Here is a 115,343-nt window from a genome sequence, read left to right on the forward strand (position 1 = left end):
ATACATTGACCGATTTTTGGGCCACCTTGAAAGCCGTTTCAATCAAATTCTTCATTAAAGGACTTTCACCGACAATGAGTCCTGAATCCTCGGCTAGCTTATGGATGAAATGCTGATTCAAAGCTTCATTTTCATTCAATAGGTTGTCAATCTGCCTTTCCAGTACTTCAATATCCACGAAGGGTTTTTCCATGTAATCACTCGCACCAAGTTTCATGGCATCAACGGCGGTCTTGACGGTGCTGTATCCGGTCATGATCAGTACCTTGCAACGCGGCTGCAGTTGTTTTAGATGCTGAAGGAGGGAAAGTCCATCACAATCCGGAAGCTTCAAATCTATCATTGCGACATCAAAACGCTGCTGATTCCAATCGATCTCATGAAACTCCTTGCCGCTATTCACAACTTGTACGAGGTAACCTTTCATCGTAAAAAGGCGGGATAGAAAAGTCCCAACCTCTTTCTCATCGTCTACCACAAGTAAATGAACCACTTTATCATCCCCTTTCCTCTCCTTGTAAGGGAAGCCTCAGGAAAAAAGTGCTTCCTTGTCCTGGTGTGCTCAAAACGTCGATCATTCCGCCATGGTCTTTGGCGATACCAAGGCTTACAGACAGCCCCAAACCTGTACCTTTTTCACGGTCTTTAGTCGTATGAAAGGGATGGAATATGAAGGGCAGGCGTTCTTTTTCAATCCCCGTTCCGTTATCAGTCACCTGAACCACCATGAACTTGTTTTCTGTATAGGTAGTGATCGCAATCGATTTTTCCGTTTGGGCGGACTCATCCAATGCGTCCTTGGCATTCAATAGCAAGTTGATGATGATCTGTTCTATCTGCGGCTGGCTGCCCTTTATGAAAGGAAGGTCTTCCTGAAGGGTAAGATGGAGGGAGATCTGCTTCTTCCCAAGTTGGAACTTCAATAGGTTCAGGACCTGGTGAATGGCTTCATTAATAGAGTAATAGTGGAATCTATACTCATCCTGCCTTGAAAAGGTAAGCAGGCTTTTCACTATTTGCCTGCATCGGTCTCCGCAAATCTTGATATCGTCCAATAACATATAATCCAGATTGTCCTTTGGGGTTTTCCGTAATAAAATTTGCGAGTTACCAAGAATGGCCGTTAATGGGCTATTCAATTCATGGGCAATCCCTGCTGCCATTTCACCAATCGCCCCAAGTTTACCGGCATGTAATAGCTGGACTTCCATCTGTCTTCTTTCGGTGACGTTTTTATAATAAGCAATGACCCCATATACTTGATGCTCCTTATTCTGAATCGGGTAGGCATGCATTTCCAAGATGGTATCATGCTGAAGGAGAATTTCCTGAAACCCTGGCTTATTACACGTAAAGGTATCTTGAATCAGAGATTGGGATTTTTCAATTAAAGCAAGCAGGTCGGAAAAGTCCCTGGCTGAATCATTGGATTGATAGACCGTTCCTTTGTGATCAAAGACGATGATCATGTCTTCAACTGCCTTGAATGTATCCTCCCATTCCTGTTTGGAATGAAGAACTTCCTTATAAAGCTGGGCATTCTCCAAAGTTAATGCAAGCTGGTTGGATAGTTGCTCAAGAAATTCGAGTTCATCTTCAAGCCATGTTTTCTTTTTCTTCCTGCCGAAAGTCCAGATTCCGATTTTTTTACTTTTTCCGTATAAAGGGACTAATAGAAGTGATTCGATTTCAAGGGATAATAGACGTTCCTTTTCCGGAAAGTCCTGTAACCGTTTAACTTCCACCTGAATCGGCTGTTTATCCTTCAAGGCAGACGAGAAATCCTGAAAAGGGTGTAACAAGTTTTTGGTATCCATTTCAAGTTCGCAGTGACCATTAGGGCAGATGTGAAGCAGGGCAGGTTCTTTCTCATACAATATGACAAAATGACTGTCATCGAAGGTAATGAGCTGCTTAAGTTTTGCAATAACATTTCGGAGAATCTCTTGGATGTCGATGTCCATATCCATATTTTTTGTGATGTCATTCATGATTTCAAGCTGCATATTCTTCTTCTTCAGCTGATCAACGGTTTTCTTAAGTTCCGTGTAATACGTTTTCTTTGCAGATTTCACACCTGTCATTAAATCTATCATTTCAAGTTTGTTCATGCTTTTCACCTCTTAAAGGGCTGTAAGAAGCAGCTGATTAATCTGTTCTATTGACATATCACGAGGATTTGTGATCATGCAGGCATCCTCAAGAGCGGTCATCCCTATGGAATCTATCATTTCTTGCGTAATGCCGACCTCACTTAAACTTTTGGGAGCCCCTATATCCTGTGATAATTCCCTTACGAAGCTAATGGCTGCCATTCCTGCTTGCTGCTCGGTCAATGCCCGTGTATCGATGCCCATGATGTCGGCAATCTCGCTGAATCGCCTTGGTGAGGCAATTCGATTGAAATCCATGACATGGGGAAGGAGTATCGCATTGATTTCACCATGCGGAAGGAGGTACTTGCCGCCTAGGGCATGTGAAATGGCATGGGCAGCTCCCAAAATGGCATTGGAAAAGGCCAGTCCAGCCTGCAGGCTCGCCATCGCCATCGCTTTTTTTGCTTCCTCATTATGCCTGGATGCAACAGAGGGGCGTAAGTGGCGGGAAACGATGGAAAGCGCGTTTTTAGCTTGTACATCTGTCAAAGGTGTCGCAGCGATTGAAACATAGGATTCAATGGCGTGGGTTAAAACATCCATTCCCGTAGCTGCTGTCAAATCCGGTCCCAAGGTGGTTAGGGTACCAGGGTCGACTATTGCAATATCAGGGACGAGTGATTTTGAAATGATCGTCATTTTTTTCTCGCGGAATGAATCGACGATCACCGAAAACTGGGATACTTCCGAACCCGATCCTGCAGTGGTCATGATCATCACCATGGGCGGGAGGGGAGAGTGGACTTTATCGACCCCTTCATAATCACTGATGATGCCGCCATTCGTTACTAAAAGGGCAACCCCTTTGGCGACATCCAAAGCACTGCCTCCACCCAACCCGATGATGGCATCACATTCTTGTTCTTTAAATGCCAAACAGCCGGCCTCGATCTCCCTGTCCTTCGGATTGGTCGTCATTTCAATGAAGGTAGCAAAAGCAAGGCCTGCATCTTGGCAGGATTTAATGACTTTATCTAACCAGCCAGCATTGGCTACCCCGGAGTCGCTTACTATCAGAGCCTTTTTGGCACCTAGCCGCAAGCAGGCCTCGCCAGCTTGTTCAATCGAACCTTTTCCAAAAATCACTTCCGGCATCACGAATTTAGTTATCGACATCTTTGCGCCTTCTCCCTGTAGAAATTCTATCTCTTCTGTATTATTTTCCCGAAAAAGAGCGAAAATCCTGTTTGGATTACAGGTATTTTTATATAATATGACAAAATATCGAATGATAGATAACTTTCGGCACGGGTCAAATCTCCTGTTAATTTCTTAGATTTGTAAATTCGGTACTTTAGACATGCATGAATAGGGATGAACCTACCTAGTTAGTATTATCTATATATTGTAAAATTATGGAGAAATCTATTAAACTGGGAGGCAATCTATGAAAAAACAATTCCTATCAGTAACCTTGATCGCAGCATTGACACTCGGAACAGCTGGGACAACCACCGCTTTAGCAGCGCCAAATTCATCGCCGGTGCTATCTGCACCATCCACGGACAAGCAAGTCATTAAAAGAATCGATGCCGATAAAATCTACAAGAATATTGAATACCTCTCACAAACACCTCGGGTGGCCGGTACCGATTCTGAGTATAAAGCCGTCCAATTCATCAAAAAGCTATTCCAATCTTATGGCTATAAAGCCGATATCGAAGAGTTCAATTTTTTATCTTATACAGACCCAAATCTGGTCGAGCTGTCCGTTGCAGGATTTGATGGGGAAATCCAAGCGAACCATTTAACCTATTCAGTTAATGGGGACCTATCCGGTGAAGTGGTATATGCGGGTTTAGGAACGAAAGAAGAGCTTGAGGAAACCGATGTTGCAGGGAAGATTGCCCTTATACAAAGAGGCAGCCTCACTTTTGCAGAGAAAGTATTGAATGCAGCAGAAAAAGGGGCAGCGGGTGTCATCCTGTTCAATAATGCTGATGGGGAATTAAATGGGACACTCGGAGGGGCTAATGACAAGTATATTCCATCCGTCACGATCACCAAAAAGGATGGAGAAGCCCTTCTGGAAAAACTGAATGCTGGAGTTAAATTGACAGCATCATTAAAAATTGAAGGAGCTTATTCCGGAGAAAAAACCTCTTATAATGTAGTGGCAACGAAAAAAGCAACAAAGAACAATAAAGCAACAAAGAACGATATCATTTATATTACTGGCCATCATGATTCCGTCGCAGGTGCACCCGGAGCGAATGATGATGCATCAGGAACATCCGTCACGCTTGAACTTGCCCGTGTTCTGAAGAATCTTCCTACAGATACCGAAATTCGCTTCGTCACCTTTGGGGCAGAGGAAAATGGGTTGCTGGGTTCACAGCATTATGTGAGCAATCTCCCTGATGATGATATCAAGCGGACCATTGCCAACTTCAATCTCGATATGGTGGGTAGCAGGGATGCCGGAGATTTGGTCATTTTGACTAATGATGGAGAAATGAACCTTGTAACCGAGCTTGCCCAAGTATCAAGTACAAGACTGAATGGTGAGCCGACTCCATATGGACAAGGCGGGAGAAGTGATCATGTATCCTTTGCTGAGGCTGGGATTCCCGCTGCTTTATTCATCCACAGTCCATCAGAGCCTTGGTATCATACTCCTGATGATACCATTGATAAAATCTCAAAAGAAAAGCTTCAGGATGTTGCTGAAATTGTCGGCACCGCTGTATATGACCAAGCTAAAATCGAAGCTAAAAAACCTGATCTCAATCATAAAAAAGGGAAAAAGGTGAAAGTTCCGCATTTATTTGACGAAAAGGAATTCAAATAATGCAGTAAATATTCAGAGGGTGCAGCCTGCACTCTCTTTTTATGTTTAAAAATGGAAAATGAGGGGTAATAAGTCTAATCCGGAATTGATGCCTATGGGAAGGATTTCCTAAATAACTAGCATAAATAGCTTATTTATCCCTATTTAACTCTAAGACTATAATCCTTATAATGAAAATTATGAAAAATATTACAGTCTACATAATGAGAATAGTATGTTTGAGGTGATTTTTTAAGTGTATGCAAATTCATTGAGTGAAATTCACTCAGCCCTCTCCAGCAAAATGTCCGATGTTAATGAAAAAATCAATCGTTTGGAGCAGGCAAAAAGAAAAATCAAAGAAGAACAGAATGCTTGTCTGGGGGAAATTGCTAAAATTAAAAATCCGGATTTGGCAAAAAGCTGGACGGGAAACCGTGCAGAAGACTTTCAAGATGCCCGCAGTGATGCATATAAGGCAATGTCAACAATCATTCATGATGATTATGACGACTATCAAGAGAAAATCGACGGTAAAATCATGATGCTTAATATAGAGAAAAAGGCTCTTAGTGCAGCAGGTACGATAGCACATGAAGCGGATGTTCTTTTAGGCAAAGGAGAAGCCGTCATAGATCAATTGGAAAGCAAAATATCATATTTAAAAGGGTGGTTGTTTTAATGACGACAATCAAACTGAATCATCCTGCCGTAATGAAGCAAGTCGATCAGGTGAAGACGGCACTTGGTACAGTCACGCTTGGAAATTTGCCGGCAGGCGAGCTGGGCAGCAATAAATTGGAATTCACCTCGAAATGGATCGACCGCGAAACGAACCTGGAGAAGGTCTTCGAGCAATATATCAAAATCGTCCAGAAAAATGTGGAAGATACCCGTGCCAACATTGACTTATTAAAAGAACAGGATGAAGCCATCACCCATACGTCTTCACATGGGTATCAGCGATGAAAATATATGAAGCCGAGACATTGACGGCCGCAACCAAGTCGCGCGCCAAGCAATATGAAGAACTAAAGAAGGAAGTCACAGCCCTGAAGAAAGAATTTCAGGGCATCGTCGGCCTGGATAACGAGTTTCAAGGAGCCGGTGCCGCCGCCATCAAAAGCTTCTATGAAGCGCAAATCGAGGTGGCGGACGCCTGGATGGAACTATTCACGACCCAGATCAGTTTTTTGGAAGGCATTCCAGCCAGTCTGGAAGAGGCGGATCTCTCCGGAAATACGGTGGTCGAGGTTCCCTTTTTAGATGGCGAAGTCTCAAACGGAATCAACCAAGCGAAGTCGCTTGTCGATGAACAAGCGAACGATCTCCAAAGGATCCTCGACAGCATTGACGATATCCTGCCTCTTGATATGTTCGACCAAAAAGACTTTAATGAAAAAATCACGCTGGCCGGGCAGAGGCTGGATGATACCGTGACAAAGGTCGAGAATGTCGACCGGCAATTGGTCGAGGAATATGATGTGTCCGTCGGGCAGGAAAACGTGGCCGTTGGCCTCTTCCGCGCCTTGCTTGATGCTACCAAACAGGACGGCAGCATTTCGCCGATGACGTTCAACCAATCGGCATTCAAGAACAGTGACGTCTATCAAGTGAAGGATGAAGTCGCCAGTCAGATGAAAGACTATCAGACCTTCAAAAAGGAACAAGCAGAAGCCCGGAAAATCGAACAGGAAATGGAAGAACTCGAAAACCGCCCATGGTATGAAAAAGCCTGGGATACGACAAAAACCTTTACAGGGGAATTCACGGGATATTATGATTCAATCAGGGCCTCAACCGGAGTCGATCCAGTAACCGGCCGCAAGCTGTCCGATGCCGAACGAATCGCCGCCGGCGCCATGGCCGCCGCTGGATTCATCCCCGTCGTCGGCTGGGCCGGCCGCGCCATCAAAGGCGGTAGCGCCATATACAAAACGGCCAAAGGACTCAACGCAGCGGACCACGCGCTCGATGCCTATAAAACGACAAAAGGCTTTAGCCTCCTCCAGAAAACCGAATACGGAATATACGGACTCCTCGCAGCCAATGGCCTCGGCGAAGCCGTCACCGGCAAAGACATGTTCGGCAACCAGCTAACCGAGGAACAGCGCCAGAACGGCCTGTTGATGGCACTTGGAATCGGCGGTGTGGCAGGTGCGGCTAAGGTCGCTGATAAAGTAGCGAGTGGTACAAAGTTCGTCCCTTACAGTAAGGAATTTGCGCAAAGGCAGGTTCAGAAGGTTCAAGCCATCATCAGCGGTATGGGCAAAGCCACATATGAAAATGTGATAAAGGTGGGCAAAGCCACCGGGCAGGTTGCTAAAACAACCGGCCGCTTCATTGCCAATGAAACAAAAAACTTTAAGGAAATTGCCGTATCTCATGGGAAAGCGGCTGGCCGGGCTATTGGTGAAATCAAAATGCCTGTTCTCAGACAATCCCTTCAACCTGCTGGGCATAATATGGTTGGACTTGAAACCGATTCAGTAAAAGTGAAGGAGCTCGTACAGAAATTTAGTGTTAGAGGTGGGGCTAGTGAAGCAACGCCTACAATTAGTAATATACCCGAAGCTCATGAATGGGGAGAAGCGTACTACTCTAAGTGGTTAGATTCCTTGACCGAAAGAGAAAAGGTAGCTATCAAACAATACACAGGAAATGATTACCAATATATTAATAAATATTTGAGAGGAATTGAAAATTCTTTATATGGAATAGATAAGCAGGTTATTGATGATATTAAAAGTGGCCTGAATAAAGCAGCAGTTCCACATGATATGCAGGTCTTTAGAGGAACTGACCTCACGCCATTAGAAAGTATTTTAAAAATAGACGACCATGGTAATATAGATTTGGGTTCATTAATAGGAAAGACTTTTAAGGATGAAGCATTTGTGAGTACTGCGATTGTAAAAGAGTCATCATTTGATTATAAACAGGTTTCTTGGACTATAAATGTTCCAAAAGGAGCGAACGCTGCTTATGTTGGGAAAATTAGTGAATTTCCTGATGAGGCCGAGTTACTTTTAAATGCTGGTCAAGAATTACTTATCAAAGAAGCCAATGAGGATGCGTATGGTAAGCTGCATCTTGTATTAGACTTAAATAAAAAGTAGGTGTAAAGAATGACAGGCAGAAGAATGGTAGACAGATGGGAAGACGATAACAAGATTTTTATGAGTTTAGCCATTAAGAAAAGATTATTACCGAGTATGTATGGCGGTATTATCGGAGACATGTTGGGTGTTCCTGTTGAATTTAAAAAAAGAGGGACTTTCACTATTAATGATATATCGGGATATGGAACCTATAATCAGCCGCCAGGCACCTGGTCGGATGATACTTCGTTAACTTTATGTTTAATTGAAAACTTAATTGAAAAAAGCGATTCAGCGGAGCTCATGCAAAAATTCGTTCAGTATATGGAATCTGGTTATTGGACCCCACATCATGAAATGTTCGATATTGGCAGAACGACCAGTGAAGCCATAATCAAGTTTAAAAATGGAGCCCCAGCGCCAGAATGTGGCGGAAATGCCATGTTCGATAATGGAAATGGGGCGTTGATGAGGATCGCTCCAGTAGCATTTATCCTTATTAATAACTTTAATTTCATTGAAAAAATCCAAACCATTAAAAAGTATACGGAAGTAACACATGCACATCCGCGTTCTGTGGTAGGTTCCATTATTTATGTCGAGTTTTTACTTAGACTTTATTATAATAATTCTCCTGAAGATGCAATAAGACAAACAAAAAAACTTTTTGATGAGAATTTCGATAAAGATCATATATACCAAAAAGAGCTACAATCCTATTCAAGGATTTTTGAGGAAGATTTCTTTTCATTACCACAAGAAGAAATTCAGTCAGATGGTTATGTCGTTCATACGTTGGAAGCAGCCATTTGGTGCTTAGGAAATTCAAATTCGTTTAGCGATGCCGTTTTAAAAGCAGTGAATCTAGGGGATGATACGGATACAGTAGGTGCCATTACAGGGACAATGGCAGGTATGTACTATAAAATGGACGAAATCCCTAAAGAGTGGCTTGAGAAAATCATCAGAAAAGAAGATATTGATGAATTAATCAACCAATTCCATAGTTTTTGTGCAGATAAAGCCATTAAAGAAAAGTATGGGGCTTGATGTAAATCCCCAATATAAACAAAAAAACTCCTATAAAATTCCTTTATAGGAGTTTTTTTATGTCCAGAGTCCAGTTTATGCGATGTTAAACGGAAAGCAAGCAGTTTGAATTGGGTGATGGGAAACTAAATAATGGAGTGAGTGGGAAAATGCTAAGAGAAGGTGAGTATACGATCTATAATGGGAAAGAGTATAGATTCATAGAATCTGATTTAGTGGAAGCTATTGAATTAATTAGTAATGATAAAAATGAAATGGACAATGGTTTTACTTATTATAAAAAAAATATTTACACGAAAATAGTAGGTGTAAAAGAAGTTAAAGAATTCTATTCTATTAATCCCTATGCAGTATATAAGGGAGAGGTGTTTCCAGCATCTGAAGAAAGAAGAACTGGAAATGTATTGTTGGCTACAACAAACACTAAACTTGCTAAAAGGATGGGTTTTGAACGGGCAGATAAATATATGTACTCTAAATCTGTAAAATGGGATGAAGTGGAGATAATCGAGGAGAGGAAACCTTATTCATTAGATTAATTTCTTCATTTCAAACGCGATTATATTTATTGTACTATCCCCCTAATGAGCTTTGGCACTGTTTTGTTAAAGGTCTCCTTTATAGGCGAGTAGATAGGAAGATGAAATGGATAAGAAAAAGCAGTTAATCGATCAAATAAAAGTTGTGATAAATAATCTTGAAAATGATTATTATAATGAAATTACAAGGGGCGTGTTACAACTTATATATATAAGATATAAGGACGCATTGGATGTAATGGAAAATAATGAAGATATAAGAGAATTAAATATTATTGGTGGGTTAAGGGCTTATATGGATAGTTTTAATGACTATCAAAATCCGTTATTAGGAGAATTACATAAAGCTGAAAAATTAAATAAAGAATTATTATAAAAATAGTTGTTACAAAATTAACTAGAGTTAACTTTATGCCTTAACTTAGACCTTGATTGGCTTTATGCCTTTCAAGGTTTTTTAATGACATTGACAGTATAAATTTTTGTATGTGAAATATAAGCAATTAATTTGAAATACTTTATGATTTTCCTTTGTGATTAAATGGAAAAATAGTGGTTATAGTATAGTGTTAGTATAGAAGCACAATTAATTAAGCAAGGAGTACTGAAGGTGACAAAATAGTACTTTTAAAAAAAGTAGGTGTAATGAATGACAAGCAGAAGAATGGTAGACAGATGGGAAGACGATAGTAAAAGTTTTTTGAGATATAATCTAAAAAAAAGAATGTTACCAAGTCTGTATGGCGGTATTGTTGGAGACTTGCTTGGTGTTCCAGTTGAATTTAAAAAAAGAGGGACCTTCACTATTAATGATATAACGGGATATGGTACCTATAATCAGCCGCCAGGCACTTGGTCGGATGATACTTCATTAACTTTATGTTTAATTGAAAACTTAATTGAAAAAGGCGATTCAGCGGAGCTCATGCAAAAATTCGTTCAGTATATGGAATCTGGCTATTGGACCCCGCATCATGACATGTTCGATATTGGCAGAACGACCAGTGAAGCCATAATCAAGTTTAGAAATGGAACCCCGGCACCAGAATGTGGCGGAAACGCCATGTTTGATAATGGGAATGGGGCGTTGATGAGGATCGCGCCCGTGGCATTTATCCTTTTTAATAACTTTAATTTCATTGAAAAAATCCAAACCATTAAAAAATATACGGAAGTTACACATGCACATCCGCGTTCTGTGGTAGGTTCCATTATTTATGTCGAGTTTTTACTTAGACTTTATTATAATAATTCTCCTGAAGTTTCAAAAAGGGAAATAAAAGAACTTTTTGATGAGAATTTTGATAAAGATCATATATACCAAAAAGAGCTGCAATCCTATTCAAGAATTTTTGAGGAAGATTTCTTTTCATTACCACAAGAAGAAATTCAGTCAGATGGTTATGTCGTTCATACGTTGGAAGCAGCCATTTGGTGCTTAGGAAATTCAAATTCGTTTAGCGATGCCGTTTTAAAAGCAGTGAATCTAGGGGGTGATACGGATACAGTAGGTGCCATTACAGGGACAATGGCAGGTATGTACTATAAAATGGACGAAATTCCTAAAGAATGGCTTGAGAAAATCATCAGAAAAGAAGATATTGATGAATTAATCAACCAATTCCATAGTTTTTGTGCAGATAAAGCCATTAAAGAAAAGTATGGAGATTGATGTAAATCACCCATATTAAATATAAAAAAACCCCTATAAAAGACTTTTATAGGGGTTTTTTATGTCCAGAATCCAGTATATGCTATGTTAAACGGGAAGCAAGCAGTTTGAATTGGGTGATGGGAAATTAAATAATGGAGTGGAGAAATGATAAGAAAAGGTGAGTATACGATCTATAATGGGAGAGAGTATAGATTCATAGAATCTGAAAGCAAAGGCTTTATAGAATTAATAAGCAATAATAAGGAAGACATTAATTATGGATTTATCCATTATAAAGATAATATTTATACAAAAGTTATTTCCTTAAATGAAGTAGAAAAGCTATACTTAATTCATTCTTTTGCAAAATATAAAGGAGAGTTGTTTGGAGCTTCTAATGGCGAGAATGGAAAAGTTCTTCTATCAACTCCTCATTTAAAACTGGCCGAAAAGTATGGATTTGAACGTACTGATAAATATCTTTATTCTAAAAATGTTAATTTAGATGAAGTTGAAATAATAGAAGAGCGAAAACCGTTTTCGTTAGATTAAACAAATATGAAACAATCAAGAAATCTTTCGTAGTGATGCAGAAGGTCTAAGTGTATTCAAATTAAAAAATAAGAATTAATCGATCGTGATACAAATGAACCTAAAGTGGGACTATCTGATTATTTTATTTGGAATGATAACTATGACGCGAGAATGGTTACTAAAAACGAATTAGATGGAGTAAAAGGACCTTAACATAAGTTGTTAAGGTCCTTTTATTATAGTGACTGAAGGATTATAGCCTCCTCCAGAAAACCGAATACGGGATATACGGGCTCCTCGCAGCCAACGGCCTCGGTGAAGCAGTCACAGGCAAAGACATGTTCGGCAACCAGCTAACCGAGGAACAGCGCCAGAACGGGCTGTTGATGGCACTTGGCATCGGCGGTGTGGCAGGTGCTGCTAAGGTCGCTGATAAAGTAGCGGGTGGTACAAAGTTCGTCCCTTACAGCAAAGAATTTGCGCAAAAGCAGGTTCAGTACGCAAAAGCCTTCGGCAGGGAAATTGGTAAAGTGAAAGTGCCACTCCGTATTAGGGTCGATGAATTAGCTACTGCGTATGGAAACAGTTACAAGCATGTCACTTTCAATAATACGACGATTAAGGATATCGTCCAGAAGTTCGCGGTGAAGAGTAATGGTGGTAAGGGAACTGGGGCTATAAAGACTGCAAAGAGGAAAATATGCAGATAGATTAGAATATTTACACAATAAATTTGGAAAGATGACATCAGCAGAATTACATAAAGAAATTAACACTCCAAAATTAAGGAGAATGGTAAAAGATTATAGTCCCTCAAAAGTTGCTCAAAATTGGCAGGGCTCATATCCGTATGTTGGTGTTGATGATTATGTAGATAAACTGTATAAAAAAGGGGATATTTTTTATGCTGGAGAGCCCTACCCAACAGGATATTTTACTACAAAAGAAGCTATCTTAAACGCTGATAAAAATTCAAAAACCATATTTGAAGGACTACAGGTTAAACCATATTGGGAAAAGGGAATGCAAACGGCGATTTATAGAAACAAAATGGGAGCTTATGTACTAAATGTTGATATTATAGGGGGCAATGGTATAGCTAAAAATAATCCTCAATTTGGAAAAGGTGGTATGGAGCAAATTTTCATGGCCGACTTCAATGAATTATTGCACAATAACTATATAAGGAGATTAAAAAACGAAGAAATTATTTTAAATAATTCTGAAATCTCCTTTGAAGAATATAGTAAAATAATGAATTCTATTAAATGAAAATGAGGTTTTTAATTTGAATGGATTAAAAGGTGATATTTTAGTGAAAGGAACCATACTTAATGGCAATACAAATAAACAGGATTTTTGTATAAAATTTCAAAATGAACTACTATCAAGCGATATATCGAATAATATGTTTGTTTTTAAGGACGCAATTATGTTAGATGGAATTTATTTTTGGATTGTAGTTAACTTTCAGAATGGTAAAGTTTCTCGTATTGAACTCGACAATGCTGATGAAAATTTGAAAAATACTTACAATAATTGGTCTAATTATAAAGCTAAAAAAAAGAAAGAGATACATGATAAATGGGTAGAAGAGATATTAGGAAAACCAGATATTAAAAAAGGAGACTCATTAATTTATAATAGAACTTGGGGAGAAGTCACTTCATTTGAGGATAAGAAAAGTGGACAAGTAGAGATCTGGATTAGTTATAGAAAATGACACAGGAAACCGAATGTTGCTAGAATAAAATAAAACCTTGAGTGGCCAAAGCCATTCGAGGTTTTTTAATGAATTGAAATAATACTCCAATTAACGTGAAAGCCCTGGAGAGTATCAGGGATATTACTTAAATAAAGGAGGTTGGTAAACTGACACGAAATGAATATGAAAATAAGATAAAAGAGTTAGGAATAGATTTACAAGAACGTAATATCGTTATTGGAAGAAAAACTAATGTACCAATTTCAACAGGTTGTTACTTTGAAGATGGAAATTGGATATTGTATAATGTGGATGAAAGACAAAATTTTTCAATTATCGAAAAGGGTAACGAGGATCGAATTTTCAAATTTTTATATATGATAACGATGGGGAAAATAGGGAAGTAGAATTATAGGCGATTCATATAATTTGGATGCCAGACTACTTAACCAAAGCAGCAAAACCATTGCATGCCGTGGTAATATATTTAAGATTATCGAAAATGAAACCTTGAGTGGCTAAAGCCATTCAAGGTTTTTTGATGAAATTGACAGTATAATTCTTTGTATGAAAACTATGATAGTAAGCAGGTAGTTTGGAAATACTAAATGATTTTAAAAATATAGGTGAAGAAGTAGGTGAAAAAGAAATTCCTAAACGGATAAGTATGGAACAAATCTCCCACGCAGGAGGACCTAGCCTTCCCCAAGTTGTGATGGAAAAGCAGACAATTAAGGAAGCCTATCAGAAGTTTACGGTGAAGGATAGCAAAGTAGAGGGTGTTTCAGGGGAGAAGATTTCTAAGGGTACGGATGATCTTAAGTTTAAGAATGTTGGGGAGTATTTTAATAGTATCAATAATATTGGAAAACGAGATGATTTAACGAGTGAACAGAAGCTTGTAAAGATTCACGAAGCATATGCCGCATTAGAAGTAAAAGGTGATGTTACTGTTGTTAAAGGCACAAAATTCCTTCGTCCAGAAGGGTTTGGTCGAAATGGTAGAATGATTGTGGATTGGCCAGATAAAATGGGGTTTGTAGAAGAATCCATCCAGCCAATTGATAGAAATAGTCCGTTACCAGAAAGATGGGATAGAGTAGGTGGAAAAGGTGGAGAGAATTTCACCACTTTGCCTCATAATGGTATTCCATACACATATGATCAACGTGCAATACCGTATATAGAGAACCCTGCTGCAAGGCACGTTGGGAATTTTAATAATGAATCTTATTTTGAATCTATTGATGCAGTCAAAAGTGGAAATCTTGAAGAGTTAAATCGAATTGTAGTGGCCAATGGAAGAACAGCAATTTCTGATTCGGAATTTGCTGATTTTAAGGCTTATTATGACGATTTCCAAGATAGAGTACAAAAAGTTATTGGAAATACAGATACTACTTACGGAGTGAAAGGTACTGCTGCTTCCTGGACTAGTAGCTCTACAGGTGAGAAGTTAATGAATGGTGGAGCAGAACAAATTGTAACGCCATTAAATGGTGAGATGCTAGGGATTATAGGAGTTATACCTAAATATTAGGAGGGTTAGATGTGACAAAACAAGAGTTCTTAAATAGATATGAAGCTGAAAAATTAAATATTGGTGAATATATTTTGGTACTAGATACTATAACAGATGAGTCGTTAGTAATAGGTTGTGCACATGATCAAGGAGTGTGGAAAGTTTATAAAACAAGAGAGAGAGGAGGTCACTATATAATTAAAGAAATTGCTAGTGAAAATGAAGCATTTGATTTTCTTTATGAGTTAATATTAAGTAGACATAACAGAATTAATAATTAAAATTTGCATTAGATGGGAAAGTGTAAAAACACCACTTATTATTCAATTTATATTTTGCATACAGGAATGACCGAACTTGTAGCAAAACATGTACAGGTAATTGAAAACCAAAGCATATTTGAAGTGTACAAAAAAAGAAAAGGGCATTTTGAAGAATCGACTCTATGATGGTTGTACCATCATAAGCTAGTGTTTGCACCCCCATATCTCGACAAGATAAAATAAGACACACGAGCTTAGGCGAGATGACATTTTATTGTATGGCGGGTACAAAGACATGGAATGTATAGTAAACTAACGAATGCACACAAGCTCGTACGTTTTAAAGGTATTACTTGTCACGAGACACAAAAGCTGTCATACTGTTTTTACAATGCAATGAAACTTACAAACTTAAAACGAACATAGAAACTTAGAAAATATACAAACTTAAAGCACTTGATTGTCACTTATGGCAACGAGTGCTTTTTTGCGTTTTGATTTAGAAACAAGTAGGTACACGTATAATTTTATAAGTGCACTAAGTGTTAAATTTATACACTGTAATTGGCTTTATACAGTGTACGACACTACTAGAGAAAAAACGATATAAAAATTAAGGGTTGTATTATTTTTTGAAGTCATCGTACAGTACGTTTTAACGGATTTACGTTACGAACACGTTATCCGCAAAAAACGGGTAAACGTTACAGGGACTGTAATTGCTGTAACGGGAGGGAACTCAATATGAGAGAGAAAGTAGTTGGTTATGTACGAGTTTCAACAGAAGGACAAGTACGTGACGGATACAGCTTAGCGTATCAGATAGATGAAAATGAACGGTACTGTAACGAAAACGAACTACAACTATTGCATATATACGAGGATAGAGGACTGAGCAGGGCAACTGTTGATGAAAATGGATTAACGGTTGAACGTGAAGGACTACAAGAACTACTGTCAGATATGTCATATAACCAAGTGAGCTATGTTATCGTATTGAATACATCACGATTATGGCGTTCAGATATGGCAAAAGTACTGATACAATGAGAATTGAAGAAACACGAAGTAGATGTGTTTATAGGGGGTTTTTATGACCAGAGTCCAGTTTATGCAATGTTATCAGGAAGCGAAGTTATTCGCGAGATGGAAAACTAAATAATGGAGTGGGAAAATGATAAGAAAAGGTGAGTATACGATCTATAATGGAAAAGAGTATAGATTCATAGAATCTGAAAGCAAAGGCTTTATAGAACTAATAAGCAATAATAAGGAAGACATGAACTATGGACTTATCCATTATAAAGATAATATTTATACAAAAGTTATTTCCTTAAATGAAGTAGAAAAGCTATTTTTAATTCATTCTTTTGCAAAATATAAAGGAGAGTTGTTTGGAGCTTCTAATGGCGAGAATGGAAAAATTCTTCTATTAACTCCTCATTTAAAACTCGCCGAAAAGTATGGATTTGAACGTACAGATAAATATCTTTATTCTAAAAATGTAAATTTAGATGAAGTTGAAATAATAGAAGAACGAAAACCGTTTTCATTAGATTAGTTTATATATAAATCAATAAAACATATATATAGAAAAAAGAGGCTCCTAGTGTTACTAAACAATTTCAAATTAACTAAAGCTGAACATATGGAAGCGATAGGTAATGTTGATTTATTTTTGAAATGGGGATTCGATAATGAATAACTTGAATAATGGAATATTGACAATAGAGGGAATTGAAGTAAAACAAGATACAAATTTGGATTTTTTGGAGAAGTCATTTGTAACAAATCCTAATTTTGAGGTTAGGAAAAGGCAGTCTGATGAAGCAGCAACAGTTGGATCTTTAAGGCCTATACAATTGGGAAGCAAAAAATTTTCTGTTAGAATTTCTTTCGAAAAAAACATAATACAAGGAATACGTTTAAAAGTTAGTGATCCATCCATTAACCAATGGGACTATGAAGAAAAACTTTCGCAGCATGGCGAATGGCTTACAGAGCAAATTGGGTATCCAGAAGGTATATTGTCTGAAAATGTATTTGAATGGGGTAAGATTACGCAATGGTATGATCCAAGGTCATGTGATGCAGGAATCAGCATACTATATTTTCAAAGATAAAAAGAAAAAGGTGTATATCTGAATCGTGTAAGAAGATAACTCGGATTATATATTTCTTAGGTTAAGTACATAAAAGAAAATGTACATAATTAGACGGGAAGGGAATTAATTTGAAAAAGTTGGAATTGGAGAAATTATTAATTAAAGATAATGTTCCAAAAAAACTATATAGCCTTAATGGTGGACTACCTAATGAGGTACTTTGCTTAAATAAAAGAGATAATATTTTGGAAGTCTATTATAGTGAACGTGGGTTGAAATCAAATTTAGAAATTTGATACAGAAGATGATGCATGTGAATACTTTTATAAAACAGTTTTGGAACTTCTGAATTAATATTCATTCTTCAATACAAGTGACATTATAAAATATTAAATGAGATCAAGTTAGACGAGGTGAAGCGAAAGATGAAGTATGCCAAATATAATCATAAGGATTACCTCTTGAATATCCGTAACGACAGGTTAAGACTAAGAACCCATGAACCTGAACAAGGATTTCGTGAACTTGTTGATCAAACAGGGAATAAGACAAATCTATTTATCAAGGATGTGACTAAAGAAGAAGTTGATTTAGTTTATGAACTAAAGTTTTTGGTAGCTTACAAAGGTAAAGAGTTTGAGCCATATTCATTGGGCAGGCATACCTTGGATGAAAATGAGATTTCGTTATTTAGTATGGATAGTAATGATGTAGACTGCTATGAATTCGAAAAGCAAGAGCAATTTGTTTTTAAAAAGGACGTCCCTCTTGACGACATAGAATCGATTATTGAGGTGAAAAAACCAATATTAATATTTGAGGATTTACCGGAAAGCAGGAAGGTTATACCAAGGGGAGAAGTTAGAGACTATATAATGAAGCTGGATAGTTTATACAATGAAAATTCCTAAAGAAACTACTATATATAAGGGTCTAGCGACCTTATCAAGCTGGAATCTATTCAGGTGTGAAATCAAATATGTTTCAGAGTCCTTTGGGAATAAAGGATTTGGTGGATGAAGTTCCAATAAAATGACTGTAGTATGGGGGATAAACTTGGAGCAAACTTTATTAGTTATTAAAGATGCTTATGTTCGTTTGGTGAAAATAGTAACAAAAGAAAAGAATGATATAGAATATATATTACGAAAAGCTAAAGCCTCAATTGAATTAATAGATGTTTACTTATTGGATTGTGAATCAGAAGAGCAATATCGTAAAACTATGATGGAATTGAGTAGCATCTATCATGATATAAATAAACCTAGAGTGGGTTTATCTGATTATTTTATTTGGGATGATAACTATGACAAGAGAATCGTTGGTAATAACGAATTAGATGGAATAAAAGATATTTTATTAAAAGAATTTAAAAGGGACATTTAATTTTATCAAGAGTATTTCCCGCTAATAAAAGACTTTAACATAAGTTGAAATGATTGTTTCCCGATGACTGAAATGCAATTTAATTTTGATGATAAATACTTACCTCAAAATGGAGGAACCTATGATAAGAAAAGGAAAGTATGCAATGCATAATGGTAGCGAGTATAGTTTTAGTCTACTGGAAGATAAGTCTATAAGGTTAATAAGTCATAAACCAGCTGATCTATCACAAGGTTTCAAACATTTAGATGAAAATATTTATATAAAAAATGTTTCTGTAGAAGAGGTAGGAAATTTCTTTAAGATAAATTCAAAGGCAATATATAAGAGAGAGATGTTTCGAGCATCTGAAGAAAGAAAAACTGGAAAAGTATTGTTGGCTACAACAAACACTGAACTTGCTAAAAAGATGGGGTTTGAACGAACCGATAAATATATGTACTCCAAATCTGTGGAATGGGACGAAGTGGAGATAATCGAGGAGAGAGAGCCCTATTCGTTAGATTAATTTCCTCATTTAAAGCGCCTACATAAAGTAAAAGCGATTATTCCTTCAATAAGTGGGTATATAGTATTGAGCGGTCTTTCATTTAATATCTAGCACTAAGTTTTCTTTATGTTTAATAAGGAGAATTTGGTGGGAGGTGATTAAATGAGGAAAGCCTATGGTATAAAAAGTTTAATGATTTACTTTGAGTCGGTAAATTATCCAATTACCGAAGAGGAAATCAATGATCTAATATTAAATAAAAAGATACCCCATCTCAGACCCATCGATAATTTGCTGATTTTTAATTTAGATCATATTGATGGCTGGCTTAGTGATCAGCAATTCAAGCCTTAGTTAATTGAAGCCCTTCTTTAAGTGGGGCTTTGATTAATATGTTGTACAAAAGGAAAAGCTAGCCAAGGTGTTTCTTGTAAACCTTGGCTAGCTTTATGTTTAAAAAAGGCTCTTTCGTAAAGATTGTTGTTTTTAAAACGAAACGATTTAAGGTTGATTGGAGCGGAAGTGCGAGACTCCTGCGGGAGCAGCGGGACAGGTGAGACCCCACAGGCGTTCACGCCGAGGAGGCTCACCGCCCGCCCCGTGGAAAGCGAGCATCTGGAGGGGAAATCAACCACACCGCATTATTTGGTAAATAGCAACAAAGTATGCGAAAACAGCCTTAAAAAAAGAGGGCCCTGCATATTAACGGCATACTAATTGTAACGAATCAGTCCCAGTTGATTTGGTAGCGACAGTATCCTGCCGTTACCAAATCGCCTGAAGGTGCCTGGATTATAATAGCCTAAGCAGAGCCTGTGCACCTGTTAGGATAATACCTATGATAAAACCACAGACCGCCCCGTTCACCCGAATCCATTGTAAGTCTTTTCCTACACCATTTTCCATCATATCAATCAGCGTTTCATTGTCTAGCTTATCTAAGTTTTCTTGTACAAGATTGCCGATCTGCGTATGATTTTTTTCAATGAGAACAGTAATTTGTTTCTGTATCCAATTATCGATGTGGGTGCTATTTTCTTTTATGTTGTCCAGTACGTGATGAATCATTGGAGTCAGATAAGTATCCATGAAATGTTCATCTTCGACGAAATCCAATGCTTCTTGTTGAATTTGTTGTAGACTTCCCGTTATTGTCGCCTCAGGCTCCCATTTTGTCAGAAGTTGATTTTTCCATTTTTCAACTCCTTCCAACAGTTCCCGGTTATGGTTAATGCCTTGTATCTCTTTCCGGATATATAAGATTAAAGCCTCTCTATTTGGTTCTTCCTCGTTTTGTAAATTATTTACGACACTTAATAACAGGTTTTGGATGATATTCCCAAGTTTCTCTTCATTAAGTAGGCTCTGAATGGATTTAACGGCAAACTGAAGCATACCTTCCAGTTCAATCTTGCTTAGTACATCCATGGAAACAGTGCCAAGTCGCTGACTAGTTTGTTTTTTTCCTAACCAATCTTCAGCTTTTTTCAAAACATGATCCAAAGCCTTCTTATCAAACTCTTCGTTAAGTAACTGTGAACTTACTAAATGTAGAATCTTGCTCATGTCTATGTTAGAAAGTGATGTTTTAATTTTTTTTGCAACGAAAGGTGTAATCTTTTCTATATCTATATAACCAATCATTTGCTTGATCAGTTTAATCAGGACCTTTCTAAAAGTATCACTTTGAATCTCTTTTACTAAAATAGGGATCAATTTTTCAGTAAAAGGAATATGTTTTACTTTGTCCTGAATACTTTCCTTAGAAAGCCAGTCGTTTTTTAACATCGAAACAAGTGCATTTGTCATTCTTTTACGATTGTTCGGCAAAAGGGCTGTATGGGGGATTGGTAATCCAAGCGGATGGCGGAATAATGCAGTGACTGCAAACCAATCTGCCAATCCGCCGACTAAACCAGCCTCAAACCCTCCATGTAATAAATCCAGCGGCAACGTACCTTGAAATGGAGTGGTTGCAATATAACCCGCCCCCATGATAATTAGTGAATATCTAGCTATTTTTCTTGACGATTTTATTTTTGGTGACATTATATTCTCTCATCCTTAAAATGAAATTCAATTACTATTAATGAATCATCCATATGTTTAATGTCTTACTTTTATCTAGTAGTAGTATAGCAGGTAGTTCAAAAAAATACTCCCAACAAAGACAGTAAGTTCATTTATTGGGGAATGGGAAAATCACTTATTAAGTAATGAAACTTTAAAAAATGCATTTCAATATGAATCGAAATTATTGGAAAACTAATTTATAAGGGCCGGAAAATGAATTAGTATTTGTTGTTTTACAGGTTTAATTATTGCTATTGTATGTTTAGCCAGAGCCTATAAAAGAAGTGGAGATGTGGTTTCTTTGATACATATTTTAATTGCGGATGATGATCGGCATATTCGGGAGTTGCTTAAATTCCACTTGGAAAAGGAAGGGTACATGGTATCGGAAGCGAAGGACGGTAATGAAGCTTCCTTGTTACTGGAGAAGGAACGGATCCATCTGGCTGTTGTCGATATTATGATGCCGTATAAAAACGGACTGGATCTTTGTAAGGAAATCCGGGATCAATATGATCTGCCCGTCATTTTATTGACAGCTAAAGATCAACTTATCGATAAGGAAAAGGGGTACTTTGCAGGTACGGATGATTACCTAGTAAAGCCGTTTGAGCCAAGGGAACTTTTATTTCGGATAAAAGCGCTATTGCGAAGGTACCGTATGGTGAATTCTGAATCCATCTCATTGAATCAAACTGTGATTGACCGTAAAAGTTACGAAGTGCGAATAAGGGGGAATACGCTGCTCCTGCCGCTTAAGGAATTTGAGCTGCTGGCTCAGCTGGGGAGTTTTCCTGATCAGGTCTTTACGCGTGAGCAGCTTATTGAACTGGTGTGGGGTGCTGATTTTGAAGGGGATGATCGAACGGTTGATGTCCATATTAAACGGTTGAGGGAACGTTTTGCCGGGCGGACCGATGACTTTGTCATAACGACTGTCCGTGGCTTAGGTTATAAACTGGAGGTCAACAAGAAGTGAAAACACTTTATTTCAGGATAGTTATTCAAACCATTTTGATCATGGTGCTAGCCAGTGTCATCGCTTTTTTAATTTCCAATGTCTATTATCATCAGGTTCAAAAACCCAACAATGGTGAGAAGATAAGCAAAGTCGCAAGTGAGATCGTCTCCTTATATGAGGAGAATCCTGATCAGGATATTGATGGGTATTTAAATCATATTGCAGGTTTGCACTATCAAATGTATCTATTTAATGAGCAGGGTGAAGGAACTTTATATGGTGAGCCGTTTCGGGAAACGAGTTTGGATCGCGACACGATTTCCGGAGTTTTGAATGGAAATACCTATCAAGGGATCGCCAATTATAATAATGGGTTATTTATTACCGGTTTTTTTGAAGATGTTTTAATTAATAGCATTGGGGTCCCGTTAAACGTAAATGGCGAAAAGCATGCATTGTTTGTAAGGCCGAATATAGAGCTGCAGTTTGGTGAATTTCGCTTTTTCCTAGCGGTTTTGCTCGTACTGACGCTACTTCTTAGTTTTTTATTTGTGATCATTAATACGCGTTTCATCGTGAAGCCGATTACGAAATTAACGGAAGCTACAAAAAGAATCGCCGATGGGGATTATAGTAGTGAATTGAATGTCTCCCGAAGAGATGAAATAGGGGACTTGGCACAGCATTTCTCGAAAATGACTCAAAGCATACAGCGGTTAGATGATATGAGGCAGGAGTTCGTATCGAATGTATCTCATGAAATTCAATCTCCGCTTGCATCCATCCAAGGTTTTTCTCAAACCCTTCAATCGGAGGAATTAACAAAAGAACAAAGAAATCAGTACTTGTCCATCATTGAAAAAGAAAGCAGGCGCATGTCGTCGTTAAGCAAACAGCTGCTCATGCTTGCTTCGTTGGATAAAGTAGATGATCCGCTGCAACGGTCAAATTTTGATTTAGCGCAGCAAATCCGGCAGGTGTTGTTCATGCTGGAATGGAGTTGGCGGGAAAAAGATATGGTGATCGAAATGGATTTGCCGTCAACTGTCATTTCTGCAGATGAGAAACTTTTAAATCAAGTTTGGACGAATTTGATAACCAATAGCATTAAATACTCGGAAAGCGGCAGTTCGATCAATATTCGGATTAAAAGAATAGGCAGTACTGTTGAAGTGATGATCGCGGATACGGGCATGGGAATTCCAGAAGAAGACCTCCCTTATATCCTTGATCGCTTTTATAAAGTCGACAAAGGGAGGAATAGGAGTGAAACAGGCAGCGGATTAGGACTTTCGATTACGAAGAAGACGGTTGATCTTCATGGAGGAACGATCGAAGTTCAAAGCGAACTTGGTAAAGGGACCACTTTTTATATACGGCTGCCCCTTATGTAATCAGTTGTTCATCTTCCATTCATATTGATTGTTTACAATCGAGTCATACCGATTGAAGCAGGACTTGATTGGTAAACAAAAGAAAAGGGAGATGAAATGATGTTTTTGGCAATACGTGAACTAAAGCATTCAAAGTTACGTTATCTGCTGATTGGACTGATCATGGTATTGGTCGCTTTGCTTGTTTTTATCATTTCAGGATTAGCTAATGGACTTTCATCAGATAATGCTTCATCCATACAAAACATGAAAGCCGACTATTTCGTTATGGAGCATGACTCTAAAAATAAATTGAACCGATCCATCATATCCATGGAAAAGCTAGATGAAATCCGGGCTTTATCGGATGTTAAAGCAGCCGAAGGTCTGGGGCAAATGATGATCACATTGAATAAAATCGGATCATCTGAGAAAACGGATGTCACCATTTTTGCGACCGATGCCAGTGGGATACTAGCACCGAAGGTCATAGAAGGAACGAGCTATGACAATAAGAAACAAGGTGAAGTCGTTGCAGATCGTTCTTTAAAAGAAGTGGGTTATAAATTGGGTGATTCACTTAAAGATGACCTATCAGGTAAGGTTTTCACCATTGTTGGTTTTACTGAAAAGCAGTCTTATAGCCATTCACCGGCAGTTTACATGAATGTTAAGGGGTGGCAGGAGATTAATCCTGGATTGAAAAGTCAAGGAAAAGACTCAATCAGCGCAATAGCCGTGCAAATGGATTCGAAGGCAGAAGAGAATGTACGTGAATCATTGCCTGAAGGAGTAACGCTCATTTCGAAAGAAGAATCACTTCAGAGTATACCAGGGTTCAAAGAGGAACAGGGTACATTGACGATGATGATTGCCTTCTTGTTTGTCATTGCAGCATTCGTTTTGGCTGTATTCTTTTATGTGATTACGTTGCAGAAGACGAATCAATTTGGAGTCCTTAAAGCACTCGGGGCCAATACGGGTTACCTGGCAAAAAGTATCGTTGGTCAAGTAATGCTGCTTGCCGTGACATGCATAGCCATCAGTGTTGCACTGACATATGGCGTCACTTTAATCATGCCAGAAGGAATGCCATTCGTATTGAGTACCGATTTGGTCATTAAATATTCCGTATTACTTTTGGTTGTATCCGTATTGGGTTCGCTGCTATCTCTATACCGAGTAGCGAAGATAGATGCAATCGAAGCAATAGGGAAGGTATCATGATGAGGGATAAACTATTATTTGAAAACGTCAGTAAGACTTATGGGGAAGGCGATAATAAGGTGATAGCCCTTGATAATATTTCCCTGAATGTGAGAGCGGGGGAATTCGTCGCCATCGTGGGTCCTTCAGGCTCAGGAAAAAGTACTTTTCTTTCAATAGCGGGAGCGTTACTATCTCCGAGCGAAGGCCGCTTGCTGCTGAATGATGAAGATATAACAACACTAACACCAAAGGAATTGACTAGGGTTCGCCTTGAAAAGATCGGATTTGTATTCCAATCGTCGAATCTTGTGCCATATCTCACCGTACGAGATCAGCTTCTGCTACTTTCTGAACTGATTGGCAAGCGAGATAAAAAAACTGTGAAAAAAGCGGACGAATTGCTTAGCCACCTTGGACTTGGACATCGGGCTGATCACCTGCCAGAAGCACTGTCGGGAGGTGAGCGGCAGCGTGTAGCCATCGCCCGTTCTCTGATGAATGATCCAGAAATCATTTTAGCGGATGAACCAACCGCAAGTCTTGATTCCAAAAGAGGCAGGGATGTTGTTGAAATGCTTGCACATGAGGTGAAATCAAGAAATAAAGCGGCCATCATGGTAACGCACGATGAAAGAATGTTAGATTTATGTGATCGAGTGGTCAATATTACAGATGGCAAGGTATTTGGATGAAGTTATACGTAAAAGGCCGCTGCCTCTCCCAAGGAATTAGGAGTGGCGGCGGCCTGAATTGCTTGAAGGGGAACCTGGTTAATCGACAGTAGGCGATTGGAATACTAGTCGTTACTTTATATAAACGATTTGCAATTATGTATAATATTTTGCTTGTATCCCAGATGGTTATCTTCGGATTAATCATGTTTTTTTATGTTAAAAAACAAGCAGTGATAGGTTGCTTTCACACCTGATTCATTTCGGTATTCTGAGTCGTATATGTCGATTAACTCTCGAAAAAAGGAAGGGCGCTGGCAGTAGTTTTCTTTGTTGCTGTTAGCAGCACCGATCTTTTTAATTGAAGTGAAAAATTCACGTACTGTCTGAAAGTACTCCAGTTCAAGCTTTTCTTTTTTTGTAATCTCGATTGGAACTGCTGATGAATAGGGCATTGCTGCTTCACAAATCTGGGATAATTCTTCTAGAGTGTAAAACATTTGGCCTGGTGAACTATCCATGGAAAGTTGAAGCCTTTCTTTCGCATGTTCATATGACCTATGAAGCTCTTGAAATGTATCTATTCCGAACGTTGAAAATATCAGGCTTCCTTCAGCCGTTAATCGTGTACACAGTTTTTCAAGGGTTGCAGGAAGATCATTCAGCCATTGAAACGTTGCATTGGAAATAATCAAGTCGTAATTTTCATTTAGCGCCATTTCTTCGATATCCGTACATAAAAATGTAACACGGTCTTCCTTTGTCATTCCTTTCGCAACTTCAACCATTCCTGGTGCAATATCAACAGCCGTAATGGCGGCATTAGGGAATGTTTTGACGAGTAACCTGGTTAAGTAACCAGTGCCGCAGCCAATTTCAAGAATATTGATTCTATGATTGGTGTTTTTTTGAGGAAGCAAATCCACTAATTGTTTTGCCATGTTTTTTTGAACATTGGCATACGCATCATATGTTTTCGCGTGTTCACTGAACCGCTTGCTTAACAATCGTTTATCTATCATGAACGTACTCCTTTTGAATAAATGTTTTTATATGCTCCATACATTCCTGTGGTTTTGTGAAAAATGGAATATGACCAGCGCCTTCAATAATATGAAGCTCGGCTTTCCCACCCAGATTTTCTTTAATGAAGGAGGAGGCTTCAAGTGGACAAATTTTGTCTTCCCTCCCATGAAGCAATATAAAGGGGGCTTCAATCCGGTCGAGTCTTGCTCTAGCATCTTTCTGAAGTAAATAATCCAGACCAATCAGAAGCGAAAACACATCATCTCCATGAAACTCGCGTTGAATTGTCTTGATGAATTGATGATAAAAACCTGCTTCTTTTTCAGCATCGGAAAACATCGCTTCATAGAAAGAAGTCAAAGTCTTCTCTTTATTGCGCTGCAGTTGTTTCTTCATGCGCTCGACCATTCGTGGATCCCAGCCAAATGAATAATTTTCTCCTGTGGTGAACCGACTAGTTGCGCCAAAAAGGATAAAACCGTTTATTTTTTCTCGAAACGAACTTGAAAGTTCAAGTGATACTAGTGATCCTAATGACCAGCTCAGTAAATAAACAGGACCATCGAGGGAAGTGATTGTTTCTATGACTCGTTCTTCAAAGTCAGTTAGTACTTTCATATCTCTCCAATCTATAAATGAAAGGTGAAATAGTTCTGACAGCGGTTGGATTAACGGTTGAAACGCCTCTTTTTCCATTCCCCAGCCAGGAAGCACGACTAAATTCGGCTGTTTCATTCAACAACACCCATTTCTTTTCCAATGATTGAAACTTTTTGAATTGCCCAATCAAGATCCTTTTTATCGTGGAGAGCTGTTACGGTAAACCGGATTCTCGCTTCATTTTCAGGAACGGTCGGCGGCCTGACTGCAATAGCTGCAATTCCTTCTTTCTGCAAACGTGCAGCAAATTCCATCGCTTTTTCGTTTTCCCCGATGACGATAGGAACAATTTGTGATCGGCTTCCGCAAATATTAAACCCGTAATATGTGAGTTCTTGTCTAAAGTGTTCTGAGTGTGTTTGGAGCAGTGAGCGGCGTTCTGGTTCTTGCTGCACAAGTTCAATCGCTGTTTTTATAGCACCGAGTATGGCCGGGGGAAGTGCAGTTGAATATATGAATCCGCGCATGCGATTTTTTAAATAGTCGATGAGCCATTTTTTCCCGACAACATAGGCCCCGAATGAACCGAGCGCTTTACTGAATGTACCCATTTGGATATCTATTTTATTTTGAAGATGAAGATGACCGGCATAGCCTTCACCATTTTTACCGTAGATACCGCTTCCGTGTGCTTCATCTGTCATTAACAGTGCGTTATAACGTTCCTTTAACCGAACAAGGTCTTCAAGAAAAGCGAAGTCACCATCCATACTGAAGACCGTATCCGTCACGATTAATTTACGTGCTTCAATCGGTGATTTTTTCAAAAATGCTTCTAAATGATCTAAATCATTATGACGATAGCGTATATGCTTTGCACGGCTTAAAAGAGCTCCATCGACAATGCTTGCATGATTCAATTTATCGCTATAAATAATATCGTTACGGGACAGCAAGGTGGAGATTATTCCAAGGTTCGCGTTATAGCCACTGTTGATGATGAGTCCTGCTTCGGCTTTCTTCCAATTGACAAGAGCTTGTTCCGCCTGCTCGTAAAGAGGATGATTGCCAACAATTAAACGTGAAGCCGTTGCTCCTGCACCATATGTATGTACTGCATCAACCATTGCCTTTTTCAGCCGCTCATCTCCTGCATATCCTAAATAGTTATTAGAAGCTAAATTAAGCATCCTGCACCCGTTGATTGTAAGCCAAGGCTGCTCGGCGCATACGGTTGATACGAGTTCACGCTTTTGCGAAATCTCTTCTAAATGAGCCAGTTCTTTTTTTATTTTTTCTTCCCAACCAGGTAATTGTTTTTCACTGTGCATGGCCATTCTCCTTTTTATATGTCAACTAAAATTAATATAGGTTGACATATAAAACATTCTAATCATGACTCAATGAAACTGTCAAGCTTTGAAAAGGAGCATGATAATAAATTAATAATCCATTAATCTCGGAGAAATCAAGGGTTGATCCAAGCCAGGAACATTTAAGGAGAATCGGGCAGCGGCTTTGTTAAGCTAAGTATAAAAAAGCTTAGTGAAAATAGTGACTTTGTATGTATTAAGCTCGTTCATTGAAGATAATCTAATTTCCAAGGTAGTCTTTTTGTTAAACCTTCAAATCTTTGAAGGATTAAATGGAATTCCATGTTACTATAGAGCAGTGAAATTTAACAGAATTCACATTAACCATTACATAAAGGAAGGGTATAAATATGAAAAAGATTTCTTTGGATGTTTTCTTTATATTAATAGGAGCTTTTATTTTCGCTTTGGCAATAAATCTTTTCGTCATTCCCAATGAGCTTGGTGAGGGAGGAGTCACGGGGATAACGATCATTTTGTTTTATCTTTTTGAATGGTCACCAGGGCTGTTAAGTTTGATCATTAACGCTTTCCTGCTCATTGTCGGTTATAAATTTTTGTCGAAATTAACAACGGTATATACAATCGTAGCCGTTGCATTTAATTCACTTTTCCTTCATTTAACCGAAAGTTGGACGATATCTTCAGATGAATTGGTCATCAATGCGATATTTGGCGGGGTTTTTGCCGGTGCAGGAATTGGCATGATCATTCGTGTTGGGGGCACTACTGCCGGTACGACGATCCTGGCCCGAATTACGAATAAGTATTTGGGATGGAGCTTAAGCTATGGACTTCTGTTTTTCGATTTAATCGTTGCGTTCTCATCTTATTTCATCATTGGTGCAGAAGGTCTGATGCTCACTATCCTTATGCTTTATATTGGAACAAAAACGATGGAATTCATCATTGAGGGATTGAACCCGAAAAAGGCGATTACCATCATTTCAAAAGAAGCGGACCAGATTGCAAAGCAAGTAACCGAATTGATGGACCGGGGTGTCACTGTTTTTAGCGGCCATGGATACTATACAAAGGCATCCAAGGATATTTTATATATCGTTATAAGTAAGCAAGAGGTGCTAAAGTTAAAGAGAATAGTGCAGTCAACGGATAGCAATGCTTTTATAGCCATACATGACGTTCGGGACGTCTTTGGTGAAGGATTCCTGGATATCTCGAAGTCCTGATGATAATAAGGTATAAGCGAAATGAAAAGGCCTAATAGGCTTTTTTATTTTGCATTGCAAAAAATCTGTAAATTCAGAATAATTTGTTATATTATGTAAGTAAGAAACCACACACCCTGAGGAGTGCAGCCATTAAATGTGGAGGTGTGCAAGATGATCCTTTTAAAAGTGGATGACAGAAAGTTTGGGAAAAGCAATATCAAGTACAGTGTCGTTGATAAGGAAACGGATGAATTGATCATTAGCGGTGTGTTTAAGGAATTTGGACAAGCAAGCGATAAATATTATGAATTGAAGGATGAATACGGTCCTTCCAATGTGAAGATGATATTGAAATGAAAAGAGGGGACCGACGGGTTTCCCTTTTTTTCGTATAATGCCAGGAATGAAAATGGCCCGTACAATAAATAATCGGATAAAGGAATAATCAAAGGTTTCTGAATCATATAATTAGATTAAGAGAGTTCTTAACATCCTTTTTTTACAATATACTACAATTTTATTGTAAAGTATGGAATTTGGTGGTAATATAAAGCGCATAAATGTAAACGTTTGCAACATTTTTTTGTGAGGAGGTGATGTAAAAGAAGTACGCTAGACTATGAATTTTATAGAATGAATGGTTTTTATTTTACTAATTTTATGCAAACGTTTTCTTAAAATTGCATGAATATTATGAGAAAAAGGGAGAGTGGGTAGGCATGAGGCGTAAAAAATGGTACGGAGGAATTCTTACTGTTTTATTAATTTTTAGTGTGTTTTTGGCTGGATGCTCTTCTTCAACTGGCGGAAACAGCGACTCAAAGGATGTCGTGACGCTCGATATATTTCAATTCAAGGTAGAATTCAAGTCGCAATTCGAGACATTGGCAAAACAATATGAAAAAGAAAATCCAAATGTGAAGATCAAGGTATCGACAGTCGGGGGCGGAAATGATTATAAATCTGCCATAACGGCAAAGTTCGCTTCAGGTGAGGAGCCAGCGGTTTTTAACATTGGCGGACCGGTAGATGTCGCACAATATAAAGATAGATTAACAGATTTAAAGGACACGAAGGCTGCTGCTGCAGCGCTTGACGGTACTTTGGATGGCGTGGAAGAGGACGGGCAAGTCCTTGGACTTCCATTTAACCAGGAAGGATACGGCTTGATTTATAACAAACGGATATTTAAAGAAGCCGGAGTTAATCCTGATGAAATTACAAGTTATGAAGCCTTAGAAGCGGCAGTTAAGAAAATCGATTCACAAAAAGACAAATTGAAAATCGATGCAGTGTTCGCATATCCGGTAAAAGAGAAGTGGGTGACAGGAAACCATTTATCCAATGTATTCTTATCACCGGAGTTTGATGGGAATGTGTTAGAAGCAAGTAAGGCACCAACGGTTAAATTCACGGATGGTGACAAGTTTAAACAATTGGTCGATATCCAAAATGAGTATTCCGTCCAGCCGACAGCAAGTCTTGATTACTCCCAACAAGTGGAGGAGTTGTTCTCGCTTGAAAAGGTTGCGATCATTCAGCAAGGTAACTGGGTGTATAACACAGTCTATGATATGGACCCTGAGTTAGCTGAAAAGGGAATTGGCATCATCCCGATTCCAAATGGAGACAATGCAGGCATGCCGGTCGGTGTACCGAACTATTGGGCAGTGAACAAGAAATCGGATGAAAAGGTACAGGAAGCAGCGAAGAAGTTCCTCGACTGGATGTATACATCCGAAGCAGGGAAAAAAGCCGTTTTGGAAGATTTTAAATTCATTCCTGCTTATGAAGGATATGATGTAGAAAAAATTTCCGATCCAATTTCAAAAGAAATTTATAAATACTCCCAAGAAGGAAATACGATTGGGTGGGTGTTCAATGGATATCCGGTCGGTTGGAATGATGATCTTGGTGCAAGTGTCCAAAAATACGTAACTGGTAAATTGACTTGGGAGGAACTTGTCCAACAGAACATTGAAAATTGGGAGAAGATTCATAGCAAATAAGTGTTGGGAAATGCAAGTGACCAATCGGCATGAAAAATGTGTCGATTGGTTGTTCCTTATTATAGAAAAGCCGCTGAGGGAATTTACCTCAACAAGGGATTCATCAAATAACACAGTCATGATCTAAACCCATTAACTATTAAATCATTTCAAGGAGGTCGGTTTCGTTGAGAAATCGGGATGCCGCATATTGGCTGTTTTTGACACCTGTTCTTGCTGCACTCATTTTGGTTGTGATCGTGCCGCTCATCTACGGATTTTATTATTCCTTTACGAACTGGAACGGTTTAGGGACTCCGGATTTCATTGGTCTTAAGAATTATATGGACTTGTTTACGGATAAAGGGTTCCTTGATACATTTTGGTTCACCATTAAATTTTCCGTAGCGGCAATTGTAGTTATCAATATCATCGGATTAAGTTTGGCCCTCATCGTGACTTCGAAAATTAAATCAAGCAACATATTGCGGACAGTTTTCTTTATGCCCAATTTAATTGGCGGCTTGATTCTCGGCTTTATTTGGCAGTTCATTTTTATTAAGGTCTTCGGTGCGATTGGTGATTTGACTGGGATCGAAGCATTTAATGGATGGTTATCAACGACAGATACAGGTTTTTGGGGATTGATCATTTTAACGTCTTGGCAGATGGCCGGATATATCATGATCATTTATATTGCCTATCTGCAGGCTGTTCCTGAAGACTTGATAGAAGCGGCAAAAATTGACGGAGCGAACAGCTTCCAGCGTTTTCGCCATATAACTTTTCCACTAGTGGCACCTGCTTTTACCGTCAGTTTGTTTTTGACGCTTTCCCACTCGTTCAAGATCTATGATCAAAATCTTTCTTTGACGAATGGAGCTCCCTATAATTCAACTGAAATGGTTGCGATGAACATTGTAAAATCCGCCTTCACCGAAAACGATATGGCATATGCACAGGCAAAAGCCGTTATCTTTTTCGTAATCGTGGCGGTCGTTTCGCTGACACAAGTCTATTTCAATAAAAAAAGGGAGGTTGAGCTGTAATGAGGGGAAAATGGAAATTGTGGCTGATTGGATTCATCGGATTCATTTTGGCCATATTATGGCTCACTCCGTTTTATTTAATGCTTGTCAATGCTTTTAAAATGAAACGGGATATATTTGCCGATACACTGGGACTGCCTGAAACCTGGACATTCGAAAACTTCACTCAAGCTTTCGAGCAATTGGATTTCCTCCGGACTTTATTCAATTCTTTATTGATATCGGGCGTCAGCGTAGTCATCATCATCATCTTTTCTGCGATGGCAGCATACGCTCTTTCCCGAAACAAAAGTAAAATAAGTTCCCTGCTTTTCTTTGTGTTTGTAGCAGCAATGCTGATCCCGTTTCAGTCTGTGATGATACCGCTCGTTGCCCAATTCGGACAGCTGGGGATGTTGAACAAGGCCGGACTGATTTTCATGTATTTAGGTTTTGGCTGCAGTCTTTCCATATTCCTTTATCATGGTACTTTAAAAGGGATTCCCCTCTCACTTGATGAGGCAGCAAAGATTGATGGTGCAAACCGCTTTCAAGTATTTTGGTATATCATATTTCCATTATTAAAACCGATGTCCATTACAGTTGGGATCTTAAATGTCATTTGGATATGGAACGACTATTTGCTGCCATCCCTTGTTATTGGCGGTGCAGGATCGGAGACCATCCCACTTAAATTATTCTTCTTTTTCGGTCAATATACGAAGCAATGGCATCTTGCCTTGGCTGGACTTACTTTATCCATCATTCCAGTCATCATTGCGTACTTTTTTGCTCAGAGGCAAATTATCAAAGGAATTGCAGATGGAGCAGTTAAATAACTATTTAAATATAGGGAATATTAAACCATGTGCGGTGAACGGGGAGTGTTGATGAATTTGTCTGTTACTATAAAAGACGTTGCCAAAAAAGCAAATGTCGCTCCATCAACGGTATCGCGTGTAATCCATAACAGCCCGACAATCAGTGAAAAGACAAAGCGTAAAGTACGCAAGGTATTAAAGGAAATGGGCTATCATATGAATGAAAATGCCCGGAACTTAGTCACGAAGTCAACTAAGGCCATTGGGATCGTCATGAAAAGTTCGGCAAGGGAATCACTTTATAATCCCTTTTTTCCAGAAGTGATCCGAGGCATCGGGGATTTCTGTAATAAAGAAGGGTACAGTCTTTCTCTGACAACCGGCGAGACGGAGGATGCGATCTTTGAGGATGTCGTGAAAATGGTTCAGGGCAGAAGAGTGGATGGCATGATTGTTTTGTACTCTAAAAAGGACGATAAAGTGGTGCCGTATTTATTAAAGCAGGGCTTCCCGTTCGTTTTGATCGGGAAGCCAAGTACGAACATGAGCGGAATCACGTTCATTGATAACGATAATGTTCAGGCGGCCAGGGAAGTATCGGAGTTTGTAATAAGTCTTGGCCATGAGCGAATCGCCTTTTTAGGGGGCAGTCCCGAGTTTGAGGTGATCCAGGACCGCTTGACAGGTTTTCAACAAGCGATGGAACAGGCCGGGCTGGATGTGCGGCAGGAATATATCAAATTGATTCCTTTAAATCGAACGGATGGAATAAAGGCCATTGACGAATTGGTGGAATTGAAAGAGGCACCAACCGCATTTTTGGTTATGGATCTTTTATTGGGTGTTCTCTTGCTTGGAGTGTTAGCTGAAAAGAACTTGAAAGTGCCACAGCAAATAAGCGTCGTCTGTTTTAACCACTCAGAATTCATAGAATTTTTAAGTACGCCGCTGACAACGGTTGATATCCATACGTACCAGTTAGGGTATGAGGCGGCAAAATGCGTGTTCGATCTAATTGCAAATCCGGAAATGATGGAAAAGAGTATCAGTATTCCTACCAAAATCATAAAGCGGGAGTCGCATTTTGTTGCCGAAAAGGAAATTAAATGAAAAATGTAGAAATGTTTTACCAATTAAAGCTTGATTTTTGCTAACATAAATTTACAATATAGATTATCACTATTTTTTTTGAAAATTCATACTTACTGAAGTCAATAAGTATGTTCTTATATTTTGATCACACCTAACGCAAACGTTTGCGTTACGGATAAAGAGGTAATAGTTAAACATGCAAAGCAGCTTGCTGTGAAATGATTCTTGAATGGAGGAGGTTGTTCATGAGAGTCCTGGTATGGAATGAGTTTCGCCACGAGAAAACAAAGCCTGAAGTAGCCGAAGTATACCCAGATGGTATCCATGGTGCAATTGCTAGCTTTTTGCAAAGTGAGCAAGTCGAGGTGAGGACCGCTACTCTCGATGAAGAAGAGCATGGATTAACCGAAGAAGCACTGGAACGAACCGATGTACTTCTTTGGTGGGGGCATGTTGCACATGATGAAGTTCAGGATGAAATCATAGCAAGGGTCCACAAGCGAGTACTCGAGGGCATGGGTCTCATCGTCCTTCATTCCGGTCATTTTTCAAAAATCTTCAAACGGCTTATGGGCACGACTTGCGATTTGAAATGGCGGGTCGCGGATGAAAAGGAACGGCTTTGGGTTGTCGATCCCAGTCATCCTATCGTTGATGGAATCGGTGAATATATAGAGCTTGAGAAGGAAGAGATGTACGGGGAACATTTTGATATTCCTGCACCAGATCAATTAATATTCGTCAGTTGGTTTGAAGGCGGGGAGGTATTCAGAAGCGGCTGCACGTATCAGCGGGGAAAAGGGAGGATTTTCTATTTCCGTCCAGGTCATGAAACATATCCTACTTTCCATAATCCGGAGATTCAACGAGTAATTAAGAATGCCGTTGATTGGGTCAAGCCGGAATCTGGAATCGTAACGAACTATGGGAAAGCCGAACCGTTGGAATCCATCTCAGGCAAAGAGATGAAGTGAAGGAGAGAACAAAATGGGCAAAGTGAAGGTAGGAGTCATTGGATGCGGGAGTATCGCAAAAAACAGGCATTTTCCGGAGTATGATGCACATCAGGAAACGGAGATCATTGCCGTTTGTGATATTGTGCAGGACCGGGCGAATGCAGCAGCACAAAGGTATGGCGCCCAAGCATATACTGATTATATAGAACTTTTGAAGAAAGAGGAGATTGAAGCGATCAGTGTATGTACACCGAATTACCTGCATGCACGCATCACGGTTGCGGCCCTGGAAGCTGGTAAGCATGTCCTTTGCGAGAAACCAATGGCTACTTCTTTGGTGGACGCTGAAAAAATGAATGCAGCAGCAGCGAAAAGCGGCAAAATACTAATGATTGGTCATAATCAGCGTTTTGTTCCTTCTCATCAAAAAGCGAAACAGCTTATTGAGAGCGGGGAGCTAGGGAAGGTCTATAGCTTCCGGACGGCTTTTGGACATTCCGGGCCGGAAACCTGGAGCGTGGACGGACTGGAAAGCTGGTTTTTTAAGAAGGATCAGGCAGTCATTGGTGCAATGGGCGATTTAGGCGTTCATAAAGCTGATTTATTACGGTATATCCTTGGAGAAGAATTTGTTGAAGTGGGAGCCTTTGTGGAAACGACTGCCAAGAAAAATACGGACGTTGATGACAGTGCGGCCTGTATCCTCCGGACGGAGAGCGGTATCATCGGAACTCTTACCGCCAGCTGGTCTTATGCAAAAGAAGACAATGCTACGGTCATTTATGCGGAAAAAGCGGTATTGCGCCTTGAAGACGATCCGAAATACTCACTGATCATCCATCATGATAATGGAAAGACAGAAACCATCCAATTAGGAAGCATCCAGACTAATGACTCAGAAGGACAGCATGATTCCGAAGTGATCAGCCACTTTGTAAAATGTGTGGTGGACAATGAGGAGCCTCTTGTCTCAGGAGTTGAAGGATTAAAATCATTAAAAGTCATTCTTGGCGCGATGGAATCAAATGCATCCCGAAAAATCATCCGCTTATAAAGGGGTTAAAAGTCATCATGTACAAATTAAAAATGGGTATTATCGGTGCTGGCGGAATTGCCCAAAAAAGGCATATCCCAGCTTTTCAAAAATTTCAAGATAAAGTGGTTTTATACGCCATTCAGGATATAGATGAAATGAAGGCGCGAGAAGTGGCGCGTGAATTTCATATCGAAAAGGTTTTCACCAATTATGAAGAAATGTTTGCTGAAGTGGATGCTGTTACGATTGCAACGCCAAACAAGTTCCATGCGGAGATTTCCATTGCTGCTCTGCAAGCGGGTGTTCATGTGTTATGCGAAAAGCCAATGGCCATTACAACTGAGGAATGTTTAGCAATAACCGAGGCTGCAAGCATATCGGGTAAAGTGTTATCGACTGCTTATCATTACCGCTTCATGAAGGAAGCCCAGGCTGCAAAGAAAATGATTCAGGCCGGTGAAATCGGTGAACCTTATGTAGCGCGTGTACAGGCAATCAGACGACGCAAAGTCCCTGGCTGGGGAGTTTTTACAAGTAAGGAATTACAAGGCGGGGGAAGCGTGATCGATTACGGCTGCCATTTGCTTGATTTGGCATTATGGCTGATGGATGACCCAGAACCGATTGAAATCGTTGGTTCGACATATAATTATGTCAGTAAGGGTGTCGATCAGGTCAATTTATGGGGGAATTTCGATGCCTCGGTATTTGAAGTGGATGACCATGCCACGGCATATATCAAATTTGCCAACGGAGCATCTCTATTATTCGAAACATCCTGGGCAGCGAATATCCGTGAAGAAGCAACTGTTTTAAGTTTATCCGGAACGCAGGGCGGACTTGATGTGTTCCCTTTAGTCTTGAATCAGGCTAAGCACGGCATGCTTTTAAATAGTGAAGCAGTATGGATGCCAGGGGAGGATACACCAGACCTGCAACAGGCAGAGAACTTTATTAATAGCTGCCTGGGGTTGGCAGAACCATTGGTAAAACCATCGGAAGCCATGAAAGTTTCAAAAATAATCGAAGCCATTTATCAAAGCTCGGCAAGTGGGAAGGTCATGAGTATAAATTAATGAAAAGGTGAGGTGGGGCATGTGAAATTAGGGATCTTTACAGTGCTATTTGCTCAAAAATCATTCGAAGATATGCTTGATTATGTCGCGGATTCCGGATTAAAAACAGTTGAAATCGGTACAGGCGGGTATCCAGGGAATATCCATTGTCCACTCGATGAACTGCTGGAAAGTGAAGAAAAGCGCCAAAAATACCTCGAAGCCGTTCAAGCAAGAGGGTTAACGATCAGTGCATTCAGCTGCCACGGCAATCCAATCTCTCCAGATGAAGCATTTGCTAAAGAAAGTGATGAAACACTGATTAAAACAATCAAGCTTGCTTCCTTACTGAACGTCCCGGTCGTCAATACCTTTTCCGGTACAGCAGGTGATCACGAAGGAGCTAAATATCCAAACTGGCCCGTCGCCCCATGGCCGAATGAGTATACAGATGTGCTGAAATGGCAATGGGAAGAAAAATTGATCCCCTATTGGAAAAAGACGGCCGCCATTGCCGATCAACACAATATAAAAATCGGCCTTGAACTGCATGGGGGCTTTCTCGTGCACACACCCTACACCTTGTTAAAACTTCGGGAAGCTACATCTGATGCAATAGGCGCCAACCTTGATCCAAGCCATCTTTGGTGGCAGGGCATCGAACCAGTCGGGGCCATCAAAATCCTCGGGAAAGCGGGAGCAATCTACCACTTCCACGCAAAAGACACATACTTGGATCAGGATAACATCAATATGTATGGGTTAACCGACATGCAGCCATATGGAAATATCCAGAGCCGTGCCTGGAACTTTCGCTCTGTAGGATGCGGCCACAGCCTGCAAGAGTGGTCCGACATCATGAGCGCCCTTCGCACATACGGTTACGATTACGTCGTCAGCATCGAACACGAAGATCCGCTAATGTCGGTTGAAGAAGGATTCCAACGGGCCGTAACCAATCTGAAAACTGTACTCATCAACGAAAGCCCAACTGATTTATGGTGGGTATAATTTAGAGCCGATAACGAGCAGCCTAATGCAGGTTGCTTTTTATTTTTGCCCCTTACTCGTGAAAAAGTGGAATTCACGAGTAAAAGCGTGAAACTCACGAGTAAAAGCGTGGAACTCACGAGTAAAAGTGAGAAATTCACGAGTAAAAGCGTGGAACTCACGAGTAAAAGCGTGGAACTCACGAGTAAAAGTGCGAAACTCACGAGTAAAAGTGCAAAACTCACGAGTAAAGTGGAATTCACGAGTAAAAGTGCAAAACTCACGAGTAAAAGTGAGAAATTCACGAGTAAAACAGTATAATTCACGAGTAAAAGTGTAAAACTCACGAGTAAAGTGGAATTAATTAATTAATGTAATCATGAAGCATAGGAGGAAGTAAAAGCTCCATAAAAGAAATCAGCTGTATCCAATGAGATAGCTGATTTTAAAAAAAATTCAAGTTGACAGTCACCTACTACGTGTTACAGCATACTCTATAGTAAGTAACACTGAATAGTGAAGTTGCAAAAATATTAAAAAGAAAAAAAGTTGACACCTCTGCTACTCGGTGTTACAGTTTAGTTGTAATAAGTAATACTAAATAGCGTGATTACATTACCCAAAAGCTATTCAGTAAAAATTCCCCTCAGAACTAAGTTATAAGTCACAAAATAGAGGAGGCTCTGAACTTGGAAAATTTAACTGAAATGCTGAAAGGTTCGCTGGAAGGCTGCGTGCTGGAAATCATCAGCCGCAATGAAACCTATGGCTACGAGATTACCCGCCGCCTGAACGACCTTGGGTTTACTGAAGTCGTGGAAGGGACGGTCTACACTATACTCGTGCGATTAGAAAAGAAAAAACTGGTGAACATAGAGAAGAAACCGTCAGATATGGGGCCGCCCCGCAAGTTTTACTCACTTAATGAGGCTGGTCGCCAGGAACTTGAACTGTTTTGGAAAAAATGGGATTTTGTATCATCGAAAATCAACGTCTTAAAGTCAGTCTAGCTTCATAAGATATTCCGTACGATATTTTTGGAGTGTCTTGTTCAGCTTTATAAATAGGAGGAAAAATAACATGATGGAAATGTTCAAAAAAATGATTGGTGATAAAAAAGAGTATAAAATGATGATGGCACGGGTTGAAGCCCTACCAGAGGACTATCAGTTTGTATTTAAGAAAATTCAAAGCTACATGTGGAATTTCTCAGCGGGCAGCGGGATGGATATGCTGCACATGCAGTATGAATTAATCGATTTGTTCGAAGCCGGTGCGGCGGAAGGCAGACAAGTGCTGGAAATCACTGGGGACGACGTGGCGTCCTTTGCCGACGAGCTAGTGGCAAATGCTAGAACCTATTTCGCCAAGTATCGTGAAGATTTGAATGAAAGTATCATGAAGCGATTGGGAAAAAATAAATTCAATAGATAATTCCGACTGAATAGCTGGTTACAAATGTGAATTGCCACCTTCGCTATTCAGTTATATTTTTAACTCGGTAATAAGTAATACAGATTATCAGTCATACTAAATAGGAGAGAATAGGCAATCTAGTTCCGCTAGGCGCTCGACCGGATAATTACGAAACTTACAAGCGGCCTTGCCGCACTATTAAAAGGAGGAAAAAAGTATGAGCAATGCAGCAATTTCTGTAAAAGGGTTGAAAAAATCCTTTAAAGACAATGAAGTCTTAAATGGGGTGGATTTTGAGGTACGGCGTGGCGAAATTTTCGCACTGCTGGGCTCAAATGGAGCGGGCAAGACGACGACGGTCAATATCCTCTCGACTCTGATGAAGGCCGATGGCGGCGAAGTAGGTATTTGCGGCTTTGACGTCCAGCATCAACCGGATCATGTTCGCCAGAGCATCAGCCTGACAGGGCAGTTCGCAGCTTTAGACGGTATGCTCACCGGGCGGGAAAACCTGATGATGATCGCCAAGTTGCGGGGAGTTTCCAATCCTGCTCAAGTCGCCGACAATCTGCTTGCGAGATTCAGCTTGACCGATGCGGCCAACCGCCGGGCGGACAAATATTCCGGCGGGATGAAGCGCCGGCTTGACATCGCCATGAGCCTCATCGGGACGCCAGCAGTCATTTTTCTCGACGAACCGACGACAGGGCTTGATCCCGAAGCGCGGATTGAAGTCTGGGATACCGTCAAGGAGCTTGCCGGCGGAGGCACGACCATCTTGCTGACGACCCAGTACCTGGAGGAAGCCGAGCAACTGGCGGACCGCATCGCCATCCTGCATGGCGGAAAAATCATCTCGACCGGGACCCTTACCGAACTCAAGGAGATGTTCCCGCCAGCGAAAGTGGAGTACATCGAGAAGCAGCCGACACTAGAGGAAATTTTCCTCGCGATCATCGGCAAAAAGGAGAAGATGTAAATGAAAAGCAAAACAGGGGTATTACTAGGACGTTTAATGCGCAACATCATGCGCAGCCCGGATACAATTATCACGGTGGCGATTACGCCGATTATGATGCTGCTGCTGTTTGTCTACGTATTTGGCGGCGCCATAGAGACAGGCACGGACAACTACGTAAATTATTTATTGCCGGGAATTTTGCTGATGGCTATCGCATCCGGCGTCGCTTACACTTCCGTGCGGCTGTTTACGGATGTAAAGAGCGGACTGATGGCGCGTTTCATTACCATGCCCATCAAGCGCTCGTCGGTATTGTGGGCTCACGTGTTGACCTCGCTTGTTTCCAATGCGCTTACTGTCGTGGTGGTTATCCTTGTCGCGCTCTTGATGGGCTTCCGTTCCAGCGCTGATATCCTGGATTGGCTCGCGGTAGCTGGGATACTCACGCTGTTTACGCTAGCGCTGACATGGCTTGCGGTCATTCCCGGATTGACAGCGGGGTCTATGGAAGGCGCGACAGCCTACTCGTACCCGCTGATTTTTCTGCCGTTTATCAGTTCTGCCTTTGTCCCCACCGAAACCATGCCTAAAATTGTCCGTGCGTTCGCTGAGAACCAGCCCGTGACTTCAATCGTGAATGCGATTCGTGCCCTCTTGTATGAAGGGTCTGTTGGCAACGATATTTGGATCGCGCTTGCCTGGTGTGTCGGCATAATGGTCATTGCTTACTTCTTCGCCAGTAAAGCATTTAAACGCCAGTTAGGGTAAGTACATCATTAAGGGATTAGCCATATCAATAGTCAGCCGATGCGATGACTGCATATGCTATCCACATGGTAGGCTGCTTAAATGCCAGGGCAACCATTCCATGGAATCCCTCAAAATTGTTGTGATTGGTGGTGGCTCGATCACTTATCCCAAAGCGAGGTTTGCCATGCATGCTCCGAGTAAAACCGCAAAACTCACGAGCGTGAAAATCACGAGTAAAAGCGTGAAATTCACGAGTAAAACCTTAAAACTCACGAGTAAAAGTGTGGAATTCAAGAGTAAAAGCGTGAAACTCACGAGTAAAGTAGAATTCACGAATAAAACAGCAGCATTTTTACGAGTAAAAGTGCAAAACTCACGAGTAAAAGTGCAAAACTTACGAGTAAAAGCGTGAAACTCACGAGAATACCCGCAAAACTAATAGCAAATGATTGCTGAAAATTCTTCTGAAAGTAAAAAAATGATGCCCCCGGAGTTCTGGGGGCATCTTCATTATCATCTTTGCCTTGGGGTGTAATCCAATTCCTTAAATAGTTCTGTCAATTCATCCTCGGTCAGGTCGCGCCATTGTCCGTTCGCCAGTCCGTCCAGATGGATGTTCATGATCCGGATTCGATGTAAATCACGGACTTCATAACCCAGTGCGGAGCACATACGGCGGATTTGTCTGTTTAGTCCTTGCATCAAAGTGATGTTAAATGTATATTTGGTCAACTGCTCAACTTTACAAGGAAGTGTTTTCGTATCCAAAATCTCCACTCCGGAGGACATATCTTTAATGAAGGACGCGGTAATAGGCTTATCCACGGTTACGATGTATTCTTTTTCATGCTTGTTTTCTGCACGAAGGATTTCATTTACGATGTCTCCGTCATTTGTAAGAAGGATCAGACCGCTTGAGTCTTTGTCCAGCCGTCCGATATGAAAAATGCGAAGCGGATGATTTACAAAATCAACGATATTGCCTTTAATGTGTTTTTCGGTCGTACTTGTAATCCCTATCGGTTTATTCAGTGCAATATAGACATTTTGCTGCTCGACTTTTATCGGCTTTCCGTCTACACGAACATCATCGCCGGGTTCAGCTTGACTGCCGAGCTCAGCTACCGTGCCATTAATCGTCACACGGCCCTCGGCTATCCATTTGTCTGCGCCTCGTCGCGAGGTAATTCCGGATTCACTGATAAATTTATTGATCCTCAACTAAAGCACACCTTTACATTCAGATTTTCTTCTTTAAAGGATAACGTAAATCATGGTGCATAGACAAGGGGAAAAGATAAGAAAGCGTTCGTTGGTGAGAATTACAGGATGTTCTTTACATGTTCTTCGTGACAGCTGCCGGATATGCCTTTTTCTTTTTGCTTGTCAGGTAAACGCCAATAAAGACAAGGATGCCACCGAGGATTTGGATGATCGTAATCGCATGACCTAAAACCAGGCTAAGGATGGCGGTAAATACGGCAATCAGATTCAGATAAATTCCAGCCTGGCCGGCATTGATATGACGAAGGGAAATATTCCAGAAAATAAATGAGCCGACAGACGGGAAGATTCCAATATATAAGAGACCCGTGATTGCTTTACTGCTTAAATCAAGGTTCATTCCCGAGCCAATGGCAAATGGAGCGACGAGAATCAATCCGAGAAATACGGAAACGGCAGTAGCAGAGATGATCGGAATATTTTTCAGTTTTTTACCGATTATTGAATAGAAGGTCCAAACGAGAATCGCCAGGATCATCAATAGGTCGCCTTTATTATAGGTGAGCTGGAAAATATCCAGAAGGTGTCCTTTTGTCAAGACCAATAAAACGCCGAATAAAGATATGATAAGTCCGAGTGCATGGAGGGATGAAATTTTCTCCTTTAACAGCAAAGCGGAAAAAAGAACAATTAAGGCAGGGTTCATGGAATTGACAAGAGCGGCATTCATGGAAGTTGTATAGGTCAAAGCCCAATAAAGGAAAAAATTATAACTGATGATCCCGAGCACACCCAAGACTAATAGTAATTTCCAGGCTTTCCATACACTCTTCCAGTGTGGCTTTTCAATCCATTGCGCTAAAGGAAACAATAAGAAAACGGCAATTAGCCATCGCGTAAATGTTAGCTGGATCGGGGAAAGTTCTGTCACAACGTATTTTCCGAAAATGTAATTACCGGCCCAGAACAAATTGGCCAAGATAAGAAATAAAATAACAATAGATTTTTTCATTAGACTGCCTCTTCCTTAATTTATGGAATATTCACTAAATATAACAAAGTAGAGGTACCTAAGCAATATAGAGAGCCTACAGTCAATTTAAGTACAAGGATGAACCGCAGAGCAGGATAAAAAGGCCGTTCAGCTTAAAACTGAACAGCCTTTTCACATCTATAATTAAGCGAAAATGGCACTGATTTCGGCGATTTCGTCCATGGTTAGATCGACATCCAATGCTTGTAAGTTGCGTGTGACCTGTTCTGGCTTTTTCGCTCCGGGAATCAGTACATCGATCGAGTGCCGAGTTAAATACCAAGCTAGTACGACATCGGCGACTTCGGTATGCTTCCTGTTGGCGATCGCCCGTACTTCTTCCACTTTTTGCAGGTTGCTTACAAAGGCTTGTCCTTGAAAAAGCGGACTTTTTGCCCGGCCGTCATCGAATGTTGATTCCTGATTATATTTGCCGCCGAGCAGACCGGAAGCAAGGGGGAAATAAGGAATGAAGGAAATATCATTCTCGGCCGTATATGGCAGCAGGTCTTGTTCTGCCTCACGTTTGAATAGATTGTACTCGGATTGCAGGACATCGACATAGCCGTCTTTATTCGCTTCCTTCAATTGTTCGAATGAAAAGTTCGAGACGCCGATTGACTTGATTTTGCCTGCATCCTTCAATTCCTTTAAGGCACCTACTGCTTCATCTTTAGGGGTATCGCCATCAGGGAAATGGATATAAAATAAGTCGATGTAGTCTGTTTGGAGCCTTTTTAGACTCGAGTCCACGGCATCTTTCAGAAAAGCCGGAGAGTTATCAAAGACGATGTTGCCATCGACAAATTTATGTGCCCCTTTAGTGGCAAGGACTATGTCATCGCGTCTGCGGCTATCTTTAAGGATTTCACCGATAAGTTCTTCTGAACGCTCAGGACCGTAAATGTAAGCTGTATCCCAAAAGTTGATTCCCTCTTCCAACGCCGTTCTCAAAACATCCCTTCCTGTATCCTCACTTAGATTAGGGAAAAGGTTATGTCCGCCAATTGCATTCGTACCAAGGCCAATCGGATTTACATACAGATCTGTTTTACCAATGCGGGTCTGCTTAGACATATTACTTATCATCTCCTTTGACCCCATCATAACAAAAAGTGGATGTCTATTTCCAAAATAAAGCAATGCAGGCGTGCACAAAATAAGCAGATGATCTGTAAAATCACCTGCTTACTTCATTATTATAGTGTTTCGATTTCCAACTCCTCAGCTGGAGCTGTTTGTCCGATTTGACTGAGCAGAACACCAAGGGCTGTACCGACGAGAGCAGGGATGATCCACTCCATGCCGTAGGCGGAAAGGGGAAGGACATCACTCAAGGTTTGCACGGGTCCTAATTGTAAGCCGAAAGCATTCAGTCCATCCATCAAGGCGAAAACTCCTGTGAAAGTCATTGCACTGCGATAAACCTTCTTCGGGTTTTTGAAATGACGGCTGAAGAATGTCAGGACAATCAGGACGATCGTTAACGGATAAGCCATCACAAGGAATGGTACCGATACTTTCAGAATTTGATTCAGACCCATATTTGAAAGGATGAAACCGATGATTGTTACGATCAGAATGACGGTTTTATAATTAAGCTTGGGGAAAAGTTTCGAGAAATACTGTCCGCAAGCAGTCGTCAATCCGACGACGGTGGTGAAGCATGCTAAAGTGAAAATGATGCCGAGAAGGACTTTACCGCCAGTTCCAAGTAAAAGGGTCGATGCGACTGTGAGGATATCCGTTCCGTTTTCGAATGAACCATCGGCTGCCATGCGTGCCCCGATTACTCCTAAGGAGATATAAACTAAAGAAAGCAAAACACCAGCGATGAGACCCGCTTTTACTGTATATCTCGTCAATTGCATTCGTTCGGAAATCCCCCTTTGCTGGATTGAAGTAAGGATGACGATCCCAAAAGCCAGGGAAGCTAGAGCATCCATCGTGTTGTAGCCTTCAATGAACCCTTTTGAAAATGCTCCTGCAGCATATGCTTCGGTTGGAGCTTGGAATGGAGCATCAAGCTTTACGAACCCAACGACACAGAGAATGACCATGGACAAAAGAAGAACGGGTGTAATCCAGCGTCCCATGAAGGTTTCCATTTTTTCTGGATTCAATGAAATGGCATAAACGGTGATGAAAAATACGGTTGTGAACAAGAATAGAAATAGTGATTGATTCATTGAGTCGCCAAGATACGGCTTGAAGCCCATTTCATAGGCAACATTCGCATTCCGTGGAATGGCCAGAAACGGCCCGATGCTTAAATAGATGACAACCATGAACAACGTGCTGAATAGTGGATGTACACGGGCACCAATGGTTTGTGCCCCGCCTTTAACAAGTGAGACTGCAAGAAGCACCAAAATTGGCAGGCCGACTCCGGTGGCGACAAAACCGGCAATGGCCGGCCAGAAAGAAGTTCCTGAAGATGCTCCTAAAAATGGAGGGAATATAAGATTCCCCGCTCCGAAGAACATTGAGAAAAGCATAAGGCCGATAAATAATGTGTCTGTTTTTTTCATGGTGATTTCTCCTTTTTTTTAAAATGATAACTCTCGCCGACTGGCCTGAAAAAGGCTAATTAAAGTGTTTTGTGCAAATAAAAAACTCGCCCCTGAAAATCAGGGACGAGTTTGTGCTCGCGATACCACCCATATTCCGCACTACAAAGAAGCTGCGGCACTCAGTCAACGTACGAATTCATACGTGATCCATTGTAACGGCGGAAACCCGTCAAAGCCTACTGCATTTTCAGCTTTGCATCTCAGAGATGATTTTCGGATAGGCCTTGGACATCGACTTCCACCACATGTCGACTCTCTGTGGAACAGGGTTCTCATCTTACTCTTTCTCTTCATAGATTTTATAATATAAAGACAATTTAGCAAATTCTGATTATGAAGTCAACATAATTTATCATTAATCCTTTAAAAGGAGCAGGAAATTAGTCCCTCGTTGGCGAAACTTCCTTTATCCAGAGGATTTTTTGAACAAGAATAGGCTATAACTCCCTATTATCTTTCTAATCGCAACTATATTATAATAGAAGGCAGAACACTAAAGGAGACAATAGTATGTCTGAAAATAAAAAATTAAGCCTGGCCGATGCAGTCAAACAAAAACTGGCTCAAAAGCAAGCGGGATCAAGTAAAGATAAACTGGAAACAGGCGTTGTGAAGAAAACGAAACAGCTTAAAAGCCAGTTGACCAAAAAGCCGAATAACCAACGTAAGCGTACAGGGGTATAATCCTAATTTGTCAAAGGACAAGTACTGTTCGGAGCTTATCAGAGAGCAGTTACCTTTTATGAATGAGGTTACTGCTTTTTTATATGGATGGGGCAGGGTGATTTTGCTTTTTACCGTTTATAGGTAAGTTGAAGGGGTGGGATTCTGGTAATTTAGAGGGATAAAGAATGGTTCGCTCACCTCTAGAAAAAACATATTTTCTCGAATATGGAAATGACATCTCTGTATCGGTTTATTAAAAACATTACAGTTCGGATTGTTTCTGTTTTAAAATTGTAAGAGTGGTGACATGTTGTTACCATATTGTTTTGCTAAAATAACATTTTAAGGTTTTGTAAATGATTTTTTAACTAAAGGAACCTATAGATTGAATGTTAGGTCTACTAGAAGGCTTATAGAATCAGTGATTATCCTTTAATTGAAAATATGAAATATATCGGGGGAATAAAGATGGACGAACGTCTGATCGGAAAAAAATATTATGAAACGATGATTGAGGATACAAGGAAGCACCCCATTCAAGCTTTGGGTGAAATGTTTCTCGTGGAACAAAAAAAGGAAAGAGCGGATTTAACCACAATTCGATTTGCTCAAGGAGAAGTATATTTTCAGCATCATGACTATGAGGCAGCCATTTTTAAATGGGAAAACATAGAAGGGGAACTTGGTTCATGGGCGAAGAAAAACATAGCTGATGCTTATTTTGAACTGGAAATGTATTCAACCGCAGAGGATATCTATAAATCCGTCGATACGGATGAAGCGGTCTTGAAAACAGAAGTTCTTTTGCAACTGTTTTCCCTGTACATAGTGGAATCGAGAAATGACCTGGCTTCCAATGTCGTGAAAGAAGCAGTCGAGTTCCAACCGGACTACCCGAATGTCACGGAAATTGCACGCGCCTTTTTTGAAGAACAAAAGGATTGGAACAGTGCGGTGGTATTAGCGGCGAATGAAAGTATCCGTACAGAATCAATGGGCTGGTTTGATGTGCTGAAAACGTATATCCAGCAAGGTGTTGCCCAATCGATGGATCCGGATTATTTTTCAACTGTCCTTGGTTCGCTATACACACTCGACCAGGAACGTTTCGAAAAGGTGACGGTTGCCCTGTGGAAAAACTATAAATATACGGATTCTTATTTCGAATGGCTGAGAGTGATTAATAACTTGATAGATACCATCGAATTGAACCATGCGGATGTATGGGATGAGCTTTCCGTCTATTACAGGGATGCATATGCAGGTCTTTTAGAAGGAACGCACCTAATCAAAGATTTAAGTCCTGTCGTGCCAAGGTTGCTGGAAAACTGGCTCAAAATCGCAGACGGGGAGCTCTCGCTGTTTGCGGCGGCATCCGCGTTGTCCTGGAATGAAATCTTCCCGGATACGATCAATGCGCTGGTCATTCAGGATGCAGAGAGCCTGCTTTCGAAATCGCCTAAATTGGGTGGCGGACTGGAAGCGGGAGAGAAACTGTTCAATTCCATTATCCAGTGGGCTGAAGATAATGATTTAAAGGTTGGCAATAAGCTTAAATGGATGGTAGACGGGCTTAAGGATACCCGGAATTTCAATCTTCTTCTTGCAGGAAGTACAGGAAATGGCAAGACATCCTTTATTCAGTCAATCGTTGGCGAGAGCATAGCCGCTGAAGATCATTCGTCACTAGTCAGTGTCAAAGATGGGGATGATCTGGAAATCCTTGAAATTACCGATACAGATAGCAAAGTTGTCGAGGAGCTAACTGATTTGGATGAAACTCGCCGACAGCGCGGGACTATTGTCGATGTGACCATCATCAGTGACTACCTAAGAAATAATCATCTGCGATTATTGGATACTCCGGGGTTCAATGGGGAAAAAAGCGTGGAATCCGATTTCCAGGGCTATTTACATGGCAGTGATGGATTGATGTTCGTTCTTGACGCCCGGGCGCCTTTCACCGGCAGCGAAAGGGATCTGTTATTGGAAATTCAAATGATGGCTCCGAAACTGCCGATTCATTTCTTATTAAATAAAATGGATACGATATACAGTGATCAGGTCGCAGTCCGGATGGAAGACGAAACATGGGATAAAGTGAATGCATATTTCCCGAATGCGAAAGTATTCGCTTTCTCCAAACATTATGACAGCAGGCAGCAATTGAAGGATCTTTCAGCCTTCCTTCAATCGAATTATCAAGATGATAATTGGAAGGAAAGAAGATCTGAAAAAATTCTGGCATTCATTCGTAAAACTTTATCTTATCTGTTAGAAAAACGGGCAGCCAATGAGCGGAAATGCGAGCATTCCATCTCTTGGAATGAACAGATGGAAGTCAAGCTGAATGGGGCGGTCAATCAACTGGCTGATTTGGAAAAAGAAAAAAGTGAAAATATCATAAGGTCGTATCGTCTGCTTAAGGACGAAGTGAAAAATCAGCTTTATTCAAAAATTCCTGAATTACTGAGGGATTGCTCTAAATCGTTAACGGAAAGCAGTGATTTCAGTCAGGTCCATGTACAGTTAAACCAGGAAATGAATGAGCGAATTCAAAACTTCATATCTGACAAGATCATGCCTCAATATTACCGTTCTCTTCAAGACTGGATTGCCAGTTCCCAAATGGAGTTCACGCAAAGCCAGCAGTTTATGGATGAGATGAGTGCCGGATTCAATGAATTATACAAAGAAGAACGGATTACGCTGGCAGGCGACTTCAGGGTATTGGATGACTGGCGCCGTGATGCCGACCGGATGACAAGCAGTATCCGCATCGAAAACGTCAATATCCTTTTGCGCAGGACTCCATCTCAATTACTGCTTAAAGGGGCAGGGAAGCTGTTTGGGGCGATACCGCAAAATAAAGCCAATATGTACAATCGTTATAAGAAATACCTGGAAAGTGAAGATTACCTGGATGTTGCGGAAATGATCACGGAACGTTTCCTTACCCAATTTGGATTGTTTGAAAAATCTTTGGATCGTGACATCTCCCTTTTCTATCGCGGTTCATTTGCCTTACTTCAAAAAACGATAGAGCAAACGCAGACTGAAATAAAAGACTACCAGGCTGCATTGGAGCATATGAAAGAAAATCCGGAAGTTTACCGTGACCCGATCACTTTGTTCGAAGTGAAATTAAGGCAGTTGGAGCGGCTTGAAAAGATTGAGAAAAAGCGTCTAGCCCAGCTTCAAAGAAAATAAAAAATAACGGGGAACATTTCAAATATTCAAAAATCTATTGACTTTACGACTATATCCCTATAAAGTGATAATTACGAAAACGTAACACGATATATCTCTTATCAAGAGTGGCGGAGGGACTGGCCCTAAGATGCCCAGCAACCGTTCCATTAGGAATTGGTGCTAAATCCTGCAAAACAGAAATGTTTTGACAGATAAGAGAGGGACAAGTCTGCAAAACAGCCGATTAAACCTCTCTATATTAGAGAGGTTTTTATTTTGGGATTTACACCAACTTAACTGATAAGACTAATTAGAAAAAATGGAGGGAAACAAGATGAAAAGGTCTATTAAAGGGATATTCATTTCAGCCATCGCTTCGGCTTTGCTTTTAACGGGTTGCTCTACAGGTCAGAGTTCCACAGAGTCGAAGAAAGAAGAAAAAGTATCATTTGAAAATGTTCCGGAAAGATTTGCTGATGGAGATGGAGCCAGAATCAAAGTGATCCGTAAAATTGGCGGTGATGATCATACGGCCCAATACCTGGCGGGGGCGAAGGAAGAAGGAGAAGCACTGGGGTTTCAAGTGGATACGTACACAGCCAATGGTGATACGGCTAAATTCCATGATGCGATAGCGCAGGCTTTGGAGGAAGATTATGACGGCTATATCATTTCCCATGGTGATGATGCAGCAACTGTGAATGACGTTCAAAAGTTGGTTGATGCAGGTAAAAGCGTTGTCACATTCGATTCAATAAGCGATCTATCTAAAATAGAAGGCGTGACATTAACTTCACAAGATGATGAAGCTTTGGCAACGCTGGCTTTTGATAAACTGATAAAAGAACAGAAAGGTGAAGCGGCAATTGCATATCTTTGGGTGGACGGTTTTCCTCCAATGGTAAGAAGAAATGCAGTCTATCAGGAAAAATTAAAAGAAAATCCTGGGATTAAAGAAGTCGAAAGATTCGGAGTGGCATCTGCTGATACTTCGGTTCAGACACAAAATGCTGTAGCCGCAATGCTGAATAAATACCCTAAAGGTAAATTGGATGCCATTTTCGCAACATGGGATGCCTTTGCTATCGGTGCAGCCCGGGCGATTAAAGAGGCGGGACGCGATGAAGTGAAGATATATGGAATAGATGTTTCGAATGCAGATCTCCAGGAAATCCAATCGGCTGATAGCTCATGGTCCTACACGGCAGCAGTGGATCCCAAGTTGATCGGTGCAGTGAATATGAGGATATTGGCTAAAAAATTAGCGGGCGAGGAAACGCCGCAAACCTATGACTTGGAGGCTTCACTTATTTCACAAAAGCAAATCCAAGCGTCAAAAGAAGCGGTGAACATGGCAAATCTGTCTGGTATTATCGATGGCTGGGGTGTATCGACGGAATTTGAAGAAGATTGGATGAAAGTTTTGAAAGATCATTATAAAAAGTAAAAAGAGACACTCTCTTTCCAGTGAAGGGAGTGTCTGTTCAATAAGGGGGAATGGACATGGGCACGCAACTAGAAATGAAGAAGATTTCGATTGAATTTCCGGGGGTGAAGGCGCTGAGTAATGTTGATTTTTCCATAAAATCAGGGACAGCCCACGCATTGGTCGGTGCAAACGGAGCAGGGAAGTCGACGTTAATGAAAGTTTTATCGGGAGCCCATGTTCATTATTCAGGTGACATTTTTATCGATGGGATGAAGCGGGATATCCGCTCACCAAAAGCGGCTCAGGAACAAGGCATTCAAATTGTTTATCAGGAAGTGGATACCGCCCTCATCCCTTATTTAACGGTTGGGGAAAATGTAATGTTGAATGATATGGTCCAAAACATGGGAAAAAAACAGATGGTCCAATGGAAAGAGCTGCACAACCAAGCCGCTTCTATTCTTGAAGATATGAAAATTCGTGTCCCTTCGAAAAAGCTGGTAAGAGACCTTACCTTGGCTGAAAAACAGATGGTCCTGATAGCAAGAGCCGTTTCGACAGAATGCAAATTCCTGATTCTCGACGAGCCAACTGCTCCGTTAAGTCATACGGAGACGACAGAACTTTTTCGAATTGTAAATGAATTAAAGCAAAAAGGCGTGGGTATCATTTTCATTTCACATCGTCTGCCCGAAATTTTTGAAATCTGTGAGGAAATTACGATCATGAGGAATGGGGAGCGTGTCACTTGTCGAAAGAAGGAAGACATAACCCGTACCGAAGTGGTAGAGAACATGCTTGGAAAAACCATGGATGAACAGTTTCCTGAAGTGAATGCTTCGATTGGCGACGTTATTCTGGAAGTGAACGGATTGTCAGATGCAGAGAAAGTTAAAAATGTCAGTTTGAATATTAAAGCAGGCGAGATAATCGGCTTGGCAGGGTTGGTCGGGGCTGGGAAAACGGAGCTGTGTAAAACCCTTTTCGGTCATACTTCGATCACAGCGGGTGAAGTCATCCTGAATGGTCGAAAGCTTTCCTTGAAATCACCGCACGAAGCAGTAAAAAGCGGTCTGGCACTTGTACCTGAGGAACGCAGGAAAGAAGGGGTCCTTGTTCAGGAATCAGTCTCGGCGAACTTGACGGCAGCCAGTCTTGGAAAATTCTCCAAGACATTCAGCTTCGTGAATCGCAAGGTGGAAAAGGAAAGAGCGAAGGAAATGATCGCAAGTCTCGGCATTAAAACTCCTTCAGGGGAAGTGAATGTCGAAAACCTTTCAGGTGGCAATCAGCAAAAAGTTGCCATCGGGAAATGGCTTATGGCCGATGCGGATGTATACATATTCGATGAACCAACGAAAGGGGTCGATGTTGGAGCCAAGAAGGATATATTCGAATTGATTGCAGAGCTTGCAAGGAATGGGAAAGCAATCATTTATGCATCATCCGAGCTTTCCGAAATCATTGGCATTACCAACCGGACATATGTGCTATATGACGGGAGCACTGTCATCGAATTAGAAACAAGCAAAACGAATGAAGAAGAACTACTATTCTATTCAACAGGAGGAAAATAGAATGAGCCTACCCATTCCTGTTACACAGACAGCGAAAGCGAAGAAAAAGGTGGAACTATTCGACTTTTTCTATAAATACGGCACAATATTGACGATTATCATTCTGATTGGAATTTTTGCCGTGTCCAATCCATCTTTCATTCAAACTACGAATCTGGTCAACATCCTGCGTTCCATTTCCATCGTGACCATCATTGCGATCGGCATTACGATATCCCTGACCGTGGATGGCTTCGACCTTTCCGTCGGCTCAGTCGCATCATTGGCCAATGCCATCGTCATCTCGATGTTTGTCTGGTTTTCACAGGATACATTAATTGCTATATTCGCTGCGATCGGTGCCTCACTTGTCGTAGGGGCCTTGAATTCATTCATGATCGTTAAATTGAGAATTCCCGACATGCTGATGACATTGGCTACCATGTTCATTATCCAGGGAATTGCCCTTACCTATACAAAAGGGGCCACGGTTTCACAAAATATGGTCATGCCCGACGGGACATTCGCAACAGGACTAATCAGCCCGTTTTTCGCCAAAATTGGCCAGGTACCATGGATAATCCTGATCATGGCCGTCATTGTGATAGCGACCCATATCTTTTTGACTTATACGAAGCACGGTCGTTATATGTACATTATTGGGGGAAATAAGGAAGCGGCGAGACTTTCCGGAATATCGGTTAATAAATACAAAATCCTTGCCTATCTGCTTTCGGCTCTATTTGCTGCAATCGGGGGGATTGTCCTTGCTTCAAGGGTCATGACTTCGGAAATCAATTCAGGGTCACCCTATTTAATGGATGCCGTCGCGGCAGCCTTCATTGGTTCCTCCGTTTTAGGAGCGGGAAAACCGAATGCCTTTGGAACCTTTGTCGGAGCAGTCCTGATCGGAATCCTACAAAATGGGCTGATCATGATGTCCGTTCCGTATTATGCGATGGATATTGTCAAAGGAACAGTGCTGGCCCTTGCGCTCGCTGTAACTTATTACAAACAAAAACACTAAAATGAATCCGTTACGTTGCTCTGCAGAAATCCAAAATTATGAAAAAAATCCTGTTGGATATGCAACAGGATTTTTCCTTTTAAAAAAAGGGACGGATTATGGAAATGAATTTTCGCATCTTCATCATTTTACTTACTAATGAACTCTTTTTACTTAAGCTAAAATAGGGCAGGAGGACTTTTTGATCCCTCATTGTTGGAGTGAATTTTTATAGGGACCCTATTTACCTTTCAATAAAATTGATAATGATCTATTGTAAAGTATGAACATTCATATCCTATACTTAACCAAAGGAGAGTGTAAACTTATGCGCGAAACCTGTGTTCCGACTGGCGTGAAACCAAATGACACTGGCTTTGGATATACGTTGTCCTTAATAGGCGGCAAATATAAAATGATCATTATATATTGGCTGTCTGAAAATAAGGTTATGCGGCATAATCAGCTGAAGCGGAGTATCGGCACCATTTCCTTTAAAACGCTAAGCATCATGTTAAAAGAGCTGGAGGCAGACGGCCTTATCATACGCAAGGAATTTCCCCAAATACCTCCGAAAGTAGAATATTCATTATCTGAACGTGGTCTATCTCTCATTCCATTGTTAAATATGATGTGCGAGTGGGGAGAGAAAAACAGTTTGCCAGCTCAGGAGATTGTACGGCCGTAGGTGTAGCTATTTTGATAAATCAAAAGAAGTATTTCCCTAATTAGGAAATACTTCTTTAATGAAACCGCCTGTTAAAGATTGTCGACAAAATTTAAATAATCTTGTGCGCTATTTTCCAATTCGCTTGCGGACGGTTCATTTTCAGCACCATAAAACGCAAAGAATGAACGATAATCTGCATTGCAGTATAGGAAGGTAGTTTCAAAGGGAGATAATAAATGTTCAAGTGTATAGCGATATCTTCCTTCTTCACTATAATCCTCTTTGTTAATTCCGGCAGATACAGCTAATGCAGCTTTGCGATTCTTTAGTTTATCGCCTCCATTTGAACCATAAGCCCAACCATAAGTAAAAACATCGTCAAGCCATCTTTTTAGAAGAGGCGGACAATTAAACCAATAAAAAGGGAACTGTAAAACAAGATTACTATGCGATTCGATTAATTGCTGTTCTTTTTCCGCATTAATGTTTCCGTCAGGGTAAACCTTATACAATTCGTGTACTGTGTAATTTTCCGGATATTTCCTTAGCGCTTCTACCCATCGCTTATTTATGACGGATGTTTCTAGACTTGGGTGTGATACGATAACAAGAGTTTTCAAAGATTTCTCCTCCTTAATTATTATTTATTTTAAGTATAAAGTGCACTCTGCAAGTACGTAAGTATGCACTTTTAGTATAGGTACTTACCTAAAGGAGAGTGTTAAATCAGGTATAACTAAAAAAACGGTTAGTTGAATTTGTAATATTTCATTAAATAATACCTTGCATTATAAAGTAATATAAAATATATTTATTCCAATATGTGGAAACATAATATTAATAAGGAAGTCTTAAAAGGTCATATAGACACGCTCATCCTGTCACTTTTACATAGGAGGGATATGTACGGCTATGAATTAGCCAAAATCGTTCGTGAAAAGAGTGATGACCAATTTGAATTAAAAGAAGGTATACTTTATCTGTCTTTAAAGAGATTAGAAAAGAATGAATGGATTTCTTCTTACTGGGGGGATGAGCAAGGACCTGGAGGAAGAAGGAAATATTACAGACTTACATCAGTGGGTGAAGAAGGATTTAAACAAAAGCGCCTGGAATGGGAATTTGTAAGAGATGTGATTGATTCCTTTTTAGATTGGGGGAAATAAGGAAGCGGCGAGACTTTCCGGGATATCGGTTAATAAATACAAAATCCTTGCCTATCTGCTTTCGGCTCTATTTGCTGCAATCGGGGGGATTGACCTTGCTTCAAGGGTCATGACATCGGAAATCAATTCAGGGTCACCCTATTTAATGGATGCCGTCGCGGCAGCCTTCATTGGTTCCTCCGTTTTAGGAGCTGGAAAACCGAATGCCTTTGGAACCTTTGTTGGAGCAGTCCTGGTCGGAATCCTACAATATGTGCAGATCATGATGTCCGTTCCGTATTATGCGATGGATATCGTCAAAGGAACAGTGCTGGCCCTTGCGCTCGCTGTAACCTATTACAAACAAAAACACTAAAATGAATCCGTTACGTTAATATGACTATATGATAAGTCTGCATGTGGATGATAAAAGAGACTGGTAACTCGTGGTGAGTTTTAACTATAAGAAGATAGGGGAAGAGGGTTCTTTTTAACCCTCTTTCCACACTAATTTCCAATATCCAAATTTTAAAAAAGTAATTACACTCACTATATTTTGTTTTTATAAATGACTTTGTTAACATCGTGTCTTACTGTTTTGTGACCTTCTTTCATTCCTTTCCCCATGGCAATTAGCATAACATCTAAATACCTATCAGAAATTTTTAAGGCTGACTTTAATTGTTCGGAATCATACCCGGACATTGTAATGGTTTCAAGACCTGCCTCGTTAGCCAATAAAACTAACGACATTGACGCCAGGCTTGCGTCTCTTATTAATTCAACCTTTAAATCTTCTTTTGATTTATTTAGATAATAATTGATTGCCGCGTTTGTTAGATAATCTCTTACTGATGCGTCAAAATAACCTTTTTGAAACTCATCCTCATGTATCATTATGATATTTTCTTTTTCAAATGCTTGATAATCACCTAGTATAACAATCAGTACTGAGGCTTCAATTACCTGTTGCTGATTAAAAGCAATGGGCAGTAACAAATTCTTTAAATATGGTTCATCTATAACCAGGTATCGTGTTGCTTGAATATTGTTTCCGTTAGGCGATTTACTGGCTCCTTCAATAAATGTCGCCAACGTTTCTGGACTAATTTTGTAATCGGGATCATACTGCCTTACGGAACGCCTTTTTTCTATAATCTCTCTTACACTCATCGTGCTCACTCCCAATGTTATATTTGCTTCATAATCAGAGTATAATGGACCCATGATGTAGAAGAAAATAACGCACAATAAAGTGGCATAGCCACCTTTATGTGCCTATTCAGGAGGAATGAGGAATGAAGAGTCTAAATACTGGAATAAATATTTTCATGAATACTGTAGGAGGAAAGTGGAAATGCTTAATCCTCTTTTTTCTGAGTCAAAAACCAATGAGGACAAAAGAGTTTTATATTCTAATACCGGCCATTACCCAGAAAGTCTTAACCGACCAATTAAAGCAGTTGGAAAGAGATGGGCTTGTCCGAAGAGAAGTATATAAAGTAGTACCGCCAAAAGTAGAATACAGTTTAACTGAGTTGGGTCAATCCTTTGTACCTGTATTAAATACAATGTGTGAATGGGGCACTGCATATGCAGTCGAACAAAACCTCGAAAGACAAGATCAAATCTGTCGTCATCATGAATAAGTAAGATCTGCATCAACTAGGAGTATGGTTTTTTTGACAAGGTCAGTAAGGCAAGCAGAATTTAATACTTTATTAGAGGAAATGTCTTGAAGGTGACTTTTGGCATTCTCTCTAAAGATTGTATAAACTCACAGGTGCGTTACTTTAAAGTTCCTTTGCCCCGCCCCGCTCTTTTTTTAATGTAATGCTTAGTTGCATAAGATTTTTTTTACTTTATAATTAGTACCAGGTATTAATATCAGTTATAAAATTGATGCAATTCATAACACGAGGTGGCTATTCTATGTTCAAATCCAAAGCACGTATTACTGCGATAGGTTCGTATGTTCCTGAAAAAAGGTTAACAAATAAAGACTTAGAAAAAATGGTTGAAACCAATGATGAATGGATTGTTAAACGTACCGGTATTAAAGAACGAAGAATTGCACATGAAGAGGAGTTTACTAGTGATATAGGTTATAAAGCTGTAAAGGATTTAATGGAACGGTATGATAAATCTGTCGAAGATGTTGATATGATCATTGTCTGTACCTTTACTCCTGATTTCAACACTCCCAGTGTAGCATCTTTAGTCCAAGCAAAGCTAGGCATTAAGAATACTGGAGCTATTGATTTAAACGCTGCCTGTGCAGGATTTACTTATGGGCTGCATGTAGCTAATGGATTGGTAACATCTGGTTTAAACAAGAAAGTTCTTGTTATTGGAGCCGATACTTTATCAAAACTTATGGACTATGAAGATCGAGCCACTTGTATTTTATTTGGAGATGGCGGAGGAGCAGTTCTTGTAGAATATGATGAAAAACAGCCAAGTTTTATTTCTTCACATTTATATTCGGAGGGAGAAGGCGGAAAACATTTATATAGTACAAACCTATCGACACGTATAAATGGTGAAGACTTAAATAATAGTGGCAACCTGGTACAAAATGGACGTGAGGTTTATAAATGGGCTGTTACTACTGTTCCAAAAGGAATGCAAACTGTGATGAAAAATGCTGAATATCAATTGAATGATGTTGATTGGTTCGTACCGCATAGTGCAAATTTAAGAATGATTGAGTCAATATGTGATAGAAGTGGCTTTCCAATTGAGCGTACTTTATATAGCTTAGTGGAGTATGGAAATACTTCTTCAGCAACAATTCCATTATCTTTAGAAATAGGATTAAAAGAAGGGAAGCTCAGTGGTGGTGAGAAGGTTTTATTATATGGTTTCGGCGGTGGGTTAGCTCAAGCTGGATTGCTTATCAATTGGACCTTATAACACTACTTTCTAGTCAGGATAATTCAACAAGACCTTTATTTTTATTTTAGACAACTAGAGATATACCACAACATCCACTTTAAAAAAACAGAACCTTTGAACTGAAGTGAACCTAAATAGTTAGGCACTTTATTTAAACAGCCTTGAAGGCATGAACCCGGTAATCTACCGGCTCATGCCTTTTATTTTTACCTTGATTAGCTGATGCTTGTAGTATTTGATATTTTCTCTGGTTCTTGTTTGAAATGCTTTCTTGTGAAATGAATTTTTTTCCTTACAAGTACTCTAAACAGCATACATGTAATATTTCATTTATCGTATATTTTGGTCAAAAAAACTGCACCTCCAATTTGGGGTGCAGTTCATTTTAAGGTTCTCTGTTATCCGACACTTGATATTAATTTACTTAACACTAGCGTCTGTTTTCTCTATCGGACCATTCTCTTGTTTTATTGCATTTTCAGCGATATTCAACTTTTTTCTCATTGGGAAGTAATACAAAACAGCTGGGACAACTAAGCCAATAATCCAAGCGATATCTGCCCCTTCAAAGGCCTTGGCTATCGGTCCTACATAGAATGATGTGTTTATAAAAGGGATTTCCGCCAAGATTGATACTAGAAATGCCATACAAGTAATCCAATTTATTTTGCCATATTGACCGTTCACATCAAAAATATCTTTTACATTGTAATGGCCATGTCGCAGCAAATAATAATCAACAAGGTTGATGGATGTCCAGGGAATTAAAAAATAACTAATGAAAAAGATGAAATTCAAGAAAAAGGATAGGAAATTACTCTGACCTAGTAAGCACAAAACGGTACCTGCTACTGTTACACAGAATATCATTCCTATTCTTACTTTCGGTGTGACCTTTAATTTAATAAACGGTTCAATTGTTGTTATGGTTGCCATGAATGCTCCATATAGGTTAAAGACATTTATAGCAAGCTGTCCAAAGATGATTATAAAGAACATGATTATAGCAAAATTTCCAAACAGGCTGGCCAAGTTACCGCCAGAGTGATCAAGGAAGTTAGGAATCGCTATGGTTAAGGTTGCGCCTAATGTCATCATCCATATAGTCCCGATGACTGTGCCAGCGTAACATGTCCTCAAGGCTGCCTAAGTAAATAAAGTGTCTAACTTTTTGGGTTCACTTCAAATTTCAGGTTCTGTTTCTATTTCCTATTTGAACTTTTGCACTTCTTCTTGTCCCTCGAATTTGTTATCTTTCAATATGCCGATTTCTTCAATATGGTTTCGTGCTGTTTCATCCCCTAATTTATAAATGAGGGCATAAAGCCTTTTCATGGCTGCATCGTATTTATCATTTGCCCGGTCATGATGATAAAGAAGGTAGGGCACATGTGAACGGGCATATGCCTCCAGGTCATCTGTCCGGTGTTCCTCCAAGCATTGTTTCAATTCTGCAAGTTCCTCATCAGTTGCGTGTACAGTGAAGCTTGGATTCTCTTCAAGTTTTTGTCCAAGAACGTCGCCGCTGACCAAATCGACATGATAGGTCTGTTTTTCCTGCATCATTCTGTGCATCATCCTTTCAAGCGTTTATCTATTCTGTACCACTATTTGTAAAAAGTTAATCATCAATGTAAACATTTCCTTAATGAAAAAGATAGGAAATAGAGGTATCGGATTTCTTATCAAATGGTATAAGATGAATTTACAGAATAATATGGAAAATAAAGGAGTGATATAGTGAAGAGGTCAATCATGGTTATTTTTATTGTGTTGATTGCTTCAGGCTGCGTAACAAGGAATTATGATTCCAATATGGATTTAGGGAAAAGTCAGTTGAATGAAGAAAACTATTTAGAAGCCCACGAGGCATTTGAATTAGCTTATAAAGAAGCAAAAACACCGGAAGCAAAGGAATTTATGGTTCTTTCAGGTTTTCTGGCGAGTGGAATGAAGAAATACGACGATCAGGATTTTGATTCGGCCAAAAGCGATTTTGAAGAAGCGACCGCATATAAAGCAAAATACCGGGAAGGTAAACTAATGGTTTCAAAGGCGGTGGAAATGCAACCTGTATCAGACTCCGCCACGATAGAAGCAGTAGAGGGAAATGACGAGGCGGAGCCGGCGGAGGAAGCAACTGTGGACGGAACCAATGGATCCAAAATAGAAGATGAGGCGGCAACGGATACAATAGGCAAAGAAGAGAGCAAGGCTTCGGTTAGTACATTAAGTAAATCTCAGGCAGAGAAGCTAGTGAAGGATTATGTGGACATGGAAAATTTTCCGAAATTGAATATCGAATATGATCATGATGCCGAAAAGGGAGATTACATTTTTCATGTTTTCGAGGTGGATGAACCTAGTCAGAAAAGTGGCCACAAAACCACTTGGGGCTGGTATGGAGTGAATAAGAAGACTAAAGAAGTTTATGAAGTCTTGTAGGATAATTGTATGGTGGAATTGAAGGCCCCTGTTGAGGCCTTTTTAATTTGCAGCGCAGCAAAATACAGGATTCGATATAATTTTATACTTTTTGTAAAAATGTCGTCCTATTCTTTATTTCTTAAGAATTTTTTAATATTTCCTGTTTATGATTGAGTCAAGTAAAGGACAAAGGACAATCATAGGAGGGATAAAGATGGAGAATTATAATGGTGATGAGCAAGTCAGAGTGAAGGCAGAACGGAAAAAGGGTAAGTCTCTTTGGCTAACTAGCCTTGTTTCCGGAACGGTTGCTGCTATGGTTACATCGTCTGTATTTCTATTTGGCGGAGACTTTATAGATCAAGGGAATAGTTCAGTGAATGAGTCAACCGAAACAGCAGGTGTACAGCAACCGGAGAGTGTTGAAAAAGATAAAAGTGTCACGGCGGAAAAGTTATCGACGAGTACGGATTCAAATGATAGGGCAGAGATGGTCGAATCAGCATCCAAATCGATTGTCGGGGTCGTGAATTTACAGGAGATGCAAAACCAGAACCCGTACCAGCGGCAAAGCACGGAGAGCGAAACGGTTGAGAGCGGCACTGGTTCAGGGGTCATTTACAAAAAAGCTGGTGGGAAAGCCTATATCATCACGAACAATCATGTTATTGAAGGAGCTAAGGAAGTCGAAATTTCATTGTATGATGGACAAAAGACAACGGCAGCTGTTGTCGGGGCTGATGCTTTGACGGACTTAGCGGTTTTGACAATTGATGCCTCGATGGCACCTGAGGGAATTAAATTCGGGAATTCCGATAGCATGCGTCCAGGTGAAGAAGTATTGGCAATTGGCAATCCTCTTGGACTTGATTTTTCACGATCGGTTACACAAGGGATCGTCAGTGCGACCGGACGCTCCATTTCAGTTGATACATCGGACGGGGAGTGGGAACTTGATGTCCTTCAAACAGATGCAGCGATCAACCCCGGCAACAGCGGCGGTGCATTGATCAACACCGCTGGGGAAGTGATCGGGATAAACAGTTTGAAGATTTCCGAAAATGGTGTGGAAGGCTTAGGGTTTGCCATACCAAGTAATGATGTGATTCCAATTGTTACGGAACTGATTAAAAATGGAAAAATCACGCGGCCATATTTAGGAGTCAGCTTGGCCAGTATAGAAGAACTACCGCAATATTACCTTCAAAATGTTCCAGAAGCTGCTAAATCCGGCGTAATGGTGACGAGTATAGAGGCGGGCTCGGCTGCGGCGAATGGAGGGCTTATGCAACAGGATATCATCGTTGAGATTGATGGAACGAAAATTGATACCGCGGCAGCATTAAGGAAATACTTATATTCAGATAAGAAGATCGGCGATAAAGTAAAGGTTAAAGTATATCGAGGCACTGAAGAGAAAACGGTAACGATCACCTTGCAAAAACCATAGAGGTAAGGCCCCTGATTATTATCAGGGGTCTTATATTGGGATTTTTTTATAGTATACAGTAGGGTAATGTCGGAAAAATAGATAGTGTATTTGCACTGTTTTTGCAGTTTGTTCATATAGTCATGAATACCTAAAAGTGAATGGTGGCGTCTTCTATTTGTCAAGGTTTTCATCGTGGATATGTTAAAAAATAGAAAAGATTTGACAAATTTGTGAAATGTCATAAAATAGAAAGAAAGGGGATGAAATTATGGAAGCTAATCAGAAGATGTTAGATGCAGTGAAATGGGTATCGGGCACAGGCTGTGTAATCGGAATTATTATTTTTGCTTTAAGTTTCTTTGTAAGCGATTACAATAAGGATTATATATTTACCGCTGTTGGAATCGCCATCACATTAAGCGCAGCTGCCATTTTTCTAGTTGGTATATTTTTTGTCCTGACAGAAGAAATGGTAATGAATACACATAAAGGCGAAAGAATTGAACCGGAAACGACTAAAATCATAAAAATGAAAACAAAGGCTAAAGCTCCAACAAAAAGAAGTACAGAATTCAGTAACTAAAACGAGGAATATAGCGCAATATACTGTTTTTCTAAACAAAACTAGTTGTTCTTTTGCCTAACTTGCTGAATTTGAGTCAACTTGATCTCATTCGATGAATGCGCTTTCATTTTATGTATGATCAGAATCGAACTACCAATTTGTTACATTTTAATTCAATACAATATACTGCACTTGTCATTGCCAAACACACGATGTGCTTGACATCCAAACAAACTGCCTGCACGCCAGGAAATTCTCACTTACATTTTAAACTATATCCACGAGAAAAGGACACTTTTAAGAAGTCCTTTTTTTGTGGATTTTTTTCTATGTAATTTTAATTGATAATTCAAAAGGGATACAGGCATCAATATGGGGTTATTGGTCAGTGGGTTTTGCGATAGAACCACCAAACCTGAATTACTTCTACCACGACTATTGCTAAACGGCTGTTTAAAAATAATGACAGGGCATAAGGATTGCGAAAGAACCCAATTTCATTTCAAACTCGTTGTTTCCTTATATATATATAATATTGACCTGTGTTTGATCATAAGAGTATTGAAGCATGGAGACAACATCGTGTTTAATGTGTCTACCATTTACCAACCTCCATGGCCGAGTGAAAAAAATCCGTTTTAAATAATGTTTTCTAACGATAAATACCTAATTGACAGGATAGGTAATATAATTCATAATCTTTAAGAGTTTTGAGGCAATATACACGGTGAATATAATGTGAAATTTTTATTTCATTATATTAGAGTAATATTAAACGGAAAGAGGATCGGTAATATATGCAATCCTGTACTGATAAGTGAATTTTCATAGACAAGATATGAAACATTTATTATATTTCATTTGCTGAAGATTATCGAACATTTCAGTTCATTTACCATCTTCTTACTGCTCTTTAATGAACTTTATGTGACAGATGTCACTTTGTATTGTCTTTTTTTAGACTTGGGATTAATATTGGTATGTCGGGGTTTGTGAACATGGTAACACTTTGTCCGAATAATTACCAATTGGAATTTTATTATGTAAGAAAGGGGTAGTACTATGAAAATAAAATGGGCTCTATTAACTATACTTTTTACTATTGCCACTGTGCTAACCGGTTGCGATAACCCATTAATGGTCTTGGACCCTAAAGGGCCAGTAGCTGCAACACAAGCAGATGTTATTATGATTTCGATATGGACAATGTCCTTTGTCGTCCTTGTCGTTATGGTACTGTATATCTTCATGATAATGAAATATCGTGCTTCCAAACAACGTGATGATTATGAACCGCCTCATATAGAAGGAAGTAAGGTTCTTGAAATAATTTGGGTTGCGATCCCAATTTTGATCGTCGCTTTCCTATCCGTTGTTACTGTTAAAACAACAAATGAAGTTGAGGCAACACCTAAAGGATACGGTGATCAAGAACCTTTAATTATTTACGCTTCATCTTCCAACTGGAAGTGGCATTTTAGTTATCCGGAAGAAGATATCGAAACAGTCAACTATCTGTTTTTACCTACTAACCGACCAATTGAATTTAAACTTTACTCATACGGTCCAATCTCAAGTTTCTGGATTCCGCAACTTGGAGGACAAAAATACGCGATGTCGGACATGGTTAATACGTTGCACTTAGCAGCTGACGTACCAGGAGAGTATATGGGTCGAAATTCAAACTTCAGTGGTTCAGGTTTTGCTCAGCAAACGTTCAACGTTAATGTACTGTCTGCAGAAGAATACGATAAGTGGGTAGATGAAATTAAAGCTACTGCTAAACCGATTACTGAGGAAAAATTCAATGAATTATTAAAACCTGGTCATGTGGGACAATCCACTTTCACTGGAACTCACTTAGAGTTTTCTCCAGCTCCTGAAGGGGAAAATGCTGGTCATGACCACGGATCCTCTGATACGGAAGAAACTGATTCCAAGGATTCACACGAGGAACATTCAGAACACAGCAACATGAATCATGATCACTAAGAATTAATTTCGTTCGATAAAACAACTAGGTTTACAAGATAAGGAATATTTTCCTGAAAGGAGTCACAAAAGTATGGATTACTTTGATCGATTTGCCGTACCTCATCCAAGTCCTGCGATTTATGCATCCATGGTTGCCATTGGTTTAACCATGATTGCGGTTGTTGCCGGAATTACCTATTTTAAAAAATGGGGTTACTTATGGCGTGAGTGGTTAACAACGGTTGACCATAAACGTATTGGTATCATGTACATCTTGGCAGCACTGCTTATGCTCTTCCGTGGTGGCGTGGATGCTCTTATGATGCGTGCTCAAACGGCTATTCCAGATAACGGTCTTTTGGATGGACAGCATTATAATGAGGTATTTACAACACACGGGGTCGTCATGATCCTGTTCATGGCTATGCCATTTATCATTGGGTTAATGAACATTGTTACACCATTGCAAGTTGGAGCGCGTGACGTAGCATTCCCACGTCTGAACGCAGTAAGCTTCTGGTTATTCTTCATGGGGGCAATGCTATTTAACATCTCTTTCGTAGTCGGTGGTTCTCCTGATGCAGGCTGGACATCTTACTTCCCGCTTGCAGGTAACGATTTCAGTGAATCAGTAGGTTCGAACTATTACGCGATTTCACTTCAAATTGCAGGTATCGGTACATTACTGACTGGTATCAACTTTATCGTAACAATCTTGAAAATGAGAGCACCTGGCATGACCTTAATGAAAATGCCAATGTTCACATGGTCTATCTTGATCACAAACTTCATCATCGTTTTCGCTTTCCCTGTATTGACAGTGGCACTTGCGTTGATGACAATGGATCGTCTATTCGGAACTCAATTCTTTACGATGGCCAATGGCGGTAGCGATATGCTTTGGGCGAACTTGTTCTGGGTTTGGGGACATCCTGAAGTTTATATAGTAATTCTTCCAGCTTTCGGTATTTACAGTGAAATCATTTCGACATTTGCACGTCGTAACCTGTACGGATATAATTCGATGGTTATCTCCATGGTAGCTATTTCTACTTTATCTTTCATTGTATGGGCTCACCATTTCTATACAATGGGTCACGGTGCAATGGTTAATGGTATCTTCTCGATTACCACGATGGCAATTGCCGTCCCGACTGGTGTTAAGATCTTCAACTGGTTGTTCACACTTTGGAAAGGTAAAATCGTATTTACCGTTCCAATGCTATACTCTTTAGCTTTCATTCCGATTTTCACGCTCGGTGGGGTAACAGGGGTAATGCTTGCCATGGCAAGTGCTGACTACCAATACCATAATACAATGTTCTTAGTAGCTCACTTCCACTACGTATTGATTCCAGGTACTGTATTTGCCGTACTTGCCGGTTTTACGTACTGGTGGCCAAAAATGTTCGGTTTCATGTTGAGCGAAAAAATTGGGAAATGGTCGTTCTGGTTCATTACAATCGGCTTTAATGTAACATTCTTCCCGATGTTCATCACTGGTTTAGATGGGCAGGCACGTCGTATGTATACGTACTCTGAATCAACAGGGTATGGTCCATTGAATATGCTCTCTTTCGTTGGAGCGATTGGCTTGGCAATAGGTTTTGCACTTATTGTGTACAATATCTATTGGAGTACTCGTTATGCATCAAGAAATATTTCGAACGATCCATGGGATGCGCGTTCTCTAGAGTGGGCTACACATACACCAATCCCTGAATATAACTTTGCAGTTGTACCAACAGTTGATTCTACAGAAGCATTCTGGGATTCAAAGAAAAAAGGCTTTAAATTATTTGGTGGTAAAGTAGAAAAAATTCATATGCCAAATAACAGTGGCGTGCCGTTTATCATGAGCTGTATCTTCTTCGTTTGGGGATTTGCATTGGTATTCAGCATGTGGATCATTGCAATCATTGCAACGATCGGTATCTTTGCTTGTATGATTCACCGTTCATTCGAAAAAGATCACGGTCGTTATATCTCTGTTGAAGAGATCGAAGAAACTGAAAATAAATTGCGAGGTGCTAAGTAATGAAAATAGATAACTCGCTGCCACTAGAATATAGCACGGAAGAAAATCGCTTAAAGATTTTTGGATTCTGGATTTTCCTAGGAGCAGAAATAGCTCTTTTCGCTACACTGTTCGCCACTTATTTTGTATTGGTTGACGGAACTGGAAATGGTCCAACAGGGGAACATCTTTTTAAACTCCCAACCCTGATGTTCCAAACAATCTTTCTTTTAACCAGTAGTTTTACCATAGGTCTTGGAATCAATGCAATGAGACTTGGCAGACAGAAAGCAACGATTGGTTTCTTCATTATCACCCTTATTCTTGGTTTAGGCTTCTTGGGAGTCGAAATTTATGAATTCGTGGAGTATGTTCATGAAGGAGCAACCATTCAAACAAGTGCTTTCTTATCTAGTTTGTTTACATTACTAGGTACCCATGGAGCTCACGTTACACTTGGTTTATTCTGGGGAACCTTCATCGTCATGCAGATCAAAAAGCGCGGTATGACTCCAGAAACAACAAACAAGGCTTTCATCTTTTCACTTTACTGGCATTTCTTGGACGTTGTCTGGATCTTCATCTTCAGTTTCGTCTACCTGAAAGGAATGATGTAATATGAAAGAATTATTCCCACGGGGCCAAGTTATGGGATTTGCGTTTTCTCTAGTCCTGACTTTGGTCGCACTATCAGTTATTATGTATGATCTCTCACTAAAAATGGCTATGATCATCCTTCTTGTTACAGCTTTCATGCAAGCTGCACTGCAATTAGTTATGTTCATGCACGCAGGTGAGTCTGAAGATAAAGCATCGATTTACACAAACGTATATTACGGATTGTTCGTTGCATTGGTTACAATTTTCGGTACAATGCTAACAATGATTTGGGGATATCAATAATCGATTCCGGAAAAGCTGGGCGTCTTGATGACGCCCAGCTTTTTTGTATTTTAATAAATATAAATTCTTATACCGACCCATCCATCTCATTCATGGAAATTTGTTAAGAAGGATGTGGATGAAACCATTTTGTTTAGTATAACCATTTCGGAACATTATATTTATAAAGGGAAATTGTATTTAAGTACAATGTTTTACCAAAGTAAAACGTTAATAGAACGGACACATCTTCTAAGAAAAACTGCAAGCCCTATTGATATAATAAGTTATATAAGAATTAATTTATAAATGTAGCGGAGATGATGAATTGACATTGCCGGTTTTGATTTTGACAATTATCTTAAGCTTGATAAAAATATTGGTTTCCTGTCTTCCAACCGATGCAGTTAATTGGATTATCAGCAAATTTAAAATACACTCAGAAATTAGTGGCGGGAATGCGATCGTATCCTTTGACGGAAAACGTTTGGAAGGTGAAGAAAAAATTCAAGTTATTAATCATTTTAATAACGCCAGGTTTTTGAAGAAAAATCATATATTCCCGGGTAACGAGCAATTGTTTTTACATCCAGAGGACAGTGGGACTCCATTAGTCATTGATACTAAAATAGGCAAAATTGATGTTAAGTTATTTGTGTACATTTACAATGAACGCGTGGATGTAGTTAAACAGTACAAGAAGAAAGTCATTTCTTATAGTCTGTTTTCCGATAGCCTCCAAGAACGATCCGTGCCATTAATAAGTAATTTAGCTTAAAAGAACATTAAGAGGACGGTCCTTAAAAGACCGTCTTTGGGGTTGTAGACAAAAGGGGTTTTACCTAAAATTTCAAAACAAAGTTGATTGGAACGGGTGCGAGACTCCTGCGGGAAAAGCGCGTCGAGGGGAGACCCCACAGGCACAAGGCGCCGAGGAGGCTCCTGGACCGCCCGCGGAAAGCGAGTGCCTGGAGTGGAAATCGACGTTCGAGGTTTTATAAACCCTCATAAAAACTGAGACATACTTGATTTTCATCGAGTTTGTCTACAGTCTGAAAGAAGGCCCTTAAAAAGACCGTCTTTTTTATAAGTCTTTTATTGTATAATCCCATTTCATTTAGGTGCTTTTTTCATTAAAATTCTAAATTACTTGTTATTCAGACTGACGACTGAATTTTAGTGTCTTTGTGTTTTTAAGTGGGAGGGAATTGCTAAAGAGGGTCTTTAATGGTGCATATGAAAAATATTTTGGATATTATTTAATGGTAATAAAAAAGCAGGTATCTATTACGATGCCTGCCTTCTTACGCTTTCCATTGTTTTTCAACTTGATGAAGGGCTTGTTGTAAAATTACTTCATGATCTGTACCCGGTTTAGCAAGGACGTTAGTTTGATAAGATTTTCCTTGGAAATCAACTGTTACTGTAACTTTTACCATTATGCATCTTTCCTTTCTTGATTCCGAATTAAATGAGGTGGTTGTACCTATTTCTTTAATACCCGTGGCAGAGGATTTTTCAAACATTTCAAAAGTTGTAAAATCTAAAGAATTAATATTCAAAATTATCTGATATTTTTAAGGATGTGTCAACATTTTTTTTTTTGACCTACCCCATTTCCCGTTTAAATAAAAAACGACCTGGCTTGTACACATGACAGCCAGGTTGTTTTTGTAAACGAACTATATTCATATTTTAGTTAAAATAATACCGATTAATGCTGCAAAAACACCGGCAATTTGATAGGTTTTAAGTTTTTCCTTGAATAAATAACATCCAGCGAATACGACAACTAAACAGTTCAGGCTGACGACAGGAAAAATGATGCTTGCGATCCCGGTGTTCAATGCAAAGAAATAACATCCATAGCCTATCATGCTTAAAAAACCTACTAAGGAACCGATTTTGACTTCCTTTAGCTTGATTTTTTCTTTTTTAAAGGCCAGAGCCGAAAGAAGATAAAGCATTCCGCCTCCATACATTGATACTAAGATATCAAGGGAGTTTAAATGAAGACGTGTTGATGTCGTCATTAGAATTCCGAGCACACCAAATGATAAGATGGAGAATAATGTGTGCATGATCCAAGGGACATATTGATGGTTACCTTTGGCGTTAGGTGTATACTGGATAACTAATGTAGCGAGAAACATGCAGACTATTCCACTCCACTGCAAGGAAGAAATATGTTCGTGAAAAATTAAAGCTGCACAGAGTATGGGGAATATTGCATTCGCTGCGATTAATGGTGATGTCAAGCTTGCCGGCCCTTTTTCAAAGGCGCTTGCCATCTGGATGTTACCATTAGCGTTCAGTACACCAATTGCTGCACCAAGCATGATGGACAGCCAGTTCAGCTGCAAACCATCCATAAATAATCCATAAACAATGGACAAAATAAAAGCTGAAAAATAAAAGAAAAATTGGATATGGATCTTGGAATAGCCTTTTCCGCTGCTCCATTTGAAAATGCTGTTATTGATTCCGAAACATAAGCTGGTGATGAGTGCTGCAAAAATCCACATGTGTATATTCTCTTCTTTCTGATAGGTTGAACTGCTTTTTCCATTTTAAACTGAATATATAAAGGAATCAAACCCAATTTAAGAGAGTTGCATTGACAGATTGACTATTTTTTTTTATATTTACTAAGACAATTTTAAAATATTTCCCGATAAACGGGAGAGGTTCATAGCATCACCCTCTTAAAAAAACTATGGCTTTGATATTTTTCGCGAATCAACCATATCTTTGAGGAGATATGGTTTTTGTTATATAGAGGCCCATTTTATGAATCTCCCTGAAACGTGGGATTAGGAGGACTTTTAATGTCTGGAAGAAAAGAAGAAGAATTAAAAAAAGATATCACACTGCTTGGGAATCAAGGAACAAAATATACATTCGACTATGCGCCTGAAATTCTTGAGTCATTCGATAACAAGCATCCGAACCGGGATTATTTCGTGAAATTCAATTGCCCGGAATTCACTAGCTTATGTCCGATAACGGGCCAGCCGGACTTTGCTACCATTTACATCAGCTATATTCCCAGTGTGAAAATGGTGGAAAGCAAGTCTTTGAAACTTTATTTATTCAGCTTCCGCAATCACGGTGATTTCCATGAAGACTGCATGAACATCATCATGAATGATTTAATCGAATTGATGGATCCTAAATATATTGAAGTCTGGGGCAAGTTTACACCTAGGGGAGGAATTTCCATCGACCCTTACACGAATTATGGGAAACCAGGTACGAAGTATGAGGAAATGGCGAATTACCGCTTGATGAACCATGACTTATACCCGGAAACTGTGGATAATCGCTAAACGGTGTGGTCACATAAAAGTGGCTTGATTTGTGACCAAAGCCGTGATCAAATTGTTTTAAAAATAAACTATATGTGACCACAGCATTTATACGTAAAGTCAGGGGTGTCTTTGTTATAAAGGCATCTTTTTTGATTTTATTATTGGATGACACGAGCAACGTTACGATGAAACCCATATATATCGTGACTTTTCCCTTCAGCACTTCCTTGACAGGGAAGGGGTCGGGTTCGAATCATTTCAAAGACTTAATTGAAGGCAAATAAAATTGCACAAAAAGGGAGCTTGGTGCCATTTCGGTGCCGAAGCAACTTTAAGTAGATTTTGCGGGCAAAGTTATTAATTTGGTTAGCGGCCTCCTCTTGCATATTTGGTAATAAATGCGAATAGATGTCAAAAGTCGTTTTAATATTACTATGCCCTAGACGTTCAGAAATTACTTTCGCAGATTTACATAGTGCAAGGAGCATTGTAAATGATACATCAGTACTATTCTATTCCTGGCTAAAAGCGGTATTTAATCAAGTTAAATCTTTCTTTATAAAAACTTCTTTAACAGAAGCAATAAAGACACCACTTCAAGACTTTTTTACCAATGGGATTTGATAGCTAACCAGTCCAAATGACTTATTTTTTCGAGTGTTTATGGTGTTTTTTGTATGGTTTAGTCTAGATAAGTTACAATATACTTATCTATTAAAATGCAGGCTTAAGTTTTGAAAATCAACAAATACATATGAAAATTTATTTTAAGGTGATGTTCAATGAGCTATGGGTTAATTAGCTATTACTCCTCAATGATTGCAAAAAAAGAAGAAGAAATAAGGCGCTTGCAGGAGGCAAAAGGAAAGCTGGCAGGCTGCCAGGATGAATTGGCTCAATACCGTAATTTGTTTTTTGAACCAGAACTTACTGCGGATAGCTGGAATGGCCAATTGGCTAAGGACTTCGAAACGGAACGGCAAACTCTACAAGCCACGTATCAAGAACTGAAGGATGAACAATTTCAGGACAGCCTAAATGCGATAGACTCTAAAATCAGCCAGATGCAGGCTGAAATCGCTCAGCTTAGAAGTATGTTTGCTTCTATTTAAAGCCATGTAGCAGAGTTGAAAGAATAGATAACAAAATACATTAAATATGCAGGCAGCAGGTAGTAAAAAATCTAAAACAAAGTAGTGGTGGCCATGAACGAAATAAAAATTGACTACGGAAGTGTTGAAAAGGAATTATCATCTATTCAGATGGCGTCAAGCGCGTTAAACCCAGCACTGCCTGAGTCAGTCGCAGAAAAAAACGAGCTTCAATTAATAAACACGCTTGAGGAAATTAACCAATTACTCGAACAGGTCTTGCAAAACTATAAAGCATTGCTTGCTAAAACTCAATCGATGGCAAAAAATTCAGTTGAAACAATGAAAGAAATGGATAAAAGGAATGCTGCTTCCTTCGGTCCTGTCCCAATGAGGTGAGAAGAAGGTGAGAGTTTTAGATGTTAGTAATTTAGAGCAAGGTACTGAAGAGACGATTAGGGCCATTCAGGAAAAAATTAAATCAATAGATGCAATCGAAAAAAAAATTCGCGAGTTGATTTCTTTAGACGATTCATTTAAGGGACAAGGTGCTGAAGCTATTAAATCATTCTATGAGGACTGCCATCATCCTTTTTTGGTGAAAAGCAAGCAGGTGCTGTCTGATTACGAAAGTAAGTTAAAAGAAACGAGGACTGCTCTTGCAGCATTAGAACCAGTCGATACAGGGTTTATCAGACAATCATTTTTGCATTCTGATTTAACAAACGCTTTATATAATGCGAAAGCAATTACACAGGAAATAACGAGTGAAGCAAACCAAGCGATCGCCAGTGTGCAGGATATAGCTCCCATTCCATACCTTGATGACACAGCTGTGATTCAAAACCTCCGTAATTCTGAACTGGAAATTAAAGAAACAAACGAAAAATTAGAAGAATTCGACCACCAGCAGACTGCTTCAATCATGTCTTTAATTAGCGAGCTGCAATTGCTGAACCAGTATGTACATGAAATCGATGCGAAAATAGCTTCTGGAAAGCTGAGTGTCGGCAGCTATAACTCTAAACAGTTAAGCGGATTAGCTTCCCGGTACCTAGTAATATTCACGACTAAGCCGGAGCAGGGAAAAATATCTTATTTAACATTGCAGGGAATGGAAGCCAGAAAGAGGAAGGCTCTCTTTGGAATGATGGGCATAGATTATCCTGTGTACAACTTAGGGCAAGCATTGGCAAAGGAAAAGACCGGCGAAGTAAAAAAGGAAAAGGATAAGTTTCTTGGCCCTGGAGATACCACTACAAAGAATGGAGTGACTCTTAATGCTAGCGTGGGGATGGCGGAGGGCGAGTGGAATAAGAAAGACCAAATTGGCGGGAAAGGAGCTATCAGCGGTGTCCATGTCAGCGCAGAGCATGATACTAAAATAGTAGATAGCAAGTTTAGCCAGGATATAGGCAAAGCAGAGGCACAGGCAAGTATAGGAGGATCCACTATTTTTCCATTAGTAAAAGCAGCTGGTTCTATTTATAACGTACAGGCTAAAACCCAGCTTGATAAAAAGATACCAGTTCTAGGCGGCTCCGGTGCTGAAGCACAGGGTGACATATTAAAAGGAAAAGCTTATGCTGGATTAGATGGAAGCTCTGTAGGAGTAGGGTTAAAAGGTGCTGTCGCCGAAGGAGAAGTATCCGGTATTATGCATATTCCTTGGACAGATTACAATTTTAAAGGGACAGTCGGGGGATCAGCGTTTGGAGCAGGTGGAGAAATAAAAGTCGGCAGGGAGTTTGTTGTCGATTTAAGAATGTTGCTAGGAGTTAAAGTAGGAATAAGCGTTGAAAAGCAGGAATAATGATCTCGGTATGGTTAATTGGAACAGCGAGGAGAAGATATTTGATGGCAGAATTTGATTTTAATTCAACAAAAATTAATAACGGGAATGAAATGCTTCCTATCGGAACGGTGGTTTTAGTAGAATTAGTCCATCAGGCTGTAATGATTTACGGGAGAAAACAGCAGCAAGAAGGCCAAAATAAAATATGGGATTATGTAGGATGCCCATACCCCCAGGGCCATCTATCAGAGGACACAAATGTGTTTTTTAACCATTCTCAAATTAAAGAAGTGGTTTATAAAGGGCTTGAAACCGAAGGGGAACTAGCACTGAGGGAGAAATTAATTGACATGTTCAGTGAAAATACGAAATGAATAGAATCCTGAACTGGTTCATGGAGCCTTATTCAATTACTCTATCTGAACTGAAATATCTGGCGAAATTGAAAAAGAATACAGAGGAGACAAAGGAAAAAATCCGCATCAGTGAATTAATAGCCTTTAATGTTGTTTTTCTACTCTTTTTTACTGGATTTCTTTTGCTCTCTATTGTTTATATTATTCTCTCATTTTTTACCATATGGTATGCATTTACGGCACTGGTCATTTCTCTGCCAATGATGGCACTGGCAAAAAGTGTGCAAAAAAAGCGGTATTTTAACCGCAGGGATGCCTATATTAAAAATGACCCGGGCCTGATTAAGCATAATTAGCTTTTTTATACTTTCCCAAAGCATGCGACTATTGGTTCATTTCGTCCTAAAGGACTCGGTGATACCTGACTTTTTCTAATCATAGTGTTGAAGATCTATAACCTGAAAAGAAAGGACTTTTAGAATTTGAGATACATAACATTATTGGCAGTCCTCGGGTTCCTTTTAACAGGCTGCAGCATGAGCAATACATTCGGGGACAAAACCGAAAAACAAACTGAATCAAAAGAATTGTCTACTAAAGAGAAACAAAAAGCCATTCTCGAATATATTAATAAAGATGTAAAGAAAGTATCTGATTTGGAAACAGAGGCCTATAATTCCTTATTATCTGTATCTGGAGAAAATTTCACCGATGATAATACTATGCTTGCAGAAATTGATAATAAAGTGCTGCCTGCTTATGAAAAGGCAGTAAAAGAAGCAAAAAACCTCAAACCAAAGATTAAAGAGCTTGAAGAACCGACCCAGCAAATTGTTAAAACAACTGAAACCTTTTTAGAAGCCCTTAGGCTGCAAAAAGAAGCTTTAGAAAAACAAGATAAACAGCTGATGGAAGAGGCCAATAAAAAAATGCTTGAACATCAGTCACTCCTTGAGAAATATCACGCGGAGATGGAGAAGCTTACGAAGAAGTATAATGTGAATTATGAACCTAACCGTATGAATTGAACAGGAAACAAGGGAAGAGCAGGACTGAAGTTAAACCTGCTCTTTTTGCTCCCATATTGCTTAAAACATGTTGGATAACTAAATGTGTTAGGTTGGGAGTGACTTCAAGGTACTAGTAGGCCATTTCCAGGCTTTCAAACTTTTTATGGACATTGTCCGTATGGACTTATAGAACAAAGCTTGTAAGTGATGAAGAAAAAAGCGCAAAGACGCTATCAGTTGTAGTCGGTTTAGAAGACGCATAGATTGACGATACTTAGCATTTAAAGGACTAGAAGTGATAGGGAGTACCTAAAAGGAGAGAATAGGAAAGGGGTACTAAGCTCCCTTTTGTTATGGATAGGTATATTGGTATTCAATCAGCAAGTCACAATACCGAGGGAGAAAAAGCAAAAACAACCAACATAATAAGTACCCTTTATTACGGAAATAGTTAACTAAGTAGTAGGGAACACTTAGAGAGCAGTCATTGTGGCTCTGGAGAAAGAAAAAGCTATCCAACAACAAGCCTACTTTGATAATGATTTAGTCGTGTGTACTAAAAATGGCAATTGGGTGCATTCTAACAATTTCAGAAGAGCATTCAAAGTGACGGCTGATCAATTGGATATTCCGAAGATAAGGCTGCATGATTTGCGCCATACTCATGCAACGTTTTTACTTGAGTATAAAGTGAATCCGAAGATTATTCAGGAGCGGCTAGGACATAAAAATGTGAACATTACGCTGAACACATACAGTCACGCTTTACCGTCTATGCAACTAGAAGCAGCAGGTAAATTTGACGGTTTCTTCTCTAGCTGTGACCAAACCAGTGACCAGTGACTCGTAAGAAGTGGACAACTGTTGAGATGACTGGGAATTTTTCACGGTGATTTTCCATGAAGACTGCATGAACATCATCATGAATGATTTAATCGAATTGATGGATCCTAAATATATTGAAGTCTGGGGCAAGTTTACACCTAGGGGAGGAATTTCCATCGACCCTTACACGAATTATGGGAAACCAGGTACGAAGTATGAGGAAATGGCGAATTACCGCTTGATGAACCATGACTTATACCCGGAAACTGTGGATAATCGCTAAAAAATAGGAGAGACAATGGGCATATGCCCGTTGTCTTTTTCTTTGTTTTTAGCCATTCTTGATCAGTCGTCCTGGTGATTTGTCCTTTTTAAAAATACAAATGTCCTTCTATAATGGAATTCCCACTTGATTGTTTCGAGAAAAAGCGTAATAATAGGGAGAGTTGATTTTGACAGAATATTTACGGAAATAGGGGATGTCGAGATGAAAGTTGCAAAGTTTGGTGGAAGTTCACTTGCGTCAGGTGAACAGTTGAGGAAGGTATTCGAAATTGTTGTTTCTGATCCAAAGAGAAAGATTGTAGTCGTTTCGGCTCCAGGGAAACGCAATTCCGATGATATAAAGGTGACGGATTTATTGATTGAAGCTGCGGAACAGCAGCTGCGTGGGGATAACGGAGAGCATTTGATAGAAGATGTCGTATCCCGCTATGCGAGCATTGCTGAAGAGCTGGATATATCCGAGAGTGTCATCACTGGGATTCATGAAAATTTAATGGCACTGCTGCATGCAGACCAAACTAACCCGAAGCGCTATCTGGATGCCTTGAAGGCCAGCGGCGAGGATAATAATGCAAAGCTGGTCGCAGGTTATTTCCAAAGCCGTGGTGTAGAGGCACAGTATATAAATCCAAAGAAGGCCGGCTTGATCGTAACGGATGAAGGCGGATTTACCAAGGTGCTGCCGGAGTCTTATGATCGGTTATATGCTCTGCGTGATGAGCCTGGAATCGTAGTATTCCCAGGGTTCTTCGGTTATACGTTAGATGGTGAAGTGTTAACCTTCTCAAGAAGCGGTTCCGATATTACTGGTTCGATTCTTGCGAATGGGGTCAAAGCTGATTTGTATGAGAACTTTACGGACGTGGATGCCGTTTATGCGGTGAATCCAAATGTGGTTTCCAATCCGAAGGGAATCCGGGAATTAACCTATCGTGAAATGCGTGAGCTTTCTTATGCAGGTTTCTCGGTATTTCATGATGAGGCGCTGATTCCTGCATTCCGTGCGGGAATACCTGTCCATATCAAGAATACGAACAATCCGGCGGCACAAGGGACCCGCATTGTGAATACACGGGATAATACGAACGGACCCGTTATTGGGATTGCGAGCGATAAAGGATTTTGCAGCATTTACATTAGCAAATATTTGATGAACCGGGAAGTTGGTTTTGGCCGGAAACTGCTGCACATCCTTGAAGATTATGGAGTTTCATATGAGCATATTCCATCAGGCATCGATGATGTGACGCTAATTCTAAGGCAGGACCAGATGAAAGGTGAAGCCGAGAAGAAAATCATTTCCCGAATCAAGAAAGAGCTACATGCCGATGAAGTGGATGTGGAGCATGATCTTGCCTTGATCATGGTTGTAGGGGAAGGAATGCGTCATAATGTCGGTACAACGGCAAGGGCTTCAAAAGCCTTGGCCGAAGCGAAGGTGAATATTGAGATGATCAACCAGGGCTCTTCGGAGGTAAGCATGATGTTCGGTGTGAAAGGGCACAACGAAGAGACGGCGATTCAGGCATTATACCACGAGTTCTTTTGAGTATGGGCGTTTAGGGACCTCCTTGAAATGAACTGCACCCCCATTGTTAGACATCATCTAACAGTGGGGGTGCAGTTTTCCTATAAAAGTGAAAAATTTATGTAATTATCTTTAAGGGATTATGATAACCGGAATGAACCATTTCCCCGCTAATCATTGTGTTGCTCATAAACCATAAAAGGAAAGCCTCCAATCTTCTATTTGGAGGCTTTCCTTATGTTAGTCCATAATGGTCAGGAGTTGATCGATCGCGTTCCTTGGACGCGGGGCAGGGATCATATCGGGATAGCCAACGTGAAGGCTGCCGACGATCTTCTCGCCAGGTTTCACGCCTAAAGCTTCACGAAACTCCATGCTGTGTATCATGCCGTATGTTTCCCATATCAGCCCGATTCCCTGTTCCCAGGCAAGCAGGCTGAAGTTCTGGATCAAGGCACTTGTAGCCGCATAATCTTCTTCACGTGTCATGGGATTCGGATTCTCTTCCATGATCACTGCGACAAACATCGGTACACCTATAAGTTTATTATATCCTCGCTGTCCGGCTGCTTTTTTCTTTTCGGGGTCCTTCTCTTTGCCTTCCATGAATGCACGGGTTGCTTCTGCGAGTTTTAGGCGGCTATCACCCTGCACCACGACGAAACGCCACGGTTGGGTCATTTTATGGTTCGGTGCCCATGTTGAAGTTTCCAATAATGATTGGATGGTATCAATAGGAACAGGAATGTCCTTAAATCGTTTGATGCTGCTCCGTTCTCTAATGATATCTTCTAGTTTCATGATCATCCTGCTCCTTTAATCATATATGTAAGTTTAATAGTTGAAAAAAAATAATCCCCGGCTGCCTAATATGCTTCCAACGTGAATAAATTACTTGAATAAAGAGGGGGCAATATTCTAGTGACTTGCATTCGCTAATGAGCATATAATTTTACTAGGCACAGAGAAGCCGGGGCGACATTGTATCTATGTACAATATCAAAAGGGTACGATAAGAGAATATCGTAATTGCTTATCAAATTTCAGAGATCGATAATGAAATTGAAAATCATTATCAATTAGAATTTTCGCTTATTTCCTGTTATTTGTCAAGGGTATTTATAAAAAAAAAATCAAGATATTTACCAATCTCTTAAAACAGTTAAATTCTTTTAAAAAATCTGTATAAAAATGTATAATGAGAGGATGAAAAGATGCTATCTACATATGAAGAATCGAAGGTGTCATAGATGAAAAAATTGTCCTCATTTCTTAAGCCGTACTGGCTTTTGATCATTCTTGCTTTATCCTTAATGATTGTCGAGCTCGGGGTAGAGCTGTTACAACCTTTATTTATAGCAAAAATAATTGATGATGGCATTTTGCAGAAAGATTTATCGGTGGTGATTAAATGGGGAAGTGTCATGGTTGGGCTTTCCGTTTTTTCATTTCTTGGCGGGATCGTTAATTCCTTTACGGCATCACATGTAAGTCAAAGCTTTGGACATGATATCAGGAAAAGCCTTTTTGGTAAAATACAGGCGTTTTCTTTTGCGAATTTGAATAATATCCCGACTTCCTCGTTGATAACAAGGATGACAAATGATGTGACCCAACTTCAAAATACGGTTTTTATGGGCTTGCGTATCATGGCGAGGGCGCCATTGATCGTAATCGGCGGAGCGATAATGGCTATTGCGGTCGATTTGAAACTATCACTTGTTTTGGTCATTTCAATTCCGGTTCTTGTTTTCTTCCTGAGATGGGTTATGAAACGAGCAGCCAAGCTGTTTAAGCTCGTACAGAAAAAACTCGATAATGTCAATGGTGTCATGAGGGAAAACCTGATAGGCATGCGCTTGATCAAGGCTTTTCTTCGTAAGGAGCATGAAATCGGCCGATTTGACGATGCGAATGAAGAGTTGAAAAGAAAGACCGTGACTTCACTTCGTCTAATAGAAACGACGATGCCTGTACTGATGCTGGTCATGAATGTGGCGATTCTGATCATTCTCTGGCTTGGAAGCGAATTTATAACAACGGGGGATATACAGGTAGGGGAAGTTGTTGCGATTGTCAACTATGCCACAAGGATTGCAGCATCGCTTTCCGTTTTTTCATGGCTGATCATGGTCATTTCCCGTGCGAAGGCTTCAGCGGAGCGTGTGACGGAAATATTTGAAACCCCGATAGATATTGATGAAGGTAAGGCGGAAAGCAAGAGTGGGGCCGTCAATGGGGGAGGCATCAAGTTTTTGGATGTATCTTTCCGCTATCCTGGAACCGATACGCCGATATTGAAAAACCTGACCTTCTCCATCGATCCGGGAGAAACGCTTGCCATCTTAGGAGCGACAGGATCAGGGAAAACATCTCTGTTTCAGCTGATTCCGAGATTATACGAAGTTGAAAGCGGCTCCATTCAAATTGATGACCAGGATCTGAAAGACATCCCCCTGAATTCGCTGCGGAAAAGGATCGGCTATGTACCGCAAGAGGCGCTGCTTTTTTCAGGAACCATAAAAAATAATGTCGCTTGGGGAAAAGAAGGTGCCTCGATGGAGGAAATCATGGCAGCGGCCAAGCATGCTCAGGTGCATGAGACCGTAATGAAACTTCCGAAGCAATATGAAACCCAGTTAGGGCAAAAAGGAGTGAATCTGTCCGGGGGGCAAAAACAGCGCTTATCGATCGCAAGAGCATTGGTGCGCAGACCGAAGATTCTCCTTCTGGATGATAGTACGAGTGCGCTGGATTTGAAAACGGAAAGTAATCTGCTTGCCGCTTTAAAGGACTATACATGCACAACGCTCATCATTACACAAAAAATCAGTACAGCCATGGAGGCGGACAAAATCTTGTTGCTGGAAAGCGGTCAAGTCCTTGCGCTGGGGAAACATGAGGATTTGCTTCAAACAAGCGATCTTTATCGAAAAATCGTTCACTCACAGTTTGGGGAGGAGGGGATTTCGCTTGAGTCAAAGAATATCTCCCGATAAGGCAAAGTCTAGACCGGTCAACTCCTGGAATACGATAAAAAGGATCATTCCCTACTTAGCAACGAATAAAAGCCTGCTATTTTTTGTCCTTTTCATGGTGCTGATAAGCTCGGTTTTGGGATTGCTTGGTCCCTTTCTTGTTGGGATGGCCATTGATGATTATATTGTCACAAGAGATAGCGGGGGGCTGATCAGCCTTCTTTTCGGACTTCTCGGAGTCTATATATTTTATTCCCTATCCATGTGGCTTCAGAATTATTGGATGATCGGAATCGCGCAGGATACGGTTTATGAAATGCGCAATCAATTATTCAAAAAGCTTCACCAGCTGTCCATCCCCTTTTTTGACCGACGCCAGCATGGGGAATTGATGAGTAGGGTCACGAATGATATAGAAAATGTCAGTTCCACTTTGAATAGTTCCGTCATCCAGATTTTTTCAAGTGTGCTGACACTGGTCGGAACGATCGGAGTCATGCTGTATTTGAGCCCTTTATTAACTGTTTTAACCTTATTCATCGTTCCTCTTATGTTCTTCGGTCTGAGGTGGATAACGAACCGGACGGGAAAGCTGTTTAAACAACAGCAGAAGAACCTTGGGGAACTGAATGGGTTTATAGAAGAAACGATTTCCGGACAACGGATCGTAAAGGCTTTTTCACAGGAAGATAAAGTGATACGGGATTTTATCATCCGGAGTGAAAACTTGAAGAAAGCCGGATTCCTATCACAATCATACTCTGGGCTGATTCCAAAACTGATGAATTTACTGAACAACTTAAGTTTTACCGTAATAGCTGCTGTCGGCGGGTTTTTGGCGCTGAGTGGCATAGGAACGGTTTCCATCGGGGTAATTGTCATCTTCACCGAGTATTCAAGGCAATTCACCCGTCCGCTCAATGACCTGGCTAACCAATTCAATACACTCCTCTCAGCTGTTGCCGGTGCGGAGCGGGTTTTCGCCATACTTGATGAAGAAGAAGAGGAAGTGGATGAGAAGCAAGCCTCTGAACTTCGCGATGTCCGCGGTGAGGTGGTCTTTGAGGGTGTTTCCTTTTCGTATAATGATGAGGAGCAAACGATATATGATGTTAATTTCCATGCGGAAAAAGGGGAGACCGTCGCGCTTGTAGGTCCCACTGGGGCCGGTAAGACCACGATCATTAATCTTCTTGCCCGTTTTTACGAGCCGAACAGCGGCCGGATAATGATTGATGGCCAGGATATCCAACAGGTGACGAGGTACAGTCTCCGTAAGCATATGGGCTTCGTTTTACAGGATTCCTTCTTGTTTCAAGGTACGATTCGTGAAAATATCCGCTACGGACGACTGGAGGCGGAAGATGAAGAAGTGGTGAATGCAGCCAAGCTTGCCAATGCCCATTCCTTTATCATGAAACTGCCAGATCGATATGATACCATCTTGAATCAAGAGGGCAGTGGAATAAGTCAGGGGCAGCGCCAGCTATTATCGATTGCCAGGGCTATTTTAGCCGATCCCGTTCTATTGATTTTGGATGAAGCGACAAGTAGCATAGATACGATTACCGAACTTAAAATCCAGGAAGCATTACACCGCTTGATGGAGGGAAGGACAAGTTTTGTCATTGCCCATCGATTGAATACAATTCAGCAAAGTGATCAAATCCTTGTACTTGATGAAGGAAGGGTCATTGAAAAGGGATCCCATGATGAATTGTTGCGGCAGAGGGGTTTTTATTACGACCTATATCGCAGTTCATTAAGGGAAAATCAGATTGGATGAAGAAAGAATGTGTGCCGTCAGGTGCACATTTTTTTGTTGTTGGCCCCATAACAAGGACAACTTCCGTTTCATTTAATGATGCACCTTCTAAAAATGGTTTTTTTACCTGATGCGGTTTTTATAAAGAGTGTGAATTTAAAAACCAGATAGGTGGGAAAATAGGTAATTATCGACAAAATAATGGAAAATACTTTACAAATTGACTAATTTGCTATTGCTAAAAATCCTTATGGTAACATATAATTCAGAATATATATAAAATTCTTTAAATTTAATGGGCGTGGGGAGGAATACAGCCCAGGCCCCTTATAAATGAAGGTTTTTATAGTTGTAAAATAGTTCAATGGAGGGGAGATGGAAAAAATGAAAGCGCTTAAGTCAGTAATTCTTTGGGGGATCATATCTGCTTTGGGTGCGGTGAGTTTCGGTTTCGTCGCGTTAAACCGGGGGGAAAGCATCAATGCCATGTGGATTGTCACTGCAGCACTCTGTGTTTATTCAATTGCATACCGCTTTTATAGTAAATTCATTGCACGGAAAGTGTTTGAGCTAGATGACAATCGCCAGACTCCATCGGAAGCGAATAATGATGGGAAAGATTATGTGCCTACAAACAAATGGGTGTTGTTTGGCCACCATTTTGCAGCAATTGCCGGAGCTGGCCCTCTGGTAGGTCCCATCCTTGCAGCGCAGATGGGATATTTGCCAGGGACGCTATGGCTTGTAGTCGGAGTTGTATTGGCTGGTGCCGTACAGGATTTCATCATTCTCTTTGGTTCGATGCGCCGTAACGGCAAATCATTGGGAGAGATGATCAAAGAGGAAATTGGACCGATTACTGGATTGATAGCGATGATCGGTATCCTGGGTATCATGATCATTTTATTAGCGGTACTTGCCCTGGTTGTCGTAAAAGCGCTGGTGGGCAGTCCGTGGGGGATGTTCACGATTGCCTCGACCATACCAATCGCGGTCCTTATGGGCATTTACATGCGTTATATAAGACCGGGACGGGTTGGTGAAGGATCGATTATCGGAATAATACTATTGATGCTGGCTTTATATTTAGGCCGCTTTGTAGCTGAAAGCGCAACATGGGCGCCAATGTTCACATTCAGCGGGGAAACGATTGCTATCATGTTGATTGTATACGGATTCGTTGCCTCCGTTTTGCCTGTATGGATGTTATTGGCACCGCGTGATTACTTAAGCACATTCTTGAAAATCGGTACGATCATCGGACTTGCACTTGGTATCTTTATTGTCATGCCGAGCCTTGAAATGCCTGCCGTCACTCAATTCATCGATGGAACAGGACCTGTATTTTCCGGAAACTTATTCCCGTTCCTATTCATTACGATCGCTTGCGGAGCGGTATCGGGATTCCATGCACTCGTTTCATCAGGTACAACTCCTAAAATGATTGAACGCGAATCGCATTCACGTCCAATTGGATACGGGGCGATGTTGACTGAATCCTTTGTAGCCATTATGGCGATGATAGCAGCCTGTGTACTGACGCCAGGTATCTATTTTGCCATTAATAGCCCGGGGGCCGTTGTGGGAACGGAACCTGCGCAAGTGGCTGCAACGATATCGGATTGGGGTTTCATTTTGACGCCTGAGATGATTACCGGCCTTGCAGAGGATGTTGGGGAAGAGACCATTATATCCCGTACTGGAGGAGCTCCAACCTTTGCTATCGGCATGGCCCATATCTTCTCGCAAGTGATTGGCGGAGCGTCCCTGATGGCGTTCTGGTATCATTTCGCGATCCTGTTCGAGGCATTGTTCATATTGACCACCATTGATGCGGGAACCAGGGTAGGGCGTTTTATGATACAGGATGTCATCGGCACCTTTTACAAACCATTTGCCGAAACGAATAAATGGCTGCCCAATATAATTGCGACTGCCATTTGTGTAATCGGTTGGGGATACTTCCTTTATCAAGGGGTCATTGATCCTCTTGGCGGAATCAATACCCTTTGGCCGTTGTTTGGAATTGCGAATCAGATGCTTTCCGCCATTGCCTTGCTGCTTGGGACGACGGTCCTTTTCAAAATGGGCAAGAAAGCGTACACATGGGTCACTCTTGTGCCCACTACATTCTTGTTGATTGTGACCATGACGGCAGGGTGGCAAAAGCTGTTCCACGAAAACCCGGCGATTGGCTTTTTAGCGCATAAGGATAAGTTTAAAGCAGCCTATGATAATGGGGAAATTCTTGCTCCGGCAGCCAATCTGGCTGAAATGAAGCGGGTTATCGTCAATGATTATGTGGATGCTGCCCTTTGTGCCATCTTCATGATCGTGGTGATAACTGTCCTGATTTCTGCCATTAGGTTATGGATAAAGGTCTTGAAGAACCAGAAAATAGATTTACATGAAACACCTTATGTATCAAGGTCATCATAAGGGAGGGAAGGCAATGTTGAAAAGATTAATTAAAATTCTAAGCTACAGGAAGCAGTTCGTCAGTTTGCTCGTCGGCGTGCCAAGTTATGATACGTATGTGGCACATATGAGAATGCATCATCCTGAGGATCCCGTGAAAACCAGGAAAGAATTTTTCTGCGAAGCCCAGGATGAACGGTATAATGCAAAGGGTGGGAAAGTATCTCGTTGCTGTTAATTGAATATTTTGAGGGTCCTCAATAGGAGGGCCCTTTTTTTAGTGGTTTTTTTGAAGCGGGACATAAGTAGAGGGGGAAATGTAACAGTAATGGAGTCGTAAAAATGTGGAAAAGTAATTATAAAACCAAAAAAATCAAATAATCTATGCCTTTATTCATAGTGATGTTATATAACCTGACATTTTTTTATAAAATATAAAAATTAAGTTGAATTATTAGGAAATTAAGTATATGATAAAAAATATAACATAATAGTGTTAATAAACATAACATATACAAAAACAAGGGGGAAAAAAACAGTATGCAAATGGCAGATTCGGTATTCATGTTTTTGGCGACAATGATGGTTTGGTTAATGACACCAGGGATTGCCCTGTTTTATGGAGGGATGGTAAAAAGTAAAAATGTCCTGAATACGGCAATGCATAGTTATATGCCATTGGCTGTCATTTCGATTCTTTGGGTGCTGATTGGGTATTCATTATCATTTTCACCTGGTAATACACTTCTGGGCGGTCTGGACTGGGTTGGCTTAAAGGATGTAGGCTTTGCACCTGGACCATACAGCGAAACAATTCCTCATAGTTTGTTCATGTTATTCCAAATGACTTTTGCCGTTTTAACCGTCTCGATCATTGCAGGTGGCATTGCCGAGCGGATGAAGTTTTCAGCATTCCTGATTTTTACGATCCTTTGGTCTTTATTCGTATATGCTCCCGTTGCACACTGGGTATGGGGAGGCGGCTGGTTAGCTGAACTGGGTACACTTGACTTTGCAGGGGGCAACGTTGTTCATATTTCTTCAGGGGTTGCAGGTCTGGTTTTAGCGATCATGTTAGGTAAAAGGAAAGAGTCGGGGGACAGTGCACCGCATAATCTTCCTTTAACTTTCCTTGGCGGATCATTAATTTGGTTCGGTTGGTACGGCTTCAACGTCGGAAGCGCACTGACAATCAATGAAGTGGCGATGAATGTATTCGTCAATACAGCTGTTGCAGCCGCTGCTGGTATCATAGGCTGGCTGATCGTTGAGTATATGGCTAATAAAAAGGCAACATTGCTGGGTGCGGTATCCGGAGCTATTTCTGGCTTGGTGGCCATAACACCTGCTTGCGGATTCGTAACCCCTGCCTCTTCCATCATCATCGGGGTCATTGGCGGTGCCGTATGTTTCTGGGGCGTATTCTTCCTGAAGAATAAACTGGGTTACGACGATGCACTTGATGCTTTTGGATTGCATGGGATCGGCGGGACATGGGGTGGCATCGCTACAGGTTTATTCGCGACCACTTCCGTTAACGAAAACGGTGCAGATGGTTTATTCTATGGAGATTTCAACTTGTTGTGGAAGCAGGTTGTAGCGATTATTGCGACATATATCTTCGTTGCCGTGGTCACTTATATCGTTGCTAAAGTCATTAACCTTTTCGTGCCGTTGCGTGTCAGTGAAGAAGATGAGTCAATGGGGCTTGATCTTACACTTCATGGAGAAAAAGCTTATCACGAATCCATTTAAAAGGGGGTTGCTCATATGTCCGAGGTTTTAACGAAAATAGAAATCATTACACGTCCGATCAAGTTTGAACAATTCAAAGCGGAACTTGCAAAAATAGGGGTAAGCGGAATGACTGTATCGGAAGTAAAAGGAACGGGTCTTCAGAAAAGTTATGTGGAAACCTATAGAGGCAGAAATCGTGAAATGTCACTACATGATCGAATGAAAATCGAAATCGTCGTGTGTGAAGTGCCAGTTCAGGATGTTGTGGATGTAGCAAGGAAATTCTTGAGTACAGGTAAACCAGGTGACGGGAAAATCTTCATTTATGAATTGGCGAATGTTGTGAATATCCGTACCGGAAAAGAAGGTCATGATGCGTTAAAAAATGACATCTGAATGTACGGCCGAATGTGCCGGATACAGTTGATGTAAAGAAAGGGAGCTGGAAATGGGGAGACTGGTCCGAATTGTTAATGCAAAAAAACAGAAGATCGTTAATACGCTCATTTCAGAGGATGTATATCAACCTGATGACCGACCCTTTTTATTGGAATTGCCACTGAAAAATCTAGAAGAGATAATATCTCTAAGAATAAAATCCTCGATTCAAAATCCCCGTTTTAAAAAATGACCTTTAGCCGTTATCCTATATGGGAGAGCGGCTTTTTTATGCGTTTGATTTCGACCCCCAGTTGCTTTTAAATGTTAGTATATAAGGAAACTTTTTTCTTTAATCCCCCATAGAAATTGGGGAGCTTTCCAACTATAATGAATAAGGATATAAATTTAAATACGATTTTTTTGCCCTTTTTGCCGCTTTTCGCTTAGTTACTTCAATTTTTCTTTAATTTTTACGAAAAGTAAATTCAAAAAAATGTAAGTTTTTCGAAAAATAATGAATTATTTCATGAATGCCCTTTTTAATAATAGGGAAATTATTAATATGTTCTTTTAAGAGGTGAAAGGAAATGGATCAATTTACGGTCGAATCCGTTTTAAATATCATCAGGGAATTTGTACCGAAGGATGCTTCGATTTCTGTGGCTGATTCCGAAAAATACATTTATTATCAACCAAGCAAACAAGTCGACTTAAGAATAAAACCAGGTGATTTAATCAGTGAAAACACAGCGACATATAAAGCGCTGAGTGTCCGTAAAAAAATAGGGGTGCAGGTTGAAAGCAACGTATTTGGCGTACCTTACTATGGACTGAGTGTTCCTATCATGGACCAGGGCAATCCTTTAGGAGCGGTAACGGCCATCTTGCCGACAAAGCCATTAATTTTACCGACATCATTCTTGACCATTAAAACCGAAGATCGCTGGATACCGCTTCCATATGATGAAATTATGTATCTGGAAGCTCAAAATAGGAAAACTAAAATTCAGTCCGAACGTGTGAGTGGATTTCATAAAATGAACTTAAGTGAATTGGAATTCATTTTACCTAGTGATTTATTCATTCGGGTGCATCGTTCGTACATCGTCAATATCAACTATATTCAAGAAATCCTTCCCGATTTTCATTCTACATTTTTATTGATAATGAAAGACAATTCCAAAATCCAGGTCAGTCAAACTTATGCAAGTCAATTCAGGAGGGCTTTAGGATTTTAATGATTCTCCCTTGTGTGAATAAAATGCTGGTTTATGCCCTATATAAGGCTTTTCATTCGAAAATGAATGTGACGATTACACAGGATTGGTAAAATTAAGTGTAAGAAAAGCGAAAATGGGGGTCTTTTGTATGAACGAAAGCGTTTTCAAAAAAATTCGCAATGAACAATTTAAGGGGAAAGTAGTTACAGCGGAAGAAGCAGCTTCATGGATTAAAGATGGGATGAAACTCGGTATGAGTGGATTTACCCGTGCTGGTGATGCTAAAGTTATTCCGATGGCTCTAGTTGAAAAAGCAAAAACTGAAAAATTCAAAGTTGACGTTTATACTGGTGCTTCATTAGGACCGGAAGTCGATCAACATATGGCGGAAGCCGGTATCATAAATAAACGTTTGCCGTTCCAAGCGGATAAAGGCATTCGCAATAAAATAAATGCTGATGAAGTCACTTATGTTGACCAGCATTTATCTCATACAGCTGAACAAGTTCGTCAAGGCATTGTCGGACCTATAGATTTTGCAATCATCGAAGCATTGGCGATTACGGAAGAAGGATTGATCATCCCGACAACTTCTGTAGGTAACTCAGCCATATTCGTTCAAGAAGCTAAACATGTAATCATTGAATTGAACGTGTCCCATCCAGAAGGATTGGAAGGGATGCATGATATATATACACCAGCTGAACAAGGGGAACGCGAACCGATTCCTATGACTAAAGCTAGCGATCGCCTTGGATCGATCGGTATTGCGGTTGACCCTGAAAAAGTAATGGGAATCGTCATTTCTACAGATCTTGATGCACCTTCTACAATCGTGCCGCCGGATGAAGAAACTGCAACAATCGCGAACCATCTCATTAACTTCCTTCGTGAAGAAATCAAGGCAGGCCGTTTAACTGAAAGCCTTGCTCCGCTTCAGTCGGGTGTAGGTTCAGTGGCAAATGCTGTATTCGCTGGCTTCCTTGATTCTGAATTTAAAGATTTGGAAGTTTATTCAGAAGTGCTGCAAGATGCGGTATTTGATTTAATCGATGCTGGAAAAGTTAAATTCGCTTCAGGTTGTTCGATCACATTAGCTGAAGAAAAAGGTAAGCAAGTTTACGGTGAGCTTGAAAAATACCGTGATAAACTAGTTCTTCGACCACAAGAAATATCTAACCATCCTGAAATCATCCGCCGCCTTGGCTTGATTTCAATCAATACAGCGTTAGAGTGTGATATCTATGGTAACGTGAACTCGACACATGTTTCTGGGACAAGAATGATGAATGGAATCGGTGGATCGGGAGATTTTGCCCGTAACTCACGCCTAGGCATTTTCGTAACGAAATCATATGCAAAAGGCGGCAAGATTTCCAGTATCGTTCCTTTCGTTTCTCATGTGGATCATACTGAACATGATGTGGATGTATTAGTGACAGAGCAAGGGATCGCTGATTTACGTGGTTTGGCACCAAAAGAGCGCGTAGAGTTAATCATTGAAAATTGTGCGCATCCTGACTACCGTCCACAGCTTCGTGCATACTTCACTGAAGCGGTTGCGCAAACTGGCGGGCATCAAACTCCGCACATTCTTGAAAAAGCATTTTCATGGCATACAAACCTAGCTAAAAACGGTACGATGCTTGAAGCGGTTCTTCAAGATCAAAAATAAAAGTCAAAACCCCGCCAATACAGCGGGGTTTTTTTTATTTGGGTCCGTTTCCCGTATTGGGTGGAAAACCATGAATCTTTCAAATTTGCATGATGGTGCATATTGGGTTTTTTCTCCAACATATAACAGATTTAAAGTGTAAAATGATGCTTAACCATCAAAAAGATAGGGAACTGTATCTTTAGGCTTTTTTCTTTTATTTTTGTATATAATTATTCATCCAAGTTATAGAAATATGGTAAACTGCTAACAATGAAAGATTATCATACATAGGATTTTTCGTATTTATGATGTTGTTTCCTTAGAAATAGGGAGTTAAATAGAATGCTTATAGTGGAGGAGATAATTTGTTCAAGACAAAATTACATTTTTGGACGTTAGAGTTATTACTATTGTCTTTACTTTTTTATGTTGGTACAAAGATTTCTTTTCTTTTTGAACCGATAGTCATCTTTACATCTACATTGTTCTTTCCAATCTTGATTTCAGGTTTTCTTTACTTTTTGTTCAACCCCACTGTTGATTTCCTGGTTAAAAGAAGGGTGCCTAGGGGATTATCGATATTATTGTTATATGTATTTTTCCTGGGATTGATCAGTTTGCTGGTCGGTCTGGTCGGCCCGTCACTGTCCAAACAGGTTACGGATTTAGTCAATAACCTCCCGGATTATTTCAATCAAACAAGGAAGTTCATTGAAGATTCAGCTGAGTCAAAATGGTTTTTGTGGACGGTGGAACAAGACTATGTTCCCCTTAAAGAAGTGGGCGACTCGCTTCAGAAATATTTGACTGATTTACCTAGTAATATTACGAACAGTTTAACTTCCGTTTTCAGCGTGGTGACGAATATTACTTTAGTGGTCGTGACGGTTCCTTTCATCCTATTTTATATGTTGAAGGATGGCGATAAGCTTCCGGCCGCCATTATGAAATTCGTACCGGTTCGCTATAGAAAACCGGCTTTAACAGTACTGCAGGAAACTGGCGAGACGCTTACCACATATATACAAGGGCAGATGCTTGTTTGCATGTTTGTCGGGATCGGAACGTTCATCGGGTATTTGATCATTGGTTTGCCTTACGCATTCTTATTCGCGCTGATTGGTGCTGTAACCAATATCATCCCATATGTAGGTCCGTTTATTGGAGCGGCTCCTGCGGTCATTGTGGCGTTGATTCATTCACCGACCGAGGCGTTATTGGTCATTCTGGTTGTAACGGTCATTCAGCAACTGGATGGTAATTTCATTTCACCGTTAGTCATAGGGAAAAAATTGAACACACATCCGCTTACCATCATCATCCTTTTGCTCGTCGCCGGAAACATTGCCGGTATCATCGGCATGATTTTGGCGGTTCCGACTTACTCCGTTGTTAAAACGATTGTATTGAATATCGTAAAATTCATCAGGATCCGAAAAGAGGAAAAGCTTGAAGAGGATATATTGGAATGAAAAACGGGCCCGACTCAATTGAGTCGGGCCCGTTTTCAGTGCGCCTAAATAGGTTATAAACCTAAGGAAATATATTTTACTTCCAGGAATTCTTCGATGCCTTGATGTCCGCCTTCACGGCCGAGCCCGCTTTGCTTGAATCCGCCAAATGGAGCTTGCGGAACGGAAGGAAGTCCATCGTTCAAGCCAACAATACCGAATTCAAGTGCCTCGGTGAATTTAATGCCCTTGGTGATATTTTCAGTAAAGACGTAAGCTGCCAAACCGAAGATGGAGTCATTCGCCCTCTTGATTGCCTCTTCATCAGTCTTAAAGGAGGCGATAGGAGCTAGAGGACCAAATGTTTCTTCCTTCATGCAGAGCATGCTGTCATCAATGTTGGACAGTACGGTTGGTTCAAGAAAAAGGCCGCTTATTGATTTACCGCCAGCTTCGAGCTTACCTCCGCTGCTGATTGCTTCATCTATTTGTTTTTGAACCTTATCCACTGCATTTTGATCGATAAGCGGACCGATATCGACGCCATCTTCCAGTCCGTTTCCTACCTTTAGTTCCTTTACCTTGGCAACGAGCTTTTCGATGAAGGCTTCCTGAATGGCTTCGTGGACATAAATGCGATTTGAACAGACGCATGTTTGTCCTGCGTTACGGAATTTTGAACTGATGATGCCATCTACCGCTTTATTAAGGTCGGCATCTTCAAGAACGATTGCTGGTGCGTGACCCCCAAGCTCAAGCGAGATTTTCTTTACCGTGTCAGCTGAGCCCCTCATAAGGGTTTTGCCGACTTCTGTAGAACCGGTAAACGTCAATTTACGAACCCTCGTATCTTGAAGCCAAGTTTCACCGATTTCTGATGATTTTCCTGTCACGACATTGATGACTCCTTTTGGAATGCCAGCTTTTTCAGCTAATTCAGCCATTTTTAAAGCTGTTATGGGAGTCAGGTTTGCCGGTTTAATGACGACTGTGCAGCCGACGGCAAGCGCTGGTGCCACTTTTCTTGTAATCATGGCTGCAGGAAAGTTCCAAGGCGTAATGACAGCTACAACTCCGACAGGCTGTTTAGTCACGAAAAGCCGCTTATTGGACACGGAAGCAGGAATCGTTTCGCCGTACACCCGTTTTCCCTCTTCGGCAAACCAAGATAAAAAGCCGTTTGCATATGTCATCTCACCAAGAGCTTCTTTAAGGGGCTTGCCTTGCTCTTCAGTCATGATTTTTGCCAGTTCTTCTTTATTATCATCAATCAATCGATGCCATTTCCAAATTAGTTCAGCACGTTCGTAGACTGAGAGTGCAGCCCAGCCCGTAAAGGCTTCGTATGCGGCATCGGCAGCCTTAGCCGCTTCAGTTGCACCGCCTTTAGGAACGGTGGCAACTATTTCATCCGTTGCCGGGTTTCTCACTTCAATTTTATCCAATCCAAAATCCGACCACTCACCGTTAATAAATAATCCGTAATCCTTCATGATAAAACCTCCTAATTTGGTTAAATCCATCAAACTACTAAAACTTTTAACTTTATACTTTTACCTGTTAAATAAAAGTATAAACACTTTTCACTGATTCTGAAATTTATTTGATTGGCTATTTATAGAAAATTGGCTAATTGATAGAAAGGGAGCAATAAAAAAAAGAGGTGCAAGTTTCACACCTCTTCATTCAGGGTTCGATTATTTTTCCGATGAGACGGCCACTTCACTCATATCACCTGAGATGGCTTGGTTTGGATTGAATTCACCTTCTGATTTAGAGATTACCACTGTAGCAACACTGTTACCGATTAGATTGGTGATGGCACGTGCTTCAGACATGAAGCGGTCGACTCCCAGCAGTAATGCCATTCCTTCAACTGGAATCATTGGGAAGGCAGCTAATGTTGCAGCAAGTGTAATGAAACCGGATCCCGTTACACCAGCAGCACCTTTGGATGTTAACATCAAGATTCCTAGAAGGGTCAATTCCTGCCAGATGCTTAAATCGACACCATAGGCTTGGGCGATGAAAATCGCAGCCATGGATAAGTAGATGGATGTGCCATCAAGGTTGAAAGAATAACCGGTTGGGACAACCAACCCGACTACTGATTTTGAGCAACCGTATTTTTCTAGTTTTTTCATCACGCTTGGCAGGGCGGATTCCGACGAAGATGTTCCTAAAACTAAGAGGATCTCTTCTTTTATATAGGCAATGAACTTGAAAATATTAAAGCCGTACATTTTTGCGATCGAGCCAAGGATTAGTATGATGAATAGTGCCATTGTGATATATACGCTACCCATTAATTGTCCTAACGAGGTTAAAGAACCAAGTCCAAACTTACCGATTGTATAAGCCATTGCTCCAAATGCGGCCAATGGAGAAACTTTCATGATCATACCTACGATGCCGAAGAAAATGTCGGCAATATGCTGAAAGAAAGAAACGACTGGCTGCACTCTCGGCCCCATTGCCGCCATTGATAATCCGAATAATACGGCAAAGAATAGAATAGGGAGTAAGTCTCCGCCAGCCAGTGCTGCAACGGCATTTTCAGGAATGATATTAGAAATGAAAGCAACGGCTCCATGTTCCGTTTCGGAAGCGGCTGTTGTATATTGTGATACATCTCCGCCCTCGACGGAATCGATGTTAAAGCCTTTACCAGGTCCCAGCAGATTGACCACGATGATTCCGATGGCAAGTGCGAAAGTGGTAACGATTTCAAAATAGAGCAGGGCCTTTCCGCCGATGCGGCCAACCTTTTTCATATCACCCATACCGCCAATTCCAATTACGACGGTTAAGAAGATGATTGGTGCAATGACCATTTTAATCATTTTAATAAATAAATCAGCTAATATCTTCAGTTGTTCACCGAAAGCAGGGAAGAAGTAACCGACTGTTATACCCAGAATGATACCGATGATGACCTGAACTGTTAGATTTTTTAATATTTTCAAGGGGCATTCTCCTTTGTTATATGATAGCGCTTTCTTAACTTGGTAATAGTGTAACAGAAGAAAGAATCAGAATATTCTTTTGGTGATATTGTTTTCTTTTTGTTCTTTTTGGTCTTGGGATTTTAATAACTGAAGGGAAGAAGAGGAATTAAAATGACGATTAGGATATAGATAGATTACTAAGCTGCAAAAAAAATACCGGTGGAGCACCGGTATTGGCGAAAATCAATTTTCAAAAGGTTTTATGATTGCATATAGAGTTCCGATCACAGGAAGTTTCAAACCGGCCTTGTCGGCAAGGCGCAGTGCACCGCCCTGTAAATGTTCCACTTCGAGGGTTAGGCCCTTCCGGCGGTCCTGGTGCATGGAAGAGGTGGATTCGTCAGGTAAACCTGCCAGGTTTTCCAACGCTTGAGCAATATTCTCCACGGTAATACCGACGTCATAAGCATTTGCAAGCTCCTTCATCTCAACAAGGACCTTTTCTAGCAATCCATTGGTTTCCGGGAATCTCCGTATCGTGCCGATAGGGAGGTTAGATGCAGTTGTCACACCGGAAAAAGCGGTGATGAACATATATTTGATCCACATCCTGATCAATATGTTTTCCGTTCTGCTTGCCTTCATGATAGCTGATCCGGCCGCCTGTTCGAATTCATCACAAATCTTTTTTTGTGACGGATGAAGCGGGCCATAGATTAAATCGTGATTTTCATTGGAGTGAATGACATGACCTTTTTCATCCAGGGTTGCTATGATGAAGGCGCTTCCTCCCAAGACGGCTTCTTCGCCCAGTTCGTCCTGTAAAATGGATACATGTTCCAACCCATTCAAAAGCGGGAGGACCTTTGCGCCCTTTTCAACAAGCACCTTTAAATCTGTAAGGGTGCCTTGCAGATGCTGTCCTTTTACTGCGAGAATCACGAGATCGACCTTTTCTATATCATTTACATTCTCTGTGATATGAAGGTCGTTGAATTGGTAGTTTCCATGTGGGCTGGTTATGCTGATCCCGTTTTCTTTCAATTGTTTGGCGCGGTTTTTTCGGACAAGGTATTGAACATCCTGCCCGGCCTGCTGCAACCTGCCCCCAAAGTAGGAGCCGAGTGCCCCGGCCCCTATAATGACAATATTCAAAGCGCACACCTCTCTTTTGATTAAGATGTACTAATCATAACATTGACTGAAATTTCAGTAAATATTTCCGTTTGAAGGTCAACTGGTTGTTTAGATGTTTGTAAGAATGGGTAAAACAAAAGACCAGCCTGAAAGGTTTCAGGCTGGTGCTTATCATTATTTATAGATTTTTACTTTAACTGTTTTTCTGCCCCAATTGATAGCTTTTGAGTGAGAAGAGTAGAAGACGTCAATTTTATTCCCTTTGATTGCGCCGCCTTTATCTGCCGCAATGGCATCCCCGTATCCTTCTACATGAACTTTTGTTCCAAGTGGAATGACTTTAGGGTCGACTGAGATGGCTTTTACGTTAGGGTTTTTCTTTAAGTTAAGACCCGATGCTGTAATCCCGCTGCAGCCTTTGCAGTTCGCTGTGTAAGCTGTTGCCTTCACCGTGATCGTTTTATATTTTTTTGATGATGATGATGTTTTAGCTTTAGGTTTAGCTTTAGGTTTAGCAGAGGTCGATGTTTTCTTGACCTTTAAGACTTGTTTTGGATGGATGTTATCTTTTTTCAGGTTGTTCCAACTTTTGAGTTGATTGACTGTTATATTATGTTTATTGGCGATACCCCATAGTGTGTCGCCGCTTTTAACTTTGTATGTAGTAGTAGCAGCCGATGAAACTCCGGAAAAACTAAATACCAAAAAGAAAGCAGTGAATAGTGGAAGTAGTATTTTTTTCAAAATGAATAGTCTCCTTTGTTTTAAATCGTAGACTTAGAATAACAGGTCTTTATGACAGTAATGTTTCGGTGGAATAGTAATTGTGTTACAAAAAGGTTTCCCTTGATAAATAAATGTAATATAAACTAGGTCAAAAGGACTTGTCTAATAAATGTAAATATATTATTTATTATGTCAGTATAAGCGTATTTTTGTTAAATAGTGTTGATATAATGGCGTATCCTGTTTAATGAGGTAATATATGGATGTTAAATCCCTGGTTTTAAAGTCCTGTATATTTTGTAAAATAAACAACGTAATAATAGACGATTGAATGCTGTTTATTTTAGTAGGAGAGGATATGTGGAACATGGAAAAAGCCGACATCTATGTGATGCCGGCTTTTTTCATGATTTGGATTATTGTAAAACAAATTCAGAAGCGAAATCGACTAGCATTTTTTGATAGACTGCTACCGATTCAAGATTGACGCATTCCCTATCTCCATGCCAGTTCTCACCTTTTGGTCCGAATTCAATCGCTGGGATATCATATGCCGCAAAAAAGACGGTATCTGCGGAGCCATGCTGTCCAAAAATGACAGCGTCTTGCTTGGTGTTTCTTTCGATAATCGGACGGAGCAGAGTGATGAATGGGTCTGACTCTTCGGTTTTTACAGGTTTACTGTACATATTAAGGTGGATATTATTTCCTGTCACACTTTCGATCTGAGCAATGATATCTTCCATTGTTTGCGTAGGAAGATAGCGAATATCAAGACTTAGCAAACAGGCATCCGGTACCTTATTATAGACCTCCCCGCCTTTTATTTTTGCTAGGTTAAGTGAAGGGGAAGAGTAAAGGGGAGTATGATCCCGGGTGAAAGGAAGCTCCTTTATTTTTTGATAGAGATCATAGGCCTTTTCAATTGCATTCACGCCTTCCCATGGCCGGCATCCGTGTGCGGATTTGCCGGATACTTCAATATCGAGGCGAAGGGCACCCTTTGCCTGAAGTCCGATTCCCAATTGCGTCGGTTCGGCACAGATTACAAAGTCCCCTCTATAACCATGTTTCGCTAAATATCCGGAACAGTTCAACCCGCCGATCTCTTCATCCGATACGATCTGAAGCTGGATTTTCAAACCTAAGTTCTTATCTTTCAGTTCGGTAAATGCACACATCATCCCTGCAACTCCCGCTTTCATATCGGCTGTCCCGCGTCCATATAGGTTTCCTTCATGAACCTCAGGGAAAAATTGATCTGGCGTTCCGCTGACAACATCAACATGGCCATTCCAAATTAGGGTTTTATCTCCGCTGCCAATCTCGCTTACAAGCATCTTATAACCGTTATTTACGATCACATTCACGGTAAGTCCTTGATCTTTAAGCCAGTCCGCACAGTAATCAACTGCTTGGTTAGCTCCTTCTTTCGATGAACTGTCGATAGATACTAAATCTTTAAGTAACTCGATGAGCAAAAAGAAAACCTCCTAAAAATATGCATACTATGATTATATATACCCTTTCTGAGTAAGGGTTAACTTAAAATTTTTTTCCTGTTAAATCACGTTTAGCACTTTCATCCTCTGGGGTATGTAAAGGGGGAGCGACAATTTACATTCTTTAAGGAGGATGATAGATATGGATAAACGCATAATTGGTGTATATGAAACTGGAGAAGAAGCCATAAAGGCTGTTGAGTCATTACAGGCCCAAGGATATGATCGTGAAGATATTTCGGTGGTAGCTAAAGATAAAGAAGAATTAAATGCAGTGAATGAAGAAACGGGTACAAAAGTTGAAGAGGGGCTCGCAGCTGGTGCGGCGACCGGAGGTATTTTGGGCGGTGCTGCCGGATTATTAGCTGGTGTGGGTGCGTTGGCGATTCCGGGAATCGGACCGGTACTGGCAGCTGGACCGCTTGCTGCAACATTAGCCGGAGCGGCTGTAGGTGCTGGTACAGGAGGATTGGCCGGTACATTAATCGGTATGGGCATACCTGAAGACGAGGCGAATCGTTATGAAGCGGATGTAAAGAGTGGCAAGCTGCTTGTGTTAGTCGATTCGGATGCGAGAAAATCCAGTTCTTCTTACTCAGGAATAACGGAAACCGATGAAACGCTAACGAACGGTAGAAGAACTCTATAGGTCGTAAGTTAAAAAAGGACGGATCCCTTAGGACCCGTCCTTTTTTTTGATTAGAATGTGAACTTCCTTATTTCTTTGTGCATTTCCTGGGATAGGGCATCCAATTCACTAGCCAGGGCATTTAATTGTTCCATGGAAGCATTCGTTTGTTCTACGGAAGCAGATACTTCTTCAGTTCCCGCTGCAGTTTCCTGACTGATCGAATTTAATTTTTCTGCATTGCTCGCCATCCGTGTGACCTCGTTTACCATATCGTTCATCATCTTTTTGATTTCGTCAAAATTGCTGAATGTGTTCGCGATGATGGATGCAATGTGACTGAAGGCATTTTCCGTATCCGCTACAGAAGTATCCTGAAGATGGATTTTTTGATTGACTTGATCGATCAAATGAACGGTATTGGTTGTATCGGTTTGCATGGCTTGAATGATTTGAGAGATTTCTTTTAGAGAGTTTTCCGTCTGTTCGGCCAATTTCTTCACTTCATCGGCAACAACTGCAAACCCTTTTCCGTGCTCACCAGCCCTGGCTGCTTCGATGGCAGCATTCAGGGCGAGTAAATTCGTTTGTCCTGCAATCCCGCTTATGGTCTTTACGATCGCACTAATATCATTTGATCGTGCATCCAATGATTTGACTGCCGTACTCATCTTATTGGATATCTGGGACGTTTCATTGAATTGTTGTTTCAGGCCTTGCACTTGAGTGATTCCGTTTTCGGAAGCCCTGAACATAGTTTCGGATTCCGTGGCCATTTTGCCCGTTTGCGCCTCAAGTTCATTGATTTTGTCAGCCAATAGCTTTACGGCCATTTCGTTAATCTGCCCGACTTCGATTTGGTCTATGGCACCGGCTGCTATTTGTTCCATCGTCATGGCCACCTCGTTAGCTGCCGCTGAATTTTCATCGGCACTAGCCACTAGCGTCATGGAGGAATCCGATACTTTATCGGAAAGGTTGTTGACAACCCCTAACATATGACTCATATTCCTGGTCATTAAGCTGGTGTCTTCTGCAAGTTGGCCTATCTCATCTTTCCTTGAAATGGAATTCCTGGAGGTGAAATCGCCGTCAGCCATTTTCCGTATGGATTCCTGCAGCTTTTTTATGGGATTCGTTAAAGAACGGGTGATGAAGATGGCAGATAGTGCAGTGACGGTGAAGACGATCAACAGTGTGATGATATTATCGATTATCATCGGGCTTGCACGGTCTATCACTTCATTTTCATCCATTACCCCTGCTATTCTCCATCCAGTGGTAGGATTTGTGGCGTATCCGACGATCCTGCTTTGCCCTTCAAATTCCTCGATCATTGACCCGGATTCACTTTTCATTTTTTTGAAAATATTTTCCTTTGATATATCCTGTTGAATTTTTTCCTTGTCTGGATGTGTAACGAATGACCCTTTCTTATCCAGCAAAACCGTATAGCCCGTTTCGCCGAATTTCGTTTGATTGACCATTGTGATCAATGTATCGATCGAGATGTCGACACCGAGCACGCCTATTAATTCATCACGATCATCATAAATGGCTTTTGCTGCCGTAATGACAAGTGTATCCGTCGCCTGATCAGTATAAGGTTCCGTCCAAATGGTCTTGTTTTTTTGTTTCAATGCGGATTGATACCAGTCCCTTTGTCTTGGATCAAAGTCAGCCGGCAATTCAGCTTTTGGGAATATTAATGTTTTTCCATCTTTCTCCGTGCCAAGGTATAAACCATTTATTTCAGAACTGCCTGACTGTGTATGGGAAAACTCATCCATTATGGATTCCGTGTTCTTGTCATAAGCACTCATGATAGGATACTTACCCAACCTATCCAATTGACTTTCCGTTTTTTGAAAGAAGATTTCGAAAGAATCGTTCATTGACTTGACTTGCTCTTCCGTCGTTCCGGTAAGTTCCTGGGTCGTCAACTCGATACTATTTTTATAGCTCATGTAGGAGATGGCCATTCCGCTTAACATGATCAAAGCTAAAAAAGGAATCAATATTTGTTTTTTTAGCGAATTAAAATACCAGTCTGTCAGTCTTTTCATATGTACAATTCTCCTTATATACCTCAAATTAATTTAGGCTTCTATAGATATTTCGGTCTGTTTTGACTTTTTTGAAGTTTAAAGTTAGAAAATTCCCAATATTAATTTGAGGGTGAGAGGGCGACATATATTCAAGGTATGAGGGGGATATAGAGGATAAAAAAAGAGCTGACTGCCGTCGTCAACTCTTTCATTCAATGATAACTATTCGACTTGGATATTTTTTGTCCTGTCCATATACCATGTGTAAAACTCGTCTGCATATTCAACGGATACATCTTGGAGCTTTGTATGGTGTACAGGCTTGGAGCGGTTGATCGTTTCAATTGTGGCAAGCCCGAAAAGCTTTTGCAGCTTCGAACGTTCCACCTCAATTTGAATGACCTTGCTTCTTTTGGTTATGAATAGTGATGTTTCCAAACTTCCGGCTTTGAACTGAATGAACTCTTCATTTATTAAGTAACGGCTATTTTTGTAATCCATTATTCTCAATGTATAAATGAGGACGAGTAGAATCAGTGAGATATACCATAGGGAGGGGGTGAAATAATAGATCGCCAATGTTGTGAGAATCCAGAAAAAGCTAGGCCGCAGCATTCGGATTTTTAAGGCCTGTTTCGATAGAGACTTCATTGACCGCTCCACTTTATAAGCGGGTAAAATCTCTTCTACCATCCCATATGCCCGTTCAATTGATAAAAAAGGATAGAGGGTGTTCGTTTCCAGCTCTTCATCACCGGTGCTTCCTGCACTGATCAGTTTCACTTCTGCCAACCCTAGCAATCTTTTAATGATTGATTGGGTGATTTCGACTGCTTGTACTTTTTCTTTCCGAATGGAAAAAGCAAATTCGTCCAGTACGCCTTTCTTGATATATATGCGCTCATGATCGGATGAAATTTCATATTTTCCATATTTAACGAATGTGGAAACGATTCCGAAGGCAACGGCGACACATATGAGGCCTGCAAAAACGATGGTAATGATCCACCATGAATCCAATAACTTGGCAAGAAACCCTTCGGCATTCTCCAAATCGATAAAATCATCGAGTGTACTATATAACGTAGCCAATATCGGGATAAGAGCCAGGAAGCTGAGTGATGTAAAGGAAGCTTTCAGCACATCTTGTTTGCTTGGCGTGAAGTGGATCGTTTTTTCATAAGCTGGTTCCATATCCTCAGCTATTCGTTCTTCGGGAATATCCGCTTCGATTACCGGAAGTTCCTGTATTGAAGCATATTCCCCCTCAAGCCGTTCGGCCTCTTTTCGGGAAATCATCTCGAAAGGTACGCTACCCTGATCACCAGTCATCCCCGTTTCGAATGTTAAAGAGGTCAATCTGAAAACCTTATGAAATAACGTCGTGCGTTGCTGGACATTCTGAACCTTATGAAGCGGGACAGTTCGATACGATTTCGAGAGAAGCCCTGAAGTAATATATAAGGTACCTTCTTTGATTTGGTATTTATATGTATACCATTTAAGGATGACAGAAATGACTTTCCAAATCAGATAAACTAGAAAGCCGATTTGGAGTACCTTCATATACATCTTTTCAGAACCGAAATTCAGGACATAAAGCATGATTATGAAAAATACATTTCCTTTCAGCAATTTCCAAAATTCGAACGGGATTTTGATAGGGTGTAATCGTTTTGCTTGTTCTTCCATCATTAATCCACTTCCTTAATTTTTGCAAAATGGGCAATTTTATCTCGTAATTCATACGCCTCTTTCTCGGGGATGGCTGGTATGTCATGAGAGTCGCCCATTGTTCCGATGCTTAGGGAATAAAGGTTGTATTTTCGCAAAAACGGTCCTTGGTTCAATTTGACGGATTGAACCTTCGTCATCGGAATGAGTTCATGCGTTTCACTCCAGGCTCCACGTTTTGTTTGAATGAATTCTTCGTTCACGTCGTAACGCCAATACTTTTGCAACAGTATCGGTTCAATGAAGATGGACCATATAGCATGGAAAAAAGATAATACGATAAGTCCGTTTAAAATCCATCCAATCCATTCTTTCCAAGTGAAATAATCATCAACAAATAATAGGATGCCAAGGACGGCGAGGATAATGAGATTGGTAATGGCTTCAGTCATCCGCCACACCTTCACTGATTCTTTGGATATTTTCTTCGTTGGTGGCTGTATCTTGGAATACATATATTCACTCCTTACTATGTCTTTATACTTATACGGATTATCTTACAAAAAAGTTCCCTATTATAAGTACATGTAAAGCAATTATGCAGCCGCATACCATGGAGTGGCGGCCGAATAATCCTGCAGTTTCCTGAGTATGTATATATAAGGACTTCTAGTGGAACTTTTTTTTTATATGACTGTAAATTGGACAAGATAGAAGTGGTGAGCTTTTAGAGAAGGAGTGATAGGTTTGACATACAAAAGGAAGTTGAGTTTTATATTCTTCCTGTTTTTGATTTGTTTTTTTAATGGAGGATCGATGCAAGCTGCGAATGATGATGGAAACATAGGGCAGGAAATTCAACAAATATTGGATGACTCGCCGGGATTGGCTGGGGCGTTAACGGGAATTTCCATCCGTTCAGCTGAAACGGGGGAAATGATATATGAACGGGGGTCGCAAACGAGATTGCGTCCTGCTTCGAACCTTAAGCTATTGACTGCAGCAGCTGCCCTGGAAACTTTAGGGGAAGATCATGCTTTTCAAACTGAACTATACATAAAAGGAGTGCAAGTTGGCCATGTTCTGCAGGGCAATGTGTACCTGAGGGGAAAAGGGGATCCCACATTATTGGAAAAGGATTTTGATGAGCTTGCAGCTTCACTGAAGCACAAACAAGTTAAGGTGGTGCATGGGGATCTTATAGGCGATGATTCTTGGTATGACGATGTTCGCTATTCCAAAGATTTAGTTTGGAGCGATGAACAGGAATATTACGGGGCGGCCGTTTCAGCTTTAACGGCTTCCCCGAATGAAGACTACGATACCGGTACCATCATCGTGGAGATATCACCTGGGAAAAAGGCTGGTAAAAGGGCAACGGTGAAGCTGAAGCCGGAAACGGATTATGTGAAGGTCATCAACAAAACGAAAACTGAATCGGAAGACGCTAATAACAAAATTGAAGTCGAACGGTCTCATGGCACACAAGTCATTACGGTGACCGGAACCATTCCGGAGCATGCCGGGGTGACCAAAGAGTGGATCTCGGTGAAAGATCCCACAGAATATGCCCTGAGCCTATTTGAAAACTCAATGAATAAACATGGAATTAAAGTGTTGGGAAAAAGGAAAAAAGGGAAAACGCCAGTAGGAGCGGATATGATTGCCACTCATCAGTCCATGCCGCTTTCACAACTGCTTATTCCTTTCATGAAATTGAGCAATAACAGCCATGCCGAAGTTTTGGTAAAGGAAATGGGCAAAGAGGCAGAAGGGGAGGGAAGTTGGAAGGACGGTTTGAAGGTTGCTCGAAATCAGCTGAAGAGTATGGGTCTCGATATGCATACGATCATGATGCGTGATGGATCTGGAATTTCCCAAGTCAATATGATTCCAGCGAATGAAATAACGAAGCTGCTGTATGCCGTACAGGAAAAAACGTGGTTTCCTGCTTACTTGAATGCCTTACCGATTGCAGGCAACGAAAATCGGATGGTGGGCGGTACGCTAAGAAAGAGGATGAAAGGGACATATGCAGCCGGGAATGTTCGTGCTAAAACAGGGACGATTTCAGGAACGAGCTCCTTATCGGGTTATGTGACGACCAAAAGAGGGGAAAAAGTTGTATTTTCGATCATCTTGAATAATTTTGTAGAAGAAAAAGGCATTACGGCAATCCAGGATAAGATAGCCGTAATGCTCGCAGAACAGGAAAACCTATTGGGAAGCGGCCATTAGTATCCATGGAAAGCTAAGTTGAAGTTCAGGATCTGCAGAAAACGGTCGGCATCAGACAAATCATTTTTATATAGTTTCCCAAACGACTGTTAGTGAGACGCGTGTAATCCAAGAGGAGTATACCCTGTCCAGCTTACTTCTGTTCGAAGAATCTTAAACGTTTTTCTTTAGTGGAGGACCTAATCTCTTATTTATTTGAAACAAGGTCCATATCGAAAATTGGATTTTATTAAATAACAGTACCTTCATATTAGTTTTTCTTTTATCCCCTCAAGGAAGGAATTTAAGGGAGGATGAATAGAAATAAGTAGTATAGGGGGAATGCTTATGAACTTTCCAACACTTAATGGACCGAATACGATTTGCAGTCTTATAGCTGAAATTCACGAAATTTCCAAAGAAAGATCTCTCTATATATTGGCCATAGATGGCCGGGGCGGGTCTGGAAAAAGTACACTCGCTGCCCGTATCCAAGCAGAATGTCCAGGCAGTGCGGTCGTACATATGGATGACTTTTATTTGCCATCATCGGATAGGGTTCAACTGCCTCCATCCCAAAAGCCGATTGGAGCGGATTATGATTGGGAACGTGTTTGTAACCAAATCCTAAAACCGCTTAAAGAGGGGAAAGAAGCAAAATATCAAAGGTATGATTGGGAAACGGACACTATGGCCGAATGGCATGAAGTTCCTGCTGGGGGCCTTGTCATTATAGAAGGAACTTATTCTATCCGTAAAGAATTGGCAGGGTACCATGATTTCACGATTTGGGTGGAATGTCCCCGTGATCAGCGTTTGAAACGTGGCCTTGAGCGGGATGGTGAAGATGCGCGTCAAATGTGGGAGGATAATTGGATGGTTCATGAAGATCTCTATGTGGGTGCGCAAAGGCCTCAAGAAAGAGCGAATCTTGTTGTGGACGGAACGAGCTGAGTCAGAGGATATTTTAATTGTAAGGGTTTACCTATAAAATAGATTGTATGTTTAGATAAATTTCTGGGGAGCCGGAAACAGGGGGGAAACTATGTTTACTAATGAAGAACAAGCTGCCGTATATAAAGCCATTTATAACCGAAGGGATATCAGGAGTTTTTTGCCAAAGCCCATTTCTAAGGATATACTCCGCAGAATTTTGGATGCTGCACATCATGCGCCGTCTGTAGGATTCATGCAACCTTGGAGTTTCATCGTGATTTCATCTCAGGAAACCAAAAACAGTTTGGCATGGGCAGCGGATAAAGAAAGAAGGGCACTCGCTATTCATTATGAAGGTGGTAAAGAAAATAAGTTTCTTAGTTTGAAAGTGGAAGGATTAAAGGAAGCACCGTACACTATTTGTGTTACATGCGACCCGACACGGGGCGGCTCCCATGTTTTAGGGAGGAACTCCATTCCGGAAACCGATATTCTATCCACGGCCTGCGCAATTCAAAATATGTGGCTGGCTGCCTGTGCGGAAGGATTGGCAATGGGTTGGGTAAGCTTTTATAAGAAAAATGATATTCGCGATATTTTGGAGATTCCGCCGCATATAGAACCCGTTGCACTCCTGTCGATTGGCTATACGGATCAATATCCGGATAAACCCATTCTTGAACTTGCTAATTGGGAAAAAAGAAGGCCGATGGATGAACTTATTTTCGAGGATAAATGGGGTAATAAATAAAACGATATATTTAAGATTCCAAAACTGTATATTAAGCCCCTGCTTCAGGGGTTTTTAGTTGTGAGGAAAATATAAAAGACTCTTACGAAAGATACATCTTTTGAAAGAGTCTTTTTAAAAATTTGGTTTGATTTTAAAATCTGCGCCGTTTTGAAGATCCAGGTATACCGAGATCTTCACGGTATTTTGCAATAGTGCGGCGGGAGATCTTGGTTCCCTCATTTTCGAATATTTGACAAAGTTTCTGATCTGAAAAAGGCCTTATCTTATCTTCATCGGCAATCAATACCTTTATTTTTTCTTTGATGGTGGTCGTTGATTCGGTTGCTGGGCTGTTCACGCGGTGTAACCCTCTAGTAAAGAAGTTCCTTAGTTTAAAGAGGCCATGCGGCGTCTGGATATATTTATTGCTCGTCGCCCTGCTGATTGTTGATTCATGAAGGAGAAGTTTTTCCGAAATGTCTTTCAGTGTCATAGGTTTTAATCCCGTAATTCCCTTCATGAAAAACTCTCGCTGCTCGTCCACGATTGACGCTGTCACTTTGTAAAGTGTCATTTGCCTTTGTTCGAGCCCTTTTAAAAGTAATTGGGCATCATTTATGTGCCCCTTTATATAATCTTTAGCTGGATTAACAGAATTCATAGTAACGTGGTCCTTGTAGTAAGGATTGATGGAAAGTTTAGGTGTGAAGCTATCGTTGACCGTTATCAGAAAACCTTCTTTATCTTTTTCCACGTAAACGTCCGGAACGATGTAATGAGTCATATCATCGGAAAAGTGACTGACTGGACGCGGGTTTAACGTACGGATGAAATCCGAGGCCTCTTGTACTTCCTGAACGGTCACTTGGTAAAGGCCGGCAATTTTCCTGTAGCGTTTTTCTGCTAAATCCGTTAAATGCTTTTTAACGATCTTATACGCCAATTCATTGTAATCCTCATGCTCACGCAGCTGAATGAGTAAACAGTCGGTCAGATCTTTAGCCCCAACTCCAATGGGGTCAAGGGACTGCAATACTTGAATCATATTTTCGATTTCTTCCACGGACACGGAAAAATGCGAGGCAGCCCAATTGGCATCCAATTCAAGAAATCCATATTCATTTAAGTTCCCAATCAAGAATCGGAGAATTTTCTTTTCAAATGCTTTCAACGAACTTAGTAAACTCAATTGTTCCAGTAAATGGCTTTCCAGTGTTTCTGTGTTGATTGAATAATTGTTGATAGGGTTGTAATCATTGTCTCCGTTGAAACTTTTACTTTTAGAGGACCGTATCTGAGAATTTATTTTATGTGTATGAATGCTGGATTCAGAAAGTGTTGCGAGGGGTTCTTTAAAGCTAATTTCGAGAACGGGATTTTCGTTAGCCTGTCGGTTCAGGAAATCTATCAGTTCATGGGTGGAGTATTGAAGGATATTGATCGATTGCTGTAATTCAGGGGTTAATGACAATTTCAATGTTTGTTTTTGGTACAGTTCAAATCCTACCTGCATATATATCAACTTCTTTCGTTTAGATTAACATATCGGCTCAAAAGGAATGAAAAAATATTAACGTGATAATAATACAAATCTTCCGAAAATTCAACATTGTGTGTCAGGTTTTATAACATCAATTAGAAAATAAAGAGGGGGATTCAAAAATTTGTGTAAATTAATATTTAATTAATGAATGGGTGTTGAGTAATTCAAATTCGAATCAAATGATTTGTATATGAATCAACATACACTCTTAATGATTCATCTATGAATCATTTTAACTTGAATACCTTTCATATAAGGCTCATATAATTTGGCATGCATCTTGCTATATCTATATATATAAATATAAAAATAAACTAGCTTGAAAAAAATCCATACATGAGAAGGGTGTTTTTTACATGATTAAAGAGACGACGGGTATTCAGGAATTAATCGATTTGGATAAAAAGCATTTTATCCATCCGACTACGGCAATTGAACAACAGCAGGCAGATGGTCCAAGTTTCATCTTTAAGGAAGGAAAGGGAATATATCTTACGGATGTAACGGGCAGGACTGTCATTGATGGCATGGCTTCACTTTGGAATGTGAATATTGGACATGGACAAGAAGAGATGGCTGATGTCGCGAAGGAACAAATGGCGAAGTTAGCTTTCACCTCAAGTTTCGCCACTTTCAGCAATGAGCCGGCAATCCGTTTAGCGGCCAAAATCGCTTCCATCGCGCCTGGGGATTTGAATGCAGTTTTCTTCACTTCAGGTGGATCGGAGTCGAATGATACGGCCATCAAGCTTGCTCGACATTACTGGCTTTTGAAAGGGCAGCCTAATCGTCAAAAAATCATTTCCCGCTCGAAATCTTATCATGGAGTGGCAATGGGAGCCACAAGTGCGACTGGCCTAAAGCCGTTCCGAGACTTTACGAATTCAATCGCACCGGATTTTTACCATGTGGACGGTTCCTCCATTGAGGAGTTGCGTAAGGTCATAGAACAGGAAGGACCGGAAACGATTGCGGCATTTATCGCTGAACCGATTCAAGGGGCCGGCGGCGTGAACCTTCCTCCTGAAGGCTATTTTAAAGAAGTAAGGGAGATATGTAATGAATACGGCATTTTAATGGTGACGGATGAAGTCATTACAGGTTTCGGAAGAACAGGGACTTATTTTGGGATTGAACACTTTGGTGTTGTACCTGATATGATGTGCTTTGCAAAAGGTGTGACAAGCGGATATGCACAGTTAGGCGGGGTCGTCCTGAATGATAAAATGCATCAGGATTTCATTGCCCTTTCAAAAGGCACGCTTTTACACGGCTACACATACAGTGGCCATCCTATGGCTTGTGCGGTTGCTTTGAAAAATATTGAAATAATTGAACGTGAAAACCTGATAGAAAACTCGAAACAGCGTGGTGAAGAGTTGCTTGCCGGCTTTAAGAAGCTTCAAAGCAAACATCCGATTATTGGTGATGTCAGGGCACTTGGATTAATTGGAGGCATCTCCATCGTAAAGGACAAACGAACAGGCGAAGGCTTTGAGACACAGCTTGCTCCAAGGTTGGTTGCTGAAGCGGCGAAGAATGGTTTGATTTGCCGGTCTGTTACGTTTGATCAAGATACACTCGTATTCGCACCGCCTTTAATCATTACTAAATCGGAAGTCGAAAGAATAATTGAAATCCTTGATGAGACATTTACTGCTGTCGAAAAAGAAATTTTATAAGAGGTGAAAGTTATGGTCATGACGGAAACGCTGAAAAAGAAATTATTCATTAATGGTAAATGGCAAGAAGCTGAAAAGTTCACGACACTAAAGTCTCCTTATAGCGGGGAAGTTCTAGCGGAGATTCCTTCGGCAAGCCTTGAAGATGTCGAGTTGGCAATAGAATCAGCCTATCAAGCTAGAAAAACAATGGCAGCTTTACCTAGTCATAAACGTGCTGCCATACTTGAAAAGCTTGCGGGCCTTTTGGAAAGCCGCAAAGATGAGGCAGCTGAAATAATTGCTAAAGAGGCAGCGAAACCGATTAAAACGGCAATGGTTGAAGTATCCCGGACGATTGCCACATATAAATTTGCAGCAGAGGAAGCAAAACGGATTCATGGAGAAACATTGACGATGGATGCTACAGCTGACGGAGAAGGAAGAATAGGATACACAGTCCGTGAGCCTCTAGGTGTCGTGGGTGCGATTACGCCTTTTAATTTTCCGATGAACCTGGTTGCCCATAAAGTAGGCCCGGCGATTGCTGCCGGAAATACACTTGTCCTGAAACCTGCGAGCCAAACACCGCTATCTTCGCTATTTCTTGCTGAACTCTTAGCCGAAACGGATTTGCCGGCAGGTGCGTTTAATTTAGTTACCGGAAGCGGCTCGGTAATCGGTGATAAATTAGTCACCGATTCACGGGTGAAGAGCATTTCATTTACCGGAAGTCCGGCTGTCGGAATCGGGATCCGTAATAAGGCCGGGTTAAAGAAAGTGAGTCTTGAACTAGGTTCGAATGCGGCTGTCATTGTTGATAAAGGGATTGATATCGATAAAATCATCCAACGCTGTGTATCGGCAGCATTCGCTTTTCAAGGGCAGGTCTGTATTTCCTTACAGCGTGCATATGTTCATGAAGAGGTATATGATGAGTTTGTCAAAAAATTCACAGAAGCAACGAATGGCTTGAAACTTGGAGATTCTTTGGACCCGTCGGTGGATATTTCGGCATTGATCAGTGCTGGTGATGTACAGCGAAGCCTGGATTGGATCGCTGAAGCTAAACAACACGGTGCGATTGTTGCAGCAGGAGGCAAATCTGAAGGAAATATCCTGCATCCAACTGTGTTGCTGGAAGTGGATGCAATGCTTAAGGTATCTTGTCAGGAAGTCTTCGCTCCAATTGTTTTGATCAATAAGATTTCTTCCGTTGAGGAAGCGATTGACTTGGTCAATGATTCCGAATTCGGATTGCAGGCCGGGATTTACACAGAAAATATCAATCTGGCTCTTTCTGCCGCAGAAAAATTGGAAGTCGGCGGTGTTATCATTAATGATATCCCAACTTACCGTGTCGACAACATGCCATATGGCGGAGTCAAAAAAAGCGGAACTGGCCGCGAAGGGCTGAAATATGCCATTGAAGAAATGACGGAAATGAAATTGGTCATTATTAACCGGAATTAATCAGAAAAGAGGTGAGCAGCTGCTCATCTCTTTTTTCTATGAATCTTGAAAGAGTTTGGCCCATGAGTTATGCAAAAATGAATAAGTAATTCACGACTGAATTTAAATGAGACAGGAAAGGGCAAAAAACCGTGAGTTACCTAATATTTCAAACTGGCATGAATCTTGCTCATATCTAATATATAGGTAGATAACTTAAAATCGAGGAGGAAATTACATGCAGGAAACTTTGCAAAATAACAAGAAGAAAGAAGGAACGGGAGCACTGGACTTAAAGATGTTCATCAATGGGGAATGGGTGAATTCGACTTCAGGTGAGAAGAGGGATGTATTGAATCCGGCTACAGGGGAAGTTATTGCCAAAGCTGCGGAAGGAACACAGGAAGATGTGGATGCAGCGGTCGAGGCAGCAAAATATGCTTTCTATGAAGGTGGTTGGTGGGGAACTCCTGCAGTGGAAAGAGCTCGCATTTTATTCAAAATAGCCGACAAAATAGAAGAAAAAGCTGAAGAACTAGCTGCGTTGGAAACATTGGATAATGGGAAACCATTGCGTGAGGCTCGTTATGATATCGCTGATTCAGCAGCCTGTTTTAGATATTATGCAGGATTGGCTACAAAACCGACAGGTCAGACTTTTGAAGTTCCTGACGGCCAGCAAGCGATGGTCGTAAGGGAACCAATCGGTGTATGCGGGCAGATCGTTCCATGGAATTTCCCGCTAATGATGTCAGCCTGGAAACTGGCTCCGGCGCTTGCAGCAGGAAATTCCGTTGTATTCAAACCATCTGAGATCACTCCGGTGACAGCGGTCAAACTATTTGAAATCATGGATGAAGTCGGATTGCCAAAGGGTGTCGCAAACCTTGTCTTAGGAGCGGGGCCAGTTGTCGGACAAGCCATTGCCGAACATGAGGAAATCGATAAAGTAGCCTTTACGGGAGGAACGGCAACAGGACGTAAGATCATGGAGGCTTCACTGGGTAACCTAAAGAAAGTGACATTGGAGCTCGGCGGGAAATCGCCTAATATCGTATTTGCGGACTCTGACTTTGAGACTGCAGTTGATTATGCTCTATACGGGATTTTCTGTAATCAAGGACAAGTGTGCTCAGCAGGCTCCCGTTTGTTGTTGGAAGAGTCCATTTACGATCAGTTCATTGCAAGTCTTACTGCGAAGGCGAAAAAGATCAAAGTAGGTTCAGGTTCTGATGAAAACAGCCAGATGGGACCTATCGTTTCAGAAGCCCATATGAACAAAATATTATCGTATATCCAAATCGGAAAAGAAGAAGGCGCCAAATTAATCGTCGGTGGAAATCGAATTAAAGAAGAAGGCATGGATAAAGGTTACTTTGTCGAACCTACTATTTTTGTTGATACGACACCGGACATGCGGATTGTGCAGGAAGAAATTTTTGGTCCGGTGCTTGTCGTTCAAAAATTCAAGGATGAAGCGGAAGCTCTTCGACTTGCCAATGATACGAAATATGGTTTAGCGGGAGCGGTGTTCACGAATGATATCGCAAAAGCATACCGTGTCATTAAAAAAGTGCGTGCCGGCATCACATGGATTAACTCATATCATCCAACTTATAACGAAGCTCCTTGGGGAGGGTTCAAGCAAAGCGGAAATGGACGCGAACTGGGAACTTTCGGTTACGAAGCTTATACGGAAGTGAAGCAAATCAATAACAACTTGGATATCCAGCCAACAGGCTGGTTTGATGAAGAGTAAATAGCTTGACGAAAAGGCTGTTCCTTAGGGAACAGCCTTTTTTGTGGAATCGAGATATAATCCGGAAAATCGCAGATAAAATGCCGGAACCGGAGATATAATCCGAGAATCGCAGATAAAATGCCAGAATCGGAGATATAATTCGATAATCGCAGATAAAACTCCGGAATCGCAAATATAATTCCGGAATCGCAGCTATATTCAAAGATTGCTCAACGTTGACCTACTCTTGTTGGACTTTTTCAAGATCCACCCGTCCTGAGAAGAAAACGGCGCCATTACCCATATCTGCGAGGCGATCTGGGGTAAGGGAATTGATGTGTTGCTTTGTTTCGGGCGTATTCTGCCACAAGCCTTGGCTGACAAGAACGCCTGGTAACACATTTTCACCGGGAGCAGCGGTAAGCAAACATTCACCGCGACCGTTCCAGATTTTTACGATATCTCCGGGGGCTATCCCCATTGTTTTGGCATCAGCGGCATTCATGTGCAGTTTCGGTTCCTTTTCCATGGAGATATGTTTGGCATTATTTGAAAAGGTTGAATTCAAGAAATTGTGATTAGGTGCCGGAATGAATAAAAATGGCAGGTCGCTGTCTTTAATGATTGGCGTATATGTTGGCAAAGGCTCGTATCCATCCCGCTTCATCCGTTCGGAATAAAGTTCGATTTTACCGCTTGGTGTCGGGAGTTTGCCTGGGAACATCGGCCGCATTTTGGCTTTGACAAATTGATTCCTTGAAAGGGAGTCATAGGTGATGCCTTCCAAATGCGGGTTGTCGGGAAAATCCAGCGCCTGCCGTATCATATCTTCCTCTGAATCTCTAAATGCTTGTTCCTCAAATCCCATTCCAACAGCCAACAGTTTGAACAATTCAACATTCGATTTCGATTCGCCATATTTTTCGACTACAGGTTTTTGTATTTGGACGTAATTATGCCAGTATGAATTATAAAAATCCTCCGTTTCATAAGATGACGTGGCAGGAAGGACGAGGTCGGCAAACATGGCCGTATCGGTTAAGAATAGATCATGGACCACTGTGAATAGATCTTCCCGCATTAGACCTTCCTGTACCTTATTTGCATTCGGAGCGACAAGTGCTGGGTTGGAGCCGTATACAAACATGGAGCGAATCGGGTTTTCTTTTTCCAGAAGAGCTTGCCCGATTTGGTTCATATTAATGGTCCGGGTAGCTTTATTTTGCAATAAATCCGGACGTCTTAAGGCATTTGTATTAAACGCGAGATATCCTGAATTCCCTTTGATGGCTCCGCCGCCTTCCGCCATCCATTGGCCGGTAAGTGCAGGCAGGCAGGCAATGGTGCGTACTGCCATCCCGCCATTGTCATGGTGCTGCAGGCCATTGCCTATCCGTACGAAAGATGGACTGGTCGTGCCATACATCCTGGCTAATTCATATAAGTCATCAATTGGAACGCCAGTGATTGCGGAGACCGTCGCAGGGTCATATTGGCGGACGTGTTCGCGCAATTCAGCAGCACCCACTGTGTATTCATCGAGAAAGGGCTGGTCGACTAGATTCTCGGCATATAGGATATGCATTAATCCGAGGGCGAGCGCACTATCTGTACCAGGCAGAATCGGAATGAACCAATCCGCCCACTTGCCGGTTTGGTTTTTATGTACGTCAATGACAACTACTTTGGCCCCGTTTTTTCGGGCTTGCTGGGCAAGCGTTACTTGGTGCATATTTGTGCTCACAGCGTTAATGCCCCACATGATGAAAAGCTTTGTATGAATCGTTTCTTCTGGGTCGGTGCCGAATGAACCACCCATTGTATAGCTGTATCCGACTGAGCCGGCCGCGTTACAAATGGAACGTTCAAGCATGCTTGCACCTAGCTTGTGGAAAAAACGGCGATCCATCCCCTCAGCGCTAAGATTGCCCATGTTTCCGTAAAAGCTGTAGGGAAGTATGCTTTCCGGACCGTGCATATCGATCAGGTCTTTCCATTTGGAAGTGATTGTGTCAATGGCTTCTTCCCAGCTGATTGGAGCGAATTTCCCTTCTCCTTTCGGACCGATGCGCTT

The 115,343-nt window shown here is 40.7% G+C and carries 110 protein-coding genes, 5 pseudogenes, 2 riboswitches and 1 other annotated feature (2 of these 118 cut by a window edge); of the genes and pseudogenes, 86 read left to right on the forward strand and 29 right to left on the reverse strand.

Annotated elements, in window-relative coordinates; all coding sequences use genetic code 11:
* The 3 genes in view from ACIQZD_RS19940 to ACIQZD_RS19950 are tightly spaced (at most 12 nt apart) and all read right to left on the reverse strand, a layout consistent with a single transcriptional unit that may run on beyond the window.
* Positions 1–493: the start of a sigma-54-dependent transcriptional regulator gene (locus ACIQZD_RS19940; protein ID WP_402905743.1), read on the reverse strand. 938 nt of this gene lie to the left of the window's left edge; only the first 493 of its 1,431 coding nucleotides appear in the window; it begins with the start codon at positions 491–493; its stop codon lies beyond the left edge, outside the window.
* Between the two features lie 4 nt (positions 494–497).
* Positions 498–2,111: a sensor histidine kinase gene (locus ACIQZD_RS19945; RefSeq protein ID WP_402905745.1), complete on the reverse strand. Its 1,614-nt coding sequence runs from the start codon at positions 2,109–2,111 to the stop codon at positions 498–500.
* Positions 2,112–2,123: 12 nt separating this feature from the next.
* Positions 2,124–3,272: an iron-containing alcohol dehydrogenase gene (locus ACIQZD_RS19950; protein ID WP_402905747.1), complete on the reverse strand. Its 1,149-nt coding sequence runs from the start codon at positions 3,270–3,272 to the stop codon at positions 2,124–2,126.
* Positions 3,273–3,543: 271 nt separating this feature from the next.
* Between ACIQZD_RS19950 and ACIQZD_RS19955 the strand changes: the two genes are divergently transcribed.
* The 22 genes and pseudogenes from ACIQZD_RS19955 to ACIQZD_RS20060 all read left to right on the forward strand — a co-directional run bounded on the left by ACIQZD_RS19955 (position 3,544) and on the right by ACIQZD_RS20060 (position 19,629).
* Positions 3,544–4,947, forward strand: coding sequence for a M28 family peptidase (locus tag ACIQZD_RS19955; RefSeq protein ID WP_402905749.1), 1,404 nt, complete (start codon positions 3,544–3,546; stop codon positions 4,945–4,947).
* Between the two features lie 235 nt (positions 4,948–5,182).
* Entirely contained in the window at positions 5,183–5,608 is a 426-nt protein-coding gene (locus tag ACIQZD_RS19960; RefSeq protein WP_230160192.1) for a YwqH-like family protein, read from the forward strand.
* Positions 5,608–5,895 carry a YwqI/YxiC family protein gene (locus ACIQZD_RS19965; RefSeq protein WP_402905752.1) on the forward strand — a complete coding sequence of 96 codons (288 nt, stop codon included), beginning with the start codon at positions 5,608–5,610 and terminating at the stop codon, positions 5,893–5,895. The genes ACIQZD_RS19960 and ACIQZD_RS19965 overlap by 1 nt, the downstream gene beginning before the upstream one ends.
* Positions 5,892–8,045 (forward strand): ADP-ribosyltransferase, encoded by a 2,154-nt coding sequence (locus ACIQZD_RS19970; protein ID WP_402905754.1) that lies wholly within the window; start codon positions 5,892–5,894, stop codon positions 8,043–8,045. The genes ACIQZD_RS19965 and ACIQZD_RS19970 overlap by 4 nt, the downstream gene beginning before the upstream one ends.
* A gap of 9 nt (positions 8,046–8,054) precedes the next feature.
* Entirely contained in the window at positions 8,055–9,077 is a 1,023-nt protein-coding gene (locus tag ACIQZD_RS19975) for an ADP-ribosylglycohydrolase family protein (RefSeq protein ID WP_402905756.1), read from the forward strand.
* 110 nt (positions 9,078–9,187) lie between these two features.
* Positions 9,188–9,616 carry a hypothetical protein gene (locus ACIQZD_RS19980; RefSeq protein WP_402905758.1) on the forward strand — a complete coding sequence of 143 codons (429 nt, stop codon included), beginning with the start codon at positions 9,188–9,190 and terminating at the stop codon, positions 9,614–9,616.
* 106 nt (positions 9,617–9,722) lie between these two features.
* A complete protein-coding gene (locus ACIQZD_RS19985) occupies positions 9,723–9,992 on the forward strand; it encodes a hypothetical protein (protein WP_402905760.1) in 270 nt (89 codons plus the stop codon).
* 273 nt (positions 9,993–10,265) lie between these two features.
* Positions 10,266–11,288, forward strand: coding sequence for an ADP-ribosylglycohydrolase family protein (locus ACIQZD_RS19990; protein WP_402905762.1), 1,023 nt, complete (start codon positions 10,266–10,268; stop codon positions 11,286–11,288).
* A gap of 147 nt (positions 11,289–11,435) precedes the next feature.
* Positions 11,436–11,822, forward strand: coding sequence for a type 2 periplasmic-binding domain-containing protein (locus tag ACIQZD_RS19995; protein ID WP_402905764.1), 387 nt, complete (start codon positions 11,436–11,438; stop codon positions 11,820–11,822).
* Positions 11,823–12,142: 320 nt separating this feature from the next.
* Positions 12,143–12,514, forward strand: coding sequence for a hypothetical protein (locus ACIQZD_RS20000; protein ID WP_402905766.1), 372 nt, complete (start codon positions 12,143–12,145; stop codon positions 12,512–12,514).
* 31 nt (positions 12,515–12,545) lie between these two features.
* Complete coding sequence (locus tag ACIQZD_RS20005; RefSeq protein WP_402905768.1) at positions 12,546–13,076, forward strand: hypothetical protein; 531 nt, start codon at positions 12,546–12,548, stop codon at positions 13,074–13,076.
* 16 nt (positions 13,077–13,092) lie between these two features.
* The gene (locus ACIQZD_RS20010) at positions 13,093–13,527 is read left to right on the forward strand and encodes a hypothetical protein (RefSeq protein ID WP_402905770.1); all 435 of its coding nucleotides are present in this window, start codon (positions 13,093–13,095) and stop codon (positions 13,525–13,527) included.
* Between the two features lie 577 nt (positions 13,528–14,104).
* On the forward strand, positions 14,105–15,049 hold the full coding sequence (locus tag ACIQZD_RS20015; protein WP_402905772.1) for a hypothetical protein: 945 nt from the start codon (positions 14,105–14,107) through the stop codon (positions 15,047–15,049).
* An 11-nt stretch (positions 15,050–15,060) separates the two neighbouring features.
* Complete coding sequence (locus tag ACIQZD_RS20020) at positions 15,061–15,312, forward strand: hypothetical protein (RefSeq protein WP_402905774.1); 252 nt, start codon at positions 15,061–15,063, stop codon at positions 15,310–15,312.
* 726 nt (positions 15,313–16,038) lie between these two features.
* Positions 16,039–16,341, forward strand: a pseudogene (locus tag ACIQZD_RS20025) (recombinase family protein); the annotation flags it as partial.
* Between the two features lie 127 nt (positions 16,342–16,468).
* Complete coding sequence (locus tag ACIQZD_RS20030) at positions 16,469–16,855, forward strand: hypothetical protein (RefSeq protein WP_402905776.1); 387 nt, start codon at positions 16,469–16,471, stop codon at positions 16,853–16,855.
* 136 nt (positions 16,856–16,991) lie between these two features.
* A complete protein-coding gene (locus ACIQZD_RS20035; RefSeq protein ID WP_402905778.1) occupies positions 16,992–17,417 on the forward strand; it encodes a hypothetical protein in 426 nt (141 codons plus the stop codon).
* 110 nt (positions 17,418–17,527) lie between these two features.
* Positions 17,528–17,695 carry a hypothetical protein gene (locus tag ACIQZD_RS20040; RefSeq protein WP_402905780.1) on the forward strand — a complete coding sequence of 56 codons (168 nt, stop codon included), beginning with the start codon at positions 17,528–17,530 and terminating at the stop codon, positions 17,693–17,695.
* 129 nt (positions 17,696–17,824) lie between these two features.
* Entirely contained in the window at positions 17,825–18,310 is a 486-nt protein-coding gene (locus ACIQZD_RS20045; protein WP_402905782.1) for a hypothetical protein, read from the forward strand.
* Between the two features lie 145 nt (positions 18,311–18,455).
* The gene (locus tag ACIQZD_RS20050) at positions 18,456–18,785 is read left to right on the forward strand and encodes a hypothetical protein (RefSeq protein ID WP_402905784.1); all 330 of its coding nucleotides are present in this window, start codon (positions 18,456–18,458) and stop codon (positions 18,783–18,785) included.
* Positions 18,786–18,906: 121 nt separating this feature from the next.
* The gene (locus tag ACIQZD_RS20055) at positions 18,907–19,293 is read left to right on the forward strand and encodes a hypothetical protein (protein ID WP_402905786.1); all 387 of its coding nucleotides are present in this window, start codon (positions 18,907–18,909) and stop codon (positions 19,291–19,293) included.
* 144 nt (positions 19,294–19,437) lie between these two features.
* Entirely contained in the window at positions 19,438–19,629 is a 192-nt protein-coding gene (locus tag ACIQZD_RS20060) for a hypothetical protein (protein ID WP_402905788.1), read from the forward strand.
* Between the two features lie 438 nt (positions 19,630–20,067).
* Here the strand turns inward: ACIQZD_RS20060 and ACIQZD_RS20065 are convergent, their stop codons facing one another.
* Positions 20,068–21,324, reverse strand: a complete 1,257-nt coding sequence (locus ACIQZD_RS20065) for a DUF445 domain-containing protein (RefSeq protein ID WP_402905790.1) — start codon at positions 21,322–21,324, stop codon at positions 20,068–20,070.
* 325 nt (positions 21,325–21,649) lie between these two features.
* Between ACIQZD_RS20065 and ACIQZD_RS20070 the strand changes: the two genes are divergently transcribed.
* From ACIQZD_RS20070 to ACIQZD_RS20085, 4 genes are all read left to right on the forward strand, one after another.
* On the forward strand, positions 21,650–22,327 hold the full coding sequence (locus ACIQZD_RS20070; RefSeq protein WP_402905792.1) for a response regulator transcription factor: 678 nt from the start codon (positions 21,650–21,652) through the stop codon (positions 22,325–22,327).
* Complete coding sequence (locus tag ACIQZD_RS20075; RefSeq protein WP_402905794.1) at positions 22,324–23,703, forward strand: sensor histidine kinase; 1,380 nt, start codon at positions 22,324–22,326, stop codon at positions 23,701–23,703. Before ACIQZD_RS20070 ends, ACIQZD_RS20075 begins: the two co-directional genes overlap by 4 nt.
* Positions 23,704–23,802: 99 nt before the next feature.
* Positions 23,803–24,909 carry an ABC transporter permease gene (locus ACIQZD_RS20080; protein WP_402905796.1) on the forward strand — a complete coding sequence of 369 codons (1,107 nt, stop codon included), beginning with the start codon at positions 23,803–23,805 and terminating at the stop codon, positions 24,907–24,909.
* Positions 24,906–25,583, forward strand: coding sequence for an ABC transporter ATP-binding protein (locus ACIQZD_RS20085; RefSeq protein WP_402905798.1), 678 nt, complete (start codon positions 24,906–24,908; stop codon positions 25,581–25,583). Before ACIQZD_RS20080 ends, ACIQZD_RS20085 begins: the two co-directional genes overlap by 4 nt.
* 179 nt (positions 25,584–25,762) lie before the next feature.
* Here the strand turns inward: ACIQZD_RS20085 and bioC are convergent, their stop codons facing one another.
* From bioC to bioF, 3 genes are read right to left on the reverse strand one after another with little or no spacing between them, the layout of a single operon-like run.
* Positions 25,763–26,584 carry a malonyl-ACP O-methyltransferase BioC gene (bioC, locus tag ACIQZD_RS20090; protein WP_402905800.1) on the reverse strand — a complete coding sequence of 274 codons (822 nt, stop codon included), beginning with the start codon at positions 26,582–26,584 and terminating at the stop codon, positions 25,763–25,765.
* Complete coding sequence (locus ACIQZD_RS20095; protein WP_402905802.1) at positions 26,574–27,323, reverse strand: alpha/beta fold hydrolase; 750 nt, start codon at positions 27,321–27,323, stop codon at positions 26,574–26,576. Before ACIQZD_RS20095 ends, bioC begins: the two co-directional genes overlap by 11 nt.
* Positions 27,320–28,519: an 8-amino-7-oxononanoate synthase gene (gene bioF, locus ACIQZD_RS20100; RefSeq protein ID WP_402905804.1), complete on the reverse strand. Its 1,200-nt coding sequence runs from the start codon at positions 28,517–28,519 to the stop codon at positions 27,320–27,322. The genes ACIQZD_RS20095 and bioF overlap by 4 nt, the downstream gene beginning before the upstream one ends.
* A gap of 392 nt (positions 28,520–28,911) precedes the next feature.
* Between bioF and ACIQZD_RS20105 the strand changes: the two genes are divergently transcribed.
* The 16 genes from ACIQZD_RS20105 (at position 28,912) to ACIQZD_RS20180 (ending at position 42,238) form a co-directional block, all read left to right on the forward strand.
* Positions 28,912–29,751, forward strand: coding sequence for a YitT family protein (locus tag ACIQZD_RS20105; RefSeq protein ID WP_101224964.1), 840 nt, complete (start codon positions 28,912–28,914; stop codon positions 29,749–29,751).
* Between the two features lie 153 nt (positions 29,752–29,904).
* A complete protein-coding gene (locus ACIQZD_RS20110) occupies positions 29,905–30,090 on the forward strand; it encodes a hypothetical protein (RefSeq protein WP_402905807.1) in 186 nt (61 codons plus the stop codon).
* A 362-nt stretch (positions 30,091–30,452) separates the two neighbouring features.
* Positions 30,453–31,742: an ABC transporter substrate-binding protein gene (locus ACIQZD_RS20115; protein ID WP_402905809.1), complete on the forward strand. Its 1,290-nt coding sequence runs from the start codon at positions 30,453–30,455 to the stop codon at positions 31,740–31,742.
* A gap of 167 nt (positions 31,743–31,909) precedes the next feature.
* Positions 31,910–32,770: a carbohydrate ABC transporter permease gene (locus ACIQZD_RS20120; RefSeq protein ID WP_076370709.1), complete on the forward strand. Its 861-nt coding sequence runs from the start codon at positions 31,910–31,912 to the stop codon at positions 32,768–32,770.
* Positions 32,770–33,588: a carbohydrate ABC transporter permease gene (locus ACIQZD_RS20125; RefSeq protein ID WP_101224962.1), complete on the forward strand. Its 819-nt coding sequence runs from the start codon at positions 32,770–32,772 to the stop codon at positions 33,586–33,588. The genes ACIQZD_RS20120 and ACIQZD_RS20125 overlap by 1 nt, the downstream gene beginning before the upstream one ends.
* Positions 33,589–33,645: 57 nt before the next feature.
* A complete protein-coding gene (locus tag ACIQZD_RS20130) occupies positions 33,646–34,680 on the forward strand; it encodes a LacI family DNA-binding transcriptional regulator (RefSeq protein WP_402906247.1) in 1,035 nt (344 codons plus the stop codon).
* 227 nt (positions 34,681–34,907) lie between these two features.
* A complete protein-coding gene (locus tag ACIQZD_RS20135) occupies positions 34,908–35,636 on the forward strand; it encodes a ThuA domain-containing protein (RefSeq protein WP_402905811.1) in 729 nt (242 codons plus the stop codon).
* A gap of 13 nt (positions 35,637–35,649) precedes the next feature.
* Positions 35,650–36,672, forward strand: coding sequence for a Gfo/Idh/MocA family protein (locus ACIQZD_RS20140; protein ID WP_402905813.1), 1,023 nt, complete (start codon positions 35,650–35,652; stop codon positions 36,670–36,672).
* Positions 36,673–36,689: 17 nt separating this feature from the next.
* Positions 36,690–37,730: a Gfo/Idh/MocA family protein gene (locus ACIQZD_RS20145; RefSeq protein ID WP_402905815.1), complete on the forward strand. Its 1,041-nt coding sequence runs from the start codon at positions 36,690–36,692 to the stop codon at positions 37,728–37,730.
* A gap of 21 nt (positions 37,731–37,751) precedes the next feature.
* On the forward strand, positions 37,752–38,720 hold the full coding sequence (locus ACIQZD_RS20150; RefSeq protein WP_402905817.1) for a sugar phosphate isomerase/epimerase family protein: 969 nt from the start codon (positions 37,752–37,754) through the stop codon (positions 38,718–38,720).
* A gap of 45 nt (positions 38,721–38,765) precedes the next feature.
* Positions 38,766–39,020, forward strand: a complete 255-nt coding sequence (locus tag ACIQZD_RS20155) for a hypothetical protein (protein WP_402905819.1) — start codon at positions 38,766–38,768, stop codon at positions 39,018–39,020.
* A gap of 368 nt (positions 39,021–39,388) precedes the next feature.
* Positions 39,389–39,709 carry a PadR family transcriptional regulator gene (locus ACIQZD_RS20160; protein ID WP_402905821.1) on the forward strand — a complete coding sequence of 107 codons (321 nt, stop codon included), beginning with the start codon at positions 39,389–39,391 and terminating at the stop codon, positions 39,707–39,709.
* A 70-nt stretch (positions 39,710–39,779) separates the two neighbouring features.
* Entirely contained in the window at positions 39,780–40,133 is a 354-nt protein-coding gene (locus ACIQZD_RS20165) for a DUF1048 domain-containing protein (RefSeq protein ID WP_402905823.1), read from the forward strand.
* A 199-nt stretch (positions 40,134–40,332) separates the two neighbouring features.
* Positions 40,333–41,094, forward strand: a complete 762-nt coding sequence (locus tag ACIQZD_RS20170) for an ABC transporter ATP-binding protein (protein WP_402905825.1) — start codon at positions 40,333–40,335, stop codon at positions 41,092–41,094.
* The gene (locus ACIQZD_RS20175) at positions 41,095–41,844 is read left to right on the forward strand and encodes an ABC transporter permease (RefSeq protein WP_402905827.1); all 750 of its coding nucleotides are present in this window, start codon (positions 41,095–41,097) and stop codon (positions 41,842–41,844) included.
* Positions 41,845–41,944: 100 nt separating this feature from the next.
* Entirely contained in the window at positions 41,945–42,238 is a 294-nt protein-coding gene (locus ACIQZD_RS20180) for a hypothetical protein (protein WP_402905829.1), read from the forward strand.
* Positions 42,239–42,339: 101 nt separating this feature from the next.
* On the opposite strand, the gene rluF is transcribed toward ACIQZD_RS20180, so the two are convergent.
* From rluF to brnQ, 4 genes are all read right to left on the reverse strand, one after another.
* A complete protein-coding gene (rluF, locus tag ACIQZD_RS20185) occupies positions 42,340–43,047 on the reverse strand; it encodes a 23S rRNA pseudouridine(2604) synthase RluF (RefSeq protein WP_350301088.1) in 708 nt (235 codons plus the stop codon).
* Positions 43,048–43,162: 115 nt separating this feature from the next.
* Positions 43,163–44,062, reverse strand: a complete 900-nt coding sequence (locus ACIQZD_RS20190; protein ID WP_402905831.1) for a DMT family transporter — start codon at positions 44,060–44,062, stop codon at positions 43,163–43,165.
* Positions 44,063–44,227: 165 nt separating this feature from the next.
* Positions 44,228–45,160, reverse strand: a complete 933-nt coding sequence (locus tag ACIQZD_RS20195) for an aldo/keto reductase (RefSeq protein ID WP_402905833.1) — start codon at positions 45,158–45,160, stop codon at positions 44,228–44,230.
* A gap of 122 nt (positions 45,161–45,282) precedes the next feature.
* On the reverse strand, positions 45,283–46,614 hold the full coding sequence (brnQ, locus tag ACIQZD_RS20200; protein WP_402905835.1) for a branched-chain amino acid transport system II carrier protein: 1,332 nt from the start codon (positions 46,612–46,614) through the stop codon (positions 45,283–45,285).
* 98 nt (positions 46,615–46,712) lie between these two features.
* Positions 46,713–46,959 (reverse strand) — a binding site (T-box leader).
* Positions 46,960–47,166: 207 nt separating this feature from the next.
* Here brnQ and ACIQZD_RS20205 point away from each other — a divergent pair.
* The 6 genes from ACIQZD_RS20205 to ACIQZD_RS20230 all read left to right on the forward strand — a co-directional run bounded on the left by ACIQZD_RS20205 (position 47,167) and on the right by ACIQZD_RS20230 (position 55,193).
* The gene (locus tag ACIQZD_RS20205) at positions 47,167–47,340 is read left to right on the forward strand and encodes a hypothetical protein (RefSeq protein ID WP_164468807.1); all 174 of its coding nucleotides are present in this window, start codon (positions 47,167–47,169) and stop codon (positions 47,338–47,340) included.
* A gap of 450 nt (positions 47,341–47,790) precedes the next feature.
* Positions 47,791–50,532 (forward strand): GTPase domain-containing protein, encoded by a 2,742-nt coding sequence (locus ACIQZD_RS20210; RefSeq protein ID WP_402905837.1) that lies wholly within the window; start codon positions 47,791–47,793, stop codon positions 50,530–50,532.
* Positions 50,533–50,627: 95 nt separating this feature from the next.
* A riboswitch (SAM riboswitch) is annotated at positions 50,628–50,733 on the forward strand.
* A gap of 115 nt (positions 50,734–50,848) precedes the next feature.
* Entirely contained in the window at positions 50,849–51,961 is a 1,113-nt protein-coding gene (locus ACIQZD_RS20215) for a sugar ABC transporter substrate-binding protein (RefSeq protein WP_402905839.1), read from the forward strand.
* Between the two features lie 56 nt (positions 51,962–52,017).
* Positions 52,018–53,520, forward strand: a complete 1,503-nt coding sequence (locus ACIQZD_RS20220; protein ID WP_402905841.1) for a sugar ABC transporter ATP-binding protein — start codon at positions 52,018–52,020, stop codon at positions 53,518–53,520.
* Between the two features lies 1 nt (position 53,521).
* On the forward strand, positions 53,522–54,526 hold the full coding sequence (locus tag ACIQZD_RS20225) for an ABC transporter permease (protein WP_402905843.1): 1,005 nt from the start codon (positions 53,522–53,524) through the stop codon (positions 54,524–54,526).
* A 307-nt stretch (positions 54,527–54,833) separates the two neighbouring features.
* On the forward strand, positions 54,834–55,193 hold the full coding sequence (locus ACIQZD_RS20230) for a winged helix-turn-helix transcriptional regulator (protein ID WP_402905844.1): 360 nt from the start codon (positions 54,834–54,836) through the stop codon (positions 55,191–55,193).
* Between the two features lie 71 nt (positions 55,194–55,264).
* Here the strand turns inward: ACIQZD_RS20230 and ACIQZD_RS20235 are convergent, their stop codons facing one another.
* Positions 55,265–55,795 (reverse strand): NAD(P)H-dependent oxidoreductase, encoded by a 531-nt coding sequence (locus tag ACIQZD_RS20235; RefSeq protein ID WP_402905846.1) that lies wholly within the window; start codon positions 55,793–55,795, stop codon positions 55,265–55,267.
* Positions 55,796–55,996: 201 nt separating this feature from the next.
* Here ACIQZD_RS20235 and ACIQZD_RS20240 point away from each other — a divergent pair, with 201 nt between their 5' ends.
* Positions 55,997–56,341, forward strand: coding sequence for a PadR family transcriptional regulator (locus ACIQZD_RS20240; RefSeq protein WP_402905848.1), 345 nt, complete (start codon positions 55,997–55,999; stop codon positions 56,339–56,341).
* A pseudogene (locus tag ACIQZD_RS20245) lies at positions 56,328–56,696 on the forward strand (ABC transporter permease); the annotation flags it as partial. The gene ACIQZD_RS20240 and the pseudogene ACIQZD_RS20245, both read left to right, overlap by 14 nt.
* Positions 56,697–56,869: 173 nt before the next feature.
* Here ACIQZD_RS20245 and ACIQZD_RS20250 read toward each other — a convergent pair.
* Positions 56,870–57,493: a nitroreductase family protein gene (locus ACIQZD_RS20250; RefSeq protein WP_402905850.1), complete on the reverse strand. Its 624-nt coding sequence runs from the start codon at positions 57,491–57,493 to the stop codon at positions 56,870–56,872.
* 125 nt (positions 57,494–57,618) lie between these two features.
* Here ACIQZD_RS20250 and ACIQZD_RS20255 point away from each other — a divergent pair, with 125 nt between their 5' ends.
* Together ACIQZD_RS20255 and ACIQZD_RS20260 are read left to right on the forward strand one after the other, a co-directional pair.
* Complete coding sequence (locus ACIQZD_RS20255; RefSeq protein WP_402905852.1) at positions 57,619–57,969, forward strand: winged helix-turn-helix transcriptional regulator; 351 nt, start codon at positions 57,619–57,621, stop codon at positions 57,967–57,969.
* 283 nt (positions 57,970–58,252) lie between these two features.
* The gene (locus ACIQZD_RS20260; RefSeq protein ID WP_305159128.1) at positions 58,253–59,236 is read left to right on the forward strand and encodes a ketoacyl-ACP synthase III; all 984 of its coding nucleotides are present in this window, start codon (positions 58,253–58,255) and stop codon (positions 59,234–59,236) included.
* 402 nt (positions 59,237–59,638) lie between these two features.
* Here the strand turns inward: ACIQZD_RS20260 and ACIQZD_RS20265 are convergent.
* Together ACIQZD_RS20265 and ACIQZD_RS20270 are read right to left on the reverse strand one after the other, a co-directional pair.
* A pseudogene (locus tag ACIQZD_RS20265) lies at positions 59,639–60,346 on the reverse strand (cytosine permease); the annotation flags it as partial.
* An 81-nt stretch (positions 60,347–60,427) separates the two neighbouring features.
* On the reverse strand, positions 60,428–60,784 hold the full coding sequence (locus ACIQZD_RS20270; RefSeq protein WP_230177889.1) for a hydrolase: 357 nt from the start codon (positions 60,782–60,784) through the stop codon (positions 60,428–60,430).
* 189 nt (positions 60,785–60,973) lie between these two features.
* Here ACIQZD_RS20270 and ACIQZD_RS20275 point away from each other — a divergent pair, with 189 nt between their 5' ends.
* From ACIQZD_RS20275 to ACIQZD_RS20310, 8 genes are all read left to right on the forward strand, one after another.
* Positions 60,974–61,663: a hypothetical protein gene (locus ACIQZD_RS20275; RefSeq protein WP_402905856.1), complete on the forward strand. Its 690-nt coding sequence runs from the start codon at positions 60,974–60,976 to the stop codon at positions 61,661–61,663.
* A 196-nt stretch (positions 61,664–61,859) separates the two neighbouring features.
* The gene (locus ACIQZD_RS20280; RefSeq protein ID WP_402905858.1) at positions 61,860–63,095 is read left to right on the forward strand and encodes a S1C family serine protease; all 1,236 of its coding nucleotides are present in this window, start codon (positions 61,860–61,862) and stop codon (positions 63,093–63,095) included.
* A gap of 250 nt (positions 63,096–63,345) precedes the next feature.
* Positions 63,346–63,660 (forward strand): hypothetical protein, encoded by a 315-nt coding sequence (locus ACIQZD_RS20285; protein ID WP_402905860.1) that lies wholly within the window; start codon positions 63,346–63,348, stop codon positions 63,658–63,660.
* A 1,044-nt stretch (positions 63,661–64,704) separates the two neighbouring features.
* A complete protein-coding gene (qoxA, locus tag ACIQZD_RS20290) occupies positions 64,705–65,634 on the forward strand; it encodes a cytochrome aa3 quinol oxidase subunit II (RefSeq protein WP_402905862.1) in 930 nt (309 codons plus the stop codon).
* A 73-nt stretch (positions 65,635–65,707) separates the two neighbouring features.
* On the forward strand, positions 65,708–67,654 hold the full coding sequence (qoxB, locus tag ACIQZD_RS20295) for a cytochrome aa3 quinol oxidase subunit I (RefSeq protein ID WP_402905864.1): 1,947 nt from the start codon (positions 65,708–65,710) through the stop codon (positions 67,652–67,654).
* Positions 67,654–68,250 carry a cytochrome aa3 quinol oxidase subunit III gene (gene qoxC, locus ACIQZD_RS20300; RefSeq protein ID WP_241590064.1) on the forward strand — a complete coding sequence of 199 codons (597 nt, stop codon included), beginning with the start codon at positions 67,654–67,656 and terminating at the stop codon, positions 68,248–68,250. Before qoxB ends, qoxC begins: the two co-directional genes overlap by 1 nt.
* A 1-nt stretch (position 68,251) precedes the next feature.
* Entirely contained in the window at positions 68,252–68,536 is a 285-nt protein-coding gene (gene qoxD, locus ACIQZD_RS20305; RefSeq protein WP_241590063.1) for a cytochrome aa3 quinol oxidase subunit IV, read from the forward strand.
* A 307-nt stretch (positions 68,537–68,843) separates the two neighbouring features.
* Positions 68,844–69,293 carry a YfmQ family protein gene (locus ACIQZD_RS20310; RefSeq protein ID WP_402905867.1) on the forward strand — a complete coding sequence of 150 codons (450 nt, stop codon included), beginning with the start codon at positions 68,844–68,846 and terminating at the stop codon, positions 69,291–69,293.
* A 526-nt stretch (positions 69,294–69,819) separates the two neighbouring features.
* Here the strand turns inward: ACIQZD_RS20310 and ACIQZD_RS20315 are convergent.
* Positions 69,820–70,077, reverse strand: coding sequence for a BA3454 family stress response protein (locus ACIQZD_RS20315; protein WP_402905869.1), 258 nt, complete (start codon positions 70,075–70,077; stop codon positions 69,820–69,822).
* Between the two features lie 126 nt (positions 70,078–70,203).
* On the reverse strand, positions 70,204–71,040 hold the full coding sequence (locus ACIQZD_RS20320; protein ID WP_402905871.1) for an EamA family transporter: 837 nt from the start codon (positions 71,038–71,040) through the stop codon (positions 70,204–70,206).
* Between the two features lie 153 nt (positions 71,041–71,193).
* Positions 71,194–71,239, forward strand: a riboswitch (PreQ1 riboswitch).
* Positions 71,240–71,343: 104 nt separating this feature from the next.
* On the opposite strand from ACIQZD_RS20320, the gene queF reads away from it, so the two are divergent.
* Positions 71,344–71,844 carry a preQ(1) synthase gene (gene queF, locus ACIQZD_RS20325; RefSeq protein ID WP_034305880.1) on the forward strand — a complete coding sequence of 167 codons (501 nt, stop codon included), beginning with the start codon at positions 71,344–71,346 and terminating at the stop codon, positions 71,842–71,844.
* Between the two features lie 248 nt (positions 71,845–72,092).
* Here the strand turns inward: queF and ACIQZD_RS20330 are convergent.
* A pseudogene (locus ACIQZD_RS20330) lies at positions 72,093–72,317 on the reverse strand (hypothetical protein); the annotation flags it as partial.
* A 291-nt stretch (positions 72,318–72,608) separates the two neighbouring features.
* Between ACIQZD_RS20330 and ACIQZD_RS20335 the strand changes: the two are divergent.
* From ACIQZD_RS20335 to ACIQZD_RS20375, 9 genes and pseudogenes are all read left to right on the forward strand, one after another.
* Positions 72,609–72,938, forward strand: a complete 330-nt coding sequence (locus tag ACIQZD_RS20335) for a YwqH-like family protein (RefSeq protein WP_402905873.1) — start codon at positions 72,609–72,611, stop codon at positions 72,936–72,938.
* A 93-nt stretch (positions 72,939–73,031) separates the two neighbouring features.
* On the forward strand, positions 73,032–73,316 hold the full coding sequence (locus ACIQZD_RS20340) for a YwqI/YxiC family protein (protein WP_402905875.1): 285 nt from the start codon (positions 73,032–73,034) through the stop codon (positions 73,314–73,316).
* A gap of 7 nt (positions 73,317–73,323) precedes the next feature.
* Positions 73,324–74,730, forward strand: coding sequence for a T7SS effector LXG polymorphic toxin (locus ACIQZD_RS20345; RefSeq protein ID WP_402905877.1), 1,407 nt, complete (start codon positions 73,324–73,326; stop codon positions 74,728–74,730).
* 44 nt (positions 74,731–74,774) lie between these two features.
* A complete protein-coding gene (locus ACIQZD_RS20350) occupies positions 74,775–75,086 on the forward strand; it encodes a DUF4176 domain-containing protein (RefSeq protein WP_402905879.1) in 312 nt (103 codons plus the stop codon).
* Positions 75,083–75,424, forward strand: a complete 342-nt coding sequence (locus tag ACIQZD_RS20355; RefSeq protein WP_402905881.1) for a hypothetical protein — start codon at positions 75,083–75,085, stop codon at positions 75,422–75,424. The genes ACIQZD_RS20350 and ACIQZD_RS20355 overlap by 4 nt, the downstream gene beginning before the upstream one ends.
* Before the next feature lie 126 nt (positions 75,425–75,550).
* On the forward strand, positions 75,551–76,096 hold the full coding sequence (locus ACIQZD_RS20360; protein ID WP_402905883.1) for a hypothetical protein: 546 nt from the start codon (positions 75,551–75,553) through the stop codon (positions 76,094–76,096).
* A gap of 471 nt (positions 76,097–76,567) precedes the next feature.
* Positions 76,568–76,921 carry a site-specific integrase gene (locus ACIQZD_RS20365; RefSeq protein ID WP_402905885.1) on the forward strand — a complete coding sequence of 118 codons (354 nt, stop codon included), beginning with the start codon at positions 76,568–76,570 and terminating at the stop codon, positions 76,919–76,921.
* A 52-nt stretch (positions 76,922–76,973) separates the two neighbouring features.
* Positions 76,974–77,186 (forward strand): annotated as a pseudogene (locus tag ACIQZD_RS20370) (tunnelling fold family protein); the annotation flags it as partial.
* Between the two features lie 204 nt (positions 77,187–77,390).
* On the forward strand, positions 77,391–78,737 hold the full coding sequence (locus ACIQZD_RS20375; protein WP_402905887.1) for an aspartate kinase: 1,347 nt from the start codon (positions 77,391–77,393) through the stop codon (positions 78,735–78,737).
* Between the two features lie 219 nt (positions 78,738–78,956).
* Here the strand turns inward: ACIQZD_RS20375 and ACIQZD_RS20380 are convergent, their stop codons facing one another.
* On the reverse strand, positions 78,957–79,517 hold the full coding sequence (locus ACIQZD_RS20380; RefSeq protein ID WP_402905889.1) for a nitroreductase family protein: 561 nt from the start codon (positions 79,515–79,517) through the stop codon (positions 78,957–78,959).
* A 449-nt stretch (positions 79,518–79,966) separates the two neighbouring features.
* Between ACIQZD_RS20380 and ACIQZD_RS20385 the strand changes: the two genes are divergently transcribed.
* The 9 genes from ACIQZD_RS20385 to ACIQZD_RS20425 all read left to right on the forward strand — a co-directional run bounded on the left by ACIQZD_RS20385 (position 79,967) and on the right by ACIQZD_RS20425 (position 92,344).
* Entirely contained in the window at positions 79,967–81,715 is a 1,749-nt protein-coding gene (locus ACIQZD_RS20385) for an ABC transporter ATP-binding protein (RefSeq protein WP_402905891.1), read from the forward strand.
* Complete coding sequence (locus tag ACIQZD_RS20390; RefSeq protein WP_402905893.1) at positions 81,615–83,480, forward strand: ABC transporter ATP-binding protein; 1,866 nt, start codon at positions 81,615–81,617, stop codon at positions 83,478–83,480. Before ACIQZD_RS20385 ends, ACIQZD_RS20390 begins: the two co-directional genes overlap by 101 nt.
* Before the next feature lie 363 nt (positions 83,481–83,843).
* Positions 83,844–85,898, forward strand: a complete 2,055-nt coding sequence (locus ACIQZD_RS20395; RefSeq protein WP_402906250.1) for a carbon starvation CstA family protein — start codon at positions 83,844–83,846, stop codon at positions 85,896–85,898.
* A 13-nt stretch (positions 85,899–85,911) separates the two neighbouring features.
* Positions 85,912–86,115: a YbdD/YjiX family protein gene (locus ACIQZD_RS20400; RefSeq protein WP_098370450.1), complete on the forward strand. Its 204-nt coding sequence runs from the start codon at positions 85,912–85,914 to the stop codon at positions 86,113–86,115.
* Positions 86,116–86,417: 302 nt separating this feature from the next.
* A complete protein-coding gene (locus ACIQZD_RS20405) occupies positions 86,418–87,632 on the forward strand; it encodes an ammonium transporter (protein ID WP_133351749.1) in 1,215 nt (404 codons plus the stop codon).
* Between the two features lie 15 nt (positions 87,633–87,647).
* Positions 87,648–88,010 carry a P-II family nitrogen regulator gene (locus ACIQZD_RS20410; RefSeq protein WP_063235326.1) on the forward strand — a complete coding sequence of 121 codons (363 nt, stop codon included), beginning with the start codon at positions 87,648–87,650 and terminating at the stop codon, positions 88,008–88,010.
* Between the two features lie 572 nt (positions 88,011–88,582).
* Entirely contained in the window at positions 88,583–89,233 is a 651-nt protein-coding gene (locus ACIQZD_RS20415) for a LytTR family DNA-binding domain-containing protein (protein ID WP_133351753.1), read from the forward strand.
* A 130-nt stretch (positions 89,234–89,363) separates the two neighbouring features.
* Complete coding sequence (gene scpC, locus ACIQZD_RS20420) at positions 89,364–90,890, forward strand: succinyl-CoA:acetate CoA-transferase ScpC (protein ID WP_402905897.1); 1,527 nt, start codon at positions 89,364–89,366, stop codon at positions 90,888–90,890.
* A gap of 347 nt (positions 90,891–91,237) precedes the next feature.
* On the forward strand, positions 91,238–92,344 hold the full coding sequence (locus tag ACIQZD_RS20425; RefSeq protein ID WP_402905899.1) for an AI-2E family transporter: 1,107 nt from the start codon (positions 91,238–91,240) through the stop codon (positions 92,342–92,344).
* Between the two features lie 53 nt (positions 92,345–92,397).
* Here ACIQZD_RS20425 and ACIQZD_RS20430 read toward each other — a convergent pair whose 3' ends face one another.
* From ACIQZD_RS20430 to ACIQZD_RS20450, 5 genes are all read right to left on the reverse strand, one after another.
* Entirely contained in the window at positions 92,398–93,816 is a 1,419-nt protein-coding gene (locus ACIQZD_RS20430; RefSeq protein WP_402905901.1) for an NAD-dependent succinate-semialdehyde dehydrogenase, read from the reverse strand.
* A 204-nt stretch (positions 93,817–94,020) separates the two neighbouring features.
* Complete coding sequence (locus ACIQZD_RS20435) at positions 94,021–95,289, reverse strand: dicarboxylate/amino acid:cation symporter (protein WP_402905903.1); 1,269 nt, start codon at positions 95,287–95,289, stop codon at positions 94,021–94,023.
* Between the two features lie 225 nt (positions 95,290–95,514).
* The gene (locus ACIQZD_RS20440; RefSeq protein WP_402905905.1) at positions 95,515–96,435 is read right to left on the reverse strand and encodes a ketopantoate reductase family protein; all 921 of its coding nucleotides are present in this window, start codon (positions 96,433–96,435) and stop codon (positions 95,515–95,517) included.
* A 147-nt stretch (positions 96,436–96,582) separates the two neighbouring features.
* Positions 96,583–97,152 carry a 3D domain-containing protein gene (locus tag ACIQZD_RS20445; protein ID WP_402905907.1) on the reverse strand — a complete coding sequence of 190 codons (570 nt, stop codon included), beginning with the start codon at positions 97,150–97,152 and terminating at the stop codon, positions 96,583–96,585.
* A gap of 398 nt (positions 97,153–97,550) precedes the next feature.
* Positions 97,551–98,615: a M20 family metallopeptidase gene (locus ACIQZD_RS20450; RefSeq protein ID WP_402905909.1), complete on the reverse strand. Its 1,065-nt coding sequence runs from the start codon at positions 98,613–98,615 to the stop codon at positions 97,551–97,553.
* Between the two features lie 163 nt (positions 98,616–98,778).
* Between ACIQZD_RS20450 and ACIQZD_RS20455 the strand changes: the two genes are divergently transcribed.
* The gene (locus tag ACIQZD_RS20455; protein WP_241590034.1) at positions 98,779–99,285 is read left to right on the forward strand and encodes a general stress protein; all 507 of its coding nucleotides are present in this window, start codon (positions 98,779–98,781) and stop codon (positions 99,283–99,285) included.
* 50 nt (positions 99,286–99,335) lie between these two features.
* Here the strand turns inward: ACIQZD_RS20455 and ACIQZD_RS20460 are convergent, their stop codons facing one another.
* From ACIQZD_RS20460 to ACIQZD_RS20470, 3 genes are all read right to left on the reverse strand, one after another.
* Entirely contained in the window at positions 99,336–101,330 is a 1,995-nt protein-coding gene (locus ACIQZD_RS20460; RefSeq protein WP_402905911.1) for a methyl-accepting chemotaxis protein, read from the reverse strand.
* 204 nt (positions 101,331–101,534) lie between these two features.
* The gene (locus ACIQZD_RS20465; RefSeq protein ID WP_402905913.1) at positions 101,535–103,007 is read right to left on the reverse strand and encodes a PH domain-containing protein; all 1,473 of its coding nucleotides are present in this window, start codon (positions 103,005–103,007) and stop codon (positions 101,535–101,537) included.
* Positions 103,007–103,501, reverse strand: a complete 495-nt coding sequence (locus ACIQZD_RS20470; RefSeq protein ID WP_034305830.1) for a PH domain-containing protein — start codon at positions 103,499–103,501, stop codon at positions 103,007–103,009. Before ACIQZD_RS20470 ends, ACIQZD_RS20465 begins: the two co-directional genes overlap by 1 nt.
* A gap of 301 nt (positions 103,502–103,802) precedes the next feature.
* Between ACIQZD_RS20470 and dacB the strand changes: the two genes are divergently transcribed.
* The 3 genes from dacB to bluB all read left to right on the forward strand — a co-directional run bounded on the left by dacB (position 103,803) and on the right by bluB (position 106,890).
* Entirely contained in the window at positions 103,803–105,224 is a 1,422-nt protein-coding gene (dacB, locus tag ACIQZD_RS20475) for a D-alanyl-D-alanine carboxypeptidase/D-alanyl-D-alanine endopeptidase (RefSeq protein ID WP_402905916.1), read from the forward strand.
* 327 nt (positions 105,225–105,551) lie between these two features.
* Positions 105,552–106,157, forward strand: a complete 606-nt coding sequence (locus ACIQZD_RS20480; RefSeq protein ID WP_402905918.1) for a uridine kinase family protein — start codon at positions 105,552–105,554, stop codon at positions 106,155–106,157.
* A gap of 91 nt (positions 106,158–106,248) precedes the next feature.
* The gene (gene bluB, locus ACIQZD_RS20485) at positions 106,249–106,890 is read left to right on the forward strand and encodes a 5,6-dimethylbenzimidazole synthase (protein WP_063235341.1); all 642 of its coding nucleotides are present in this window, start codon (positions 106,249–106,251) and stop codon (positions 106,888–106,890) included.
* A 133-nt stretch (positions 106,891–107,023) separates the two neighbouring features.
* Here the strand turns inward: bluB and rpoN are convergent, their stop codons facing one another.
* Positions 107,024–108,385 carry an RNA polymerase factor sigma-54 gene (rpoN, locus tag ACIQZD_RS20490; protein ID WP_402905920.1) on the reverse strand — a complete coding sequence of 454 codons (1,362 nt, stop codon included), beginning with the start codon at positions 108,383–108,385 and terminating at the stop codon, positions 107,024–107,026.
* A 386-nt stretch (positions 108,386–108,771) separates the two neighbouring features.
* Here rpoN and ACIQZD_RS20495 point away from each other — a divergent pair, with 386 nt between their 5' ends.
* The 3 genes from ACIQZD_RS20495 (at position 108,772) to ACIQZD_RS20505 (ending at position 113,287) form a co-directional block, all read left to right on the forward strand.
* A complete protein-coding gene (locus tag ACIQZD_RS20495) occupies positions 108,772–110,097 on the forward strand; it encodes an aminotransferase family protein (protein ID WP_402905922.1) in 1,326 nt (441 codons plus the stop codon).
* 18 nt (positions 110,098–110,115) lie between these two features.
* The gene (locus ACIQZD_RS20500) at positions 110,116–111,549 is read left to right on the forward strand and encodes an aldehyde dehydrogenase family protein (protein WP_402906252.1); all 1,434 of its coding nucleotides are present in this window, start codon (positions 110,116–110,118) and stop codon (positions 111,547–111,549) included.
* Positions 111,550–111,766: 217 nt separating this feature from the next.
* Entirely contained in the window at positions 111,767–113,287 is a 1,521-nt protein-coding gene (locus ACIQZD_RS20505; RefSeq protein ID WP_230177866.1) for an aldehyde dehydrogenase family protein, read from the forward strand.
* A gap of 223 nt (positions 113,288–113,510) precedes the next feature.
* On the opposite strand, the gene ACIQZD_RS20510 is transcribed toward ACIQZD_RS20505, so the two are convergent.
* Positions 113,511–115,343 carry the 3' portion of a molybdopterin oxidoreductase family protein gene (locus ACIQZD_RS20510; RefSeq protein WP_402905924.1) on the reverse strand. 216 nt of this gene lie beyond the right edge of the window, so the window shows 1,833 of its 2,049 coding nt (coding positions 217–2,049); its start codon lies beyond the right edge, outside the window; it ends in the stop codon at positions 113,511–113,513.

This window comes from Peribacillus sp. NPDC096447 (genome assembly GCF_044762725.1).
In the GTDB taxonomy this organism is placed as follows: domain Bacteria; phylum Bacillota; class Bacilli; order Bacillales; family DSM-1321; genus Peribacillus.

Bases quoted from the DNA above. Each gene is read 5' to 3' on its own strand.
- ACIQZD_RS19945 (WP_402905745.1), bottom strand. From the start codon at position 2,111: ATGAACAAACTTGAAATGATAGATTTAATGACAGGTGTGAAATCTGCA.
- ACIQZD_RS19950 (WP_402905747.1), bottom strand. From the start codon at position 3,272: ATGTCGATAACTAAATTCGTGATGCCGGAAGTGATTTTTGGAAAAGGT.
- ACIQZD_RS19955 (WP_402905749.1), top strand. From the start codon at position 3,544: ATGAAAAAACAATTCCTATCAGTAACCTTGATCGCAGCATTGACACTC.
- ACIQZD_RS19965 (WP_402905752.1), top strand. From the start codon at position 5,608: ATGACGACAATCAAACTGAATCATCCTGCCGTAATGAAGCAAGTCGAT.
- ACIQZD_RS19970 (WP_402905754.1), top strand. From the start codon at position 5,892: ATGAAAATATATGAAGCCGAGACATTGACGGCCGCAACCAAGTCGCGC.
- ACIQZD_RS19975 (WP_402905756.1), top strand. From the start codon at position 8,055: ATGACAGGCAGAAGAATGGTAGACAGATGGGAAGACGATAACAAGATT.
- ACIQZD_RS19985 (WP_402905760.1), top strand. From the start codon at position 9,723: ATGGATAAGAAAAAGCAGTTAATCGATCAAATAAAAGTTGTGATAAAT.
- ACIQZD_RS19990 (WP_402905762.1), top strand. From the start codon at position 10,266: ATGACAAGCAGAAGAATGGTAGACAGATGGGAAGACGATAGTAAAAGT.
- ACIQZD_RS19995 (WP_402905764.1), top strand. From the start codon at position 11,436: ATGATAAGAAAAGGTGAGTATACGATCTATAATGGGAGAGAGTATAGA.
- ACIQZD_RS20000 (WP_402905766.1), top strand. From the start codon at position 12,143: ATGTTCGGCAACCAGCTAACCGAGGAACAGCGCCAGAACGGGCTGTTG.
- ACIQZD_RS20005 (WP_402905768.1), top strand. From the start codon at position 12,546: ATGACATCAGCAGAATTACATAAAGAAATTAACACTCCAAAATTAAGG.
- ACIQZD_RS20030 (WP_402905776.1), top strand. From the start codon at position 16,469: ATGATAAGAAAAGGTGAGTATACGATCTATAATGGAAAAGAGTATAGA.
- ACIQZD_RS20035 (WP_402905778.1), top strand. From the start codon at position 16,992: ATGAATAACTTGAATAATGGAATATTGACAATAGAGGGAATTGAAGTA.
- ACIQZD_RS20045 (WP_402905782.1), top strand. From the start codon at position 17,825: ATGAAGTATGCCAAATATAATCATAAGGATTACCTCTTGAATATCCGT.
- ACIQZD_RS20055 (WP_402905786.1), top strand. From the start codon at position 18,907: ATGATAAGAAAAGGAAAGTATGCAATGCATAATGGTAGCGAGTATAGT.
- ACIQZD_RS20060 (WP_402905788.1), top strand. From the start codon at position 19,438: ATGAGGAAAGCCTATGGTATAAAAAGTTTAATGATTTACTTTGAGTCG.
- ACIQZD_RS20065 (WP_402905790.1), bottom strand. From the start codon at position 21,324: ATGTCACCAAAAATAAAATCGTCAAGAAAAATAGCTAGATATTCACTA.
- ACIQZD_RS20080 (WP_402905796.1), top strand. From the start codon at position 23,803: ATGTTTTTGGCAATACGTGAACTAAAGCATTCAAAGTTACGTTATCTG.
- ACIQZD_RS20085 (WP_402905798.1), top strand. From the start codon at position 24,906: ATGATGAGGGATAAACTATTATTTGAAAACGTCAGTAAGACTTATGGG.
- bioC (WP_402905800.1), bottom strand. From the start codon at position 26,584: ATGATAGATAAACGATTGTTAAGCAAGCGGTTCAGTGAACACGCGAAA.
- ACIQZD_RS20095 (WP_402905802.1), bottom strand. From the start codon at position 27,323: ATGAAACAGCCGAATTTAGTCGTGCTTCCTGGCTGGGGAATGGAAAAA.
- bioF (WP_402905804.1), bottom strand. From the start codon at position 28,519: ATGCACAGTGAAAAACAATTACCTGGTTGGGAAGAAAAAATAAAAAAA.
- ACIQZD_RS20105 (WP_101224964.1), top strand. From the start codon at position 28,912: ATGAAAAAGATTTCTTTGGATGTTTTCTTTATATTAATAGGAGCTTTT.
- ACIQZD_RS20110 (WP_402905807.1), top strand. From the start codon at position 29,905: ATGATCCTTTTAAAAGTGGATGACAGAAAGTTTGGGAAAAGCAATATC.
- ACIQZD_RS20115 (WP_402905809.1), top strand. From the start codon at position 30,453: ATGAGGCGTAAAAAATGGTACGGAGGAATTCTTACTGTTTTATTAATT.
- ACIQZD_RS20125 (WP_101224962.1), top strand. From the start codon at position 32,770: ATGAGGGGAAAATGGAAATTGTGGCTGATTGGATTCATCGGATTCATT.
- ACIQZD_RS20135 (WP_402905811.1), top strand. From the start codon at position 34,908: ATGAGAGTCCTGGTATGGAATGAGTTTCGCCACGAGAAAACAAAGCCT.
- ACIQZD_RS20140 (WP_402905813.1), top strand. From the start codon at position 35,650: ATGGGCAAAGTGAAGGTAGGAGTCATTGGATGCGGGAGTATCGCAAAA.
- ACIQZD_RS20145 (WP_402905815.1), top strand. From the start codon at position 36,690: ATGTACAAATTAAAAATGGGTATTATCGGTGCTGGCGGAATTGCCCAA.
- ACIQZD_RS20165 (WP_402905823.1), top strand. From the start codon at position 39,780: ATGATGGAAATGTTCAAAAAAATGATTGGTGATAAAAAAGAGTATAAA.
- ACIQZD_RS20170 (WP_402905825.1), top strand. From the start codon at position 40,333: ATGAGCAATGCAGCAATTTCTGTAAAAGGGTTGAAAAAATCCTTTAAA.
- ACIQZD_RS20175 (WP_402905827.1), top strand. From the start codon at position 41,095: ATGAAAAGCAAAACAGGGGTATTACTAGGACGTTTAATGCGCAACATC.
- ACIQZD_RS20180 (WP_402905829.1), top strand. From the start codon at position 41,945: ATGGAATCCCTCAAAATTGTTGTGATTGGTGGTGGCTCGATCACTTAT.
- ACIQZD_RS20190 (WP_402905831.1), bottom strand. From the start codon at position 44,062: ATGAAAAAATCTATTGTTATTTTATTTCTTATCTTGGCCAATTTGTTC.
- ACIQZD_RS20195 (WP_402905833.1), bottom strand. From the start codon at position 45,160: ATGTCTAAGCAGACCCGCATTGGTAAAACAGATCTGTATGTAAATCCG.
- brnQ (WP_402905835.1), bottom strand. From the start codon at position 46,614: ATGAAAAAAACAGACACATTATTTATCGGCCTTATGCTTTTCTCAATG.
- ACIQZD_RS20205 (WP_164468807.1), top strand. From the start codon at position 47,167: ATGTCTGAAAATAAAAAATTAAGCCTGGCCGATGCAGTCAAACAAAAA.
- ACIQZD_RS20210 (WP_402905837.1), top strand. From the start codon at position 47,791: ATGGACGAACGTCTGATCGGAAAAAAATATTATGAAACGATGATTGAG.
- ACIQZD_RS20215 (WP_402905839.1), top strand. From the start codon at position 50,849: ATGAAAAGGTCTATTAAAGGGATATTCATTTCAGCCATCGCTTCGGCT.
- ACIQZD_RS20220 (WP_402905841.1), top strand. From the start codon at position 52,018: ATGGGCACGCAACTAGAAATGAAGAAGATTTCGATTGAATTTCCGGGG.
- ACIQZD_RS20225 (WP_402905843.1), top strand. From the start codon at position 53,522: ATGAGCCTACCCATTCCTGTTACACAGACAGCGAAAGCGAAGAAAAAG.
- ACIQZD_RS20230 (WP_402905844.1), top strand. From the start codon at position 54,834: ATGCGCGAAACCTGTGTTCCGACTGGCGTGAAACCAAATGACACTGGC.
- ACIQZD_RS20240 (WP_402905848.1), top strand. From the start codon at position 55,997: ATGTGGAAACATAATATTAATAAGGAAGTCTTAAAAGGTCATATAGAC.
- ACIQZD_RS20250 (WP_402905850.1), bottom strand. From the start codon at position 57,493: ATGAGTGTAAGAGAGATTATAGAAAAAAGGCGTTCCGTAAGGCAGTAT.
- ACIQZD_RS20255 (WP_402905852.1), top strand. From the start codon at position 57,619: ATGAAGAGTCTAAATACTGGAATAAATATTTTCATGAATACTGTAGGA.
- ACIQZD_RS20260 (WP_305159128.1), top strand. From the start codon at position 58,253: ATGTTCAAATCCAAAGCACGTATTACTGCGATAGGTTCGTATGTTCCT.
- ACIQZD_RS20270 (WP_230177889.1), bottom strand. From the start codon at position 60,784: ATGATGCAGGAAAAACAGACCTATCATGTCGATTTGGTCAGCGGCGAC.
- ACIQZD_RS20275 (WP_402905856.1), top strand. From the start codon at position 60,974: ATGGTTATTTTTATTGTGTTGATTGCTTCAGGCTGCGTAACAAGGAAT.
- ACIQZD_RS20280 (WP_402905858.1), top strand. From the start codon at position 61,860: ATGGAGAATTATAATGGTGATGAGCAAGTCAGAGTGAAGGCAGAACGG.
- ACIQZD_RS20285 (WP_402905860.1), top strand. From the start codon at position 63,346: ATGGAAGCTAATCAGAAGATGTTAGATGCAGTGAAATGGGTATCGGGC.
- qoxA (WP_402905862.1), top strand. From the start codon at position 64,705: ATGAAAATAAAATGGGCTCTATTAACTATACTTTTTACTATTGCCACT.
- qoxB (WP_402905864.1), top strand. From the start codon at position 65,708: ATGGATTACTTTGATCGATTTGCCGTACCTCATCCAAGTCCTGCGATT.
- qoxC (WP_241590064.1), top strand. From the start codon at position 67,654: ATGAAAATAGATAACTCGCTGCCACTAGAATATAGCACGGAAGAAAAT.
- qoxD (WP_241590063.1), top strand. From the start codon at position 68,252: ATGAAAGAATTATTCCCACGGGGCCAAGTTATGGGATTTGCGTTTTCT.
- ACIQZD_RS20320 (WP_402905871.1), bottom strand. From the start codon at position 71,040: ATGTGGATTTTTGCAGCACTCATCACCAGCTTATGTTTCGGAATCAAT.
- queF (WP_034305880.1), top strand. From the start codon at position 71,344: ATGTCTGGAAGAAAAGAAGAAGAATTAAAAAAAGATATCACACTGCTT.
- ACIQZD_RS20335 (WP_402905873.1), top strand. From the start codon at position 72,609: ATGAGCTATGGGTTAATTAGCTATTACTCCTCAATGATTGCAAAAAAA.
- ACIQZD_RS20340 (WP_402905875.1), top strand. From the start codon at position 73,032: ATGAACGAAATAAAAATTGACTACGGAAGTGTTGAAAAGGAATTATCA.
- ACIQZD_RS20350 (WP_402905879.1), top strand. From the start codon at position 74,775: ATGGCAGAATTTGATTTTAATTCAACAAAAATTAATAACGGGAATGAA.
- ACIQZD_RS20355 (WP_402905881.1), top strand. From the start codon at position 75,083: ATGAATAGAATCCTGAACTGGTTCATGGAGCCTTATTCAATTACTCTA.
- ACIQZD_RS20375 (WP_402905887.1), top strand. From the start codon at position 77,391: ATGAAAGTTGCAAAGTTTGGTGGAAGTTCACTTGCGTCAGGTGAACAG.
- ACIQZD_RS20380 (WP_402905889.1), bottom strand. From the start codon at position 79,517: ATGAAACTAGAAGATATCATTAGAGAACGGAGCAGCATCAAACGATTT.
- ACIQZD_RS20385 (WP_402905891.1), top strand. From the start codon at position 79,967: ATGAAAAAATTGTCCTCATTTCTTAAGCCGTACTGGCTTTTGATCATT.
- ACIQZD_RS20390 (WP_402905893.1), top strand. From the start codon at position 81,615: ATGAGGATTTGCTTCAAACAAGCGATCTTTATCGAAAAATCGTTCACT.
- ACIQZD_RS20395 (WP_402906250.1), top strand. From the start codon at position 83,844: ATGAAAGCGCTTAAGTCAGTAATTCTTTGGGGGATCATATCTGCTTTG.
- ACIQZD_RS20400 (WP_098370450.1), top strand. From the start codon at position 85,912: ATGTTGAAAAGATTAATTAAAATTCTAAGCTACAGGAAGCAGTTCGTC.
- ACIQZD_RS20405 (WP_133351749.1), top strand. From the start codon at position 86,418: ATGCAAATGGCAGATTCGGTATTCATGTTTTTGGCGACAATGATGGTT.
- ACIQZD_RS20410 (WP_063235326.1), top strand. From the start codon at position 87,648: ATGTCCGAGGTTTTAACGAAAATAGAAATCATTACACGTCCGATCAAG.
- ACIQZD_RS20415 (WP_133351753.1), top strand. From the start codon at position 88,583: ATGGATCAATTTACGGTCGAATCCGTTTTAAATATCATCAGGGAATTT.
- scpC (WP_402905897.1), top strand. From the start codon at position 89,364: ATGAACGAAAGCGTTTTCAAAAAAATTCGCAATGAACAATTTAAGGGG.
- ACIQZD_RS20430 (WP_402905901.1), bottom strand. From the start codon at position 93,816: ATGAAGGATTACGGATTATTTATTAACGGTGAGTGGTCGGATTTTGGA.
- ACIQZD_RS20455 (WP_241590034.1), top strand. From the start codon at position 98,779: ATGGATAAACGCATAATTGGTGTATATGAAACTGGAGAAGAAGCCATA.
- ACIQZD_RS20460 (WP_402905911.1), bottom strand. From the start codon at position 101,330: ATGAAAAGACTGACAGACTGGTATTTTAATTCGCTAAAAAAACAAATA.
- ACIQZD_RS20465 (WP_402905913.1), bottom strand. From the start codon at position 103,007: ATGATGGAAGAACAAGCAAAACGATTACACCCTATCAAAATCCCGTTC.
- ACIQZD_RS20470 (WP_034305830.1), bottom strand. From the start codon at position 103,501: ATGTATTCCAAGATACAGCCACCAACGAAGAAAATATCCAAAGAATCA.
- dacB (WP_402905916.1), top strand. From the start codon at position 103,803: ATGCAAGCTGCGAATGATGATGGAAACATAGGGCAGGAAATTCAACAA.
- ACIQZD_RS20480 (WP_402905918.1), top strand. From the start codon at position 105,552: ATGAACTTTCCAACACTTAATGGACCGAATACGATTTGCAGTCTTATA.
- bluB (WP_063235341.1), top strand. From the start codon at position 106,249: ATGTTTACTAATGAAGAACAAGCTGCCGTATATAAAGCCATTTATAAC.
- rpoN (WP_402905920.1), bottom strand. From the start codon at position 108,385: ATGCAGGTAGGATTTGAACTGTACCAAAAACAAACATTGAAATTGTCA.
- ACIQZD_RS20495 (WP_402905922.1), top strand. From the start codon at position 108,772: ATGATTAAAGAGACGACGGGTATTCAGGAATTAATCGATTTGGATAAA.
- ACIQZD_RS20500 (WP_402906252.1), top strand. From the start codon at position 110,116: ATGACGGAAACGCTGAAAAAGAAATTATTCATTAATGGTAAATGGCAA.
- ACIQZD_RS20505 (WP_230177866.1), top strand. From the start codon at position 111,767: ATGCAGGAAACTTTGCAAAATAACAAGAAGAAAGAAGGAACGGGAGCA.